103 protein-coding genes, 1 tRNA gene, 5 pseudogenes and 1 riboswitch (1 of these 110 running past the window's edge) are annotated in these 113291 nt (G+C 74.1%); of the genes and pseudogenes, 33 read left to right on the top strand and 76 right to left on the bottom strand.

Features of this window, described 5'->3' with window-relative positions:
- On the bottom strand, positions 1-24 hold the 5' end (the start) of the coding sequence (locus ACFFHU_RS10360; protein ID WP_377337602.1) for a nuclear transport factor 2 family protein. It extends 429 nt beyond the left edge of the window; the window shows 24 of its 453 coding nt (coding positions 1-24); the start codon lies at positions 22-24; its stop codon lies off the left edge, out of view.
- A 126-nt stretch (positions 25-150) separates the two neighbouring features.
- On the opposite strand from ACFFHU_RS10360, the gene ACFFHU_RS10355 reads away from it, so the two are divergent.
- The gene (locus ACFFHU_RS10355) at positions 151-924 is read left to right on the top strand and encodes a TetR/AcrR family transcriptional regulator (protein WP_377337600.1); all 774 of its coding nucleotides are present in this window, start codon (positions 151-153) and stop codon (positions 922-924) included.
- Between the two features lie 3 nt (positions 925-927).
- Here ACFFHU_RS10355 and ACFFHU_RS10350 read toward each other — a convergent pair whose 3' ends face one another.
- From ACFFHU_RS10350 to ACFFHU_RS10340, 3 genes are all read right to left on the bottom strand, one after another.
- On the bottom strand, positions 928-2172 hold the full coding sequence (locus tag ACFFHU_RS10350) for an NAD(P)/FAD-dependent oxidoreductase (RefSeq protein ID WP_377337597.1): 1245 nt from the start codon (positions 2170-2172) through the stop codon (positions 928-930).
- On the bottom strand, positions 2147-4357 hold the full coding sequence (locus ACFFHU_RS10345) for an MMPL family transporter (RefSeq protein ID WP_377352258.1): 2211 nt from the start codon (positions 4355-4357) through the stop codon (positions 2147-2149). The genes ACFFHU_RS10350 and ACFFHU_RS10345 overlap by 26 nt, the downstream gene beginning before the upstream one ends.
- 208 nt (positions 4358-4565) lie before the next feature.
- A tRNA-Asn gene (locus ACFFHU_RS10340) sits at positions 4566-4638 on the bottom strand.
- A 411-nt stretch (positions 4639-5049) separates the two neighbouring features.
- On the opposite strand from ACFFHU_RS10340, the gene ACFFHU_RS10335 reads away from it, so the two are divergent.
- On the top strand, positions 5050-5451 hold the full coding sequence (locus ACFFHU_RS10335; RefSeq protein WP_377337593.1) for a hypothetical protein: 402 nt from the start codon (positions 5050-5052) through the stop codon (positions 5449-5451).
- Between the two features lie 170 nt (positions 5452-5621).
- Here ACFFHU_RS10335 and ACFFHU_RS10330 read toward each other — a convergent pair whose 3' ends face one another.
- From ACFFHU_RS10330 to ACFFHU_RS10285, 10 genes are all read right to left on the bottom strand, one after another.
- Entirely contained in the window at positions 5622-6617 is a 996-nt protein-coding gene (locus ACFFHU_RS10330; RefSeq protein WP_377337657.1) for a polyprenyl synthetase family protein, read from the bottom strand.
- A 268-nt stretch (positions 6618-6885) separates the two neighbouring features.
- The gene (locus ACFFHU_RS10325; RefSeq protein WP_377337655.1) at positions 6886-8016 is read right to left on the bottom strand and encodes a YihY/virulence factor BrkB family protein; all 1131 of its coding nucleotides are present in this window, start codon (positions 8014-8016) and stop codon (positions 6886-6888) included.
- 148 nt (positions 8017-8164) lie between these two features.
- Positions 8165-8974, bottom strand: a complete 810-nt coding sequence (locus ACFFHU_RS10320) for an ABC transporter permease (RefSeq protein ID WP_377337591.1) — start codon at positions 8972-8974, stop codon at positions 8165-8167.
- A 9-nt stretch (positions 8975-8983) separates the two neighbouring features.
- The gene (locus tag ACFFHU_RS10315; protein ID WP_377337589.1) at positions 8984-9781 is read right to left on the bottom strand and encodes an ABC transporter permease; all 798 of its coding nucleotides are present in this window, start codon (positions 9779-9781) and stop codon (positions 8984-8986) included.
- A 9-nt stretch (positions 9782-9790) separates the two neighbouring features.
- A complete protein-coding gene (locus tag ACFFHU_RS10310; RefSeq protein ID WP_377337587.1) occupies positions 9791-10720 on the bottom strand; it encodes an ABC transporter ATP-binding protein in 930 nt (309 codons plus the stop codon).
- 98 nt (positions 10721-10818) lie between these two features.
- Complete coding sequence (locus tag ACFFHU_RS10305; RefSeq protein WP_377337585.1) at positions 10819-11358, bottom strand: hypothetical protein; 540 nt, start codon at positions 11356-11358, stop codon at positions 10819-10821.
- 2 nt (positions 11359-11360) lie between these two features.
- On the bottom strand, positions 11361-13238 hold the full coding sequence (gene dnaG / locus ACFFHU_RS10300) for a DNA primase (protein ID WP_377337583.1): 1878 nt from the start codon (positions 13236-13238) through the stop codon (positions 11361-11363).
- A 42-nt stretch (positions 13239-13280) separates the two neighbouring features.
- Complete coding sequence (locus tag ACFFHU_RS10295) at positions 13281-13532, bottom strand: helix-turn-helix transcriptional regulator (RefSeq protein WP_377337581.1); 252 nt, start codon at positions 13530-13532, stop codon at positions 13281-13283.
- An 11-nt stretch (positions 13533-13543) separates the two neighbouring features.
- Entirely contained in the window at positions 13544-14395 is an 852-nt protein-coding gene (locus tag ACFFHU_RS10290) for an ABC transporter permease (RefSeq protein WP_377337653.1), read from the bottom strand.
- 11 nt (positions 14396-14406) lie between these two features.
- On the bottom strand, positions 14407-15378 hold the full coding sequence (locus ACFFHU_RS10285) for an ABC transporter ATP-binding protein (RefSeq protein WP_377337579.1): 972 nt from the start codon (positions 15376-15378) through the stop codon (positions 14407-14409).
- Positions 15379-15788: 410 nt separating this feature from the next.
- On the opposite strand from ACFFHU_RS10285, the gene argS reads away from it, so the two are divergent.
- On the top strand, positions 15789-17597 hold the full coding sequence (gene argS / locus ACFFHU_RS10280) for an arginine--tRNA ligase (protein ID WP_377337577.1): 1809 nt from the start codon (positions 15789-15791) through the stop codon (positions 17595-17597).
- A 158-nt stretch (positions 17598-17755) separates the two neighbouring features.
- On the opposite strand, the gene ACFFHU_RS10275 is transcribed toward argS, so the two are convergent.
- Positions 17756-18970, bottom strand: coding sequence for an SPFH domain-containing protein (locus ACFFHU_RS10275; protein WP_377337575.1), 1215 nt, complete (start codon positions 18968-18970; stop codon positions 17756-17758).
- A complete protein-coding gene (locus tag ACFFHU_RS10270; RefSeq protein ID WP_377337573.1) occupies positions 18970-19221 on the bottom strand; it encodes an NfeD C-terminal domain-containing protein in 252 nt (83 codons plus the stop codon). The genes ACFFHU_RS10275 and ACFFHU_RS10270 overlap by 1 nt, the downstream gene beginning before the upstream one ends.
- A 97-nt stretch (positions 19222-19318) precedes the next feature.
- Here ACFFHU_RS10270 and ACFFHU_RS10265 point away from each other — a divergent pair, with 97 nt between their 5' ends.
- Positions 19319-19981: a TMEM175 family protein gene (locus ACFFHU_RS10265; protein WP_377337571.1), complete on the top strand. Its 663-nt coding sequence runs from the start codon at positions 19319-19321 to the stop codon at positions 19979-19981.
- A 51-nt stretch (positions 19982-20032) separates the two neighbouring features.
- Here the strand turns inward: ACFFHU_RS10265 and ACFFHU_RS10260 are convergent, their stop codons facing one another.
- The 3 genes from ACFFHU_RS10260 to ACFFHU_RS10250 all read right to left on the bottom strand — a co-directional run bounded on the left by ACFFHU_RS10260 (position 20033) and on the right by ACFFHU_RS10250 (position 22622).
- Positions 20033-20863, bottom strand: a complete 831-nt coding sequence (locus ACFFHU_RS10260) for a siderophore-interacting protein (protein WP_377337568.1) — start codon at positions 20861-20863, stop codon at positions 20033-20035.
- Between the two features lie 146 nt (positions 20864-21009).
- Positions 21010-22272 (bottom strand): deoxyguanosinetriphosphate triphosphohydrolase, encoded by a 1263-nt coding sequence (locus tag ACFFHU_RS10255; RefSeq protein ID WP_377337566.1) that lies wholly within the window; start codon positions 22270-22272, stop codon positions 21010-21012.
- Positions 22269-22622 carry a VOC family protein gene (locus ACFFHU_RS10250; RefSeq protein WP_377337564.1) on the bottom strand — a complete coding sequence of 118 codons (354 nt, stop codon included), beginning with the start codon at positions 22620-22622 and terminating at the stop codon, positions 22269-22271. The genes ACFFHU_RS10255 and ACFFHU_RS10250 overlap by 4 nt, the downstream gene beginning before the upstream one ends.
- A gap of 237 nt (positions 22623-22859) precedes the next feature.
- Between ACFFHU_RS10250 and ACFFHU_RS10245 the strand changes: the two genes are divergently transcribed.
- Complete coding sequence (locus ACFFHU_RS10245; RefSeq protein WP_377337563.1) at positions 22860-23366, top strand: roadblock/LC7 domain-containing protein; 507 nt, start codon at positions 22860-22862, stop codon at positions 23364-23366.
- Between the two features lie 202 nt (positions 23367-23568).
- On the opposite strand, the gene ppdK is transcribed toward ACFFHU_RS10245, so the two are convergent.
- The 6 genes from ppdK to ACFFHU_RS10215 all read right to left on the bottom strand — a co-directional run bounded on the left by ppdK (position 23569) and on the right by ACFFHU_RS10215 (position 31788).
- The gene (gene ppdK / locus ACFFHU_RS10240; RefSeq protein ID WP_377337560.1) at positions 23569-26313 is read right to left on the bottom strand and encodes a pyruvate, phosphate dikinase; all 2745 of its coding nucleotides are present in this window, start codon (positions 26311-26313) and stop codon (positions 23569-23571) included.
- Positions 26314-26557: 244 nt separating this feature from the next.
- Complete coding sequence (locus tag ACFFHU_RS10235; RefSeq protein WP_377337559.1) at positions 26558-27247, bottom strand: thioesterase II family protein; 690 nt, start codon at positions 27245-27247, stop codon at positions 26558-26560.
- Positions 27248-27410: 163 nt separating this feature from the next.
- Positions 27411-28988, bottom strand: coding sequence for an AMP-binding protein (locus ACFFHU_RS10230; RefSeq protein ID WP_377337557.1), 1578 nt, complete (start codon positions 28986-28988; stop codon positions 27411-27413).
- Complete coding sequence (locus ACFFHU_RS10225; protein ID WP_377337554.1) at positions 28985-30223, bottom strand: hypothetical protein; 1239 nt, start codon at positions 30221-30223, stop codon at positions 28985-28987. The genes ACFFHU_RS10230 and ACFFHU_RS10225 overlap by 4 nt, the downstream gene beginning before the upstream one ends.
- Complete coding sequence (locus ACFFHU_RS10220; protein ID WP_377337552.1) at positions 30213-31535, bottom strand: beta-ketoacyl-[acyl-carrier-protein] synthase family protein; 1323 nt, start codon at positions 31533-31535, stop codon at positions 30213-30215. Before ACFFHU_RS10220 ends, ACFFHU_RS10225 begins: the two co-directional genes overlap by 11 nt.
- Positions 31525-31788, bottom strand: a complete 264-nt coding sequence (locus tag ACFFHU_RS10215; protein WP_377337550.1) for an acyl carrier protein — start codon at positions 31786-31788, stop codon at positions 31525-31527. The genes ACFFHU_RS10220 and ACFFHU_RS10215 overlap by 11 nt, the downstream gene beginning before the upstream one ends.
- Before the next feature lie 299 nt (positions 31789-32087).
- On the opposite strand from ACFFHU_RS10215, the gene ACFFHU_RS10210 reads away from it, so the two are divergent.
- On the top strand, positions 32088-33803 hold the full coding sequence (locus ACFFHU_RS10210; protein ID WP_377337548.1) for a beta-N-acetylhexosaminidase: 1716 nt from the start codon (positions 32088-32090) through the stop codon (positions 33801-33803).
- A 155-nt stretch (positions 33804-33958) separates the two neighbouring features.
- Complete coding sequence (locus ACFFHU_RS10205) at positions 33959-35500, top strand: M4 family metallopeptidase (protein ID WP_377337547.1); 1542 nt, start codon at positions 33959-33961, stop codon at positions 35498-35500.
- Positions 35501-35593: 93 nt separating this feature from the next.
- Here ACFFHU_RS10205 and ACFFHU_RS10200 read toward each other — a convergent pair whose 3' ends face one another.
- Complete coding sequence (locus tag ACFFHU_RS10200) at positions 35594-37009, bottom strand: amino acid permease (protein WP_377337545.1); 1416 nt, start codon at positions 37007-37009, stop codon at positions 35594-35596.
- A 178-nt stretch (positions 37010-37187) separates the two neighbouring features.
- Positions 37188-38306 (bottom strand): tRNA dihydrouridine synthase DusB, encoded by a 1119-nt coding sequence (gene dusB / locus ACFFHU_RS10195; protein WP_377337651.1) that lies wholly within the window; start codon positions 38304-38306, stop codon positions 37188-37190.
- A 262-nt stretch (positions 38307-38568) separates the two neighbouring features.
- On the opposite strand from dusB, the gene ACFFHU_RS10190 reads away from it, so the two are divergent.
- Complete coding sequence (locus tag ACFFHU_RS10190; RefSeq protein ID WP_377337543.1) at positions 38569-39618, top strand: hypothetical protein; 1050 nt, start codon at positions 38569-38571, stop codon at positions 39616-39618.
- A 21-nt stretch (positions 39619-39639) separates the two neighbouring features.
- Here ACFFHU_RS10190 and ACFFHU_RS10185 read toward each other — a convergent pair whose 3' ends face one another.
- The 3 genes from ACFFHU_RS10185 to ACFFHU_RS10175 form a co-directional block, all read right to left on the bottom strand.
- Positions 39640-41019 (bottom strand): glycine--tRNA ligase, encoded by a 1380-nt coding sequence (locus tag ACFFHU_RS10185; protein WP_377337541.1) that lies wholly within the window; start codon positions 41017-41019, stop codon positions 39640-39642.
- Between the two features lie 181 nt (positions 41020-41200).
- Positions 41201-41677: an Rv0361 family membrane protein gene (locus ACFFHU_RS10180; RefSeq protein ID WP_377337649.1), complete on the bottom strand. Its 477-nt coding sequence runs from the start codon at positions 41675-41677 to the stop codon at positions 41201-41203.
- A 253-nt stretch (positions 41678-41930) separates the two neighbouring features.
- Positions 41931-42272: an antibiotic biosynthesis monooxygenase family protein gene (locus ACFFHU_RS10175; protein WP_377337539.1), complete on the bottom strand. Its 342-nt coding sequence runs from the start codon at positions 42270-42272 to the stop codon at positions 41931-41933.
- 29 nt (positions 42273-42301) lie between these two features.
- On the opposite strand from ACFFHU_RS10175, the gene ACFFHU_RS10170 reads away from it, so the two are divergent.
- The 8 genes from ACFFHU_RS10170 (at position 42302) to ACFFHU_RS10135 (ending at position 47184) form a co-directional block, all read left to right on the top strand.
- Complete coding sequence (locus tag ACFFHU_RS10170; protein ID WP_377337537.1) at positions 42302-42562, top strand: DUF6703 family protein; 261 nt, start codon at positions 42302-42304, stop codon at positions 42560-42562.
- Between the two features lie 67 nt (positions 42563-42629).
- Positions 42630-43574 carry a metal ABC transporter substrate-binding protein gene (locus ACFFHU_RS10165; protein WP_377337535.1) on the top strand — a complete coding sequence of 315 codons (945 nt, stop codon included), beginning with the start codon at positions 42630-42632 and terminating at the stop codon, positions 43572-43574.
- Positions 43575-43671: 97 nt separating this feature from the next.
- Positions 43672-44427, top strand: coding sequence for a metal ABC transporter ATP-binding protein (locus ACFFHU_RS10160; protein ID WP_377337533.1), 756 nt, complete (start codon positions 43672-43674; stop codon positions 44425-44427).
- A 46-nt stretch (positions 44428-44473) separates the two neighbouring features.
- Positions 44474-45340, top strand: coding sequence for a metal ABC transporter permease (locus ACFFHU_RS10155; RefSeq protein WP_377337531.1), 867 nt, complete (start codon positions 44474-44476; stop codon positions 45338-45340).
- A 29-nt stretch (positions 45341-45369) separates the two neighbouring features.
- Positions 45370-45672: an ArsR/SmtB family transcription factor gene (locus tag ACFFHU_RS10150; RefSeq protein ID WP_377337529.1), complete on the top strand. Its 303-nt coding sequence runs from the start codon at positions 45370-45372 to the stop codon at positions 45670-45672.
- A complete protein-coding gene (locus ACFFHU_RS10145) occupies positions 45669-46070 on the top strand; it encodes a Fur family transcriptional regulator (RefSeq protein WP_377337527.1) in 402 nt (133 codons plus the stop codon). The genes ACFFHU_RS10150 and ACFFHU_RS10145 overlap by 4 nt, the downstream gene beginning before the upstream one ends.
- A 91-nt stretch (positions 46071-46161) precedes the next feature.
- Positions 46162-46764 carry a hypothetical protein gene (locus ACFFHU_RS10140; protein WP_377337525.1) on the top strand — a complete coding sequence of 201 codons (603 nt, stop codon included), beginning with the start codon at positions 46162-46164 and terminating at the stop codon, positions 46762-46764.
- 246 nt (positions 46765-47010) lie between these two features.
- Positions 47011-47184 (top strand): hypothetical protein, encoded by a 174-nt coding sequence (locus ACFFHU_RS10135; protein WP_377337522.1) that lies wholly within the window; start codon positions 47011-47013, stop codon positions 47182-47184.
- Positions 47185-47390: 206 nt separating this feature from the next.
- On the opposite strand, the gene ACFFHU_RS10130 is transcribed toward ACFFHU_RS10135, so the two are convergent.
- The 5 genes from ACFFHU_RS10130 to ACFFHU_RS10110 form a co-directional block, all read right to left on the bottom strand.
- Positions 47391-49508 carry an acyl-CoA dehydrogenase family protein gene (locus ACFFHU_RS10130; RefSeq protein WP_377337519.1) on the bottom strand — a complete coding sequence of 706 codons (2118 nt, stop codon included), beginning with the start codon at positions 49506-49508 and terminating at the stop codon, positions 47391-47393.
- Between the two features lie 77 nt (positions 49509-49585).
- Positions 49586-50101 carry a DUF6328 family protein gene (locus ACFFHU_RS10125; RefSeq protein ID WP_377337517.1) on the bottom strand — a complete coding sequence of 172 codons (516 nt, stop codon included), beginning with the start codon at positions 50099-50101 and terminating at the stop codon, positions 49586-49588.
- Between the two features lie 72 nt (positions 50102-50173).
- On the bottom strand, positions 50174-50923 hold the full coding sequence (locus ACFFHU_RS10120) for a sugar isomerase domain-containing protein (RefSeq protein WP_377337515.1): 750 nt from the start codon (positions 50921-50923) through the stop codon (positions 50174-50176).
- Positions 50920-51762, bottom strand: coding sequence for an AAC(3) family N-acetyltransferase (locus ACFFHU_RS10115; protein ID WP_377337513.1), 843 nt, complete (start codon positions 51760-51762; stop codon positions 50920-50922). Before ACFFHU_RS10115 ends, ACFFHU_RS10120 begins: the two co-directional genes overlap by 4 nt.
- Entirely contained in the window at positions 51759-52604 is an 846-nt protein-coding gene (locus ACFFHU_RS10110; protein WP_377337511.1) for an alpha/beta fold hydrolase, read from the bottom strand. The genes ACFFHU_RS10115 and ACFFHU_RS10110 overlap by 4 nt, the downstream gene beginning before the upstream one ends.
- Positions 52605-52706: 102 nt before the next feature.
- A riboswitch (TPP riboswitch) is annotated at positions 52707-52813 on the top strand.
- Between the two features lie 71 nt (positions 52814-52884).
- On the opposite strand from ACFFHU_RS10110, the gene ACFFHU_RS10105 reads away from it, so the two are divergent.
- The 3 genes and pseudogenes from ACFFHU_RS10105 to ACFFHU_RS10095 all read left to right on the top strand — a co-directional run bounded on the left by ACFFHU_RS10105 (position 52885) and on the right by ACFFHU_RS10095 (position 56114).
- Positions 52885-53475 (top strand): ECF transporter S component, encoded by a 591-nt coding sequence (locus tag ACFFHU_RS10105; protein WP_377337509.1) that lies wholly within the window; start codon positions 52885-52887, stop codon positions 53473-53475.
- Positions 53476-54978: pseudogene (locus ACFFHU_RS10100) on the top strand (ABC transporter ATP-binding protein); the annotation flags it as partial.
- Positions 54979-55310: 332 nt separating this feature from the next.
- Positions 55311-56114, top strand: coding sequence for an energy-coupling factor transporter transmembrane component T family protein (locus ACFFHU_RS10095; protein WP_377337507.1), 804 nt, complete (start codon positions 55311-55313; stop codon positions 56112-56114).
- Positions 56115-56233: 119 nt separating this feature from the next.
- On the opposite strand, the gene ACFFHU_RS10090 is transcribed toward ACFFHU_RS10095, so the two are convergent.
- The 5 genes from ACFFHU_RS10090 to recO form a co-directional block, all read right to left on the bottom strand.
- On the bottom strand, positions 56234-57010 hold the full coding sequence (locus ACFFHU_RS10090) for a pirin family protein (protein WP_377337505.1): 777 nt from the start codon (positions 57008-57010) through the stop codon (positions 56234-56236).
- An 88-nt stretch (positions 57011-57098) separates the two neighbouring features.
- Positions 57099-57323 (bottom strand): thioredoxin reductase, encoded by a 225-nt coding sequence (locus ACFFHU_RS10085; RefSeq protein ID WP_377337503.1) that lies wholly within the window; start codon positions 57321-57323, stop codon positions 57099-57101.
- 331 nt (positions 57324-57654) lie between these two features.
- Positions 57655-57927 carry a hypothetical protein gene (locus tag ACFFHU_RS10080; protein WP_377337501.1) on the bottom strand — a complete coding sequence of 91 codons (273 nt, stop codon included), beginning with the start codon at positions 57925-57927 and terminating at the stop codon, positions 57655-57657.
- Between the two features lie 287 nt (positions 57928-58214).
- A complete protein-coding gene (locus ACFFHU_RS10075) occupies positions 58215-59015 on the bottom strand; it encodes an isoprenyl transferase (RefSeq protein WP_377337647.1) in 801 nt (266 codons plus the stop codon).
- Between the two features lie 8 nt (positions 59016-59023).
- Entirely contained in the window at positions 59024-59848 is an 825-nt protein-coding gene (gene recO / locus ACFFHU_RS10070; protein ID WP_377337499.1) for a DNA repair protein RecO, read from the bottom strand.
- Positions 59849-59958: 110 nt separating this feature from the next.
- On the opposite strand from recO, the gene ACFFHU_RS10065 reads away from it, so the two are divergent.
- Entirely contained in the window at positions 59959-60744 is a 786-nt protein-coding gene (locus ACFFHU_RS10065; protein ID WP_377337497.1) for a DUF4097 family beta strand repeat-containing protein, read from the top strand.
- Here the strand turns inward: ACFFHU_RS10065 and ACFFHU_RS10060 are convergent.
- The 9 genes from ACFFHU_RS10060 to ACFFHU_RS10020 form a co-directional block, all read right to left on the bottom strand.
- Positions 60725-61801, bottom strand: a complete 1077-nt coding sequence (locus tag ACFFHU_RS10060) for an acyltransferase family protein (RefSeq protein WP_377337496.1) — start codon at positions 61799-61801, stop codon at positions 60725-60727. The genes ACFFHU_RS10065 and ACFFHU_RS10060 overlap by 20 nt on opposite strands.
- A 180-nt stretch (positions 61802-61981) precedes the next feature.
- Entirely contained in the window at positions 61982-62824 is an 843-nt protein-coding gene (locus tag ACFFHU_RS10055) for an HAD family acid phosphatase (protein WP_377337494.1), read from the bottom strand.
- 107 nt (positions 62825-62931) lie between these two features.
- The gene (gene era, locus ACFFHU_RS10050) at positions 62932-63834 is read right to left on the bottom strand and encodes a GTPase Era (RefSeq protein WP_377337493.1); all 903 of its coding nucleotides are present in this window, start codon (positions 63832-63834) and stop codon (positions 62932-62934) included.
- 86 nt (positions 63835-63920) lie between these two features.
- Positions 63921-64295, bottom strand: a complete 375-nt coding sequence (locus ACFFHU_RS10045; RefSeq protein ID WP_377337491.1) for a cytidine deaminase-like protein — start codon at positions 64293-64295, stop codon at positions 63921-63923.
- Complete coding sequence (locus ACFFHU_RS10040) at positions 64288-65745, bottom strand: hemolysin family protein (protein WP_377337645.1); 1458 nt, start codon at positions 65743-65745, stop codon at positions 64288-64290. The genes ACFFHU_RS10045 and ACFFHU_RS10040 overlap by 8 nt, the downstream gene beginning before the upstream one ends.
- A gap of 20 nt (positions 65746-65765) precedes the next feature.
- Positions 65766-66230, bottom strand: a complete 465-nt coding sequence (ybeY, locus tag ACFFHU_RS10035) for an rRNA maturation RNase YbeY (protein WP_377337490.1) — start codon at positions 66228-66230, stop codon at positions 65766-65768.
- 14 nt (positions 66231-66244) lie between these two features.
- A complete protein-coding gene (locus ACFFHU_RS10030; protein WP_377337489.1) occupies positions 66245-67303 on the bottom strand; it encodes a PhoH family protein in 1059 nt (352 codons plus the stop codon).
- A 220-nt stretch (positions 67304-67523) separates the two neighbouring features.
- Positions 67524-68894, bottom strand: a complete 1371-nt coding sequence (locus ACFFHU_RS10025) for a serine hydrolase domain-containing protein (protein WP_377337488.1) — start codon at positions 68892-68894, stop codon at positions 67524-67526.
- 65 nt (positions 68895-68959) lie between these two features.
- Positions 68960-69313, bottom strand: a complete 354-nt coding sequence (locus tag ACFFHU_RS10020; protein WP_377337486.1) for a histidine triad nucleotide-binding protein — start codon at positions 69311-69313, stop codon at positions 68960-68962.
- A gap of 50 nt (positions 69314-69363) precedes the next feature.
- Between ACFFHU_RS10020 and ACFFHU_RS10015 the strand changes: the two genes are divergently transcribed.
- Positions 69364-70116: an SDR family NAD(P)-dependent oxidoreductase gene (locus ACFFHU_RS10015; protein ID WP_377337484.1), complete on the top strand. Its 753-nt coding sequence runs from the start codon at positions 69364-69366 to the stop codon at positions 70114-70116.
- A gap of 71 nt (positions 70117-70187) precedes the next feature.
- Complete coding sequence (gene ppk2, locus ACFFHU_RS10010; RefSeq protein WP_377337482.1) at positions 70188-71105, top strand: polyphosphate kinase 2; 918 nt, start codon at positions 70188-70190, stop codon at positions 71103-71105.
- Positions 71106-71223: 118 nt separating this feature from the next.
- On the opposite strand, the gene ACFFHU_RS10005 is transcribed toward ppk2, so the two are convergent.
- The 3 genes from ACFFHU_RS10005 to hrcA are packed head-to-tail and all read right to left on the bottom strand — an operon-like array spanning position 71224 to position 74166.
- On the bottom strand, positions 71224-71958 hold the full coding sequence (locus ACFFHU_RS10005) for a 16S rRNA (uracil(1498)-N(3))-methyltransferase (protein WP_377337481.1): 735 nt from the start codon (positions 71956-71958) through the stop codon (positions 71224-71226).
- Between the two features lie 3 nt (positions 71959-71961).
- The gene (gene dnaJ / locus ACFFHU_RS10000; protein WP_377337480.1) at positions 71962-73101 is read right to left on the bottom strand and encodes a molecular chaperone DnaJ; all 1140 of its coding nucleotides are present in this window, start codon (positions 73099-73101) and stop codon (positions 71962-71964) included.
- Positions 73102-73143: 42 nt separating this feature from the next.
- Positions 73144-74166 (bottom strand): heat-inducible transcriptional repressor HrcA, encoded by a 1023-nt coding sequence (gene hrcA, locus ACFFHU_RS09995; RefSeq protein ID WP_377337477.1) that lies wholly within the window; start codon positions 74164-74166, stop codon positions 73144-73146.
- A gap of 191 nt (positions 74167-74357) precedes the next feature.
- On the opposite strand from hrcA, the pseudogene ACFFHU_RS09990 reads away from it, so the two are divergent.
- A pseudogene (locus ACFFHU_RS09990) lies at positions 74358-74603 on the top strand (hypothetical protein); the annotation flags it as partial.
- 316 nt (positions 74604-74919) lie between these two features.
- Positions 74920-75252, top strand: a pseudogene (locus ACFFHU_RS09985) (DUF4870 domain-containing protein); the annotation flags it as partial.
- Positions 75253-75338: 86 nt separating this feature from the next.
- Here the strand turns inward: ACFFHU_RS09985 and hemW are convergent.
- Positions 75339-76562, bottom strand: coding sequence for a radical SAM family heme chaperone HemW (hemW, locus tag ACFFHU_RS09980; RefSeq protein WP_377337474.1), 1224 nt, complete (start codon positions 76560-76562; stop codon positions 75339-75341).
- A 17-nt stretch (positions 76563-76579) separates the two neighbouring features.
- Between hemW and ACFFHU_RS09975 the strand changes: the two genes are divergently transcribed.
- Positions 76580-77365, top strand: coding sequence for an enoyl-CoA hydratase-related protein (locus ACFFHU_RS09975; protein WP_377337471.1), 786 nt, complete (start codon positions 76580-76582; stop codon positions 77363-77365).
- Between the two features lie 85 nt (positions 77366-77450).
- Positions 77451-78287, top strand: coding sequence for a hypothetical protein (locus ACFFHU_RS09970; protein ID WP_377337643.1), 837 nt, complete (start codon positions 77451-77453; stop codon positions 78285-78287).
- Between the two features lie 15 nt (positions 78288-78302).
- Here ACFFHU_RS09970 and ACFFHU_RS09965 read toward each other — a convergent pair whose 3' ends face one another.
- From ACFFHU_RS09965 to ACFFHU_RS09940, 6 genes are all read right to left on the bottom strand, one after another.
- A complete protein-coding gene (locus tag ACFFHU_RS09965) occupies positions 78303-79133 on the bottom strand; it encodes a carbohydrate ABC transporter permease (protein ID WP_377337468.1) in 831 nt (276 codons plus the stop codon).
- Positions 79130-80122, bottom strand: coding sequence for a carbohydrate ABC transporter permease (locus ACFFHU_RS09960; protein WP_377337465.1), 993 nt, complete (start codon positions 80120-80122; stop codon positions 79130-79132). Before ACFFHU_RS09960 ends, ACFFHU_RS09965 begins: the two co-directional genes overlap by 4 nt.
- Positions 80119-81408, bottom strand: a complete 1290-nt coding sequence (locus ACFFHU_RS09955; RefSeq protein WP_377337463.1) for a sugar ABC transporter substrate-binding protein — start codon at positions 81406-81408, stop codon at positions 80119-80121. The genes ACFFHU_RS09960 and ACFFHU_RS09955 overlap by 4 nt, the downstream gene beginning before the upstream one ends.
- Before the next feature lie 329 nt (positions 81409-81737).
- Positions 81738-82010 carry a GlsB/YeaQ/YmgE family stress response membrane protein gene (locus ACFFHU_RS09950; protein WP_377337461.1) on the bottom strand — a complete coding sequence of 91 codons (273 nt, stop codon included), beginning with the start codon at positions 82008-82010 and terminating at the stop codon, positions 81738-81740.
- 133 nt (positions 82011-82143) lie between these two features.
- On the bottom strand, positions 82144-84024 hold the full coding sequence (gene lepA / locus ACFFHU_RS09945) for a translation elongation factor 4 (protein ID WP_377337459.1): 1881 nt from the start codon (positions 84022-84024) through the stop codon (positions 82144-82146).
- A gap of 92 nt (positions 84025-84116) precedes the next feature.
- Positions 84117-84653 carry a DUF4240 domain-containing protein gene (locus tag ACFFHU_RS09940; protein ID WP_377337457.1) on the bottom strand — a complete coding sequence of 179 codons (537 nt, stop codon included), beginning with the start codon at positions 84651-84653 and terminating at the stop codon, positions 84117-84119.
- Between the two features lie 58 nt (positions 84654-84711).
- Between ACFFHU_RS09940 and ACFFHU_RS09935 the strand changes: the two genes are divergently transcribed.
- Positions 84712-85884 carry a phosphotransferase gene (locus ACFFHU_RS09935; protein ID WP_377337455.1) on the top strand — a complete coding sequence of 391 codons (1173 nt, stop codon included), beginning with the start codon at positions 84712-84714 and terminating at the stop codon, positions 85882-85884.
- A 132-nt stretch (positions 85885-86016) separates the two neighbouring features.
- Positions 86017-86283 (top strand): 30S ribosomal protein S20, encoded by a 267-nt coding sequence (gene rpsT, locus ACFFHU_RS09930; protein ID WP_377337453.1) that lies wholly within the window; start codon positions 86017-86019, stop codon positions 86281-86283.
- Between the two features lie 138 nt (positions 86284-86421).
- On the opposite strand, the gene ACFFHU_RS09925 is transcribed toward rpsT, so the two are convergent.
- From ACFFHU_RS09925 to pepN, 9 genes and pseudogenes are all read right to left on the bottom strand, one after another.
- Positions 86422-87234, bottom strand: a complete 813-nt coding sequence (locus tag ACFFHU_RS09925) for a hypothetical protein (RefSeq protein WP_377337451.1) — start codon at positions 87232-87234, stop codon at positions 86422-86424.
- Positions 87235-87484: 250 nt separating this feature from the next.
- Positions 87485-88447 (bottom strand): annotated as a pseudogene (gene holA / locus ACFFHU_RS09920) (DNA polymerase III subunit delta); the annotation flags it as partial.
- 106 nt (positions 88448-88553) lie between these two features.
- Entirely contained in the window at positions 88554-91091 is a 2538-nt protein-coding gene (locus ACFFHU_RS09915) for a ComEC/Rec2 family competence protein (RefSeq protein WP_377337450.1), read from the bottom strand.
- Positions 91091-91903, bottom strand: coding sequence for a ComEA family DNA-binding protein (locus ACFFHU_RS09910; RefSeq protein ID WP_377337638.1), 813 nt, complete (start codon positions 91901-91903; stop codon positions 91091-91093). The genes ACFFHU_RS09915 and ACFFHU_RS09910 overlap by 1 nt, the downstream gene beginning before the upstream one ends.
- 695 nt (positions 91904-92598) lie before the next feature.
- On the bottom strand, positions 92599-93441 hold the full coding sequence (locus ACFFHU_RS09905) for a DegV family protein (RefSeq protein ID WP_377337449.1): 843 nt from the start codon (positions 93439-93441) through the stop codon (positions 92599-92601).
- Between the two features lie 68 nt (positions 93442-93509).
- Complete coding sequence (locus ACFFHU_RS09900) at positions 93510-94139, bottom strand: histidine phosphatase family protein (RefSeq protein ID WP_377337448.1); 630 nt, start codon at positions 94137-94139, stop codon at positions 93510-93512.
- On the bottom strand, positions 94136-94543 hold the full coding sequence (rsfS, locus tag ACFFHU_RS09895; protein ID WP_377337447.1) for a ribosome silencing factor: 408 nt from the start codon (positions 94541-94543) through the stop codon (positions 94136-94138). Before rsfS ends, ACFFHU_RS09900 begins: the two co-directional genes overlap by 4 nt.
- 98 nt (positions 94544-94641) lie before the next feature.
- Positions 94642-95241: a nicotinate-nucleotide adenylyltransferase gene (gene nadD, locus ACFFHU_RS09890; RefSeq protein WP_377337636.1), complete on the bottom strand. Its 600-nt coding sequence runs from the start codon at positions 95239-95241 to the stop codon at positions 94642-94644.
- 134 nt (positions 95242-95375) lie between these two features.
- Complete coding sequence (pepN, locus tag ACFFHU_RS09885) at positions 95376-97937, bottom strand: aminopeptidase N (protein WP_377337446.1); 2562 nt, start codon at positions 97935-97937, stop codon at positions 95376-95378.
- Positions 97938-98040: 103 nt separating this feature from the next.
- Between pepN and ACFFHU_RS09880 the strand changes: the two genes are divergently transcribed.
- The 4 genes from ACFFHU_RS09880 (at position 98041) to ACFFHU_RS09865 (ending at position 101936) form a co-directional block, all read left to right on the top strand.
- The gene (locus tag ACFFHU_RS09880) at positions 98041-98259 is read left to right on the top strand and encodes a DUF397 domain-containing protein (RefSeq protein ID WP_377337445.1); all 219 of its coding nucleotides are present in this window, start codon (positions 98041-98043) and stop codon (positions 98257-98259) included.
- A 207-nt stretch (positions 98260-98466) separates the two neighbouring features.
- A complete protein-coding gene (trpS, locus tag ACFFHU_RS09875) occupies positions 98467-99480 on the top strand; it encodes a tryptophan--tRNA ligase (protein ID WP_377337444.1) in 1014 nt (337 codons plus the stop codon).
- 156 nt (positions 99481-99636) lie between these two features.
- On the top strand, positions 99637-100293 hold the full coding sequence (locus ACFFHU_RS09870) for a PadR family transcriptional regulator (protein WP_377337443.1): 657 nt from the start codon (positions 99637-99639) through the stop codon (positions 100291-100293).
- On the top strand, positions 100290-101936 hold the full coding sequence (locus tag ACFFHU_RS09865) for a DHA2 family efflux MFS transporter permease subunit (protein ID WP_377337442.1): 1647 nt from the start codon (positions 100290-100292) through the stop codon (positions 101934-101936). The genes ACFFHU_RS09870 and ACFFHU_RS09865 overlap by 4 nt, the downstream gene beginning before the upstream one ends.
- A 158-nt stretch (positions 101937-102094) precedes the next feature.
- On the opposite strand, the gene ACFFHU_RS09860 is transcribed toward ACFFHU_RS09865, so the two are convergent.
- From ACFFHU_RS09860 to ACFFHU_RS09825, 8 genes are all read right to left on the bottom strand, one after another.
- The gene (locus ACFFHU_RS09860; RefSeq protein WP_377337634.1) at positions 102095-102544 is read right to left on the bottom strand and encodes a GNAT family N-acetyltransferase; all 450 of its coding nucleotides are present in this window, start codon (positions 102542-102544) and stop codon (positions 102095-102097) included.
- A 51-nt stretch (positions 102545-102595) separates the two neighbouring features.
- Positions 102596-104104, bottom strand: coding sequence for a GTPase ObgE (gene obgE, locus ACFFHU_RS09855; protein ID WP_377337441.1), 1509 nt, complete (start codon positions 104102-104104; stop codon positions 102596-102598).
- A gap of 114 nt (positions 104105-104218) precedes the next feature.
- Entirely contained in the window at positions 104219-104479 is a 261-nt protein-coding gene (gene rpmA, locus ACFFHU_RS09850; protein ID WP_377337440.1) for a 50S ribosomal protein L27, read from the bottom strand.
- 12 nt (positions 104480-104491) lie between these two features.
- The gene (rplU, locus tag ACFFHU_RS09845) at positions 104492-104806 is read right to left on the bottom strand and encodes a 50S ribosomal protein L21 (protein WP_377337439.1); all 315 of its coding nucleotides are present in this window, start codon (positions 104804-104806) and stop codon (positions 104492-104494) included.
- A 181-nt stretch (positions 104807-104987) separates the two neighbouring features.
- Positions 104988-105533 carry a hypothetical protein gene (locus tag ACFFHU_RS09840; protein WP_377337438.1) on the bottom strand — a complete coding sequence of 182 codons (546 nt, stop codon included), beginning with the start codon at positions 105531-105533 and terminating at the stop codon, positions 104988-104990.
- A 138-nt stretch (positions 105534-105671) separates the two neighbouring features.
- Positions 105672-109064 (bottom strand): Rne/Rng family ribonuclease, encoded by a 3393-nt coding sequence (locus ACFFHU_RS09835; RefSeq protein WP_377337437.1) that lies wholly within the window; start codon positions 109062-109064, stop codon positions 105672-105674.
- 137 nt (positions 109065-109201) lie between these two features.
- Positions 109202-109936: a TIGR03936 family radical SAM-associated protein gene (locus tag ACFFHU_RS09830; RefSeq protein WP_377337436.1), complete on the bottom strand. Its 735-nt coding sequence runs from the start codon at positions 109934-109936 to the stop codon at positions 109202-109204.
- A gap of 115 nt (positions 109937-110051) precedes the next feature.
- On the bottom strand, positions 110052-112031 hold the full coding sequence (locus ACFFHU_RS09825) for a TIGR03960 family B12-binding radical SAM protein (RefSeq protein WP_377337435.1): 1980 nt from the start codon (positions 112029-112031) through the stop codon (positions 110052-110054).
- A gap of 300 nt (positions 112032-112331) precedes the next feature.
- Here ACFFHU_RS09825 and ACFFHU_RS09820 point away from each other — a divergent pair.
- A pseudogene (locus tag ACFFHU_RS09820) lies at positions 112332-113291 on the top strand (hypothetical protein); the annotation flags it as partial.

Here is a 113291-nt window from a genome sequence, read left to right as displayed (position 1 = left end):
GGGGGTACGGGATGGCGTCGACATGGTGACCTCCGAGGGATCGCGGGCCGGAACGGCAGCGGCGAATAGAATCGGACTCATGACTCCGATAAGAACAGCATACGGACTGATCACTCCGTTTGCATACCCCTCCCCACTCGGCAACCGGCCGTGACGCCGCCCGCCGGCGACCGGCCGCGGGCCCAGGCCGACCAACCGCAGGCCCAGGACGACCGGCCGCAGGCCCAGGACGACCGGCCGCGGGCCAAGGCCGGCCAACCGCAGGCCCAGGCCGACCAACCGCAGGGCCAGGCCGACCAGCCGCAGGACCAGGCCGCCCAACCGCGGGCCCGGGCCGACCGGGCACCGGCGGGGGCCGCGGACCGGCCGTTGCGGGCGGATGCCCGGCGTAACCGGGCCCGCCTGCTGACGGTTGCCGAGCAGGTCATCGCCGACCGCGGGGCCGGGGTGTCCACCGAGGAGATCGCCCGGACCGCCGGCGTGGGGATCGGCACGCTGTTCCGGCACTTCCCCACCAAGGAGGACCTGCTGACCGCGGTGTACGCGGAGCGGCTGCGAGGGGTGGCGGACAAGGCCGCCGAGCTGGCCGACGCGCAGGACGCGGGGGCGGCGTTGCGCGGGCTGCTAACGTACGTGGTGGGTCGGTCGGCCGTGAAGAACACGCTGGTGGCGGCGCTGGCAGCGGCCGGGGTGGACCCGGAGGACGACGAGACCGGCGCGGCCAAGCGGCGCTACACCACGGTGCTCGCCGGCCTGCTCGACCGCGCGCAGCGGGCCGGCGCGGTCCGCGCGGACGTCGGCCTGCCCGAACTGCACGCGCTGATCGTCGGCGCCTCCCGCACCGCCGAGCTCACTCCCGATCCGACGGTACGCGCCCGCGCGCTCGCCGTGGTCCTGGACGGTCTCCGCCCCCCACCCCCCTGACCGTCAGCGGCGGAGGGTGGTGATGATCGCGCCGGCGGCGCGCCAGCCGCTGGCCAGGGCCCCCTGGATGGAGGGGCTGTCCCGGTGGTCGCCGGCCACCCAGAGTCCGTCGCCGAGGGCCACCGGCTGGCGCAGCCGGCCGCGCGGTGGCGGGGCGGCCGGGAGCGCGGCCGGCAGCGCCACGGTGGACAGATGGGTCCAGTCGGCGGTGTCCCGCCCGTACAGCCGGGTCAGCTCGGCCCGGACGACCGGTTCGGGCGGCGCGGCCGGGCCCACGACGGAGGTCGCCACCAGGTGCCGGCCGGGCGGCGCGTACGTCGGCACGGCGTTGCTGATCACCACGGTGTTCGCCACGATCTCCCGGCGGTCGCCGTCCAGCAGCAGCGTCGGCTCGGCCAGCGGCGGCGTCGGCGCGGCGTGGTAGTAGGTGGTGAGCGCGTGCATCCGCGGCCGGGGCAGCGCGGGCAGCAGGTCGGCCGCGCCCACCGGGTCGGTGGCCACCAGGATGGCCCGTCCGCGCAGCTCGCCGTTGTCGGTGCGGACCCGGCCCGGCGTCACGTCGCGGACCCGGACCCCGGTCCGCAGCCGGTCGGGGGGCAGCGGCGCGGCGACCGCCTCGGGCAGCCGGCGCATGCCGCCGGCCGGCAGACCGATCCGGCCCCGGGCGAACGACCGCAGCACCATGGTGAGCACGTGGCTGGAGGTCTCCAGCTGCCTGTCGGCGAAGACCCCGGACAGGAACGGCCGGAGCACCTCCTCGACGAGCCGGTCGGAGAGGCCGGCCCGGCGGAGCGCGCGCTCGGTGCTGACCTCCGGCGCGGCGAGCAGCCGCTGCGCCGGCAGCGCGGCCACGGCCCCGGCGAGGGCCGCGAAGCGTACCCGATCGGCCAGCGTGCCCACCCCGGCCCGCAGGCCGGACGCGGCCGTGCCGGGCTCCCGCAGCGGGTGGCTCAGCCGGTGCAGCCGGCCGGCCCGGCGGACCAGCACGCCCGAGGTGAAGCAGCCCAGACGCAGCGCCGGCAGGTCGACCAGCCGGCGCAGCCGCGGGTACGCCGTGTTGAGCACCTGGAAGCCGCGGTCGAGCAGGAAGCCGTCCCGCTCGTCGGTGGTCGCCCGGCCGCCCAGCCGGTCGGCGGCCTCGACGAGTTGCCAGGACAGGCCGGCCCGGTGCAGCCGGCGGGCGGCGGCCAGGCCGGCCAGGCCACCGCCCACGATGATGACGTCAGAGCTGCTCGACGGCCCGGTCACGCCGGTTGCCCTCCTCGGTGGCATCGGCCCGGGACAGGGCGCTGGGCCACCACATCTTCCGGCCGATGTCGTACGTCAGCGCGGGCACCAGCAGCGACCGGACGATGATGGTGTCCAGCAGCACCCCGGCCGCGACCGCCACGCCGATCTCGACGAGCACCACCAGCGGGAGCACCGCCAGCGCGGAGAACGTGGCCGCGAGCACCACGCCGGCCGAGGTGATCACGCCGCCGGTCACCACGAGCCCGCGCAGCACGCCGGTCCGGGTGCCGGCCTTGCCGGACTCCTCCCGGACCCGGGTCATCAGGAAGATGTTGTAGTCGATGCCCAGCGCGACCAGGAAGACGAACGCGAACAGCGGGAACGCCGCGTCCACCCCGGGGAAGCCGAACACGTACGTGAACAGCAGCGAGCAGAGCCCGAGGGTGGCCAGGAAGGACAGCACCACGGTGACGATGAGCAGGAGCGGCGCGACGATCGAGCGCAGCAGCAGGGCCAGGATCACCGCGATCACCGCGAGAACGACCGGGATGATGACGTTCCGGTCCCGTACGGAGGCGTCGGCCGTGTCCAGGTCGATCGCCGTGAAGCCACCCACCACCGCCTGCGCTCCGGGTACGGCGTGCACGGCCGTACGGATCTTGCGTACCGTCTCCTCGGCCTGCTGGCTGTCGGCCGGCGCGGCCAGGGTGGCCTGCAGCTGCACCCGCCCGTCGACCACCTTGGGCGCCGGCTCGGGCTGACCCTGACCCGGCTGGCCCGGCTGACCCTGACCCGGCTGGCCCGGCTGACCCTGACCCGGCTGACCGGACCCGCCGGGGGCGCCGGACCCGCCGGGCCCGCCCTGCGCGGGCAGCGGCTGTACGGCCGTCACCCCGGACACGCCCTTGGCGGCCGCGGCCACCTGGGTGGCGGTGTCGGTGGTGGTGAAGATCGTCACCGGGCTGCCCTGCCCGCCCGGGAAGTGCCGGTTGATGACCTCCTGGCCGATCTTCGAGTCGGTGTTCTGGGTGAACTGCTCGGTCTGGCCGAGCTTCGTGGCGCCCAACTGGGTGAGGCCGAACGCGAGCGCCACCAGGACGAGCGACGTGCCGAGCCAGACCGGTCGGGCCCGCCGGCCGACGAACCGGCCGACCGGCCGCCAGATCCGGCCGACGCTCGGCTGGTCGTCGTCGCGCGGCACGCGCGGCCAGAACGCCCAGCGCCCGCCGAGCAGCAGCAGCGCCGGCAGCAGGGTGAGCATGACGATCAGGGTGGCGCCGATGCCGACCGCCGAGACCGGGCCGAGCGAGCGATTGGAGTTGAGACTGGACAGCAACAGGCACAGCAGGCCGGCGATGACGGTGAGCCCGGAGGCGAGGATCGCCGGCGCGGCGCCGCGCCAGGCGGCCTTCATGGCGTCCACCGGCCGCGCGTGGTGGTGCAGTTCCTCCCGGTAGCGGGCGATCATCAGCAGCGCGTAGTCGGTTCCGGCGCCGAACACCAGCACCGTGAGGATGCCCTGGGACTGCCCGTTGAGCTTGATCAGGTCGGCCTTCGTCATGAAGTACACGGCCACGGCCGCCATCGTGTACGACATGCCGGCCGCCAGCAACGGGATGATCCACAGGATCGGGCTGCGGTAGACGATCAGCAGGATCACCAGCACGACGGCGAGGGTGACCAGCAGCAGCGGTCCGTCGATCGAGGAGAAGACCTCGACGAGGTCGGAGAGGATCCCGGCCGGCCCGGCCACGTGCACGGACAACCCGCCCGCATCCGTGCCGGCGATCGTCCGGAGCTGGTCGGTGACCGACCGGATCTGGTCGCCCTCGGCGCTGTCGATCGGCACCACCACCTGGAGCGCCTGGCCGTCCTGGCTGGGTATCGGCGGCGACAGCGGGGTGACCACGCCCTGGATCTGGGCGAACTTCTGGGCGTCGGCCGCGGCCCGGGCCTTGTCTGCGTCGGTGACCCCACCGGCGCGCTCGTACACGACCAGGGCCGGCGTGGTCTCCCGGTCGACGAAGCCCTTGGCCAGGTTCTGCGCCTTGGTGGCCTCGGCCTCCGCCGGCAGGAACGACGCGTTGTCGTTCGTGCTGACCTCGGCCAGCTTCCCCGAGTACGGGCCGGCGAACGCGCCGATCGCCAACCAGGCCACCACCACCGCCACGGCGATGGACACCGCCGTACGGGTCCGCATCATCCGCCCCCCAACTTCCGTGAATCGACGCAAAGAACGACGCACCGGAGTCTAGGGTGGCCGGGCCGGTGGCGCTGGGTCGACACCCACCCAACTACCCGCGGCATGCACCGCTACGCGGCGCGACCGCGGATATGACGACCCGGATGCGACAACCCGGATATGACGATGCCCGCCGGCGCGGGCCGACGGGCGATGATCGGAAGAAAAGCTCCCCCGTTTGGACTCGAACCAAAAACCTGCCGGTTAACAGCCGGCTGCTCTGCCAATTGAGCTACGGGGGATCGCGGTGGCCGGCATCGGGATCTCTCCCGCGCCGCGCGACGGCATAAGAGTACAGGACGATCCGCGCTCCCGGTCCACCGGGTATCCGGCCCACGCTCCCGCACCGCCGGCGCAGTGAACGCCGTTCGCTTCCGGGATCTTCGCCGCCCGGCGCGGGAACGCCGGGCGGTGCCGCCGAACCCGGCGGGTGCGGGGAACGCCGGGCGGCGCGGCGACTCCGCGGACGCGGGGACGCCGGGCGGGGCGCCGAACCCGCCTCTTCCGGGCTTCTTCCGCGCGTCCGCCGCCGGACAGGCATGAGCGGCGGGGAGGATGGGTAGGTAAGCAAGCACAGACGACGCAGGCAGCAAAAAAGGCCGCCCGGAGCAGGATCCGGGAGCAACGGAGCGTCAGGAACGAAAGGAGCCGCCATGCGCGGAAAGCTTCTGTTCATCGGCGGGCTGGCAACGGGCTTCGTCCTGGGCGCCCGAGCTGGCCGGGAGAAGTACGAGGAGCTGGTCGTCAAGGGGCGCAAGGTCCTGGATCACCCGAGCGTGCAGGAGGCCGCCGGCGTCGCTCAGGCGCAGGCCAACCGGCTGTACGCGGAGGGCAAGGACCGGCTCAGCCAGACCAAGCTGGGTGAGAAGCTCTCCACGAGCGACAGCGACACCACCACCCAGCTGACGACCGCGGATCGCGCCTTCGCCGGCACCCCGGCCGGTACGGGCACCAGCGGGACCAGCACCTCGACGGCCAGCACCACGTCGAGCAGCACGGGAACCCGCCCGAAGACCTCGGGTGGCGGCACCGGCGCCAACGGCACCACTCTGTAGCACCGGGGTAATGAAGGGGCCGGCAGCCTTCGGGCCGCCGGCCCCTTCGCCATCTCCCCGCCGGGCGCCGCCGCGCCCGGGCGGAGGGTAGGCCGCCGCTCGAACCGAGGGCCGGGCGCCACGCCCGGGCGGAGGGCCGGGCCGCTCCGCGGCCTCCCGCCGCGAACTGATCAGCTCCGGCGGGTCACCGCCGCGCTCGCGAGGCTGGCCAGGGCCGCCCGCGCCGGCTCGGGCAGCGGCGTGGCCGACAGCGCCGCCAGGGCCGCCCGGGCGCGTACCTCGATCATCTCCTCGACCCGCCCCCGCGCTCCGGTGCCGACGATGATGCCGCGCAGCTCGGCGGCGCCGGCCGGGTCCAGCCGCGGATCACCGAGCAGATCGCGGATCCGGGCCGCCTGGATCCGGTCGGCGCCCGCCCGGGTCAGCGCCATCAGCACCGTCGGCTTGCCCTCCCGCAGGTCGTCCAGGATCGGCTTGCCCGTCACGGCGGGGTCGCCGAAGACCCCGAGCAGGTCGTCGCGAAGTTGGAAGGCGTCGCCGAGCGGATCGCCGAAGGCGGCCAGCGCGGCCAGCAGCTCCCGATCGGCGCCCGCGAGCGCCGCGCCGATCTGCAACGGGCGGGTGACCGTGTAGCGGGCGGTCTTCAGCCGCACCACCCGCAGCGCCCGGTCCGCCGAGCCGCCCCGTGCCCCCGAGATGAGGTCCAGGTACTGGCCGGCGATCACCTCGGACCGCATCATGGCGTAGATCTCGCCGCCCCGGCGCACCGCCGCGGGCCCCAGCCCGCAGCCGGCGAACATCTCCGCGGACCAGGCCGCGCAGAGCCGGCCGCAGAGCAGGGCCGCGTTCCGCCCGTACCCGGCCGGATCGCCCCGCCGAGCCGAGCGGGCGTGTACGGCGGCCAGGTGCCGGTGCGCCGAGGGCCTGCCCCGGCGCAGGTCGCTGCCGTCCATGATGTCGTCGTGGATCAGGGCGAAGGCGTGGAACAGCTCGAGCGCGGCCGCGGCGGTCACGATGGGCCGCCCGTCCGCGCCGCCCGCGGCGCGCCAGCCCCAGTAGCAGAACCGTGGCCGCAGCCGCTTGCCGCCGTCCAGCACGAACCGGCGGAGCAGGTCGAACGCCTCGGGCGGCGTACCGGACCGGCCGTCGGGTCCCCGCCCGTCCATGAAGTCCCGCAGCTCGGCGTCGATCCGGCGGCGCAGGTCGCCGTCGGACCGCGCCGGCTCACCGCCGTGGGCGGCCTCGGGTGGGGCAGCCGCGGGGTCCGGCGCCGGCACCCGCATGCTCCGCTCCCCACGGCCGAGATCCATCCTGGACCCAACCATAGCGGCTGATCGATGACGGATCCGCGCCGTCCGGGGCCGGGCAGCCGGCGACCCCCTCCCCCACACCATGTCTGCGAGGTCGGGGGCCGGGTGACCCGGGTGGCATCGATCAGTCGCGGCTCGCGTCGCTCGCTCCGCCGGAGAACCGAGCCTCGTCCTCCTTGGACAGCTTCCGGTCGTCCCGCAGCTCGACGAAGGGCTCCTTGTCCGGCGGGCGTAGCCCGGCCGCGATGGCCCGGCTGCGTTCCAGCTCCGCGTCCAGCTCGGCGCCGAGCAGGATGGCCACGTTGGTCAGCCAGAGCCAGACCAGGAAGATGATTACACCGGCCAGTGCGCCGTACGTCTTGTTGTACGAGCCGAAGTTGGCCACGTAGAACGCGAAGCCGCCCGAGACGACCAGCCAGATGATCACGGCGAAGATGCCGCCCGGGGTGACCCAGCGGAAGCCGCCGTGCCGGGCGTTGGGCGAGGCCCAGTAGAGCAGGGCGAAGATGAGGCTGACCAGGAGCAGCAGCACGGGCCACTTGGCGATGCTCCACACCGTGACCCCGGTGGAGCCCAGCCCGATGGCGCTGCCGGCCTTCTCGGCGAACTTGCCGGTGAACACCACGATGAACAGGCTGGCCAGCACCATCAGCCCGACCGCGCCGGTGACCGCCACCCGGATCGGCAGGGTCTTCCAGATCGGCCGCCCTTCCGGCACGTCGTAGATGGCGTTGGCGGCCCGCATGAACGCGCCGATGTAGCCGGATGCCGACCAGTACGCGCCGAGCAGACCGAGGATCGCCACCAGACCGGCGCCGCGGCTCGCGCCGAGCTGCGTCATGGCGTCGCCGATGATCTTCTTGACGTTCTCCTGCGGCACCATGCCGGTGAGGCTGTTCTGCAGCGATTCCCGGGTGTCACCCGGCAGCAGGCCGAGGACCGAGACCAGCACCAGCAGCGCGGGGAACAGCGACAGCACCCCGTAGTAGGTGAGCGCGGCGGCCCAGTCGGTCAGGTTGTCGTCCTGAAACTCCTTGACGGTCCGCTTGAGCGCGGCCCACATGCTGGTCCCGGGCAGATCGGTGGGGCTGTCCGGGCCGTCGTCCGGACCGACCGGCGCGGCCGGGTCGTCCCGACCGTCCCACGCGTCCGGGTCGGCCCGGTCGGCCGGGTCGCGGCCGTCCCAGGCGTCCGGATCGGCCGGCTCGCGGCTGTCCCGAGCGCTGCGGCCAGTGCCGGGCTGGTCGGCGGCCATGGCCCCACCTCCATCGTCGTCCGTCGTCCTCGGCATCCCTCGTCCTCGGACTGGTCGGACTATGCCCCGACCGCGGGCCGGCTAACCGCTCGTCCTGCGTCGGTCGCGCCCTGCCCGACCGCGCCGGCCGCGACGGCGGGTCACGCGATCACGTGTAGAGCTTCGCGGCCATCCGCCGGGACGCCACCGCGAGGCCCAGTGCGGTGAGCCCGATCAGGTAGCCGAGGTCGATCAGCCAGGACCAGCCGGCGCCCCCGATGGTCACGCCCCGGACCAGATCGACGGACCGGTAGAGCGGGGTGACCTCGATCAGCCAGCGCAGCGCCGCCGGGTAGGAGTCGGCCGGCACGAAGGTGCCGGAGAACAGGAAGAGCACGAACTGGGCCGAGGCCAGCAGGTCGAAGTCCTGCCAGCTGCGCATCAGGGTGGAGAGCGTCATGCCCAGCGCGCCGAAGGTGAACCCGATCAGCACGGCCGCCGGCAGAGCCAGCAGCGCCCGGCCGGCCGAGGTGAGGTCGAGCAGCACCATGATCACCAGGAAGGCGGCCGAGTAGAGCGTGCCGCGCACCATGGCCCAGCCCAGCTCGCCGAGGGCGATCTCGAAGGGCCGCACGGGGGTGGCCAGGATGCCCTCGTACAGCTTCATGTACTTCATCTTGCCGAAGAAGTTGAAGGTGGTTTCGGCCATGGCGCCGGTCATGGCCGAGGAGGCCAACATGGCCGGCGCCACGAACGCGGCGTACTCCACCACCCGGCCGTCGGGCAGGGTGAGCCGGTGCACCAGCGCGCCCACCCCAACGCCGATGGAGAGCAGGTAGAGCAGCGGCTCGAAAAAGCCGGAGATCAACACGATCCAGTACGCGGACTTGAGCGCGGCCACGTTGCGCTCGGCCACCGAGGCCGACCGCCGGGGAGCGCCCTCGAAGCTGACCAGCCGGGGCAGGACGAGAGTGACCACGAAGATCTCCTAAACCACGAGCCGGCGGCGGAACCGGGCCCGCGCCAGGAGCCAGCCGACGGCCGACCAGCCGGCGAGGACGAGCAGGTGACCGGGCACCGACCACTCCGGCGGAACGCCGAGGGTGGCCGCCCGGCACAGGTCGACGCCGTGCCACAGCGGCAACGCGTACGCGCCCGCGCGCAGCACCGCCGGCAGCGAGCCGACCGGGAAGAACACCCCGGAGAACAGGGTCATCGGGATGACCCCGAACCGGAACAGCAGGGCCAGGTAGCTGTCGCTGGAGACCGAGGCGGTGTAGCCGAACACCGGGGCCGCCACCGACAACCCCACCAGGACCAGCACGGGCAGCGTCGCGAGCGCCCAGGCCGAGTGCACCGCGCCGAACGCGGCCGCCACGGCGAGGAAGACGGCGCCGCTGGCGAGCACCCGGAGGCAGACGAAGGCCAGGTGGCCGCCGAGCACGTCGCGGATCCGCAGCGGCGCGGACGCCTGGGCGAAGTAGATCTTGATCCACTCGAAGTTGCCGAACACCGGCCAGGTCGCCTCGCCCACCGCCACCTGGGCCGCGGTGGAGGCCACCAACCCGGGCACCACGTAGTCGAAGTAGCGCACCCCGGACACCCCGCCGGTGACATACGCCCCGACCCCCAGCCCGAAGCCGAGCATGCTGAGCACCGGCAGCAGGAACGAGGAGAGCACGCTGGCCCGCCAGGTGCGCCGGTAGCTCACCAGGTAGTACTCCAGGACCGCCAGCCCCGGCCACCGGGGCGGCCCGGGCGTCACCCGCCGGTCCACCGACACCACGAGACCTCCTCAGTCCACCAGCGTGCGGCCGGTGAGGTGCAGGAACACGTCCTCCAGGCTGCTGCGCCGGACCAGCACGCTGGCCGGGACGAGCGCCCGGGCGTTCACCGTGGCCACCGCCGCGTCGCCGTCCGGCACGTACAGCAGGATCCGGTCCGGCAGCACCTCGACCCGGTCGCCGATCCCGCTCAGCTTGTCGGCGAACGCCTCCTGGGACTCGGCCGCGAACCGCAGCTCGACCACCTCCCGGGTGGAATATCGCTCGATCAGCTCGCGCGGCGACCCCTCGGCGGCGATCCGGCCGCCGTCCATCACCACGAGCCGGTCGCACAGCTGCTCGGCCTCGTCCATGTAGTGGGTGGTGAGCACCAGCGTCACGCCCTGCTGCTTGAGCCGGAACAGCCGTTCCCACACCAGGTGCCGGGCCTGCGGGTCCAGCCCGGTGGTGGGCTCGTCGAGCAGCACGAGGTCGGGCTCGTTCACCAGCGCCCGGGCGATGGTGAGCCGCCGCTTCATGCCGCCGGAGAGCGGGTCGACCTTGCTGTTGGCCCGGTCGGTGAGCTGGACGAAGTCGAGCAGCTCGGTGGCCCGCTCCCGGGCCACCCGGCGCGGGATGCCGAAGTAGCGGGCGTAGGTGGTGAGGTTTTCCCGGACGGTCAGCTCCTGGTCGAGGTTGTCCAGCTGCGGGCAGACGCCCAGGCGGGCGCGGATCTGCGTGCCCTGCCGCACCGGATCCATGCCGAGGATGGTCAGCTCACCCCCGCTGGGCGGGGAGACGCAGCCGATCATCCGCATCGTGGACGACTTGCCGGCGCCGTTCGGCCCGAGGAACCCGAACGCCTCCCCCGGCCGGACGTCGACGTCGATCCCCGCCACGGCGGTGAAGTCGCCGAACCGTTTCACCAGGTTGCGGGCGCGGATGAGCGGTGGCTGAGGCACGCACCCGACCCTAGCCGCCGGGTCCGACAGCACCCACCGGGTTTCGCCGCCCGCCGCGGCCGGTCACCGCCACCCGTCGCGGTGGCGCCCGCGGCCGATCAAAGCCCGGCGGGGGTGGCTGCGGCCCGCGCGGCCGCCACCAGCTCGCCGGTCCGGTCGACCACGGCCGGATCGTCGGCCGGCGTCCCCGGGTCGTACCGGACCGTCCAGGTCAGCCCGTCCACCCCGCTCACCCGGCGGCCCACCACCCGCAGGCCGCCGCGGTCGAGCCGGTGGTGCACCGTGTAGCCCACCGACCGGGTCAGCCGGGCGCGTACCTGCTCGGGCAGGTCGCCCGGGGCGAGCAGCAGATAGGTCCGGACCGGCGCGTCGGCCACCACGAGGTAGCCGTCCCGCTCGGCCGTGCCGGTGGCGGGCGTCACCGCCAGCTCCCGGCCGGACCACACCGCCTTGTGCAGCTCGTGCCAGCCCGGCCGCTCGGCGACGTCCGGCAGCCACAGCCCCCGGTTGGTGGCCACCACCACCCCGTCCCCGCCGCCGGACTCGCCCACCTCGGCCCAGGCCAGCACCCGTTCGTCGGCGGCCAGCGCCGGCCGCCGATCCGCCGGCAACTTGGGCCGGCGCCGGAACAGTCCCATTTCTAAAGCCCTCCCGCCGCCTGCTCGCGCAGCGCCCGCGCGTGCTGTTCCAGCGAGAGCAGCTCGCCGAAGAGCGCGAAGTACTCGTCCTTGCTGGCCACCGGATTCACCCGCTGGATCTTGGACTTGAGGTCCCGGATGCGTGCCGTCACCGAGCCGACCTCCAACCGCGCCAGCGTGATGGAGACGTACCGCGGGTCGGGCTCGCCGTCGATCCGCAGCGGCTCGACGGCCAGCTCCCCGACCAGGGCCGCAGCGGCGAGATCACCGCAGGCGTCCCGGACGCGTTCGATCCAGACGGCGCCGCCGGTGGCCGTTGCGGCGCCGCCGGCGCCGTCGACCGCGACCCGCACCGCCCGGTGTACGGGGTGCAGGTACGCGTCCGGGCCGAGCGCGTCGAACATCGGCCCGGCCAGCACCGGAACCTGCAGGGCGAGCTTCAGCGCCTCCCGCTCGACCAGGGACTGCGGGCTGTCGATCGTCGGCTCGGGGCGGCGGGGCGCGGGCGGGTCGGCGGGCCGGCGGTCCCCGCGCGCGGCGGGCGGCTGCTGCGACCCGGCGGCCAGCACGGCCCGCTGCACCGGCTCGATCTCCATGCCGAGGTCACCGGCCAGCTTCCGGACGTACTCCGGTCGCTTCTCCCGGTCCTTGATCTTGGCGACCAGCGGCGCGGTGTGCCGCATCGCCTCCACCCGACCATCGACGGTGTCCAGGTCGTACCGGCTGATGATCTGGCGCAGCGCGAAGTCGACCAGCGGCTCGCGGCGGGCGACCAGGTCGCGCACGGCCATGTCGCCCTTGGCCAGCCGCAGCTCGCAGGGGTCCATGTTGTCCGGGCTCACGGCGATGAAGGTACGTCCGACGAAGCGCTGGTCCTCCTCGAACGCGCGCAGCGCCGCCTTCTGCCCGGCCGCGTCCCCGTCGAAGGTGTAGATGATCTCCCCACCCCGGCCGTCCGTGTCCATGAGCAGCCGGCGGAGCACGCCGATGTGGTCGGCGCCGAACGCCGTGCCGCAGGTGGCCACCGCGACCGGCACGTCGGCCAGGTGGCAGGCCATCACGTCGGTGTAGCCCTCGACGATCACCGCCCGACCCTGTTTGGCGATCTCCCGCTTGGCCTGGTCGAGGCCGTAGAGCACGTGCGACTTCTTGTAGATCGGCGTCTCGGGGGTGTTGAGGTATTTCGGACCGTCGTCGTCGTCGAACAGCTTCCGCGCGCCGAACCCGATGACGTCGCCGGCCAGGTCCCGGATCGGCCACAGCAGCCGGCGGCGGAACCGGTCGATCAGCGAACCGGACCGCGCCTGCCGGGACAGCCCCGCGGTGATCAGCTCCTGGGTGGTGAAGCCCTTCTGCCGCAGGTGCCGGGTGAGCGGATCCCAGCCCTCGGGCGCGAAGCCGCAGCCGTACCGCTGCGCGGCGGCCCGGTCGAAGCCGCGGCTGGCCAGGAACTCCCGGGCCGCCCGCGCGCCCGGCGTGCCGAGCTGCCCGGCATAGAACTCGACGGCCGCCGCGTGCGCGGCCACCAGCCGCTGCTTCTGGCCCTGCTGGGCGCGGATGGGGGCCGGACCGGCCTCGATGTACCGCAGCTGGATGCCGGCCCGGTCGGCCAGCCGCTCCACCGACTCGACGAACGTCAGGTGCTCGGCGTCCATCAGGAAGGAGATGGCGTCCCCGCCCTTGCCGCAGCCGAAGCAGTAGAAGACGTTCCGGGCGGGCGAGACGTTGAACGACGGCGACTTCTCGTCGTGGAACGGGCACAGCCCCTTGAGGTTGCCGCCGCCCGCGGGACGGAGCGTGACGGACTCGGAGATGATGTCGGCGATGGCGGTGCGTTCCCGGACCAGTGTGATGTCCTCGTCCCGGATCCGCCCAGCCATCTGCCACCCCCTTACCGATACATCCTGCCCTGTGCCGGCGATCTATCCCGCTCGGGGTCCGGCGGAGGTGTCCTCGCCGAGCCGGGGGAACGGCTCCACCGAGAAGACCACCTCCACCGGCACCTGGAAGTACGCGGCGATCCGCAGCGCCAGGTGCAGGCTGGGCCGGAACTCGCCGCGCTCCAGGTAACCCACCGTCTGGTAGTGCACCCCGAGCGCGTCGGCCAGCTGGCGGCGGGAGATGCCGCGTTCGGCGCGCAGCATGGAGATCCGGTTGTAGACCGTCTCACTCATCGACGCGCCTCTCAGTTCACCCGCTGCATGGCCTTCTCCCGGCGCGCGGCCACCCGGGAGCCGGACTCCCGGCGGGCCATCCGGCGCAGCACCACGGGCGCCAGCACCAGCCCGAGGACCGCCCAGACCCCCAGCGCGAGCGCGGTCTCCAGGTGCCGCCAGGAGTGCCCCAGCTCCACCGCGGCCATGCCGTCCGGCAGCAGCGCCGAGCGCATGCCCAACCCTAGCCAGTAGATCGGCAGCGCCTGGCCGACGGCCTGGACCCAGCCGGGCAGGCTGTTGATCGGGTAGAAGATGCCGGAGATGGCGATCGAGCCCATGATCGGCAGCACGATCAGGCCGAAGTTGCGGGCGTCCTCGAAGAGCGAGCCGAGAACCGCGCCGATCGGCAGCGTGGCCAGCAGGCCCAGCACCACCACCCAGAGCAGGGTCAACCAGCCGCCCACGCCGTGGATCGCCAGCCCGTGCAGGAACAGGGTGGCGGGCACCACCTGCAGGACCAGGCCGATGAGCGCCACGCAGGCGATGGACACGACCTTGCCGATCAGGTAGCCGAGCATCCCGTTCGGGACGGCCTTGGCCCGCAGCAGGGTGCCGTCCTCCCGCTCGACCAGGAGTTGCTGGGCCACCCCGACCATGCCGGTGAAGGCCAGCCCCATGCCGAGGGTGCTGGGCAGCGTCCGGGTGCCGAGCGAGAAGGTGGTGCCGGGCACCGTCGAATTGCGCATGAAGAACATCACGATCAGCAGGATGGCCGTGGGAAAGAAGTAGCCCCACAGGTCCTGCCAGTTGGCGAACGAGTTGCGCAGCTCGGTCCAGCCGCGCGAGACGCCGGCGCGCACGGCGGCGGTGGTGGGGTTCAGCGTGCTGGGGTTCATCGTCCCGACTCCTCCAGGGCGCGGACGGCGGCGCCGCCCGCGGCGCCCGTCTCCTGCTCGTAGACCATGGCCATGTAGGTGTCCTCCAGGCTCGTCCGGCGCACCTCGAGGTCGTCGACCGCGTCGCCGTGCTGCCGGAACAGCTCCCGCACGAACCGGGTGGCGTCGGCCGTGGCGTGCACGAACCGGTCCCCGTCGATGCTCCAGCGGACCTCCGCCTCGCCGGCCACCTGCCGGGCGAGCTGGTCGGCCGAGCCGTCCGCGATGATCCGACCGCCGGCCAGGATCAGGATCCGGTCGGCCAGCTTCTCCGCCTCATCCAGGTCGTGCGTGGTGAGCAGGATGGTGGTGTCGTCCAGGTCGGCGAGCCGGTGCACCAGGTCGTGGAACTCGCGCCGGGCCGCCGGGTCGAAGCCGACCGTGGGCTCGTCCAGGAACAGCAGCTCGGGCCGGCCGACGATGCCGACCGCGACGTCCAGCCGGCGGCGCTGGCCGCCGGAGAGCTGCCGCACCCGCCGGCCCGCCTGCTCGGTGAGGCCGACGGCCGCGAGCAGTTCGTCCACCTCCCACGGGCGGCGGATCCGGTCGGTGGAGTAGGCGGCGTAGAACGAGCCGAGGTGCGCGAGCAGCTCGCGGACCCGCCACTTGCCGTGGTCCCGCCAGGACTGCAGGACCACGCCGACCCGGGCCCGCCAGATCTCGCCGGCCCGTCCCGGGTCGGCGCCCAGCACCCGCACCGCACCGGCCGAGCGCAGCCGGAAGCCCTCGAGGATCTCGATGGTCGTGGTCTTGCCGGCGCCGTTCGGCCCGAGCAGCGCCAGCACCTCGCCGCGCCGGGCCGTGAAGCTGACCCCGTGCAGCACGTCGGTCGTCCCGTACCGCATGCGCAGGTCGCGCACGTCCAGCACCAGGTCGTCATCCGGTGGGTCGGCCTGGTGGACCGGTTCCGGCTCCCGCACGGTTGTCACAGCTCTCCCCCTAAGCATCTAACCAGTACCGCAGAATGTAGCAGGTGTACTACATCGCCGGGAGCCCCCCGAGTCGGGTAAAGTTCCCGTCATCCGGCGTCGAGGTTTCGACGCCGCCGAGCGCGAAGGCGGTGGTCGTGGTGGCACACCCGATCCGGCGCCGCGCGCTCCGACGACGATGAGGCCGCGCCTCCGCTGAGCCGCGCCCGCGCCGGTCACCCGCCGCGCGCCCGTTCGCCGCCGCCGACACCATGTCCACCGGTACGACCGACCCGGTCCACGGGTACGCGTCGGCCGGCCGGTCCCCGCGCTCCCGCCGCAACGCCGGACGCGCGCCCATCGCTCCGTAACCCGCCGCTCCGGCCGCCGGACCGGCGGACCCGACCGCACAGTCCACAGAGGATGTCCTGATGCCCAGCCTCGCCACGCTCGTCGCCGACCGGATCACCGCCGCCACCGACCGGACGCTGCCCGGCGCCGGGCCGTTCGACCCGCGGGTACGCCGATCGGAGCGGGCCGACCTGCAGGCGGACGGCCTGCTCGGGCTGGCCCGGTCGACCGGGCGGGCGCCGCGGGAGGCGGCCGCCGCGGTGGCCGGGACGCTGGCCGGGGACGACCTCGTGGCCGCCTGCGTGGCCGCCGGGCCGGGCTTCCTCAACATCACCCTCGCCGACGCGGCGCTCTGGCAGCGCGTCGCCGCCCTGCTGGCCGACCCCCGCTCGGGCGCCGGCCGGCCTCAGCGGGGCGTCCGGACCGTGGTCGACTACTCGTCGCCCGGGGTCGCCAAGGAGATGCACGTCGGCCACCTGCGCTCCACCATCATCGGTGACGCGCTGGTGCGGGTGCTCGAATTCCTCGGCGGGACGGTGCTGCGGCAGAACCACATCGGCGACTGGGGCACCCAGTTCGGCATGCTCATCCAGCACCTCATGGAGCGGCGGCCGGGCGCGGATGCCGACCCGGACGATCCGGGTCCGGCGGGCGGCGCGACGGTGGGGGACGCGACTGCCGGGGGGTCGACGCCCGGCGGCGGCGCCGCCGCGGTGCGCCGGCTCACCGCGCTCTACCAGGAGGCCCGGCTGCGGTTCGACACCGACCCCGCCTTCGTCGAGCGGTCCCGGAACCGGGTGGTGGCCCTGCAGGCCGGCGACCCCGCCACGCTGGCCGCCTGGCGGTCCATGGTGGCCGAGTCGACCCGGTACTTCAGCGAGGTCTACGACCTGCTCGGCGTGCGGCTGACCGCCGGCGACATCCGCGGCGAGAGCGCGTACAACGATCAGCTCGCCGGCGTGGTGGCGGAGCTGGAGCGCGCCGGCGTGGCCCGGGTCAGCGAGGGCGCCCTGTGCGTCTTCTTCGCCGACGTGCGCGGCCCGGACGGGGCGCCCGTACCGCTGATCGTGCGCAAGCGCGACGGCGGGTACGGCTACCCGGCCACCGACCTGGCGGCGCTGCGGCACCGGGTCCGGACGCTGGCCGCGGACCGGCTGCTCTACCTCACCGACGTGCGGCAGGCGCTGCACTTCCGGATGGTCTTCGACACCGCCCGGCGGGCCGGCTGGCTGCCCGACCCGGTGTCCGCCGAACACCTCACGTTCGGCGCGGTCCTCGGCCCGGACGGCCGGCCGCTGAAGACCCGGGCCGGCGACGCCGTGCGGCTGGCCGAGCTGCTGGACGCGGCGGTGGACCGGGCCCGGGCGGTGGTGGCGGCCAAGAACCCGGACCTGCCGCCGGCCGAGCTGGCCGCGCGGGCCCGGCAGGTGGGCATCGGCGCGGTGAAGTACGCCGACCTGTCCACCGGCCGGGGCCGGGACTACGTCTTCGACCTCGACCGGATGCTCGCGCTGACCGGCAACACCGGGGTCTACCTCCAGTACGCGCACGCCCGGATCCGGTCGCTGCTGCGCCGGGCCGGCGAGCCGGTCCACCCCGACCGGATCGCGCCGGACATCCCGTTGACCGGGCCCGAGCGGCGGTTGGTGCTGCACCTGGACGGCTTCGGCGATCTGCTCGCCGAGGTGGCCCGCACCGCCGAGCCGCACCGGCTCTGCGGCTGGCTGTACGCGTTGGCACAGGCGTACACGGACTTCTACGAGCACTGCCCGGTGCTGCGGGCGCCGGCCGGCGTCCGGGAGAACCGGCTGGCGCTCAGCGCGCTCACCGGCGAGGTCCTGCGCACCGGCCTGGACCTGCTCGGCATCGCCGCGCCGGCCGAGCTCTGACCGGCGCCGCACTCCCGGCGCGGCGGCCGAGCTCTGACCGGCGCCGCACTCCCGGCGCGGCGGCGGCTGCGCCGTGCCGGGGTGTGGGTGCCGCGGGGCCCGCCCCGCGGGTGCCGGCCGCGCGGGCGCCCGCGCCGCAGGGAGTCCGGGGCGCAAGGTCAGCGGGGACGGCGGGGGGCCGGCGTGGCGTCGCCGGCGCCGTTGACCGGCACGACCTCGGCGCGGCCGGCGGCCGACGGGGCGCCCGGAGCATCGAACGGCGCGGCGGCCGGCGTTCCCGACGCGGAACTCGTCGACCGGACGCCCGACCGGAGCGACTCGAGCACCGCCATGCCCTGCCCGATCAGGGAGGCCACCGCCGAGTTCATCCCCTCCGCGCCGTCGAGCACGGTGAGGTTGGCCCCGCGCAGGCCGTCGGCGGCCGCCCGGACCAGCTCGGGCAGCTGCTGGATGACGAGCTGGTCGAGGGCGATCCGGTCCTGCGCCGCGGCCGCCTCGGCGGACAGCTTGGTGGCGTCCGCCTGCGCGCGGGCCAGCGTGGTGATCCGCTCGGCCTCGGCCTGCGCCGGGCGGACCACCTCGGCCTGCAGCTCCGCCTCGCGCAGCTCGGCGTTCCGCTGCGCCACCACGGCCCGCTCGACCAGCACCTCCTGCTGGGCGCGGGCGGCCGCCAGCGGACCGGCCTGGGCGGCGGTCTGCTGCGCCTGATCGATCTCGGCCTGGTACCGCGCCCGGGCGATGGCCGTCTCGCGCGCGTACTCGGCCTGGTAACGCATGCTCTCCTGCTGAGCCATGGCGCTCGCCTGGTCGGCCGCCGCCTGCGCCACGTTCGCGTCCTGGTTGACCTTCGCCTGGTGCGGCGCGGCGAGCGCCCGGATGTAGCCCACGCCCTTGTCGTCGATGCTGCTGATCTGCAGCGAGTCGACGGACAGGCCGATCCGGGCCATCTCGGTCTTGCTGGCGTCCACAATGGCGTCGGCCAGCGTCTGCTGCTCCCGGATGATGGACTCGACCGTCATGCTGCCGATGATGCTGCGCAGGTGTCCACTGAAGATCCGGCCCACCAGCGTGGGCATCTGGGTCTGGTCGCCCTGGAACCGCCGCGCCGCGGCCGCGATCGACTCGCGGTCGTCACCGACCTTGAACGCGATGACCGCGTGCACGTTCAGCGTGATGCCCTGCTTGGTGAAGCAGTCCTCGACGACCTCGGCCTCCTGCATGGCCAGGGTCAATCGGGTGGCCTTGGCGAAGACCGGTACGACGAACACGCCGTGCCCGGTCACGATCTTGAACGGCAACGCCTCCGCCCCGCGCTGCTTGCGACCGCTGATCAGCAGCGCCTCGTTCGGGGCGGGCACGCGATATCCGAACATCAGCCGAACCCTTCCATGTCCCCGGAGACCCCGCCGCCGACGATGCCGGGCCATGGCTCGACGTCGATCTGGCGTGCCCCGCGGTTGTTGATGATGAGGACCTCGGCGCCGGCCGGCAGGGCCGACACGGCGTAGGCCAGGTAATAGTGCGCCATGCCGTCAACCACCACCCGGACCTCCCCGGGACGGTCCCCGCCCCGGACCGGGTGGACCACCACCCCGGTGCGGCCCACCAGTGACCGTTGCTCCACCACGCCTCCGTGCCGCGGCGCATCCGGACTTGGCTGCCGGGCGGACCGCCTACGGATTATGCTCCGGCCAGTCATCCGCGCGGCGCCGGGAAGGGCCATGTCCGACAGTCAGCTCGACCCACCCGCCCCGGATCCGACCGGACCGGACCTGAGCACCGGCCGGTTGGAGGCGTTCAGCGACGGGGTCTTCGCGATCGCCATCACCCTGCTGGTGCTGGACCTCGTCGTACCGCCGCGGGACGAGCGGCACGGCGAGTCGCTGGCGGCGGCCCTGGGCCACGAGTGGCCCGCCTACTTCGCCTACCTGGTCAGCTTCCTGGTCATCGGGATCATCTGGGTGAACCACCACGCTCTCTGCGGGCTGGTCCGCCGGGTGGACCGGCTGACCCTGTTCGCGAACCTCTTCCTGCTGCTCACCGTGTCGGTCATCCCGTTCCCGACGAGGCTGCTGGCCGAATACCTGACCGCCGGGGCCGACGCGCACACGGCCGCGGCGGTCTACAGCGGCACCATGCTGATGATGGCCATCGCGTTCACGCTGCTGTTCCTCGCGTTGACCCGGGACGCCCGCGCGCTGCACCGGCCGGTGGACCCGGCGACCGCCCGGGCCACGCTGCGCCGGTTCGGCGCCGGCGTCATCCTGTACGCGCTGACGGTCGGCCTCGCCTTCGTCGGCGCGGTGGCCACGCTGACCGTGCACGCGGCGCTGGCCGTCTACTACTGCTTCGACCAGCTCGCCCCGGCACGCCGGCGGCGCTGACCGGCCCCGGGCGCGCCCGGCGCGAAGGGAGGCCGCCCGGCAGCCCGTCCCTCACCGCGCGGCGGCCTCCTCGGCCTCGACCTGGCGGTTCCACTCGGGCTTCGACGCGCGCCAGCCCTCGTCGTCCACCCCGGCGCGCCAGTAGCCCGAGATGGAGAGCCGCTCGGCCGGCACGCCGCGGTCCACCCGCAGCAGCCGGCGCAGCGCGCGGACGAAGGTGGCCTCGCCGTGCACGAACGCGTGCACGTCGCCGGCCGGGAAGTCCAGGCCCGCCACGGCGGCCAGCAACCGCTCCCCCACCGGCCGATCGCCCCGGTGCGCCCAGACGATCTCGGCGTCGGCGGCCGTGGGCAGCTTCTGCTCCTCGGCGCCGTCGGACACCTCCAGGAAGACCCGCGCGGGCGCCCCGACGGGCAGCCGCTCCAGCGCCACCGAGATGGCCGGCAGCGCGCTCTCGTCGCCGACCAGCAGGTGCCAGCCGGCCGCCGGGTCGGGGGCGTACCCGCCGCCGGGGCCGAGGAACCGGATGACGTCGCCGGGCCGCGCGGCCGCCGCCCACGGTCCGGCCAGGCCCTCGTCGCCGTGGTGCACGAAGTCGATGGTGAGCTGCCGGGCCGCCCGGTCAAAGGCGCGGATCGTGTACGACCGCAGCCGCGGCCACTGCTCGCGCGGCAGCTCCCGGTGCACGGCGTTGAGGTCGAACGGCTCGGGGTAGCGCACGTCGGGCCGGGGGAAGATCAGCTTGACGTAGTGGTCGGTGTGCTCACCCACGTCGAGCCCCGCCAGCTCCTCGCCGCCCAGCACAACCCGGATCATGTGCGGGGTGATCCGCTCGGTCCGGGCCACCCGGGCCGTGGTGACCCGCTTCGTCCGCTCCGCCATGCGGGTGAGGCTACCCCGCGCGGACCCGCGACCGCGGACGAGCCGGCGGCGCCGGGGTGCGGCTAATCCGCGACCGCGGCCGGACCGACGGCGCCGGGTGCGGCTAATCCGCGACCGCGGCCGGACCGGCGGCGCCGGGGGTGCGGCTAGCCGGGCGACCGGCGGCCGCGGACGAGCCGGCGGTGCCAGGCCACCGCGGCCGGATCGGTCAGCGAGGCCACCTGGTCGATCACCACCCGCAGCCGGGCCGGGTCGTCCGGCGCGGCCGCCCACTCGGGCGCGAACACCGGGTCGAGGCCCGTCGGGGCGTGCCGGTGGAGCCAGCCCACCAGCTCGGTGAGCACCTCGCGCTGTCGCTCGTACCGGGCCCGGGCGCCGCTGCGGCGCATGACGTACCGCAGGGCCATGCCCTTCAGCAGCGCGCACTGCGCGCGGATCGGCCGCGGCACCTCCAGGTCGGCGCCGTACCGGCGGACCGGTCCCGGGCCGTGCCGGCGGCTGGTCGCGGTGACCGCGGCCGCCACGAACCGCCCGACCAGCACGCTGGTGGTGGCCTTCACCGCGGCCTGCGCGCGGTGGCTGCCGTCATACCCGCACAGCGGCGCGAGCACCGGGTCGGCGAGCAGCTCGGCCAGCACGCCGGCGAGGTAGTCGACCGGCTCGGCCGAGTACGTGGCCGCCGCGTCGGCGCAGAGCGCGGCCCGTTCCTCCGCCGACCCGACCAGTCGGGCCACCGTGAGGTAGCCGCCGTGCACGCCGTCCTCCACGTCGTGCACCGAGTACGCCACGTCGTCGGCCCAGTCCATCACCTGCGCCTCGAGGCACGGCGCCTCGGCGCGGGCGCCCGCGCGGATCCAGCCGAACACGGGCTGGTCGTCGGCGTACACCCCGAACTTGCGCCGGCCGGGCCGGCGCGGCCACGGATACTTCGTGGCGGCGTCCAGCGCCGCGCGGGTGAGGTTCAGCCCGGCCGGTCGGCCGTCCGGGCCGTACACCTTGGCCTCCAGCCGGGTGAGCACCCGCAGGGTCTGCGCGTTGGCCTCGAAGCCGCCGCACTCGGCGGCCGCGAGGTCCAACGCGGCCTCGCCGTTGTGCCCGAACGGCGGGTGCCCCAGATCGTGCGCCAGCCCGGCCACGTCCACCACGTCCGGATCGCAGCCCAGCCGCTGCCCCATCTCGCGGGCGATCTGGGCGACCTCCAGCGAGTGGGTGAGCCGGGTCCGCAGGAAATCGTCGGTGCCGGCCGTGTGCACCTGGGTCTTGGTGGCCAGCCGGCGGAACGCGGCCGAGTGCAGCACCCGCCCCCGGTCGCGCTGGAACGGTCCCCGGCCGGCGCCCGAGTCCTTCGCCGGCTCGGCCACCCAGCGCTCGGCGTCCCTCGGGTCGCCCGCCCGGACCGGACGGCTCACCGCGCCGCGGCCAGCACGCAGAACTCGTTGCCCTCCGGATCGGCCAGGACCGTCCAGCCCACGTCGGCCGGCTGCCCGACGGCCACGTGCCGGGCCCCCATGTCGACCAGCCGCTCGACCTCGGCCTCCCGGTCGTCCGGACGCAGGTCGAGGTGCAGGCGGTTCTTGCCCGTCTTGCCCTCCGGGATGGGCACGAAGATCAGCGCGGGCAGCGCGTCCGGGGCGCGGCGGATCTCCACCTCGTCGACCGACTCGTGGACGACCTCGTAACCGAGCGCCTCCGCCCACCAGCGGGCGAGGCGGGCCGGATCCTGGGCGTCGATCACCAGGTTCTCCCACTGACTGCCCACCGGCGATGCCTCCTCGTCGCGACGGCCAACTCGTGACGGTCAGGTTACGCCGGTGCGACGACGGTTGCGGAGGTGGCGATGGCAACCCCCGATAGGGCAGAGTTGATGACCGATCGCCGACCAACGCGGCACACATCGACCCGCGGCCCGGGTGTAGCGTGCCGGAAGCGGAACGTCACCGGATGTCGAAAGGCGCGCCCTGATCCAGCGGCGGCCGCCGAGCGCGAGGAGACGCCTGTGGATGCCGAAGCCGCCCTGCGGCGCGAGCTGCACCAGCTGCGCCGACGTCGGTCCGATGTGGCCGGCAGCGTGCTGGCCGGCGTCGACGGCCTGCACATCACCAGCGACCTGCCCGGGATCAACCCCGAGCACGTGGCCGCGATGGCCGCGGCCGGCGCCGGGCTGGGCGGCCGGTTCGCCGACACCGTCGGGCAGGGCCAGCTCCGGGAGATCGTCGTGCACGGCACCGAGGGGTACGTCGCCTGCTATCCCGCGGGCCGGCAGGCGCTGCTGGCCGTGGTGACCCGGCCGGCCGTCAACCTGACCCGGCTGCACCCCGAGGCGCGGGCGCTGGCCCACCGGCTGGGCGACCTCGTCGACTCGCTCTGGCCACCGGCCCCCGGCACGACGGGCACGCCGGCGCCGCGGCCGGCCACCGAGCTGCGGACCTCCCGCGCGACGCGTACCCCGGCGACGGGTCCGCGCACGGTTCTCGACCGCCGCCGCCCGCCCGGCCACCCCTGACGGGTCGCCCGGGCGGACCGCCCCCTACCGGCAGGCCAGCAGGCGGCTCCAACCCGGACGTTCCGGGCAGAAACTCCCGCCTGGACGCCATCACAACCGCAGCGACCATGCCTCTCGGTCATATATGACCGAGAGGCATGGCGATTGCGGAGAGGACCGTCTGCGGCACGGTCGCCGAGAGTTCCGCTGCCCCGTGCGAGGGTCAGCGGCTGTCCGAGCCGGCCGTCTGCACGGCCGCCCGGCCGGCCTCGAGCCGGGCCACCGGGACCCGGAACGGCGAGCAGGACACGTAGTCCAGGCCCACCTCGTGGAAGAAGTGCACCGAGTCCGGGTCGCCGCCGTGCTCGCCGCAGATGCCGAGCTTGAGGTCCGGCCGGGTGGCCCGGCCCTCCTCGCTGGCGATCCGCACCAGCCGGCCCACGCCGTCGCGGTCCAGCGTCTCGAACGGCGACACCCCGAAGATGCCCCGCTCCAGGTACGCCGAGAAGAACGCGGCCTCCACGTCGTCCCGGGAGAAGCCCCAGGTGGTCTGGGTCAGGTCGTTGGTGCCGAAGGAGAAGAACTGCGCGGCCTCCGCGATCTGGCCGGCCGTCAGCGCCGCCCGCGGCAGCTCGATCATCGTGCCGATCAGGTACGGGACCTCGACACCCTCCCGCTCGCACACCTCGTGCGCGATCCGCTCGGCCTCCTCGCGTACCAGCTCCAGCTCCTGCACGGCGTCGACCAGCGGGATCATGATCTCCACCCGGGGGTCGCCGCCGGCCTTGCGGCGCTCGGCCGCGGCCTCGATGATCGCCCGTACCTGCATGGCGAACAGCCCGGGCACCACGATGCCGAGCCGGACGCCGCGCAGCCCGAGCATCGGGTTCTGCTCGTGCAGCCGGTGTACGGCCTGCAGCAGCCGCAGCTCGTTCTCGTGCGCCTCGCCGCGCGCCTCGGCCACCGCCACCCGGACCGACAGCTCGGTGATGTCCGGCAGGAACTCGTGCAGCGGCGGGTCGAGCAGCCGTACGGTCGTCGGCAGCCCGTCCATCGCCGCGAAGATGCCGACGAAGTCCTCCCGCTGCAGCGGCAGCAGCGCGGCCAGCGCCTTCTCCCGCTCGTCGTCCGAGTCGGCCAGGATGAGCCGCTCGACGTACTGCCGCCGCTCGCCCAGGAACATGTGCTCGGTGCGGCAGAGGCCGATGCCCTGGGCGCCGAACCGGCGGGCCCGCTCCGCATCCTCCGGGGTGTCGGCGTTGGCCCGTACGGCCATCCGCCGCGCCTCGTCGCCGTGCGACATGATCCGGTGTACGGCCTTGACCAGCTCGTCGGCGTCCTCGGCCGCCGGGTCGAGCTGACCCTCGAAGTACTCGACGACCGGTGAGGGCACCACCGGCACCTCGCCGCGGTAGACTGCGCCGCTGCTGCCGTCGATGGAGATGACGTCACCCTCCTCGACGACCACGCCGCCGGGGCCGGTGAACTTCCGACCCTTCGTGTCGACGTCGAGTTCCTCGGCGCCGCACACGCAGGTCTTGCCCATGCCCCGGGCCACCACGGCGGCGTGCGAGGTCTTGCCGCCCCGCGAGGTGAGGATGCCCTGGGCGGCGATCATGCCGTCCAGGTCGTCCGGGTTGGTCTCCCGGCGGACCAGGATGACCTTCTCGCCGGACCGCGACCACTTCACCGCCGTGTACGAGTCGAAGACCGCGCGGCCGACCGCGGCGCCCGGCGAGGCGTTCATGCCCTTGGTGAGCAGCTCCACCTCGGCGCCCTCGCCGAAGCGCGGGAACATCAGCTGCGCGAGCTGCACCCCGGTCACCCGGTTGAGCGCCTCGTCGAGGTCGATGAGGCCCTCGTCCACCAGCTGGGTGGCGATGACGAAGGCGGCCGCCGCGGTCCGCTTGCCCACCCGGGTCTGCAGCATCCACAGCTTGCCGCGCTCGATGGTGAACTCGATGTCGCACAGGTCCTTGTAGTGCTCCTCGAGCCGGGCCATGATGCCGAGCAGCTCGTCGTACGAGGTCTTGTCGAGCCGTTCCAGGTCCTGCAGCGGGACGGTGTTCCGGATGCCGGCCACCACGTCCTCGCCCTGCGCGTTGGCCAGATAGTCGCCGTAGATGCCCTGGTGGCCACTGGCCGGGTCGCGAGTGAACGCCACGCCGGTGCCGGAGTCCGGGCCGAGGTTGCCGAACACCATGGCCACCACGTTCACCGCGGTGCCCAGGTCGGCCGGGATGCGCTCCTGCCGGCGGTAGAGCACGGCGCGCTCGGCGTTCCAGGACTCGAAGACCGCGTTGATGGCCAGGTCGAGCTGCTCCCGGGGCGCCTGCGGGAAGTCCCGCCCGGTGTGCCGCACGAAGATCGTCTTGTACGCGTCGACCAGCGCCCGCAGGTCGTTGGCGTCCAGGTCCAGGTCGTTGGCGGTGCCCTTGGCCTTCTTGGCGCCCTCCAGCGCGTGCTCGAACTCGTCGCCCGGCACGTCGCAGACGGTCTTGCCGAACATCTGGATCAGCCGGCGGTAGGAGTCCCAGGCGAACCGCTCGGCCGCGGCCGGGTCGGCGCCACCGGCCGTCTCGGCGCCCGCGCCCGCCTGCCGGGCCAGCCCGTGCACGCTCTCGTCGTTGAGCCCGACGTTGAGCACCGTCTCCATCATTCCGGGCATCGAGAACTTGGCGCCCGACCGGACCGAGACCAGCAGCGGGTCGTCCGCGTCGCCAAGCCGCTTGCCCATGGCGCTCTCCAGCGCAGCCAGGTGCTCGCCGATCTCCCCGGCCAGGCCGCTCGGGGTCTCGCCACTGTCCAGGTAGGCCTTGCACGCCTCGCTGGTGATGGTGAAGCCGGGCGGCACCGGCAGGCCGAGGTTGGTCATCTCCGCCAGGTTGGCGCCCTTGCCGCCGAGCAGGTCCTTCATGTCCCTGTTGCCCTCGGCGAAGTCGTACACGTACTTGGTCTGCGATGCCACCGGAAGCCTCCCGCGCCGTTCCACACTGAACGAAGGTTTAGTTGCTTCTTACCCCGCAGCCACACCACCGCACCAGAGGCAACCGACCCACCGCGTCGGTCCCGGCCCGTGCGGCCCGCTTGGTGGGCGAAGGCTAAGCGAACGGCGGGTGAGGGGACAGCATCCGGTGAGAATGCGCACAACGGTCCCGGCTGTCCCGCTTCGTCCGGGGCATGGGAGCGTTCCCCCGAGCACAATCGCGCACCTAGTCACTCCCGTACATCTCGGCGATCGCGGCGGCCGACCGGGCGGGCTCGGTGGTCAGAAAGTAGTGGCCACCCGGGAGGACCCGGCAGTCGAGCACCAGGGCCGGCGGCAACCGCTCGGTCACGGCCGAGGGCGGGCAGAGCCGGTCGCCGGCGCCGAGGAGGATCCGCACCGGCACCGTGACCGGCCGGGTCAGCCCGTCCGGCGCCAGCGCGATGTCCCGGCGGAACCGGGGCAGCAGCAGGCGACCGACCTCCTCCGGGGTCAGCGACGTCCGCGGCAGCAGCCCCAGCTCGGTCAGGCCGGTCACCAGCGCCGCGTCGCCGGGCCGGGCCAGCAGCTCGCGGACCACGTCGCCCACCGCCAGCGGCGGCGCCGCGAGCAGCAGCCGGGTCCCGGCCAGGTCGCCGCCGACCAGGTCGGCCACCGCGAGCGCCAGCACCGCGCCCAGGCTGTGACCGAGCAGGACGGTCCGGGCGGACAGGTACGGGCGGACGGCCTCGGCCCAGGCCCGGGCCACCCGGTCCAGGTCGGCGGCGCCGTCGTGCTCGGCCTCGCCGGCCAGCACCCGCCAGCCCGCCGGCAGCCGACCGGCCAGCCGGCTGAACGATCCGGCCGAGCCGCCGGCGTGCGGCAGGCAGACGAGGGTCGGCCCGTCCCCCTCGCGCAGCGTCCGCAGCGCGACCACCACCGCGGGGTCGGCACGGCCGGGCGCGGCGGGCCCGGCGGGCGCGGCGGGCCCGGCGGACGCGGCGGACGCGGCGGACGCGGCGGACGCGGCGGACGCGGCGGACGCGGCGGGCGCGGCGTCAGCCGAACGCGGACCCGGGACGGCCGGCGCCGGCGTCGGGTCAGGCACCGCCGGGCCCCGACCGGCCCGCCTCGCCAGCGGCCGGTTCGGCCGCTTCGGCGGACCCGGCGGCGGCCGGGTCGCGCGGGGTCGGCACCGGGGCGGCGCGCAGCCGGTACCGGGCCAGCTTGCCGGTGGAGGTGGTCGGCAGCTCGTCCACCACCTCGACGGCCACCGGCCGCTTGTGCGGGGGCAGGCCGCGCCGGAACGCCGCCCGGGCCGCCCCGCGCACCTCCTCGCGGTCGGCGCCATCGGCCGGTACGACGTACGCCACCGCCTGTTCGAGGCCGCGCGCGTCGCGGGAGCCCACCACCGCGCACTGGGCCAGCCCCGGCACGTCCCGGGCCGTCGCCTCGATCTCGAACGGCGACACCTTGAACCCGCCGATGTTCAGCAGGTCGTCGCGCCGGCAGACGTACCCGATCCGGCCGTCCGGCCCGCGCCGCACCACGTCCCCGGTGTACGCGCCGCCGGCGACGAAGGTGCGGGCCGCCGCCTCCGGCCGGTCCAGGTAGCCGGCCGCCACCGATGCGCCGCCCACGTGCAACCGGCCCTCCGTACCGTCGGGCACCTCCCGGCCGTCGTCGTCGCGCACGGTCACCCGGGCGCCCGGCACGGCCGTGCCGGTCGAGCCCGGCTCGGTGCCCCGGGTGGCCACCACGATGTGCAGCACCTCGGTCGCGCCCAGGCCGTTGATCAGGGGAACCCCGAAGGTCCGGGTGAAGTCGGCGCAGACTGCGGCCGGCAGGTGCTCGCCGGCCGACACGGCCAGCCGCAGCGACCCGAGGTCGGCCCGCTCCGGCGCCCCGGCCCGGTCCAGCAGCGCCGCGTAGATCCGGGGCACCGCGCAGAGCACCGTGGGCCGGTGCCGATCCACCGCCGCGCCGACCGCGTACACATCGGGCGGCCCGGGGTTGAGCACGGCCGACGCGCCGGCCGCGAGCGGGAACAGCAGCGAGTTGCCGAAGCCGTACCCGAAGGACAGCTTGGCCGTCGAGAGCACCCGGTCGTCGGGCGCGAGGTCGAGGATCCGGCCGAACCCATCGAGCACGGCCGCGATGCCGGACCCGGTGTGCAGCACCCCCTTCGGCACGCCGGTGCTGCCCGACGTGTACTGGATGAGCACCACCTCGGCCGGCGGCGGCGCCGCGGGCGGCGGCGGCGCGAACTCCACCGGCGCGGCCCAGTCCGGGCCGCCGCGCGGCACATCGAGGGCGCCCTGGGCCGGCGTCGCCGCCGCGGCCCGGGCGTCCAGGTGCAGGTACCGGGCCCGGCAGTCGGCCGCCAGGAACTCCAACTCGGCCACGGTCAGCAGCGGGCTCACCGGGACGGCCACCATGCCGCGCCACCAGAGCGCGAGGATCGCCACCACGGTCGGGATGGCGTCGTCGGCCACCACCAGGCCGGGCGAGCCGGGCGGGATCCCGGCCGCGGCCAGCCGGGCCGCGTACCAGCGCACCGCCCGGTACAGCTCGGCGTACCCGATCCGGCCCTCCGCGTCGACGTACGCGGTGGCCTCCCCCCGGCCGTCGGCCAGGTGCCGGCCGAGCAGCCGGTCGAGCAGGTCCAGGTCGGTCATCCGGCCGCCACCTCCACGATGCACGCCATGCCCGGCTCCACGGCCACCGCGCGGGCCGTGACCGGCCCGGCGGCCGTCCGGCAGTACGCGACGGCCGCGACCACCGCCAGCAGGCCGCCGGCCGCGCCAAAGTCGCCCAGCCGGCCCTCCAGGTGGTACGCGTTCCGCGCCCCCAGCCCCTCGACCGCCCCCGGATCGGCGCTGGACAGCACCACCAGCTCCGGCGGCCCACCCGACCCGGTCGGCCCGCCGGACCCGACCGGCCCGCCCGACCTTGCCAACCCGCCCGACCCGGCTGGCCCGCCCGACCCGGCCGGCCCGCCGGACCCCGTCGACGAGCCGGCGAGCACGTCGGTCAGCTCGTCCGGGTGCGCCAGCCCGATCCGCCGGGCGGCCAGCAGCCGGACCGTGCCGGCGGCGCCGCCGGCACCGGTGCCGGCGGCGGCCGGTGATCGGTCGAGGACCAGGCAGCCGGCACCCTCGGCCGGCATCCCGGCCGCGGTCTCGGGTCCGTGGTCGCCGTCCGGGACGCTCCACCGGCTGATCGAGGCCGAGCCGCCGACCAGGGCCCGGACCGCGGCGCCCGCGGCGAGGAACCGGACGGCCTCCACCACGGCCGACATCCCAGCCGTCACCCCGCCGATCACCGTCTCGGTCGGCCCGGTGAGCCCGAGCCGGATCGAGACGGTGGCGGCCGGACCGTTGTACGCGGACAGCGGCGCCAGCACCGGGCTGGTGAGACCCGGGTCGAGCAGCGCCGCGTCGGTGCAGATGGCCGCGTATTCGCGCAGGCCGGCGGTCGAGCTGGCCCACAGCACGGCGCCGCCCGGTGCGGGCTCGTCCGGCCCGACGGCGGCCGGCCCGGCGGGTCCGCCCAGCGCCCCGGCGGCCGGCCCGGCGGGTCCGCCCGGCGCCCCGGCGCCCGCCTCGGCCGTGCCGACGGTCCGCAGCCCGGCGGGCGGTCCCGCCTCGATGCCGGCCTCGGCCGCCGCAGCGAGCGCCAGCAGCGACTCGTGCGGCCAGCCCCGCAGGCCCCTGGTCGGCAGCCCCTCGGGTAGCCGGACCGGCACCGGATCCGCCGTCCGGCGGCGGATCGGCGGCAGGTCGGTGTGCGGAGCGGTCAGCTCGCGCGCGCCGCCGGGCACCGCGAGGGCGCCGGTGAGCTGCCGGACCAGGTCGATCGGGCCGGCCACCCCGGGCAGCCGGAGGCCGAGCCCGGACACGTCAATCTGCACCACGATCCCCCTTGCCGAGCAGCAGCGTGGTCACCCCGCCGCCGAAGCCGTACGCCGGACTGGCCACCACGGAGACCGGTTGCCGGCGGCCCTCCGCCGGCACCAGATCGAGCCCGTCGCAGGCCGGGTCGGGAGAGCGCAGATTCACGTTTCCCGGGATCGCGTCGTCGGTGAGCGCGCACACCGCGAGCACGGCCTCCAGCGCGGCGGCCGCGCCGGCCGCGTGCCCCAGTTGGCCCTTCACCGACGAGACCGGCGGGCGGCGGCGGCCGGTCAGCACCTTGGCGGTGGCGCGCGCCTCGACCCCGTCGTTGGCCGGCGTTCCGGTGCCGTGCGCGCACACCCAGTCCAGCTCGTCGGGCTCGATCCGCGCCGCGTCGAGCACCGCCTGCAGGGTGGCGGCCAGGGCCGCCCCCTCCGGGTGCGGCTGGGTCATGTGGTGGGCGTCGGCCGCGGACGCGCAGGCCAGCACGGTGGCCCGGGGCCGGCCGCCGCGCGCCGCGCAGCGGTCGGCCCGCTCCAGGATCAGCACCCCGGCCCCCTCGGCCGGCATGGTGCCGCGGCGGTCGGCGTCGAACGGCCGGACCAGGTCCGGGGCGAGGGCCCGGAGCGCGGTGAACATCGCGAAGATCTCCAGCGAGAGCTCCTCGACGCCGGCGCAGACGGCCACGTCCACCTCGCCCGCCAGCACCGCCCGGTGGCCGGCGGCGATCGCGCCGTTGCCCACCGAGCAACCCGAGGCGAGCAGGACCGCGGGACCGGGCCGGCCGACCACCTCGCGTACCGGATCGAGCAGCCGGGCCGGCGTGGCCCAGAGCCGGCCCGGAACCGCGAGGCCGGCGGGCCCGATGCCGGCGTCGAGGGTCGGCCGGGTGGCCATCACGCTGCCGACATACAGCCCCACGACGCCGGCCGCGGCGACCGGACCGCGGTCGGCCTGCCCGCGGTCGACCTGCCCGCCGCCGACCTGCCCGCCGCCGACCTGCCCGCCGCCGACCTGCCCGCCGCCGACCTGCCCTCCGTCGGCCAGGCCGGCGTCGGCCAGCGCCTCCCGGACGGCGGCGGCGAGGTAGCGGGCGGCCCGCGACCCGTGCGGCGGCACCCGGTGCTCGAGCGCGGCCAGGGCGTCGTCCGGCACCTGGCCGGCACGCTGGGTGGGATAGCGGGACAGGTCGAACCGGCTGACCGGACCGGTCAGCACCCGCCGGTCGAGCACGGCCGTCCACAGCCGGTCGGCGCCGAGGCCGGCCACGGAGACCGCGCCGACGCCGGTGACCACCACCGGGGTCCGGCGGAACCGATCATTCGGCAATGGAGACTCCCCGGGCGCGAAGCAGGTTCAGCACATCCGCGAAATTGCCGAGCCGGGCCGCCTCGGCGTCGGTGAGGCGTACCCCGAACTGTCGCTCGATCCGTACCACGAATTCGATCTTCTGAAGTGAATCTATTCCGAGATCCGCATAGAACCCGGCCTGCTCGGTGATCTCCCCGGGGTCCACCTCGAAGACCTCCGCGGCCAGCTCACGCAGGTCGGCGGCGGTCATCTCGTTTCGTTGCTGCTGCATTCCCGCTCACTCCTCGTCAGCTCGGCCAAGAGCTCACCATGGATCTTCCACGGCTTAAATTAAGTTTGGTATCGGTCGATGCGCCAAGAATGTGTCGGCGCCGGGACCGGAAGCCCCGGACCACCGGCGGAGTCTGCCCCGGCCGGCCGTGTCGGACAATGCGCCTCGCCGTCCCCGGTGGTCACTTTCATCCGAGTTTATGGGAGCGTTTCCACGAGCAATTCCGAGCAAACCTTGGCTAGCCTGGACAGCATCCCCTCCGGGCCGCCGGCTCCGGTACGCAGCAGAAGGTACGCACCGTGCGCGTCACACACACCGAAGTCGATCCCTCGCAGTCGCCGGCCGGCGCCGCGGCGGCCCGGCTCGGCGCCGTGATCCCGGCGCCGGTCCGGGTGGAGCCGCTGCCCGGCGTCACCTACCAGCTCGGCCCGGACACCACCGTCCGGGCCACCCCGGAACCCGGCCCGCTCGCGGTGGCCGAGCAGCTCGCCGAGCTGCTGCGCCGGCCCACCGGCTACGCCCTGCCGGTCGCGCCCGCCGGCGTGGCCACCGCGGACGGGGACATCAGCCTGCTACTCACCCGCGAGTCCACCGAGCCGGAGAGCGGCGGCGCGGAGGGATACCAGCTCGACGCCACGGCCGACGGGATCGTGATCCGCGCCCGGACCGCGGCCGGCCTGCTGCACGGGGTGCAGACCCTGCGGCAGCTGCTGCCGCCGGCCGTGGACGCCGGCGACCCCCGGCCGGGACCCTGGCTGGTGCCCGGCGGCCGGATCGTCGACCACCCCCGGTACGCCTACCGGGGCGCCATGCTCGACGTGGCCCGGCACTTCTTCGACGTCCCGACGGTCTGCCGGTACGTCGACCAGCTCGCCCGATACAAGATCAATCACCTGCACCTGCACCTCACCGACGACCAGGGTTGGCGGATCGGCATCGACTCGTGGCCGCTGCTCGCCGAGGTCGGCGGGGCGAGCCAGGTCGGCGGCGGCGCGGGCGGCTACTACTCGGCGCACGACTACCGGCGGATCGTCGCGTACGCGGCCAGCCGGCACCTCACGGTGGTGCCCGAGATCGACGTGCCCGGGCACACCAACGCGGCCCTCGTCGCGTACCCGGAGCTGGCCCCCGGCGGCGTGGCCCCGGACCGGTACGCGGGCACCGACGTCGGGTTCAGCGCGCTGGCCGTCGACAACGAGCGGACGTACGCGTTCCTGGCCGACGTGTTCGGCGAGCTGGCCGACCTCACGCCCGGGGAGTTCCTGCACCTGGGCGGCGACGAGGCGTTCACGCTGCCGCCGGCCGCGTACGCCCGGTTCGTCGAGCGGGTCCAGCCGATCATCGCTGCCACCGGCAAGCGGGTGCTCGGCTGGCACCAGATCGCCCCGGCCGCGCACCTGGACGGGCGCGTCGTGCATTACTGGGGCACCACCCGGCACGACGCGGCGGTGGCCGACGCGGTGCGGCGGGGCGCGCAGGTGCTGCTCTCCCCCGCCGACCGCAGCTACCTGGACATGAAGTACGCGGCGGACACCCGGCTGGGCAAGGAGTGGGCCGGCCGGATCGAGGTGCGCCGGGCGTACAACTGGGAGCCCGCCAACCACCTGCGGGACGTGCCGGCAGACCGGGTGCTGGGCGTCGAATCGCCACTGTGGACGGAGACGGTCACGACGCCGGCGGAGATCGAGTACCTGACGTTCCCCCGGTTGCCGGCCATCGCCGAGCTGGGCTGGTCGGCCCCGGGCGACCGGGACTGGGCCGGCTTCCGGACCCGGCTCGCCGGCCAGGCCCCGCGCTGGCGCGCCGCCGGCATCACCTTCCACGCGTCCCCGCAGGTGCCCTGGCCGGCCACCGGCGACGCGCCGGCCGGGACCGGCGAACCGGCCGCCGGGACCGCGCCGGTGGGGACCGGCGAACCGGCCGCCGAGACCGCACCGGCCGGGACCGCGCCGGCCGGGCCACCGCTGGCCGGGGCCGGCGAGGTGGTTCCGGGCCCGCGGGCCGGAACGACCTGAGGCTTCGACAAGGTTGCTATACCGCACCTAGTTGGCTGAAACAACTATTTCTTTCCTACCTCCATCAATGCAAGATGATGAACGTCCGTTAACCCCCGACGGGCACGCGGCCCGATAACCCCCGGTCCGCCATCTGCTTCGATGGAGGCACTTCTATGCGCCGTACCCCCATCGCCCTCGGCGTGCTGACCACAGCGACGTTGGTCACCGCCCTGGGCTCCACCGCCGCGAGCGCGGCGCCCACCGACCCGTTCGGCCAGGCCGTCGGGCAGCTCAAGAGCCACGCCGGCGCCACGCACTACGCGGACGGGCAGACGTTCACGCTGAAGAACGTGAGCACCGACGCGGACGGCACCCGGCACGTCCGGATGCACCGCTACTACCAGGGCCTGCCGGTGCTCGGCGGGGACCTGGTGGTGCACCTCGGCAAGGGCAACGCCTGGCGGGGCGCCAGCGAGAGCCTGACCGCCACCCCGGCCGGCACGCTGGCCGCGGCGCGTAGCGGCGGGGGCGTCAGCGCCAGCGCGGCCGCCGCCACCGCGCTGGCCGCCTCGACCGCCGGCGCCAAGCGGGTGGCCGGCTCCCAGCTTGTCATCGACGCCGGGGCGGGCGCGCCGGCCCGGGCGTACGAGGTCGTGGTCTCCGGCACCCGGGCCGACGGCACCCCCAGCGACCTGCACGTGCTGGTGGACGCGACCAGCGGGGCGGTGCGCGACTCGTGGGACACCATCGAGAGCGGCACCGGCAACACGTTCCACTCTGGAACGGTGACGGTGGGCAGCGCGCAGTCCGGCTCGACGTACCAGCTCGTCGACAACGCGCGCGGCGGGCACAAGACGTACAACCTGAACCACGCCACCAGCGGCACCGGCACGCTCGTCACCTCCACCAACGACGTGTTCGGGGACGGCACGCTGGCCAACGCCTCGACGGCCGCCGCGGACGCCGCCTACGGCGCCCAGGAGACCTGGGACTTCTACAAGAACACGTACGGGCGCAACGGCATCCGCAACGACGGCGTCGGCGCGTACAGCCGGGTGCACTACAGCACCAACTACGCCAACGCGTTCTGGGACGACTCGTGCTTCTGCATGACGTACGGCGACGGCGGCTCCGGTTGGTACCCGCTGACCTCGCTCGACGTGGCCGGGCACGAGATGAGCCACGGCGTCACCAGCAACACGGCCGGGCTGCGTTACAGCGGCGAGTCCGGCGGCCTCAATGAGGCCACCAGCGACATCTTCGGCACCATGGTGGAGTTCTACGCCAACAACGCCAAGGACCCGGGCGACTACCTGATCGGCGAGAAGCTGCGCACCAGCGGCGTCCCGCTGCGCTACATGGACAAGCCGTCCAAGGACGGCGCGTCCGCCGACTGCTGGTCGAGCAGCGTCGGCCGGCTCGACGTGCACTACTCGTCCGGCGTGGCGAACCACTTCTTCTACCTGCTCTCGGTGGGCAGCGGCTCGTCGTCGTACGGCAACAGCCCGACCTGCAACGGCAGCACGATCACCGGAATCGGGCGGGCCCAGGCCGGCGCCATCTGGTACCGGGCGCTCACCACGTACATGACCTCGCGAACCAACTACTCGGGAGCGCGCACCGCGACCCTGAGCGCGGCCAAGGACCTGTACGGCTCGGGCAGCACCCAGTACAACACCGTTGCCGCGGCCTGGTCCGCGGTCAGCGTCAACTGACGCCCGGTTGAAAGGAAGGGCCCCCTGTTATCGCTTTTCGTATAGCAGGGGGCCCTTCTTAACGCCTCGACTCGGCCGCGCGGTTCCACCCGCTCACTGGCGGGCCAGCGCCGAGCGGCGGTAGCCGTAAAACCCGTAGAGCACCAGGCCGAGCACGAACCAGACGGCGAACCGCAGCCAGGTCACCGAACTGAGGAACGTGATCAGCCACAGCGAGAACAGCGCCCCGACCACCGGCACCACCGGCATGAGCGGCAACCGGAACGTCCGCGGCGCGTCCGGCCGGCGGTAGCGCAGCACGATCACCGCCACGCACACCACCACGAAGGCCAGCAGGATGCCGATGTTGGTCAGCTCGGCCGCCTGCCGGATCGGCAGGAACCCGGCGATCACCGCCGAGCCGGCCCCGACGATCCAGGTGATCCGGGTGGGCACCCGGCGCACCGGGTGCAGCCGGGCGAACCAGGCCGGCAGCAGCCCGTCGCGGCTCATCGAGAACCACACCCGGGTCACCCCGAGCATGAACGTGAACATCACCGTGAGGATGCCGATGATCGCGCCGACCGCGATCACGCTGGCCAGCCCGGACAGTCCCACCGAGGCGAAGGCCGAGGAGAAGCCGCTCTCCGGGTCGATGTCGGTGTAGTGCTGCATGCCGGTGAGCACCAGCGTGGCCAGCACGTACAGCACCATCGAGATGCCCAGCGAGTAGAGGATGGCCTTCGGCATGTGCCGGGTCGCGTCCCGGGACTCCTCGGCGGCCGTGCTCATCGCGTCATAGCCGAACACCGCGAAGAACACCGTGGCCGCGCCGGTCACCGCGCCACCGACCCCGAACGGGAAGAACGGCGAGTAGTTGTGGGTCTTCACGTGGAAGAAGCCGACCATGATGACCAGCAGGACCACCGCGATCTTGATCCCCACCACGGCCGTCTCGAACCGCGCGGCCGCGCGGATGCCGAGATTCAACAGGTACGCGATGAGCAGGCAGAGCAGCACCGCGAACAGGTCCACCACGTGCCCGTGGCCGGTGCCCGGCGCGCCCAGCATCCAGGCCGGCAGATCCAGCCCGAGCTGCCCGACCAGGAACGTGAAGTAGCCGGAGATGCCGATCGCCACCACGGCCACGATCGCGGTGTACTCCAGCAGCAGGTCCCAGCCGATGAACCAGCCGACGATCTCGCCCAGCACCGCATACCCGTAGGTGTAGGCCGAGCCGGCCTTGGGGATCATGCCGGCGAATTCCGCGTACGAGAGCGCGGCCGCGGCGCTGGCCACCCCCGCGATGAGGAACGACACCAGCACCGCGGGGCCGGCCGTCTCGTTGGCCACCGCGCCGGCGAGCGCGAAAATGCCGGCGCCGATGATCCCGCCCACGCCGATCGCGGTGAGCTGCCACAACCCGAGCGAGCGGGACAGCCCGTCCTCGCGCTCGTCGGCGAGCTGCGCCACCGGTTTGCGGCGGAACACCCCCCGGCCGCTGGTCACATCCGGCAGTCCTTCGGTCATCGTCGACCTCCCGTCGCCCGGCGCGGTTTGTCGACGATGGTAGATATCCGCAGCCCCCGGCGCACCTCGGCGCGACCCTCCGGCCCGGCGGCCCCGCCGGCGCCGGGCCGTGCCGACGCCCGGCGGCCCCGACGGCGCCGGGCCGTGCCGGCGCGCCGGGCCGGCCCGGTGGGACCGGTCAGCCGCCCGAGTCGGCGAGTTCGGCGCCGGCCGGCACCTCGGCGCTGTCCCGGTCGGCGAGCCAGCCGTCGGGCAGGAAGACCTTGCCGGGCGCGTTGGTCCGGCCGCGCGGCTGGCCGAGGGTGTCCAGCGGGAACGGTTGGGCCGGGTCGAGCCGTTCCAGCAGGTCGTCCAGCTCCGCGAGGGTGCTCACCATGGCCAGCGACCGGCGCAGCTCGCTGCCCACCGGGAAGCCCTTGAGATACCAGGCCACGTGCTTGCGGAAGTCCGTGCAGCCGTCCCGCTCCGGGTCGGCCGGCCGGCCCGCGCCGCGCCGCTCGGCGGCCTCCGCCTCGCTCGGCTCGAACGCCGCCACCAGCAACTCGGCGTGCCGGCGCATGGTGGCGGCCACCTCGCCGAGGGTCGGCAGCCGGCGCTCGGGTCGGCCGGTGAACGCGGCCTCCAGATCGGCGAACAGCCACGGCCGGCCCAGGCAGCCACGACCCACCACCACGCCGTCCGCCCCGGTGTGCGCCACCATCCGCAGCGCGTCGTCGGCCTCCCAGATGTCGCCGTTGCCCAGCACCGGCACGTCGAGGGCCTGCTTCAGGGCGCCGATCGCGTCCCAGTCGGCGGTGCCGGAGTAGCGCTGCGCGGCCGTGCGCCCGTGCAGGGCCACCGCCGCCACGCCGGCGTCCTGGGCGGCGAGCCCGGCCTCGACGTACGTCAGATGGTCGTCGTCGATCCCCTTGCGCATCTTGACCGTGACCGGGACCCCGGCGGGCGCCGCGGCCTCGACCGCGGCCCGGACCAGCCGGGCGAAGAGCCGGCGGCGCCACGGCAGGGCCGCCCCGCCGCCCTTGCGGGTGACCTTGGGGACCGGGCAGCCGAAGTTCAGGTCGATGTGGTCGGCCAGGCCCTCGGCCACCACCATCCGCACGGCCGCGGCGGTGACCTCCGGATCGGTGCCGTAGAGCTGGAGGCTGCGCGGCCGCTCGTCGCCGCCGAACGCGATCATGCGCAGGGTCTTCGGGTTCCGCTCCACCAGCGCCCGCGTGGTGATCATCTCGCAGACGTAGATGCCGCCGCCCTGCTCCCGGCACAGCTGCCGGAACGCCACATTCGTGATCCCGGCCATCGGCGCGAGCACCACCGGCGGCCGCACCTGGTACGCCCCGAGGGCGAGCGGACGTATGGCGGGAACGGTGGCTGCGGTGGTCACCGCCCAAGTGTAAGGAAGGGCCCCTTCTTATCGTTTTCTGTAGAGGAAGGGCCCCTTGTTAACGGGAGCGATATCACACCCGCACGCACCCCGAGCGGTCTGTCCACAGGTGGCCCGTTGTCCACAGCTGGGTCGTCCAAGATCCCTACAACCGGGCGGCGACAAGCATGCTGCCGACATGACCAGTCCCGGTCCCCCGGTCTCGGCAATCGATCTGGAGTCAACGGCGCTCCACCAGCACCACATCGTGACCCGAGCCCAACTGCTCGCCGCCGGCATCACCGACATGCACATGTACCGGCAGACCCGGCGCGGTCGGTGGCAGCGCGTCCTACCGGCGACGTACGCGCTGACCAACGGCGTACTCACCGATGAGCAGCGGCGGATCTCCGCCGCCCTGTACGCCGGCCCGGAGGCGCAGCTCACGGGGGTGGCGGCGCTGAACTGGTACGGATTCCGGTACTGCCCGCCGACCGACAAGATCCACCTGTTGGTCCCACACCCCGCCCGGCGCGCGTCCGCCGGGCACGCCGTCATCGCGCGCGCCCTCGTACTCGATCCCCGCGCCCGGGAGACCGAGCTGTACCGGGTCTGCTCGCCGGCCCGCGCGGCCGTAGACGCCGCCCGGTCCTTGCGCGAGCTACGGACCGTACGCGCGATCGTGGCCGAGGCGGTCCAGCGCGGCTTCGCCGACCTGGCGGCGCTGGAGGAGGAGGTCCGGCGGGCTCGGCGCAGCCGAACGGCGCTGGTGCGCAGGGCCCTCGACGACGTGCTGAGCGGCACTCGTTCGGCGCCCGAGGCGGAGCTGCGGGAATGCCTGCTCCGCAGCCGGTCACTGCCGGAGATCCTCTGGAACCCGCCGCTGCGCGGGCCCGATGGGGCGGTGTTGCCGACACCGGACGGTTACCTGCCCGAGGTGGCCGTCGCGGTGGAGGTCGACTCGCAGGAGTACCACTTCGCGCCCGGCGACTGGCGTCGAACCCTCGATCGGCACAACGAGCTGAGCCGCCACGGGGTCCTGGTCCTCCATTTCACCCCGGCCGAGATCCGCGCCGCGCCGGATCGGGTCCGCCGGAGCGTCGAGGACGCGTACCGGTCCAGGTCGGCCGCGGGTACGACGGCAGACGTACGACTGGCCGCCCCGCGATCAACAGACGCGTCCCCAGCCGATGCTCAGCCGCCGATCCCGGAGGTTAAGAAGGGCCCCTTCCTATACAAAAAACGATAAGAAGGGGCCCTTCCTTACCGCTCAGCAGCCGGGGAGGCGCTCGATGAGGTAGGTCTCGACGCGGTCCAGGCCGATCCGCTCCTGGGTCATGGTGTCCCGGTTCCGCACCGTCACGGCGTTGTCGTCGAGGGTGTCGAAGTCGACCGTGACGCAGAACGGGGTGCCGATCTCGTCCTGGCGGCGGTAGCGCCGGCCGATGGCCTGCGAGTCGTCGAACTCGACGTTCCACCGCTTGCGCAGGTCGGCGGCCAGGCCCTTGGCCTTCGGCGACAGGGCCTCGTTGCGGGACAGCGGCAGCACCGCCACCTTGATCGGGGCCAGCCGCGGGTCGAACCGCATGACGGTCCGCTTGTCGACCCCGCCCTTGGTGTTCGGCGCCTCGTCCTCGTCGTACGCCTCCAGCAGGAACGCCAGCACCGCGCGGGTGAGGCCGGCGGCCGGCTCGATCACGTACGGCACCCAGCGCTCCTGCTTTTCCTGGTCGAAGTACGACAGGTCGACGCCGGAGTGCTTGCTGTGCGTGCTGAGGTCGTAGTCGGTCCGGTTGGCCAGGCCCTCCAGCTCGGAAAACTCGGTGCCACCGAACCGGAAGCGGTATTCGATGTCCACGGTGCGCGCCGAGTAGTGCGAGCGCTTCTCCGCCGGGTGCTCGTAGTGCCGCATGTTGGCCTCGGACAGGCCGAGGTCGACGTACCAGTTCCAGCGCTCCTGCATCCAGTACTCGAACCAGGTGGCCGCGGTGCTCGGCTCGACGAAGAACTCCATCTCCATCTGCTCGAACTCCCGGGTCCGGAAGATGAAGTTGCCCGGGGTGATCTCGTTCCGGAACGACTTGCCGACCTGCGCGATGCCGAACGGCGGCTTCTTGCGGGCGGAGGTGGCCACGTTGTTGTAGTTCACGAAGATGCCCTGGGCGGTCTCCGGGCGCAGGTAGTGCAGGCCCTCTTCGCTCTCCACCGGACCCAGGTAGGTCTTCATGAGGCCGTTGAACATCCGTGGCGCGGTGAACGAGCCCTTGGCGCCGCAGTTCGGGCAGTTGAGCTCGGCCAGCGAGGTCGGCGGCCGGCCGTGCTTCTCCTGGTACGCCTCCTCGAGGTGGTCGGCCCGGAACCGCTTGTGGCACGACTGGCACTCGGTCAGCGGGTCCACGAACTCGTCGATGTGGCCGGACGCCTCCCAGACCTGGCGGGCCAGGATGATCGCGGAGTCGAGGCCGACCACGTCGTCGCGCTGCTGGACCATGCTGCGCCACCACTGGCGGCGGACGTTCTCCTTGAGCTCCACGCCGAGCGGGCCGTAGTCCCACGCCGAGCGGGTACCCCCGTAGATCTCGCTGGACGGGTAGACGAAGCCCCGGCGCTTGGCGAGGCTGACGACGGCGTCGATACGGTCGGCTGGCATGGCTACCTCCTACGCCGACTGGCGGTCGGCGGGGACGGGTCAACGGACGGAACGGAATGGCGACGGGATCAACGGTACGTACTGCCGCCGGTGGAGACCCAGCAGATTACCGGGCCGGCCGCCGCCCGTCCGGCACGGCCCACCGCCGGCACCCATCAGGTGGTACGCGCCACAGCCCGGCTCAGCCGATCCCGCAGACCTCGAACCGACCGGTGTCGCTGTCCTGGGCCAGCTCCACCCGCTCGCTGCGCTGGTCGCCGGTGGCGTACGTCACGGTCACCGGCACCACCACCTGGGGCGGATTGCTGGCCTTGCCGACCTGGTACGAGGCGATGTCGGGCTCCATGGCGAGCCGCTGGCTGAACTCCCCCGGCGACTCGCGCTGCTGGTCGGCCTCGCACAGCAGGCCGTACGCCTTGTCGAACTCCTTGTCGCGGACGGCCTGCAGGTAGTCGCTCACCACGACCCGGGCCTGCTCGTTGAGCGCCTGGGTGCCGGAGACGACGAGGCCCACCAGCGCCGCGCCGCCGCCGCCACAGCAGAGCACTGCGGCGAGGGCGCCGGCCCCGAGCCCGAGCCAGAGCCGGGTAGTACGCCCCTCGGTGGGCGGGGCCGCGAACGGCGGGGTGGCGCCCTGCCCCGGCGGGGGCCCCGGAATACCGGGACCGGCGGGCGGCGGGGCCGCGCCCGGACCGGCCGGGCTGCCCGGGCCAGCCGGCGGACCACCGGGTCCGGCCGGCGTCGCGGGCGAACCGCCGGGCCCGGCCGGCGTCGCGGGCGAACCGCCGGGCCCGGCCGGCGGTGCGCCGCCGCCGGCGGCCGGTGACGGCACGGGTACGTCCTGCCCGGTCGGCAGCACCGGGCCACCCGGTCCGGAAACGGTCATGACCGCAAGGGTAGTGCCCTACCGCTCAGCGGTAGGGATTCCCCGCCCGATCGCTCGGGGTGACAACGACCGGTCCGTCCGGTTCGGCGCTGGCCAGCGGCTCGTACGCCGAGGGCTCGTCCAGCGACTCGGCCAGCAGCGGCGTCGCGTCGACCTTGACCTCGAACGCCCCGAGGGCCCGCCGGTAGCTGCCCACCGACTCCCACTCGGTCACCAGGCACCAGTGCCGCGGGTCGTCCAGCGCGCGCAGCAGCTGGCCCCGCCGGTAGCCGGGCCGGGCCGCCAGCGCGGCCAGCGCCGCGTGGGCCCGTTCGGTGAACGCCGGCGCGACGTCCTCGTCGATCACGAAGCGGTTCGTGACGAGCACCCGTACCTCCACAGCCTAGGATCAACCCCGTGCAGCCTACGCAGCCACGATTCCTGGCCCGGCTGGCCCGGGTGAACCCGACCTCGGTGTTCCTGGCCGCCCTGGCGCTGGTGCTGGCCGGGCTGTTCGCGCCGGGCGCCGTGGGCGGCGTGCTGCTGCTGGCGCTGGCCGTCGGGCTCGGCGCGCTGCTGGTGACCACCTGGCCCGTCCAGCCGCCGAACACCCGGCTGCTGCGCCTGGCGCTGCTGACCGGGCTGCTGGCCGTCGCGCTCATCAAGATCGTCGGCTGACCGCCTCGCGACACGTACACTCATGCGCTTTTGACAATGATTGTCATCATCACGCACTGTTGATGGCATGCCGCTCACCCGGATCCGCGCCCTGACCGCGACGCTGGCCCTGCTCGCCGGCCTCGCCGGCGCGGCCGGCTGCGGCCGGCCCGCCGACCGCGATCCGGCGCATGTCGACATGGTGGCCGCGTTCTACCCACTGCAGTTCGTGGCCGAGCGGGTCGGCGGGGACGACGTCCGGGTGACCGCCCTGGCCCAGCCCGGCGCCGAACCGCACGACCTCGAACTCACCCCTCGGCAGGTGGGCTCGGTCAGCGACGCCGAGCTGGCCGTCTATCTCCGCGGTTTCCAGCCCGCCGTCGACGAGGCCATCCGGCAGAACGCCGCCGACCGGGCCTTCGACGTGGCGGCCGTGCAGCCGCTGCGGGCCGCGGTCGAGGCGCATCCGGACGGGGTGGCGGCGCTGGTCGGCCACGAGAGCGCGGACACCGGCGGCAAGGACCCGCACGTCTGGCTCGACCCGATCCGGCTGGCCGCCATCGCCGACGCGCTGGCCGGTCGGCTGGCCGGCGCCGACCCGGCGCACGCGGCCGGCTACGCCGCGCGGGCCGCCGCCCTGCGCGCCGACCTCACGGCCCTGGACCGCCAGTACGCGGCCGGGCTGCGCACCTGCCAGCGGCGCGAGCTGGTGACCAGCCACGAGGCGTTCGGCTACCTGGCGGACCGGTACCGGCTGGAGCAGGTGGGCATCGCCGGGCTGACCCCGGAGCAGGAGCCGCCGCCGCAGCGGCTCGCCGCCGTGGCCCGGGACGCCCGGGCGCACGGCACCACCACGATCTTCTTCGAGAGCCTGGCCAGCCCCCGGGTGGCCGAGACGATCGCCCGCGAGGTCGGCGCCCGCACCGCGGTCCTCGACCCGATCGAGAGCCGGCAACCGGGCGCCACCGGCGACTACCTGACCATGATGCGCGGCAACCTGGCCGCCCTGCGTACCGCACTGGGGTGCTCATGAACGAGCGCAGCCGGATCAGCGCGCAGCACCGACGGGGGCGCGGTGGGTGGGGCAACTGGCTCAGTGCCGTGAAGCTTCATCGGAGCGAGGAGCCGACATGAACGTGGTACGCGTGACGCACGGCGCCGTCGGCTACGGCGACCGCACCGTGCTCCGGGACGTCTCCTGCGCGGTGGCGGCCGGCGAGGTGGTGGCTGTGCTGGGCGCCAACGGCTCCGGCAAGTCCACCCTGGTCCGGGCGGTGCTCGGCCTGGTGCCGCTGCGGGCCGGGTCGGTCGAGCTGTTCGGCGTGCCGCAGCGCCGGTTCCGGCAGTGGGCCCGGATCGGGTACGTGCCGCAGCGGCTGGGCGCCGGCAGCGGCGTACCGGCCACCGTGGCCGAGGTGGTCGGGGCCGGGCGGCTGGCCCGGCGCGGCATCCTGCGCCCGCCCGGCGCCGCCGACCGGGCCGCGGTGGCCGACGCGCTGCGCGCGGTGGGCCTGGCCGACCGGGCCGGGGACCCGGTGAGCACGCTCTCCGGCGGTCAGCAGCAGCGGACGCTGATCGCCCGCGCGCTGGCCGGCCGGCCCGAGCTGCTGATCCTCGACGAGCCGACCGCGGGCGTCGACGCGGCCAGCCAGGAGGCGTTCGCCGCGGCGCTGGGCGGCTTCGTGGGCCGGGGCGGCAGCGTGCTGCTGGTGGCGCACGAACTCGGCCCGCTGCGGCCGCTGATCGATCGGGCGATCGTCGTACACGATGGCGAGATCGCGCACGACGGGCCGGTCCCGGAGCCCGCCGGGCACCACGCGGCCGACGACCACGACCACGTCCACCCGCACTGTCCGGACGAGCCCGCCGGGATGTGGTCGGCATGAGCGAGCGCCGCGAGCCCATCATCCGCATCAGCGCCGAGGAGTCGTCATGAGCATGTTCGCGTACGAGTTCATGCTGCGCGCCCTGGTCGGCGCGTTGGTGATCGGGCTGGCCGCGCCGGCCCTGGGGATCTACCTGGTGCAGCGCCGGCTGGCGCTGATCGGCGACGGCATCGGGCACGTGGCGCTGACCGGCGTGGGCGCCGGGCTGCTGCTGAACCGGTCGCCGGTGCTGGTGGCGGTGATCGTGGCCGTGCTGGGCGCGGTCGTGGTCGAGCTGGTCCGGGAACGCGGCCGCACCTCCGGCGACATGGCGCTGGCCGTGCTGTTCTACGGCGGCATCGCCGGCGGGGTGGTGCTGGTCGGGCTGTCCGGCCGGACCACCAACCTCGGCGCGTACCTGTTCGGCTCCCTCACCACGACCTCCCGGGCCGACGTGGTGACGATCGGCCTCCTCGGGCTGCTGATCCTGGCCATCATGCTGGCGCTGCGGCCGGCGCTGTTCGCGGTCTGCCACGACGAGGAGTACGCCCGGGTCTCCGGGCTGCCGGTGCGGGCCCTCAACCTGCTGCTCGCGGCCACCACGGCGGTCACCGTCACGATTGCCATGCGCGCGGTGGGGGTGCTGCTGATCAGCGCCCTCATGGTGGTGCCGGTGGCGGCCGCCCAGCAGCTCACCCGGGGCTTCGGCAGCACCATGACGGCGGCCATGGCCATCGGGGTGTCCGCGGCCGGCGTCGGGGTGTGGATCGCCGGCACCGCCGACACCGCCCCGGGCGCCACCATCGTGGTGCTGGCCATCGGCGCGTTCGTCGTGCTGGGGGTGGCCGGCGCGGCCCGCGGCCGGCTGCGCCGGCGCCGGCCGGCCCAGCCGCCGGTGCCGGCCGAGCCGCCCGAGGTGGTGCTCGGGCGGTGAGGGCCACTGACATCGATTATCGTTACAGGATGACCGGCAGGGCGGCCTACGAGGCGTACGAGGAGGCGGGCGAGCTCCTGCGCGCGCTGGCCGCGCCCATCCGGGTCGCCATCGTGACCGAGCTCGCGGCCGGCGAGCGGTGCGTGCACGAGCTGGTCGACAAGCTCGGCGCGCCGCAGCCGCTGGTGTCGCAGCACCTCCGGGTGCTGCGCGGCGCCGGCCTGGTGCGCGGGTCCCGGCGCGGCCGGGAGATCGCGTACGCGCTGGTCGACGAGCACATCGCGCACATCGTGGCCGACGCCGTGAGCCACGCCGGGGAGGCCGCGCCATGACCGCGGTCGAGGGCGGCGGGCTCCGCAACACCCGCCAGCGCAGCGCGGTCAGCGCGCTGCTGGGCCAGGTCAGCGGCTTCCACAGCGCGCAGGACCTGCACGCCATGCTCCGCGACCGGGGCGAACGGATCGGGCTCACCACCGTCTATCGCACCCTGCAGAGCCTGGCCGACGCGGGCGAGGTGGACGTGATGCGCCCGCCCGGCGGGGAACACCTCTACCGCCGGTGCAGCGAGGGGCATCACCACCACCTGGTGTGCCGGGGCTGCGGCCGGACCGTCGAGGTGGAGGGCCCCACGGTGGAGGACTGGGCCGGCCGGGTGGCCGCCCGGCACGGCTTCTCCGACGTCAGCCACACGCTGGAGATCTTCGGCAACTGCTCCGGCTGCTCCGGCTGACGGATCCAGGCCCGGGCGCCGGCGCCGGGCCACCGGCCGCGGCGTCCGCACCGGAGTGCCGGGGACGCTCGCCCGTGGCACCCTGTCCGGCGTGAAGATTTACGCCGACCGCTTCCCCACCGCGCTTCGCCAACTCCTCACCGACCTGCTCGTGGTCGCCTGGGTCTACGCCGCCGTCCGCTTCGCGCTGTGGCTGCACGACCTGGTCGAGAAGCTCGCCGTACCCGGACAGAAGCTGGAGGGAGCGGGGACCGGGCTGGCCGGCAACCTCGCCGACGCCGGCGGCAAGGTCGGCCGGGTGCCGATCGTCGGCGACGAGCTGACCGCGCCGTTCCAGAAGGCCGCCACGGCGGCCCAGTCCGTGGCCGAGGCCGGCCGCGAGCAGCAGCACCTCGTCGGCCGGCTGGCGCTGGCGCTGGCCATCGCGGTGCTGATCTTCCCGATCGGGCTGGTCCTGTTCGGCTGGCTGCCGCTGCGGGTGCGCTGGATCCGCCGGGCCAGCGCCGCCGCGAGCCTGCGGTCCGCGCCGGCCGGCCGGGATCTGCTCGCGCTGCGGGCGTTGGCCAGCCAGCCGCTGCGCCGGCTGACCCGGATCGACCCGGACGTCACGGCGGCCTGGCGGCGCGGCGACGACGCGGCGCTGGACGCGCTGGCCGCGCTGGAACTGCGCCGGCTGGGACTCCGCGGCCGATAGCGTGCCGCCACCAGGCCGACTGGCGTGGCCGCCGGCGACCCGGGCGGCCCGGCGGCGCGCGGCCGGCGGATCAACGCGATGTCCCGGACATCGGGGAGTCGGAGCCGACCCGCCCCCAATGTCCGGGACGTTGAGTCGGGGCCGTGGGGACCGGTGGCGCAACGCGCCCTCGTCCCGATCAGCCGGTCGCCGGGTCGGCGGCGACCGGCGGTCACCCAGGACCAGCGCCCGCTAGGGTTTCTGCTCGTGCCGTACGTACTCGCGATCATCGGTCTGCTCATGCTCGGCTACGCGGCCGGCCTGCTCTGGCACGTCCGGCGCGGCCGGCGGATCCCGCAGGTCGCCTATCTGGGGTTGCTGGTCCTCAACGGGGTCCTCATCGCGGCCCTGCTCGCCTGGGCGGTGAGCCGGCGACACTGAGCCGAGCGACGGAACCCGCGCCCGCGCGGCCCAGCACGCGCCCGCAGGCCCAGCACGCGCCCGCAGGCCCAGCACGCGCCCGCAGGCCCAGCACGCGCCCGCAGGCCCAGCACGCGCCCGCAGGCCCAGCACGCGCCCGCGGGCCCAGCCGTTAACAGGGGTCCCCTGCTATACAAAAAGCGATAACAAGGGGCCCTTCCTTTCGCTCAGGCGGGCGGGATGCGGCGGCGGACGTCGTCCACCTGCGACGCGCCGGGCGCCCATCGGGCCACCCAGGGGCGGTCGTCGGTCGGGGTCTCCACGCCGTCCTCCAGGAAGGCGTACCGGCCGTCCAGGATCCGGGCGGCCGCGGCGTTGTCCACCGAGTCGGTGTTCTCCCACAGCGCCCCGAACAGCGCGTCGGCCCGCAGCCGGGCCTGCCGGCTGAACAGGTCCGCCAGCTCCACGCCCTCCGGCCGCTCGGGCTGCTCGGCGCGGGCCCGCACGCAGGACGCGGAGATCGCGAACAGCTCGGCCCCGATGTCCACGATGCGGCCGAGGAACGCCTGCTTGCGTTCCATCTTGCCCTGCCAGCGGGACATCGCGTAGAAGGTCGACCGGGCCAGCCGGCGGGAGGCGCGTTCGACGTAGCGCAGGTGCCCGGCCAGCGGGCCGAACTCGGCGTACGCGGTCGGGCTCTGGCCGCGGCCCACCGCGAGCGTCGGCAGCCAGGTGGCGTAGAACGCGCCGGCCCGAGCGCCCGCGCGCGCCTTGCGGGCCAGCCCCGCCTCCGGGTCGATGATGTCGCCGGCCACCGAGAGGTGCGCGTCGACCGCCTCCCGGGCGATCAGCAGGTGCATGATCTCGGTCGAGCCCTCGAAGATCCGGTTGATCCGCAGGTCCCGCAGGATCTGCTCCACCTCCACCGGGCGCTCGCCCCGGGCAGCCAGCGAGTCGGCCGTCTCGTAGCCGCGGCCGCCGCGGATCTGCACCAGCTCGTCGGCCACCTTCCAGGCCAGCTCGCTGGCGTACAGCTTCACCAGCGCCGCCTCGATTCGGATGTCGTTGCGGTCGTCGTCGGCCAGCCGGCAGCAGAGCTGGAGCATGGCCTCCATGCCGTACGTGCTGGCCGCCATGTACGCCAGCTTCGTGGCCACCGCCTCGTGCTCGCCGACCTGCCGGCCCCACTGCACCCGTTCGGCGGCCCACTGCCGGGCGATGTTCAGCGACCACTTTCCGGCGCCCACGCACATGGCCGGCAGGGACAGCCGGCCGGTGTTCAGGGTGGTGAGCGCGATCTTCAGGCCCTTGCCCTCGCCGCCGATGACGTTCTCGGCCGGCACGAACACGTCGTGGAACCGGGTGAGGCTGTTCTCCAGGCCGCGCAGCCCGAGGAACTCGTTGCGCCGCTCGACCGTGATGCCGGGCGAGTCGCCCTCGACCACGAACGCCGTGATCCCGCCGCGCCGGCCCTCGGCGGCCGGCACCCGGGCCATCACCACGAGCAGGGTGGCCACGGTGCCGTTGGTGGCCCACAGCTTGACCCCGTTGAGCCGGTAGCCCCTGCCGTCCTCGGTCGGCTCCGCGGTGGTGGCCAGCCGGGCCGGGTCGGAGCCGACGTCCGGCTCGGTGAGCAGGAACGCCGAGACCTCGCCGCCGGCCAGCCGGGGCAGGTAATGCTTCTTCTGCTCGTCGGTGCCGAACATCTTCAGCGGCTGCGGCACGCCGATCGACTGGTGCGCCGACAGCAGCGCGGAGATGGCCGGGCTGACCGAGCCGACCAGCATCAGCGCCCGACAGTAGTCCAGATTGGACAGACCCAGCCCGCCGTATCCGGGGTCGATCTTCATGCCGAAGGCGCCGAGCCGGGCCAGGCCGCGGAACACCTCGTCCGGGATCCGGGCGTCCCGTTCGATCTGCCGGCCGTCGACCTCGGACCGGAGGTAGTCGCGCAGCCTGTCGAGGAACTCGGCGCCGGCCGCGGAGCGTTCGGCGGTGGGCCAGGGGTCGATCAGGTCCAGCCGGAACCGACCCAGGAAGAGTTCCTTGCCGAAGCTCGGTCGGCCCCATTCGGCCTCCCGGGCGGCCTCGGCCACCTGCCGGGCCTCCCGCTCGGAGACCTGGCCGGCCTCCCGGGGCAGCGGGCCGGTGGCCGCCACGCCAGAAGCCGAGCCGGCCGAGCCGGCCGCGCCGGAAGCCGAGCCGGCCGCGCCGGAAGCGGAGCCGGCCGCGCCGGAAGCGGAGCCGGCCGCGCCGGGCGCCGAGTCGGAAGCCGTGCCGGCCGCGCCGGGGTCGGCGCCGTCCGCGCCACCGGGCGCCGGACCGCGGTCCTGCGTCGTCGTCATGGTGGCCTCCCTGCGGCTTCGGGTACGGCGAACCAGCTGTGACCGACGTTACTCCTCGGTCCTACCCATCGGTAGGGTCATCGGGCCGAGTCGGACCGGTCCCGGGCCTCCTCGTCCGCGAACTCCTCGTCGGCGTCCTCGTCCACCCAGCGGTGCCGGATCGCCGGCATGGCGATCCAGAACGCCACGAACCAGGCGGCGGTGATGGCGGACAGGATGAGCGCCACGGTCTGGTCGAGCAGGAAGTCGGTGATCATGAAGACCGAGCTGACCATGGCCACCAGCGTGAGGTAGAGCCCCCAGGTGGCCACCCGGTGCGCGAACACCACCAGTTCGGGCTTGCGGCCCTGCCGGAACAGCGCGCGGTGGAACGCCACCGGGGAGATGATCAGCGCGGCCGCGCCGGACGCGGCCAGCAGGGCCACGATGTAGACGTCCCGCTGCAGGTCGGTGGTCTTGCCGAACTGGGCGCTGAACGGCAGGGTCAGCAGGAACGCGAAGAGGATCTGGATGCCCGTCTGGGCCACCCGCAGCTCCTGCAGCAGATCGGTGAAGTTGCGCTGCCAGCGCTGCCGGTCACTCTCGTCACCCAACGGACACCTCCGGTTCACCATACGGTCGGAGGAACGTTCCCGAGGGTGCAGCTGGACAAACGCCAGCGAAGATCACGATCCGCGGCGGATCCGCCCGGCGTACCGCTGCTCCAACGCCCGGTTGTGCTCGTCGCCGCCCGCGATGTTGGCCGAGAGATACACCGGCGGCGTCTCCCCGGCCGCCACCATCCGGCCCACGGCCGTCACCACGATCTGCTGGGCCAGCAGCGCCGCGGTGATGGACGAGACCGCGCCCACCGCGCCGCCACCGGGCAGCGGCAGCGCCGCGTCCCCGTACGGGGCGCCGTTGTCCAGCACGACGTCCGCCAGGTCGGCCAGCCGGCGCCCGGACGGGTGCCGGGACGTCATCCCGGCCGAGTGCGCGACCGAGGTGATCGCGATCAGCGGGTGGCCCCGCCCGGTGACCAGGGTGGCCAACTCGACCACCGCGCCGTTCACACCCGAGTTGGAGGCGATCACGAAGAGGTCCCGCGGGTCCACCGGCGCCAGCGCGAGCAGCCGGTGCGCCACCGCGGGATCCCGCTCCAGCGTCGGGCCGAGCACCTCGGCCGGCTCGCCACCGTGCAGCACCAGGTCGCGCAGCGCGATCCGATTGGTCGGCACCAGCCCACCGGCCCGGCCCGCGATCTCCATGGCCAGCGCCTCCGAGTGCCCGGTGCCAAAGGCCTGCACCACGCCGCCGGACCGGACGCAGTCCAGCATCAGGTCGGCGGCGCGCTCCACCCCGGCGCGCTGCTCGCGCGACACCCGGTCCATCGCCCCCGTCACGGCCGCCAGGTAGCCGTCGGCGTCCAACGTCATCCGGTGCTCCCCCTCCGGTCCCCGGTCAGCCAGTGCAGCGCGAAGTCCACGACGGCCCGCTGGTCCATCAGCCGGGCCGGCCCGGCGCCCACCCGGCCCAGCCGGACCGCGCCGGTGGCCTCCAGGTCGGCCCCGAGCCGCGGGAAGATGTCCGAGTCCAGCGCCACGTCCGTCCACCACACCCAGCGCCGCCCGCCGCCGGCGGTCCGGACGGCCGCGCCCAGCCGCTCCCGGGGCGGGTCGGCCCGGCGGTACTCGGCCAGGTGCAGCGACGTGTTCGAGTCGTGCCCGACGCCGAGCAGCAGCACGTCGGCCGACCGCTCATAGAGCCGAGCCAGCGGGGAGGTCTCGCCGAGCATGTCGGCCAGCGGATGCTCCGCCACGATCGACGCCGCGGCCGGCCCCACGGCCGCGAACGACACCTGCGGGTGGTCGCTGCGGTGCGCCCCCGGCGAGGTACGGACCAACTCGGCCAGCGCGCCCATGAAGGTGCTCGGCGTCACCGCCGGGTCGAAGCCCGGCATCTCGGCCCGGATGATCGGCCACCAGTGCTCCGGCACGGGCGGGTTGCGCCACTGCTCGGGATCCGAGTTCTCCGAGGTGTGCGTGGGCACCACCAGGGTGCCCTCCGGGCCCAGCGCGTCGCGCAGCGCCAGCGCCACCGTGTGGGCGCCGCCGCAGACGTACCCGAGCGCCCGCAGCGAGGCGTGCACCAGCAACACCGAGCCGGGGCGCACGCCGAGCGAGCGCAGATCCGCCGCGAGCGTGGCCCGGGTGTGCGGCACGGTCTGCGCGGTCGCCGCCGGGCCGTGCCCGTGGCGGTCGTCCCCGAGCGTCACGCCGCACCGACCCGGGCCAGGATGGCCGCGGCCAGCGGCTCGGGCGCCTCGTCGGGAATCCAGTGCGACACGCCGGGCAGCTCCACCAGGCGGTAGTCACCGGTGACGTACCCGGCACAGGCCATCGCCGCGGTCCGGCCGATCGCCACGTCGCCGTCGCTCCAGACGTACGTGCTGGGCACCGGCACCGGCCCGGTGCCGGCGAAGTCCCGCGTCGACATGGCCCGGTACCAGTTGAGCGCCGCGGTCAGCGCCGCCCGGTCGCGCATCGGGCGTGCGTACGTCTCCACCCGGTCCCGGCCGACCCCGGCGAGCATCCGCCGCAGCGCCGCGGCGTCCAGCGCCAGCAGCACGCTCTCGGCCTTGCCGGGCCGGCGGAACAGCGAGATGTACGACGAGCGGACCTTCTGCCCGGGGTCGGTGCTCAACGCCCGGACCATGGCGCCCGGGTGCGGCACCGAGACCGCGGTGAGGGTGCGGACCCGGTCCGGGTGCCGGGCGGCCACCTGCCAGGCCACCAGCGCGCCCCAGTCGTGCCCGACCAGGTGCGCGGTCGGCAGGTCGAGCCCGTCGAGGACCGCCACGATGTCGGCCACCAGCTCGACCGACGCGTACGCCTCGACCGCCTCGGGCCGGGCGCCCGGCGAGTAGCCGCGCTGGTCGAGGGCGTACGTGCGCAGCCCGGCGGCGTGCAGCCGGGGCGCCACCCCGGACCACTCGGCGCTGTGCTGCGGGAAGCCGTGCAGCAGCAGCACCGGTTCGCCGCCGGCCGGGCCGCCCGCGTACACGTCGAAGGTGAGACCGCGGGCGTCGAGCCGGAGGTCCGGCGGTTCGGGGCGCACGCTGCGGAGCGTACCGAGCACCGCTGGGGCCCGCACGGGGCGATTACCGGCGTCCTTCCTTTTCGGCCAGGTCAGCGGGTGCTAGCGTTGGCGAGACAAGTTCACATCCGACAGGGGAGCGCACAGCGCTGAGAGTGCGGGCCGACGCCCGCAGACCCTCGAACCTGATCTGGGTAATGCCAGCGCAGGGAGTTCGGTCGACCTCCAGCCGCGCCGCGGTCCGGGCCAGCCCGGGCGCGGCGTGCGTCTTGCCTGGTTCCGACGAACTGGGAGGCACACCATGAGCACATCCGCCGACCCGCGCCCGGGCTGGCGCACGGTGGACATCGTCGTGGCCGCGGTGCTCGGGGTCGCGTTCGGCGTCGTCTTCTGGGCCTGGGGCCTGCTCTGGAACGGGCCGGCCGACGCCATCCCGCTGCCCGGCCGGGCCCTGCTGTACGGCGTCTGGCTGGTGCCCGCGGTGCTCGGGGCGCTGGTGATCCGCAAGCCCGGAGCGGCGTTCTTCACGCTCACCGTGGCGGCCCTGGTCTCGGTGGCGCTCGGCTCCAGCTGGGGCTGGACCCTGGTGGTGCAGGGACCGCTCGAGGCGGCCGCCGGCGAGTTGGCCTTCGCGCTGTTCGGCTACCGGGTCTACCGGCTGCCCGTGGCGCTGCTCTCGGCCGCGCTGGCCGGGTTCGCCGCCGCGCTCTACGACGTCTTCGTCTGGTACCCGGACACCGCCTGGGGCAGCTTCCGGATCCCGTACCTGGCGCTCACCGTGCTCAGCTCCGTCGTGGTGGCCGGCTTCGGCAGCGTGGCGCTGACCCGCGCGCTGGCCGACACCGGGGTGCTGGACCGGTTCCCGGCCGGCCGCGAGCGGGCCGCGATCTGAGTGGCCGGACCGGGCGTCCCCGCCGCGGTCGAGCTGCGCGGCTTCGGCTGGCGGCACGCCGGCCGGCGGGCCTGGGCGGTACGCGGTGTCGACCTGCGGGTCGAGGCCGGCGAGCGGGTCCTGCTGCTCGGCGAGTCGGGGGCCGGCAAGAGCACCCTGCTGGCCGCGCTCGCCGGCCTGCTGGCCGCCGACTCGGGCGAGCAGGAGGGGACGGTACGCGTCGACGGCCGCGACCCGGCCGCCGCCCGGGACCGGGTGGGCATCGTCTTCCAGGATCCGCAGTCCCAGCTCGTCCTCGGCCGGGCCGGCGACGACGTGGCGTTCGGGCTGGAGAACCGCGGCGTGCCGGCGGCCGAGATCTGGCCCCGGGTGACCGAGGCGCTGCGCCGGGTCGGCTTCCCGTACGGCCCCGACCGGCCGACCTCGGCCCTGTCCGGCGGGGAGCAGCAGCGGCTGGCGCTGGCCGGCGCGCTGGCCACCCGGCCCCGGCTGCTGCTGCTCGACGAGCCGACCGCCAACCTCGATCCGGCCGGCGCGGCCCTGGTCCGCGAGGCCGTCGCCGCGGCGCACCGTGGCGACACCGCGCTGATCCTCGTCGAGCACCGGGTGGCCGAGGCGCTTCCGCTGGTCGACCGGGTGGTGGTGCTGTCGGCCGGCGGCGGCGTCCGGGCCGACGGTCCGCCCGACGCGGTCTTCGAGGCGTACGGGCCGGAGCTGGCCGCGGCCGGGGTGTGGGTGCCGGGACACCGCGTGCCGGACCGCCGGTCCCGGCGACCGGCCGGCGCGCCGCTGCTGCGCGCCGAGCGGCTGGCGCTGCCGGGCCGGCTCGCGCCGGTGGACCTCACCGTCCGGGCCGGCGAGGCGCTCGCGGTGCTCGGCCCGAACGGCGCCGGCAAGTCCACTCTCGCGCTGCTGCTCGGCGGGCTGCTCCGCCCCGGCGCCGGCCGGGTGGTGGCCGCACCGGCCCTGACCGGCGAGCCCGGCGCGGCACTCCGCGCCGGTGGCGCCGCACCGGCGGCCGGCGCCCTCGGCGCGACGGGCGCGACTCGGCCGGGGCGCCGAGGGCGGTCCGGCGGCGGCGCCTCCCCGCACCGCTGGCGCGCGCCGGTGCTCGCCGCCCGCATCGGCTCGGTGTTCCAGAACCCGGAGCACCAGTTCGTCACCCGGACGGTGGCCGACGAGCTGGCCCTCGGCCCGCGCCGCACCGGCAGGACCGGCGAGCAGGTTCGGATTGTCGTGGCCGAGCTGCTGGAACGGCTACGCCTGGACCGGTTGGCCGGCGCCAACCCGTACACGCTCTCCGGCGGCGAGGCGCGGCGGCTGAGCGTGGCGACGGCGCTGGCCACCGCGCCCGCCCTGCTGGTCTGCGACGAGCCGACCTTCGGCCAGGACCGGCGCACCTGGCTGGAGCTGGTGGACCTGCTCGCCGGACTGCGCGACGAGGGGCACGGCATCGTGGCGGTGACCCACGACCGGGACTTCGTCGCGGCGCTGGCGGACCGGTGCCTGCCGCTCGCCCCGGGCGGCGCCTCGGACCCCGACCCGCCCGCCGACGCCGACGCCGACCCGCCCGCCGACGCCGACCCGCCCGCCGACGCCGGCCCGCCTGCGGACCCCGACTCGGCCGCCAGCATCCGGACCTCGACGTCGGCCGGCACGGAGACTCAGGCCGCGACCCGCCGCCCGTCCCTCGGCGCCGGGACCCCGGCCGCATCCGGCCCGTGCAGCACGGAGACCCCGGCCTCCGCCGGAACGGGTACCTCGGCGTCCGCGGGCGCGGAGGCCTCCGCCGCGACCGGCCGCCCGTCCGATGCGGTCAAGGGCGGGGTGCGGCGATGATCGGGGTCCCGACGGCGGGCGCGGCCCCGACGGCGCCGCTGGCCCGCCGGAACCCGGTGGCCAAGCTGGCGGCCGCCCTGCTCTTCTCGGCGGTCCTGGTGGCCAGCCTCGATCCGCTGACGCCCGCGCTGGCCATCGCGGTCGAGCTGGCCGTGGCACCGGCCTTCGGACTCCGGTACGCCGACCTGGCCCGCCGGGGCTGGCCGCTGCTGGCCAGCGTGGCCGGACTGACCCTCACGCTGGTGCTGTTCGCGGCCGACCGCTCCGGCGTCCTGCTGGCCCGGCTCGGCCCGGTCGAGCTGACCAGCGGGGTGCTGCTGACCGCGCTCGGTCTGGGGCTCCGGCTGGTCGCGGTGGCCCTGCCCGGGGTTCTGGTGTTCGCCAGCACCGACCCCACCGATCTGGCCGACGCGCTGATCCAGAACGCCAAGGCGCCGGCCCGGTTCGCGATCGGCACCCTCGCCGCATTCCGGCTGGTGCCGCTGCTCGGGGCCGAGTGGCAGATGATCAGCATGGCGCGCCGGGCCCGCGGGGTGGACGCCGGGCGCAACCCGGTGGCCCGGGTACGGCTGTTCGGCTCCACGGCGTTCGCCCTGCTGGTCGGCGCCATCCGCCGGGGCACCCGGCTGGCCACCGCGATGGACGCCCGCGGCTTCGACGGCCGCACGCCCCGCACGGTCGCCCGGCCGCAACGCTTCGGCCCGGCCGACGGTCTGCTGGTGGCCGGCGCCGCCGCGCTGGCCGGCGCCGCGCTCGCGGTGAGCGTGCTCGCCGGCACCTTCCGCCCGCTGCTCGGATAGCCGCAGGGAAGGGTCCCCTGTTGACCCACTGGCCCCGCCGGCAGCTGGGCCCTGCCGGCAGCTGGGCCCTGCCGGCAGGCGGGCCCCGCCGGCGGCGCGGCTCGGGTTCCGGCGCCGGCTCAACCGTCGCCGAACGTCGCGTGCATCTCCCAGACGAGGATCTCGGCCGGTTCGGTGGCCACCACCCGCTGGCCGCCGGCGGCGGTGATCCGGGCCGCGTCACCGACCGCCAGCTCGCCGGTGCCCTCCAGCATGACCGCGCCGACCGGCACGTACAGGTGCAGGAACGGCGCGTCCGGCAGGGTGACCTCGTCCCCGGGCGGGAGCCGGGCGGCGTGCAGGGTGGCGTACCGGTTCCGGATCCGGATCGCCGCCTCGCCGTCGTGCCGGTCCATCCCGGACGCCACCGGCACCAGGCCGCCGAGCAGCAGCTCGGCGGAGATCTCGAGCTGCTCGTACCCGGGGTCGACGTCGGGTTCGTCGGGCAGCACCCACATCTGGACGAACCGGACCGGGTCCGCGTGCGGCTCGGCGCCGGAGACCCGCCAGGCGTCGTTCTTCTCCGAGTGCAGGATCCCGGTGCCGGCACTCATCCGCTGAGCCAGCCCGGGGTAGATCACGCCGGCGTGCCCGGTGGAATCCTGGTGTACGAGCGAGCCGCGCAGCACCCAGGTGACGATCTCCATGTCCTGGTGCGGGTGGGTCTCGAAGCCGGTGCCCGGCAGCACCACGTCGTCGTTGTTCACCAGCAGCAGGCCGTGGTGGGTGTTGCCCGGGTCGTAGTGCCGGGAAAACGAGAACGAGTGCCGGGAGTCCAACCAGGACAGTCGGGTGGCGAAGCGCTCGTCGGCGCGGCGCACCGCCACCGACGGGGACAGCGCCATCGCACCGGTCATTGCGTGCCTCCCGGTCGGGCGCGGCCCGGCGCCGCACCGGGCACAGCGCGCCCCGGCGCCGCACCGGGCACGCCGCGCCCCGGCGCCGTCACGGCGCGCCTCCCGGGGTGCCGGCGGACGGGCTCCAGGCCAGCGCCGGCTCGCCCCCGGCCAGCTCGGCGATCTCCCCGACCGGCGCGGTCGCGACGTGGTTGAGCTGCGCGCAGTGCTGCTCGGCGATCTCCGCGCAGATCTCGGCCACCTGCTCGCAGAGCGGGTTGCCCAGATCGGCCGCCGTCAACGCCATGATCATCTTGTACCGGAGATCCAGCATGGCTCCCCCGTCCCGGATCGGTCCCCGCCACCGATCGTAGGAAGCGGGCCGGGCCGGCGGGCTGGATCGGCGACCTTGCACCGAACGCGCCCTTGCGCCGGAACCGTCCCGATCGGGGCGGGGATCGGGACGGTTCCGGGCCGGCCCTCCTGTTCCGGGGCCGCGCCGGACCGGGTCTGCCGCCGCCGGGACTTGGCCCGGCGCCGCCGAAACGGGTCCGACGCCGCCGGAACGGGTCTGGCGCCACCGGATCGGGTCCGACGCCGCCGGATCGGGTCTGGCGCCACCGGATCGGGTCTACCGCCGCCGGAACGGGTCCGGCGCCGCCGGATCAGCTGCGCCGGAAGGCGTACCGGCGACCGGGCCCGGCCGGACGGCCCGGACCCACGCCGTGGCCCTTGCCGCCGCGGGGCTGCGGTCCGGTCCGCGGCGCCGCGGGCGTGGCCGGCGGGTCCGCGTCCGGGTCGGCCCCGGGACCGCTCCCGCCGTCGTGCGCCGGCTCCGGCAGCGGTACGTCGACCGGGTCGATCGGGGTGACCGCCTCCCGCGCCGCGGTGGTCAGGTCCAGGTCGAGCCGGTCCGGCGGTTGACTGGTGGCAGGCATGCGCGCCTCCTTGACGGGTGGGCCGCGCTCGCGAAGAACGATCGCGGCACGTGGCTGGGGACCACCCGGGCGGCGCGCACCGACCGAACTGGTCGGAGGATGTTTCTGGGACGCCCGGGTCATCGGCCCGCGCCGCGACGAGAGGTCGCGGGGGCCGGACTGAGAGGTGGGCGTCAGATGCGCATGGCTCAGACGGTAGCCGGCCGATGCAAAGGGCGCACCCAATTAACCGCCGGGTGTTAGAAGGGGGCCCTTCCTCTACAAAAAGCGATAAGAAGGGGCCCTTCCTACACGGGCGCCACCGGGTTCGGGAGGGCGCCACCGAATCGGCGGTCCCGCTGCGCGTACAGCTCGCAGGCGTACCACAGGTGCCGCCGGTCGAAGTCGGGCCACAGCGTGTCCAGCACGACCAGTTCGGCGTACGCCGACTGCCACAGCAGGAAGTTCGACAGCCGCTGCTCCCCCGAGGGGCGCAGGAACAGGTCGACCTCGGGCACCTCGGGGTGGTAAAGGTAGCGGGCGATGGTCTTCTCGGTGATCCGGTCCGGGCTCATCCGCCCGGCGGCCACCTCGCGAGCGATCGCGGCCGTGGCGTCGGCGATCTCGGCCTGCCCGCCGTAGTTGACGCAGAACTGGAGGGTCAGCGTCGAGTTGTGCCGGGACATCTCCTCGGCCGTCTGAAGCTCGCCGATCACGCTCTTCCACAGCCGCCCGGCGCGGCCGGACCAGACCACCCGGACGCCGAGCTCGACCAGCTGATCCCGCCGGCGCCGGATCACGTCCCGGTTGAAGCCCATGAGGAACCGCACCTCCTCGGGCGACCGCCGCCAGTTCTCGGTGGAGAAGGCGTACGCCGAGAGGTAGGGGATGCCCAGCTCGATCGCGCCCTCGATGGTGTCGAAGAGCGAGAACTCGCCCGCCTCGTGGCCCTTGGTGCGGGGCAGGCCGCGCTCCTTGGCCCACCGGCCGTTGCCGTCCATCACCACGGCCACGTGCCGGGGCAGCGCCGCCGCCGGCAGCGCCGGCGGACGGGCGCCGGACGGGTGCGGCGTGGGCGGCACCGGCTCACGGCGGTCGCCCCGGGTCATGGCTCGGATCACGTCGTCGTCCCCCTGCTTCGCTGCCCGTCGGCCGGTCGCTCCGGCCGTCCACCCGGCCCACCCCGGTCCACCAGCGGCAGCGAGCGTAACCCCCGCTCCAGGTGCCACTGCAGGTGCGCCGCCACCAGGCCGCTGCACTCCCGCCGTACGCCCGGCTCGGCCGCGTCGGCGATCCGCCAGTTGCCGGTGGTGAGCGCGGACATCAGGTCGATGGTGGCCGGCGCCGGGTGGGCCGCGCCGGGCGGCCGGCAGTCCCGGCAGACGGACCCGCCGGCGGGCACCGAGAACGCGCCGTGCCGGCCCGGCGTGCCGCACACGGCGCAGGCCAGCAGCGCCGGCGACCAGCCGGCGTACGCCATCCCGCGCAGCAGGTACGCGTCGAGCACCAGCGTGCTGGCGTGGCTGCCCTCGGCGAGCGCCCGGAACGCGCCCAGGGTGAGCAGGAACAGCCGCAGCGACGGCTCCCGCTCCACCGGGGTGAGCCGTTCGGCGGTCTCGGCGATGGCGCTGGCCGCCGTGTACCGCGGATAGTCGTCGAGGAACCGCCGGCTGAACAGCTCGATCCCCTCGACCTGGCTGACCGTGTGCAGCGAGCTGCCGATGTTGCCGTCCGGATCCCCGGCCAGTTGCAGGTCGACGTGGCCGAACGGCTCCAACCGGGCGCCGAACCGGGAACTGGTCCGGCGCACCCCGCGGGCCACCGCGCGCAGCCGGCCGTGCCGGCGGGTCAGCAGCGTGATGATCCGGTCCGACTCGCCGAGCTTCTGCCCGCGCAGCACCACCGCGTCGTCGCGGTAGAGCTGGCGGCGGTATCCGGGCACCGACCCATTCTCCCCCGACCCGCCCGGAGCGACGCTCAGGGTCACCTCCGGGCCGGCTCCAAGAAATTCCCCGATGCGACCGCGCGCCGCGAGCCCGTAGCGTCCCAGCCATGACTGCTCCCCGGATCGCCATGGCCGTCGCCGGTGCCGCGGCCCTGGTCGCCCTGACCGGCTGCGGTGCGATCTCCGCCGCCTCCGAGCGGCGTCTCGAATTCACCGGCGCCGAACACGCGACCTTCACCACCGTCATCATCAAGGGTGGGTCGGGCGACGTGACGGTGCACTCCGGCACCGCCACCGGGACCACCATCAAGCGGGTGGTCCGATACCACGGCGACGAGCCGACGAGCGCGACCTACCGGGTCGACGGGTCGTCGCTGGTGCTGGACACCGACTGCGGCCGGCGGTGCAGCGTCTCGTACGACGTGGCCATGCCGCCCGGCGTCGCCGTGCAGGGCGAGCTTGGCGCCGGCAACCTGGCGCTGACCGGGGTGAACTCGGTGGACGTCGAGGTCAGCTCGGGCGACGTGGTGATCAACGACGTGGCCGGCGCCGTCCGCGCCTCGGTCAGCTCCGGGAACCTCTCGGTCACCGGCGGCCGCGGCGAGACGACCCTGACGGCCAGCTCCGGCGAGGTGACCGGGCGCCATCTGGGCGGGCCGGTCAAGGCGGAGGCCGATTCGGGCAACGTCGACCTGCAGCTGGATCAGGCAAACTCGGTCCGCGCCCGGGTCAGCTCCGGGTCGGTGCGGCTCGCTGTCCCGCCGGGCCACTACCGGGTACGCACCAATGGCGACTCCGGGTCGCGGGAGGTGTCGGTGCCCGACGACCCGAACGCGTCGGCGCTGATCGACGTGCAGGCCGACAGCGGCGACATCACCGTCCGGCAGACCTGACCGCGTCCGCCCCGGCGCGCGCCCGGACCGGGCGGCCGGGGCGGCCGCCGGGCAGCAGGACCGGCGGCCGGCCCGCCGCCACATCCTCCATCCAGCCGAACATCGCCACCGCGGCCGCCACGGCCAGCGCCACCGCGGCCAGGCACGGGACCAGCCCTCGGCCGGGGCTCAGGTCGATGCCGAACCGGACGGCCAGCGCGGTGCCGGCCACGACGATCGGCATGTGCCACAGATAGACGGTCAACGCCCGGCTGTTCAGCACGGTCACCGCCCGTGCCAGCGCCGGGATCCGGTCCAACCAGCCGAAACCGGCCGGCGCCAACCCGAGCAACAGCAGCACGAAGCCCGCCGACCAGGCGGCGTTGCCGAGCGGGATGTCGTTCAGGTCGTACCCGCGGGGTCCCGGATGGGCGCGGATCCAGCCGGCGCCGGCGGCGCAGAGCAGGCCGGCGAACGGGATCAGCAGCCGGCGCGACACCCGGCGCAGCAGGCCGTCGTGCTGGGCGAAGCCGAGCAGCCAGGCCCCGAAGTAGAGCCCGAACTCCCGGACCGGCTGCGGCGCGCCGGGCGCGGCGAACTCGACCACGGCCAGCAACGCGTACGGGGTCAGCAGGGTGACCAGCGGGCGCCGGCGGAACAGCCACAGCGCCAACGGCGAGGCCAGCACGAACCACAGGTAGTCGCGCAGGTACCAGATGGTGCTGAGCGCCAGCGCGCCCCAGCCGTTGGCCGGCGGATCGGCCACCGGAACCAGCCAGAGCAGCAGCCGCCCGGACGCCGGGAGGCCGGTGAGCAGCATGGCGGGGACGAAGACGGCGGCCAGCAGCCACAGCGACGGGAGCAACCGGCGCAGCCGGCGGGCCACCGCCGCGGGTCCGGCGCGGACGGGATCCGGGCCGGACCGATCGAGCGAGGCGGCCATCAGCGAGCCGGCGAGCGCGAACATCACCGACATCGCCGGGAACGCCACCGAGAGGAACGCCCAGCCGGTGGCGTGGTAGCCGACGACGCGAAGGATGGCGAGGAACCGGAGGAAGTCGAAGTAACGGTCGCGCATAACCCTGATCTGTGGCGGGACCTGGCCCCCACAAACCCAGGTCAACGGACGGTCGAGCGCGTCCAAGCCTGGCCCGGCCGGGCCGGTCCGGCCAAGCGGGCGGGCCGGATCGTGGAGCTTTTCACATCCGCCCGGACGGCCGGCCCGACGGTTTCCCGCCCGGCCGGCCGTCGCGGCCGATCAGGGCAGGTAGTAGTTCGGGTTCGGCAGCTTGAAGGTACGGTCCGCGTGGCCGCCCGTCAGGTCGCTGAACTGGTCGCCGAAGTTGGCCACGATGTCGTACCCGAGGGACTCGATGTGTGCCCGGGTGGCCGACTTGTAGTGGATCGTGGTGCAGGATCCGTTCGGGTCGCCCGCGCAGGCGGTCTTGAGGTAGGCGGGGTAGTCGGCCACGGCCGGCTTGGTGAACAGCCCGTCCTCACCGTCGCTCAGCGTGGTGGGCTTCGGGTAGTTGGCGTCCACGCCGACGCCGTCGGCGGTCAGGTTGCCGAGGGTGGCCTGTTCCTGCGCGGCCGGACGGCCGGTGAGGAAGAAGATCGCGTAGCCCTCCCGCTCGGCGGTGCGGAGCAGGTCGACCATCCCGAACACGGCCGGGAAGCGCTGTTCGGTGACGAACGTGGCGTTCGTGGTGGGGTTGTACGCCCAGTTGCTGAACACCTCGTAGTTCCAGGTGAGCAGCGTGGTGTCGTCCACGTCCAGCACGATGGCCCGGGTGCCGGAGACGTGGTGCGGACGGCTCAGCCAGCGCTTGCCGTCGGCGGCCACCGACTCGGCTTCCTTGGCGTAGTTGCTGTCGGCGGCCGCCGTACCGGTGTTCAGCGGGTCGCCGTAGTAGTTCCGGATCTGCTGCCGGAGAACGTCGATGTTGGTGATCTGCCGCTCCGACTTCGGCGTCCAGGTCTTGATCGCGGGCTGGGTGGCCACGGCGTAGGCCGTGCCTCCCCCGACCAGGGCGAGGGCGCTGAGGATCGAGGCGGCGACGATGAGGAGCCGGCGCGAGGGGCGGCGCCACGAAACGGACACGATGTGATTCCCATCGACGGGCCGATGTTTGACCCAGGCAAACTAACCGAGCCGGTCCTCCGGCGCCAGCCCGAACGAGCGTTCAACCGCCGGCCATCGGCGCCCGGTCAGAAGCCCAGCCGGCGCAGCTGCTTCGGGTCCCGCTGCCACTCCTTGGCCACCCGGACGTGCAGGTCCAGGTAGACCCGGGTGCCGAGCAGCTCCTCGATCTGCCGCCGGGCGCGGGTGCCGACGTCCTTGAGCCGGCTGGCCCGGGCGCCGATCACGATGGCCTTCTGGCTGGTCCGCTCGACGTACACGTCGGCGTAGATCTTCATGAGGTTGTCCTCGGGGATCATTTCCTCGACGACCACCGCGATGGAGTGCGGCAGCTCGTCCCGGACCCCCTCCAGGGCCGCCTCCCGGATCAGCTCGGCCACCAGCACCTGCTCCGGCTCGTCGGTGAGCATGTCGTCCGGATAGAGCTGCGGCGACCGCGGCAGGTACGCCGTCATGACGTCCACCAGCGTGTCCAGCTGGTCCCCGCGCACGGCGCTGACCGGCACCACCTCGGCGAAGTCCCCCAACTCGCCCACCGCGTGCAGCTGTTCCGCCAGCCGCGCCCGGCTCACCAGGTCGGTCTTGGTCACCACCGCGATGACCGTGCCCTTCAACCCGCCCACCTCCTGCGAGATGAACCGGTCACCGCGCCCGATCGGCTCGTCGGCCGGGATGCACAGGCCGATCACGTCGACCTCGCTCCAGGTCTGCCGGACCAGGTCGTTCAGCCGCTCGCCGAGCAGCGTCCGCGGCCGGTGCAGGCCGGGGGTGTCCACCAGCACGAGCTGGGAGTCCGCCCGGTGCAGCACGGCCCGGATGACGTGCCGGGTGGTCTGCGGCTTGCTCGAGGTGATCGCGACCTTCTGCCCGACGATCGCGTTGGTCAGCGTCGACTTGCCGGCGTTGGGCCGGCCCACGAAGCAGGCGAATCCCGCCCGGTAGGGCCGCTTGGTCCCCGCTGGCTCGCTCACGTACCGTCCCCGCCTCCCAGGCCGGGCCGCGGGCCCGGCACACCGGCCCCGCCGGGATGTCCGTCCCCGGCGGCTGACCTGCGAAATTATTCGACAACCGTGCCGAGCAGGGTACCGTCCGGCGCCGCGAGATGGATCGGCGCCTCCGCGGCAAGGTCCCGGACCGCGGCGTGGCCGGCCGCGTCCAGGGTCGACGCCTCCGAGACCACGGCCGCCGCCTCCAGCCGGACGGCGCCGGCGGCGACCGCCGACGCGACGGCCAGCTGGAGAGCCGTCAGGGTCAACGACGGCAGCGCCACGCTCGCGGCCGCGTACGTCCGGCCGTCCTGATCCCGGACGGCCGCCCCCTCGACGGCGGCGACCCGGGCCCGGGCGCCCCGGGCCAGGATGACCAGCTTGCTGTCCTCGGCGACCAGCTCCGGGACGGCTCCGGCGGCGGCCGGTACGGGAGACTCAGGCATCGGCGGGCTGCCTTTCCGGGGCACGGTTGGGCTGGGAGCGGTTGGACTGGGCCCGGGTGGACGGGCCGCGCCCGGACGGGCCGTCGGGCTGGGCCCCGCCCGGTTCGCCGTCCCCGCCGGCGTCCGCCTCGGCCGGCCCGTCGGCCCGGCGGACGAGGACCGTGTCGATCCGGTTGCGGCGGCCGGTCGTGCCCTCGGCGATCAGCCGCAGCCCGGCCACCTCGGCCGCGGCGCCCGGGAGCGGCACCCGGCCGAGGGCCTGGGCGAGCAGCCCACCGACCGTCTCCACCTCGTCGGCCGGCAGCTCGGTGTCGAACAGCTCGCCGAGCGTCTCGACCGGCAGCCGGGCGGTGACCCGGTACGCCCCGTCGTCCAGCCGCTCCACGGGCGGCCGCTCCACGTCGTACTCGTCGGTGATCTCCCCGACGATCTCCTCGAGGATGTCCTCGATGGTGACCAGGCCGCCCGTCCCGCCGTACTCGTCCACCACGATGACCATGTGGGTACGGGCCGACTGCATCTCGGAGAGCAGGTCGTCCACCGGCTTGGACTCGGGCACGAAGGTGGCCGGCCGCATGAGGTCGGCCACCGGCAGGTCACGGTCGCCGCCCTCGATGTGCCGGACCACGTCCTTGAGGTAGAGCAGGCCGAGCACGTCGTCGACGCTGTCGCCGATCACCGGGATCCGGGAGAACCCGGAGCGCATGAAGAGCGCGAGCGCCTGGGACACCCGCTTCCGGCCCTCGATCCAGACCATCTCCGTACGCGGCACCATGACCTCGCGGACGATCGTGTCGCCCAGCGCGAAGACCGAGTGGATCATCTGCCGCTCGCCGTGCTCGACCACCCCGCGCTGCTCGGCCAGGTCGACGAGCTCGCGCAGCTCCACCTGGGTGGCGAAGGGCCCCTCGCGGAAGCCGCGGCCGGGGGTCACCGCGTTGCCGACCAGGATGAGCAGCGAGGCCAGCGGGTTGAGCGCCCGGCCCAGCCAGCGGACCACCGGCGCCACGGCGCGGCCCACCGCGTACGCGTGCTGCCGGCCGATGGTGCGCGGCGCCACCCCCACCACGACGAAGCTCAGCACGGTCATCGCCCCGGCGGTGACCAGCGCGGCCCGCCAGCCGGCGCCGAACGTGTCGACGGCCACCAACGCCACCAGGGTGGTGGCGGTCAACTCGCACAGCAGGCGCAGCAGCAGGAGCAGGTTGACGTGCCGGGCCGCGTCGGCGGCCACCAGCTGCAGGGCCCGGGCGCCGCGCTGACCCTCCCGGGCCAGCTCCGCGGCCCGGGCCGGGGAGACGACGGCCAGCGCCGACTCGGTCATCGCGAACAGGCCGGCCAGCACCACCAGCGCGGCACCGAGGGTCAGCAGCTGTCCGTCCGGCAGCCCGGCCGCGCCGCCGCCGGCCGCCGCTGGAAGGGCGGCGGTGGTCGGCGCCGACAGCGCCATGGCTAGGTGACCGGGCATGGTCAGGACCGGGCCGCCCGCCAGCTCGCCAGCAACCGGGCCTGGAGGCCGAACATCTCGCGTTCCTCCTCCGGCTCGGCGTGGTCGTAGCCGAGCAGGTGCAGCACGCCGTGCACGGTGAGCAGGTGCAGTTCGTCGGCCGTGGCGTGACCGGCCGTGGCGGCCTGCTTGGCGGCCACCTCCGGGCACAGCACGATGTCGCCGAGCAGCCCCGGCTCGCCGCCGCTCACCTCGCCCGGCCCGTGGTCGACGCTGCCCTCGTCCATCGGGAACGCGAGGACGTCGGTGGGTCCGTCGCCGCCCATCCACCGGTGGTTGAGCTCGGTCATGTACTCCACGTCGACGAGCAGCACCGACAGCTCGGCCAGCGGGTTCACCCCCATCTCGTCGAGGGCGTGCCGGGCCACCGCGAGCACCGCGTCGGTGTCGACGTCGATGCCGGACTCGTTGGCGATCTCGATGGACAACTCGCTCCCCCGCCCTAGCGCCGCCGGCCGGCCCGACCGCCGTGCGCGGTCCGTCCCGGTACGGCGTGTACGCCCTGACCCTGCTGCGACTCGCGCTCCTCATCCCACCGGGCGTACGCGTCGACGATGTCGCTGACCAGCCGGTGCCGGACCACGTCCGAGCTGGTGAGCTGGGCGAAGTGCACGTCCTCCACCCCGGAGAGGATGTCGCGCACCACCCGCAGCCCGCTGCTCGTCCCGCCGGGCAGGTCGACCTGGGTGATGTCACCCGTCACGACGATCTTGGAGCCGAAGCCCAGCCGGGTCAGGAACATCTTCATCTGCTCGGGGGTGGTGTTCTGCGCCTCGTCCAGGATGATGAAGGCGTCGTTGAGCGTGCGGCCCCGCATGTACGCCAGCGGCGCCACCTCGATGGTCCCGGCCGCCATGAGCTTGGGGATCGAGTCGGGATCGAGCATGTCGTGCAGCGCGTCGTAGAGCGGCCGCAGGTAGGGGTCGATCTTTTCGTAGAGCGTGCCCGGCAGGAAGCCCAGCCGCTCGCCCGCCTCGACGGCCGGTCGGGTGAGGATGATCCGGTTGACCTGCTTGGCCTGCAGGGCCTGCACGGCCTTGGCCATGGCCAGGTAGGTCTTGCCGGTGCCGGCCGGGCCGATGCCGAAGACGATGGTGTTCACGTCGATCGCGTCGACGTAGTGCTTCTGCCCGAGCGTCTTGGGACGGATGGTGCGTCCGCGCCGGGAGAGGATGTTGAGGGTCAGTACCTCGGCGGGCCGCTCGGCGGTGCCCTGCTCGAGCATCCCGACGGTACGCCGCACGGCGTCGGTGGTCAGTGTCTCGCCCTTCTCGATCAGTTCGAGGAGTTCGGTGAAGAGGCGCTCGGCGAGCGCGTTGTCGGCGGGCGCGCCGGTGATCGTGATCTCATTGCCACGGACGTGCACATCGCTGCCGATCGAGCGCTCGACAAGCCGGAGGATCTCGTCTCCGGCGCCCAGCAGGTTGACCATGATCTGCGGGTCGGGGACCGTGATCCTGGTCTGCACCCGGGGCTGGCCGGGGGGTGGAGTGCCGGTCATAGGTCGGGCCGTGCGGCCCTACGCCACCTGCTCTCGATCTCGGTGCCGCGCCCTCCTGGCGCGGCTGCGGACGTCGCGTTCATCGTATCGGTTCAACGCCGCGACGGCCCTGTCCATTTCCGCCGGTCTCCCGGGGCGCTCCGACCGGCCCCGACCAGGCAGGCCGCCGCGTCCGAGCGGGCCGCTCGGCCCGGGCCATCCGCGCGGGCAGGCCGGGCGGTCAGGCCCGGAAGTCGTACCGGTCGAAGGTCTCCTGCCGCCGGGTGAGGCGGTAGGTGGCCCAGTGCATCCGGATCACCGTTCCGCTTTCGTCGCGGGTGAGCCGCAGCAGCTCGCCCACCTCCCGCCCGGAGATCGTCCGCAGCACGTCGGGCCGGTCGGCCAGCGGCGTGAACACGGCCGGCGGCGCCCCCGCCGGGCTGTCGGCGCCGCGGGCCCGCAGCGCCCCGTCGTGCCAGGAGAAGACGAACTCGAAGCCCTCGCTCCACCAGCGGCCCAGCAGGCCCCGGTAGGCGGCCGGGGTCGGCTCGCCCGGCGACCACGCCGGGATGTCGGCCGGGTCGTCGGCCACGGCGGTGGCCAGCAGCCGGTGCGGCAGCTCACCGATCGCGGCCGCGGTGCCCGAGGAGGCCAGCACGGCGCAGCCCATGGCCTTCGGGGTGCCCGCGCCGCCGCGGCGGCCGTACACGGCGGCCAGGAAGCCCGGCATGGCGCCGTCGTGGCCCACGTGCACCACCCGCTCGCCCTGCGGCAGCACGATCAACCCCAGGCCGAAACCGGCGCCCCAGGACGTCTCGTCGGTCACCGTGCGGGGCCAGCGCATCTCGTCGAGGGTCTCCGGCCGGAGCACGGCGGCGTCCGGGTCCACGCTCGCCGGGTCGGCCAGGAACGCCGCCCACCGGGCCATGTCACCGGCCGTGCTCCACACCTGCGTGGCCGGGGCGACCGCGCCGAAGTCGGTGGCCGGCTCCGGCCGGGCCTCGTCGGAGTACGCGTCGACCAGGAACCCGGTCGCGGCCCGCGGCCCCGGTTCGACCCCGGTGCCGCTCAACCCGAGCGGCGCGAGGATCTTCTCGGCGAGCACCTCGGCCCAGGTGCCCCCGCGCAGCCGGCCCACGGCGTGCCCCAGCAGCGACAGGCCGAGGTTCGAGTAGTGAAAGCGCCGGCCCGACGGCAGCACCCGCTCCACCCGGGTCAGCTCGGCCAGCAGCCGGTCGAGACCCGGCACATCGAGGTTGTCCCAGACGTCGCCGTGCGGCTCGCGCTGCAGCCCGGCCGTGTGCGACAGCAGCCGGGCCACGGTCAGGTCGCCGTGCTCGGGCACGTCGAGGTGCCGCCCGATCGGATCGTCGAGCTCGAGCAGGCCGTCGTCGCGGCACTGCAGCACGAGCACCGCGGTGAGGCTCTTGGTGACCGAGCCGATCCGGAACCTGGTGTCCGCATCGAGCGGGGTGTCGTTGCCGGTGCCGCCGACCGCGCAGGACCACAGCGGCCGGTCGGCACGGTGCAGGGCCGCGGCCAGGGCCGGCACCCGGGCCGTGGCCTGGACCTCCCGGGTCATCCGCGCCAACCGTCGATCTACGTCGGTCATTCCGCCCCCTACCCGCCGGCCCCCGGACGCCTCCCCGGAGTGCCGCCGAGCATAGGTTGCGCTGATCAGCGGCTGAGCATGGGCCCGAGGGGCGCGCCGCCCAGGAGGTGCGCGTGGGCGTGCGGCACCTCCTGACCGCCGTTCGGCCCCGTGTTGAAGATCAGCCGGAAGCCGTCGGCGGCCAGCCCCTCGTACTCGGCCACCACCGCGGCGGTGCCCATCACCTCGGCGGTCACCTCGGGATCCGCCTCGGCCAGCGTCACCACGTCCCCGAAATGCTCCTTCGGGATCACCAGGATGTGCACCGGCGCCTTCGGGGCGATGTCCCGGAAGGCCAGCGTGCGCGGCGTCTCCCGGACGATGGTCGCCGGAATCTCGCCCGCGACGATCTTGCAAAACAGGCAGTCGTCATTTCCCACCAGCGCATCCTAGGCCACGAGGGAAGGACCGCTACGGCATGATGATCGCCATGACGGGACGGGCGGTACTGGTCACCGGGGCCTCCCGGGGCATCGGGCGGGCGATCGCCACGGCGTTCGCCGAGGGCGGCGACCGGGTCGCCATCCACCACCGGGACTCGGCCGCGCTGGCCGAGCAGCTGCGCGACTCGCTGCCCGGGGACGGCCACGTCGTGGTCCGGGCCGACCTCGCCGCCCCGGACGAGGTACGGGCCATGGTGGACGGCGCGGCCGACCGGCTGGGCGGACTGCACGTGCTGGTCAACAACGCCGGCGTGTTCACCGGGCACGACATCCTGGAGACCGACTACGAGCAGTGGCAGCGGCAGTGGCGGCGCACCGTTGACACCAACCTGCTCGGCCCGGCCAATGCCTGCTGGTGCGCCGTGCGGCACCTGCGTGAGGCCGGCGGCGGGCGGATCATCAACGTCTCGTCCCGAGGCGCGTTCCGCGGCGAGCCGGGCGCGCCCGCGTACGGCGCCAGCAAGGCCGGGCTGAACGCCCTGGGCCAGTCGCTGGCGGTGGCGCTGGCCCCGTACGGCATCGCGGTGGCCACGGTGGCGCCCGGCTTCGTCGAGACGGACATGACCAACGAGCACCTCAAGGCCGAGCGCGGCGCGCAGATCCGGGCGCAGAGCCCGTTCGGCCGGGTGGCCCGGCCGGAGGAGATCGCCGGGGCGGTGCACTGGCTGGCCTCCCCGGCCGCGGAGTGGGCGTCCGGCACGGTGGTCGACCTCAACGGGGCGTCCTACCTGCGCACCTGAGCGCCGCGCTGTTCATTCCGCGGTGACCCGAATGTTGATTCGGGTATCCAGGCGGGGTAAATGACGCCGGCATGGGAGACGCCGACCTGCTGGACCTGAGCGACGACTACCGGGTCGACGACGGGTACGACGACGACCCGGTCCTGCTCACCGCCGACGGCACCCCGGTGGACACCTGGCGCGAGGACTACCCGTACGACGAGCGGATGTCCCGGGAGGAGTACGACCACCACAAGCGGCTGCTACAGATCGAGCTGCTCAAGCTGCAGTCCTGGATGAAGGAGTCCGGCGAGCGGCTGGTGATCATCTTTGAGGGCCGGGACGCGGCCGGCAAGGGCGGCACCATCAAGCGGTTCATGGAGCACCTCAACCCGCGCGGCGCGAGCGTGGTGGCGCTGGTCAAGCCGAACGAGCGGGAGGCCAGCCAGTGGTACTTCCAGCGCTGGATCGGCCATCTGCCGGCGGCCGGTGAGATCGTGCTCTTCGACCGGTCCTGGTACAACCGGGCCGGGGTGGAACGGGTGATGGGGTTCTGCACCCGCAAGGAGTACCTGGAGTTCCTCCGCCAGGCGCCGGAGCTGGAACGGATGCTGGTCCGCTCCGGCCTGCGGCTGGTCAAGTTCTGGTTCTCGGTGTCCCAGAACGAACAACGGACCCGGTTCGCGATCCGGCAGGTCGACCCGGTACGCCAGTGGAAGCTCTCCCCCATGGACATCGCCTCGCTGGACCGGTGGGACGACTACACCGAGGCCAAGGAGGCGATGTTCTTCTACACCGACACCGCCGACGCGCCGTGGACGGTGGTGAAGAGCAACGACAAGAAGCGGGCCCGGCTGGAGGCCATGCGGCACGTGCTGGCCCGGTTCGACTACGCGGAGAAGGACCACGAGGTGGTGGGCACCCCGGACCCGCTGATCGTCGGCCCCGCCGGCCTCGACCTGCGCCCCGACGACCAACCGGTACACGTCTTCCCCTTCCCCCGGCTCTGACCGCCCCCGCCCCGTTGATCATGGGGTCATGGTGGGGACGAACCGCCCGTTGATGGGCGTCACGGGCACCACAATTCCATGATCGACGGCGAGGCCGGCCGGGCCGCGGGGGCGGGGGTTACCAGCGGTTGAGGCGGGCCGAGAGGACCGCGAGGGCGGCCACGCCGGCCGTCGAGGTACGCAGCACCGCGTCGCCGAGCCGCACCGGCACCGCCCCGGCGGCCGCGAAGGTCGACACCTCATCCGGGCCGATGCCGCCCTCGGGGCCGATCACCAGCACGATCTCCCCCCGGTCCGGCAGCTGCACCGCGCTGAGCCGGTCGGTCGCCTCCTCGTGCAGCACGAACGCGGCCGCGGCGCCGGCCAACCGGCGCGCCACGCCGGCCGTCGACACGTCCGGGTCGCCGCCCACGACCGGCAGCCACGGCCGCCGGGCCTGCTTGGCGGCCTCGCGGGCGGTGCCCACCCAGCGGTCCCGGGACCGCGCGCCGCGCTCGGCACGCCACTGCGCCACCGAGCGGGCCGCGGCCCAGGGCAGGATCTCGTCCACGCCGGCCTCGGTCATCGCCTGCACCGCCAGCTCACCCCGATCGCCCTTGGCGATGCCCTGCGCCACCACGAGCCGCGGATCGGGCGGATCGGCGTACCAGCGGTCGGTGATGGCGAAGTCCAGCGTGCCCCTGCCGACGGCCGTGACCTCGGCGGCGGCCGTGCCACCGCGGCCGTCGGCGAGCAGCAGCCGTTCGCCGGGCCGCAGCCGTTGCACGGTGGCGGCGTGCCGGCCCTCCGCGCCGTCGAGCGTGCCGGCCGGACCGGCCGGCACCTCGTCGACCAGGAAGAGCGGCAAACTCATGCGTCAGGCGTGGCCGTTGAAGGCGTCGCGCATCCGGGAGAAGAAGCCGCCCTGCTTGGTCAGCTCGGCGACCTCCTCGCCCCGGGTCTTGGCGAAGTCGCGCAGCATCCGCTCCTGGTCGGCGTCCAGCTTGGTGGGGGTCCGCACGTCCAGGTGCACGTACAGGTCGCCCCGGCCGGTGCCGCGCAGGTGGGGTACGCCCCGGGCCCGCAGCCGCAGCGTGCTGCCGGGCTGGGTGCCGGCCTTCACGTCCACCGGCTCCTCGCTGTCCAGCGTCTTGATCGTGAGCCGGGTGCCGAGCGCCGCGGCCGTCATCGGCACGGTCACCCGGCAGTGCAGGTCGTCGCCCTTGCGGGAGTAGACGTCGTGCGGCCGCTCGTGGATCTCCACGTACAGGTCGCCGGCCGTGCCGCCGCCCGGACCCACCTCGCCCTGCTGGGCCAGCCGGATCCGCATGCCGTCCTCGACCCCGGCCGGGATCTTGACGGTGAGCGACCGGCGGGTGCGGACCCGCCCGTCGCCGGCGCAGGTCGGGCAGGGGTGCGGGATGATCGTGCCGTAGCCCTGGCAGACCGTGCACGGCCGGGACGAGACGACCTGGCCGAGGAACGTGCGCTGCACCGACTGCACCTCGCCACGGCCGCCGCACGCCTCGCAGGTGGCCAGGTGGGTGCCGGCCGCCGTGCCCGCGCCCGAGCAGGTGGTGCAGAGCACCGCCGTGTCCACGGTGATCGGCGCCTCCACCCCGAAGGCGGTCTCGTGCAGGTCCAGCTCCAGCCGCAGGATGGCGTCCGAGCCCGGCCGGGTGCGCGACCGAGGGCCGCGCCCGGCGCCGCCGCCGGCCGCGCCGAAGAAGGCGTCCATGATGTCCTGGAAACCGACGAACGGTCCGGCCCCCGCCGGCCCCGCGCCGCCGCCCCCGCCGGGCGCCAGCGGATCGCCGCCGAGGTCGACGATCTGCCGCTTCTGGTCGTCGGAGAGCACCTCGTACGCGGCGTTGATCTCCTTGAACCGGTCATGCGCCGCGGGATCCGGGTTGACGTCCGGGTGGTACTGCCGCGCCAGCTTGCGGTAGGCGCGCTTGATCTCGTCATCGGAGGCGTCCCGGCTCACGCCGAGGATCCCGTAGTAATCCCTGGTCACTGCGTTCCGTGTCCCCATGTCGGTCTCGCGTCGGCCGCCGGTTCAGTTCTGCGCCAGCAGGTCACCCACGTAGCGTGCCACGGCACGCACGGTGGCGATGGTCCCGGGGTAATCCATCCGGGTCGGTCCCAGTACCCCCAGCCCACCAACGATGGTGACACCCGGACCGTAGCCCGTGCTCACCACCGAGGTGCCGCGGAGGTTGTCGATCTCGTTCTCGTCGCCGATCAGCACCCGGGTGGTGCTCGGCTCGGCCTCGCCGATGAGCTTGAGCAGGATGACCTCCTCCTCGAGCGCCTCCAGGATGGGCCGCAGCGAACCCTGGAAGTCCAGCAGCCCGGCCCGGGTCAGGTTGGCCGTGCCGGCCAGCGCGATCCGCTCCTCGTGCCGCTCCACGAGCGTCTCCAGCAGCACGGTGGACAGCGTGGCCATCGCGCCGCGCAGCGGGGGCGCCACCTCGTCGATGAGGGACTGCACCAGCGGCGGGGTCTCGGACAGCTTGGTGCCGACCAGCTTCTCGTTGACCAGCCGGCGCAGGTCCAGCACGTCGTCGGCGGGCAGCGGGCCGGGCAGCTCGACCAGCCGCTGCTCCACCCGGCCGGTGTCGGCGATCATCACGAGCATCAGCCGGGTCGTGGAGACCGGCACCAGCTCCAGGTGCCGGACGGCCGACCTGGCCAGGCTCGGATATTGCACCACGGCCACCTGCCGGGTGAGCTGGGCGAGCAGCCGTACGGTCCGGTGCACCACGTCGTCGAGGTCGACGGCCCCCACCAGGAAGCGCTCGATGGCCCGGCGCTCGGCCGGGCTGAGCGGCTTGACCCGGGACAGCCGGTCGACGAACAGCCGGTAGCCACGGTCGGTGGGCACCCGGCCGGCGCTCGTGTGCGGCTGCCGGATGTAGCCCTCCTCCTCCAGCACCGCCATGTCGTTGCGGACCGTGGCGGGCGACACGCCCAGCTGGTGCCGCTCGACCAGGGCACGGCTGCCCACCGGCTCCTGGGTGGCGACGTAGTCCTCCACGATCGCCCGCAGGACGTCGAGCTTGCGCTCGTCGAGACCCATCGTCACCTCCCGCCCTCGCCGGCGACCGGCGCCTGGCACTCGACTGTAGCGAGTGCCAGTCTACGACGCCCGGCCCCGTCGCCGCGATGATCACCCGCCGCCCGGCGGGTTTCGGCGGTGCTGGCGCGGGGTGACAGGGCCCCCTACCGTGTGCCCATGACCGAACCACCTCGCCCGCCCGGAGCGCCCGGATCGGACGACAACTCCGCCGACCCCACCGCTCCGCTGCCGCCCGTCCCCGACTCGTACCCGGGCGAGGCTCCCACGCCCGGGTACGAGCCGCCGCGCCCGCCCGGCGCCGAGTCGCCCCGCCCGCCCGGCGCCGAGCCGGCGGCCGACACCGCGCCGGCGCCCGACCGGCCCGGCCCGCCGCCGGCCGGCGACCAGCCACCGCCCGGCTTCGGCGCGCCCACCTCCGGGGCGTCCGGCTTCGGCGCGCCCACCTCCGGGGCGTCCGGCTTCGGGGCGCCCACCTCGGGCGCGGGGGCGGCGTACCCGCCCGGGCCGACCGCCGGCGGACCGAACCCGCCGGGCGAATACCCGCCGCCCGGCGGCCCCGGCGCTCCGGCCGGGGAATACGGCCAGGCCGGCGGCAGCCCGGCCGGGGATTACGGCCAGGCCGGCGGCTACGGTGCCGGCAGCAACCCGCCGGGCGGCTACGGCGGCGGCGCGGGGTATCCGCCCGGTGGCGGCTACCCCGGTGGGTACGGCGGCAGCCCGGCCGCGGGCTACCCCAGCCAGGAGGACCGGAACTGGGCGCTGATCGCGCACTTCGGCGGCCCGGTCGGCGTGGTGGTCGGCGGTGGCCTGCTCGGCTGGGTGGCCCCGCTGATCGCCATGATGACCCGGGGGCAGCAGTCCCCGGTGACCCGCGCCCACGCGGTGGCCGCGCTCAACTTCCAGCTCACCTGGACCCTGGCCACGGTGCTCAGCTGGCTGGCCACCGCGCTCACCTGCGGGGTGCTGTTCTTCATCCCGGCCATCATCTGGCTGGTCCCGGTGATCTTCGGCATCATCGGCGGCGTCAAGGCCAACGAGGGCCACCTCTACCGCTACCCGGTGACCTATGCCTTCGTGAAGCGCTGACCGGCTCGGTCCCAGATTGATCATGGGCTGTGCCGCGCCGGCAGCGCGGTGCAGCCCATGATCGTCCCGAGCGGGGTGGGGGACGGTCAGGGGAGCAGGTCGCGCACCACGGCGTCGGCCAGGAGGCGGCCGCGCAGGGTGAGCACGGCGCGGCCGGACGCGTACGGGTGCGGGTCGAGCAGGCCGTCGGCCAGGGCGCGGTCCGCCGCGGCCCGGCCGGGCTCGTCCAGCGTGGCCAGCGGCAGCCCGTCGGCCAGCCGCAGCCGCAGCATGACGTCCTCGGTCCGGGCGTCGTCCCCGGTCAGCACCTCCCGGCCGTACCCCGGGGAGGACCCCGTGGCCAGCCGCGCGGCGTACGTGCTCGGGTGCTTGACGTTCCACCAGCGCACGCCGCCGACGTGGCTGTGCGCCCCGGGGCCGAGACCCCACCAGTCGGCGCCGGTCCAGTAGAGCAGGTTGTGCCGGCACCGGGCGTCCGGCGAGGTGGCCCAGTTGGAGACCTCGTACCAGCCGAAGCCGGCGGCCGACAGCGCGGCCTCCGCCGCCAGGTAGCGGTCCGCGGCCACGTCGTCGGACGGGTACGGCAGCTCGCCCCGCCGCATCCGGGCGGCCAGCCGGGTGCCGTCCTCGACGATCAACGCGTACGCGCTCACATGATCGACCCCGGCAGCCGTCACCTGGGCGAGCGACTCGGCGAAGTCCTCGGCGCGCTCCCCCGGCGTACCGTAGATCAGGTCGAGGTTGACGTGCGCGAACCCGGCCTCCCGGGCCTCCCGGGCCGCGGCGATCGCCCGGCCGGGCCGGTGCCGCCGGTCGAGCACCGCCAGCACGCCGGGCGCGGCGGACTGCATGCCCAGCGAGATCCGGGTGTAGCCGGCCGCGCGCAGGGCGGCCAGCGACCGCGGCGTGACCGACTCCGGGTTGGCCTCCGTGGTCACCTCGGCGTCCGGCGCCAGCCCCCAGGTGGCGTCGATGCCGGCCAGGATCCGGCCCAGATCCTCCGCGCTGAGCAGGGTGGGCGTCCCGCCGCCCACGAAGACCGTGTCCACCCGCCGGGGCGGAGCGTCCGCCAGCACCCGCCGGGCCAGCGCCAGCTCGCCCAGCACCGAATCCGCGTACGTCTCCCGGCCGGCGCCGCCGCCCAGCTCGGTGGCCGTGTACGTGTTGAAGTCGCAGTAGCCACACCGGCTGGCGCAGAACGGCACGTGGACGTACACGCCGAAGCCGCGCGCACCGACCGCGGTGAGCGCGGCGGAGGGCAGGGAACCGTCCTCGGGGACAGGTTCGCCGTCTGGGAGCGCGCCGGGCATCCGACTATTGTGCGCGCATGACCGCCGCCGACCCGCTGGTCCGGGTCTCCACCGCAGCCGGAGTGACCACCCTCACCCTGGACAGCCCGCACAACCGCAACGCGCTCTCCACGGCGCTGATGACCGAGCTGCTGGACGGGCTCGCCGCGGCGGTGGCCGACGACGCGGTCCGGGTGGTCGTGCTGGCGCACACCGGCCCGGTGTTCTGCTCCGGCGCCGACCTCAAGGAGACCGCTGCGGCGTACGCGAGCGGCACCGTACCGGCCGGCATGCTGGGCGACGTCCTGGCCGCGATCTGGGAGTGCCCGAAGCCGGTGCTGGCGCAGGTGGCCGGGCCGGCCCGGGCGGGCGGCCTCGGCCTCATCGCGGCGGCCGACCTGGCGATCTGCGCGACCGACGCGTCGTTCGCGTTCACCGAGGTCCGGATCGGGGTGATCCCGGCGGTCATCTCGGCCACCGTGCTGCGCCGGCTCAGCCCGCGGGCGGCCGCCGAGCTGTACCTGACCGGCGAGGTCTTCGACGGTGTCCGGGCCGCCGAGGTCGGCCTGGTCACGGCCGCGGTCCCGGCCGACGAGCTGACCGGGGCGGTACGGCGCTACTGCGCGGCCCTGGTCCGCGGCGCCCCCGGCGCGCTCGCCGGGACCAAGGGGCTGCTCCGCCGGCCCGCCCCGGGCGACCTGCGGAACGAGCTGGCGGAGCTGTCGGCGCTGTCCACCCGGTATTTCCTGTCGGACGAGGGCCGGGAGGGTGTGCTGGCGTTCCGGGAGAAGCGGCCGGCCCGCTGGGTGCCCGGAATTGAATGACCGTTCGTGCAATCGGCTCACCTGTCCAATTCGGCGTAGGCTGATACAACTGCCGATCAGGAGGTAGGGATTGCGGGCTCGAGCGATGGTGGCGGCCGCCGCAGCGGCGTCGGTGGTCGTGGCCGGTGGCGTCTACGCGGGCACCGTCGGGCTCCGGGACCGGCTACCCAGACCGATCGGCTGCGTCGTCCAGGCCGCCGGCACAGTCAGCCTTGGGCCCGACCAGATGGCCAACGCCGCCACCATCGCCGCCGTGGGCGCCCGGCGGCAGGTCCCGGAGCAGGCCGTCGTGGTGGCGCTGGCCACCGCCTTCCAGGAGTCCCGGCTGCACAACCTGGCCGGCGGCGACCGGGACTCGGTGGGCCTGTTCCAGCAGCGACCCAGCCAGGGCTGGGGCACGCCGGAGCAGATCCGCGATCCGCGGTACGCGGCAGAGCGGTTCTACTCGGCGCTGCTCAAGGTGCATGGCTGGCAGGGGATGCGGGTGACCGAGGCCGCCCAGCGCGTGCAGCGGTCGGCGTTCCCCGAGGCGTACCAGCAGTGGGCGGCCGACTCCGGGGTGCTGGCCCGGGCGCTGCTCGGCAACGCCTCCGGCGCGGTGGCCTGCACGGTCGCCCGGATACCGGCCCTGCGCGGCGCGGCCGCCACGACGGCGCTGACCAGCATGGTGGCGCTGGACTGGGGCGCCGTGGCGACCCCGCCGCCGGACCGGCTGACCGGCCTCGCCCTGGCCGCCGTGGACTCCCAGTCCGGCTGGCGGTACGCGCACTGGCTGGTCTCGCACGCCGACGACAACGGGGTGAAGCGGGTCCGGTACGCCGACCTGCAATGGACGGCCGGGGCCGGCACCTGGTCAAAGATCCGGGACGGCTCGCCCAACGCCGATCAGGTCGTCGCCGAGGTCTTCGCCGACAAGAAGTAGCGAACGGCCCCCGGTTCAGCCCTTGACGGCGCCGGCCACCAGTCCGGCGGCCATCCGGCGCTGCACCAGCACGAAGAAGACGATGACCGGCAGCGTGAACAGCGTGGACGCGGCCGTCACCGAACCCCAGGCCGTGTCGTCCCGGCCGAAGAAGAAGGTCATGGCCACCGGCAACGTGTAGCGCTGCTGGTCGTTGATGAAGGTCAGCGCGAAGATCAGCTCGTTCCACGCGGTGATGAAGGAGAAGATGCTGGTGGCCACGAGGCCCGGGGCCACCAGCGGCAGCAGCACCTTCCGGAAGGTCTGCGCCCGGCTGGCGCCGTCGATCGCGGCCGCCTCCTCCAGCTCCCGGGGCACCGCCGCCACGAAGCCACGCAGCATCCAGATCGCGAACGGCAGCGAGAAGCCGAGGTACGTGAGGATCAGGCTGGGCAGCGTGTTGTAGAGGCCGAGCCGCTGGATCATCTGGAACAGCGGAATGACCAGCGCCTCCAGCGGGATCATCTGCACCACCAGCAGCAGCATCAGGAAGGTGGTGCGCAGCCGGAACCGGAACCGCGCCACCGCGGTGGCCGCGAGCAGCGCCACCAGCCCGCTCAGCAGCACCGTGGCCACGGCCACCAGCGCGCTGTTGAGGAAGAAGTCCAGGAACGTCACGCCCGGGATGAGGTCGCCGGTGAGGACCTCCCGGTAGTGCGCCAGGGTCGGGTGGGTGGGCACCGGCTGCGGGGTGGCCGCGAAGATGTCCTGGTTCGACTTGAGCGAGGTCGCGATCATCCAGTACACCGGGAACACCGCGAACAGCGCCACCAGCACGCCGGCGCCGTTCAGCGCGAACCGCTTCACGAGTTCTCCTCCTGGCGCAGCACCATGCGGACGTACAGGCCGGTGACCACCAGCAGGATCACCGTGAGGATGACGGCGATGGCCGCGCCCAGGCCGTACTTCGGCGGCGGCGAGAAGGCCGCCGCGTACGAGTAGATGGACAGCATGAACGTCGGCCGGTCCTGGGTGCCGCCGGCCAGCACGTACTGCTGGGTGAAGACCTTGAAGTCCCAGATCGTGGAGAGCACGATCAGGATGCCGAACACCGGACGCAGCAGCGGGAACGTGACCGACCAGAACACCCGCCACGCGCTCGCGCCGTCCACCCGGGCCGCCTCGTGCAGCTCACCCGGCACGCTCTTCAGCCCGGCCAGCACGCTCACCGCGATGAACGGGAACGAGTGCCAGACCACCACCAGGGTGAGAATGGCGAAGAACAGCAGCGGCGAGTTGAACCAGCCGTAGCCGGTCCAGTCGGAGCGGCCGAACAGCGCCGTCGACAGCCCGTCCGGCAGCGCGTTGAACAGCCAGGTGACCAGGCCGCTGGTGTCGTCGAAGAGCCACTTCCAGACGATCGCCCCGGTGAGCGCGGGGGTCGCCCAGGCCAGCATCACGCAGCTGCCGACGAACGTGGCCATTCGCCGACCGAGCCGGTTGAGCAGCAGCCCGACCAGGGTGCCGAGGATCATCGTGAGCAGCACGTTGGCCGCCGCGAAGAGCACCGTGTTGCGCAGCACCGTCCGGAAGAACGGGTCGGCGAGGATCTCGGCGTAGTTGGCCAGCCCCGCCCACGGCCACGGGCGCTGCCCGCGCAGCTGCCGGACGTTGTCCAGCTTGTAGAACGACATCACCACGACCTGGCCCAGCGGCCAGAGCAGCAGCACGCCGATGACGACCAGGCTGGGCACGAGCAGCAGGTACGGCAGTGGCTGCCGGCGGGGCCGGCGCCGGGGCCGGGTGGCCCCCGCGCCGGCCCCGGCCGAAACGGGCTGCCGGGTCAGAACACTCATTTAGAGTTGAGGATGCTTTCCATCTCGGTGGCCGCGTCCGCGGTGGCCTTCTCGACGGTCTTCTGACCCTTGATGACCGAGCTGTTCATCGCCTGGGTCACGGTCTTGTTCCGGCTGACCTCGACCCACTTGGGCGTGAGCGGCGTGAGCTTGGTGTCCTGCATGGCGGTCGCGAACGGCGCCATCATCTTGTTGCTGGTGTAGCTGCCGCCCTTGACCAGGTCCTGGTAGACCGGGAAGAAGCCGAGGCTCTGCGCCCACTTGGCGTCGTTCTGCTTGCTGAGCAGCACGGTCAGGTAGTCCCAGGCCAGATCCTGGCGCTGGCTGTCCTTCCAGACGGCGATGTCCGAGCCGCCGGCGAAGGCCGGTGCCGGCTTCCCGTCGATCCCCGGGATGGGGAAGGCGCCCCAGACCTTCTCGATGGCCGGGTTGTCCTTCTTCATGGCGGCCTGCTGCCAGCTGCCGGCGAAGGTCATCGCGGCCTTGCCGGTGGCGAACTGGGTGCGGGCGTCCACCTCGTTCCACCCGGCCGCGGCCGGCGGGGCCACCTTGTCCTTGGTGACCAGGCCGGTCCAGAAGGAAACGGCCTTCTGCGCCTCGGGGGTGTTGTAGCCGGACTTCCAGGTGTCGCCCTGCTTGGTGGCGATCTGGCCGCCGGCCGCCCAGAGGAAGGAGTAGAAGGGCAGCTCCGAGTTGCCGGGCAGGGCGATGCCGTAGGTGCCGGGCTTGCGGGCCTGCACGGCCTTGGCGTCGGCCACCAGCTCGTCCCAGGTGATGGGGGGCTGCTTGATGCCGGCCTCGGCGAACCAGTCGGTGCGGTAGTAGATGCCGCGCACGCCCGCGTACCACGGCACCCCGTACTGCTTGCCGTCGAGCTGGGCGTTGCTGACCAGGTCCGGGAGGATGTCCTTGCCCTCGGTCCAGCCGGACATCCGGCTGGTCAGGTCGGCCAGCGCGTCCTGCTGGGCCCAGCCCTGCGTCTCGGTGTTGCCGAGCTCGGTCACGTCCGGTCCCTCGCCGCCGGCGAGCGCGGCCTGGAACTTCTTCGGCGCCTCCAGCCACGGGACGTACTGCACCACCACGTCCGTGTCCGGGTGCTTCTGCTTGAACTCGGTCTCGACACCGTCGAGGAAGGCGTTCTGCTCCGCCCCGCCCTCGCCCATCATCCAGACCGTCAGCTTGCTGGTGTCGGCCGCCTTGTCGTCGGACCCGCCACACGCGGTGAGCAGCATCGCTGCCGAGGCCACCACGGCGGTAACCGGGGCCAACCCGCTCCACCTCTTCACGACACGTCTCCCTCGCGCCTTGGCACTAACCTTCCCTGCCGCACCCTAGTAGGAAAAATTCCTTTACGACAGTGCTGGCTTCGCTCGGGGTTCCGGCGGCGCGATGCGGACCGCCGCGCAGCTCAGAGAGACCCTAGGGGCATCGACCGAACAACGTAAGGCCCAGCCGGACTGCGCGCGAAGGCGCCGGCCAGGCGGCCGGAGGCGCACGCGGAGACGCCGGGCAGGTGACCGGAGGGCGCGCGGAGACGCCGGCCAGGCGGCCGGACAGCGTAAGGGGCGTCCGACCGAAACGGTCGGGCGCCCCTTGGGGTACGCGGTGTTGCGGGTCAGTACCGGCTCACGCCGCGACGCCCACCGACACCGGCCACGATGGCCACGGCCACGGCGGCCACGACAACCTGCACCAGCAGCTCGGTCCAGTCGATGCCGGCGGTCTCGGTGGCGATGCCGGCGGCGCGGGCGATCACGGTGCCCAGCAGCGCGGCACCGACACCGATCACCATGTGCAGCCACATCGGCATGTTCTGCCGGCCCGGGACCAGCAGGCGGCCGAGCGCGCCGACGATGAGACCAACGACGAGCGCGGTGATGATACCCATGACAGTCACGGTCGCCCTCCTCAGGGTGCGTCACACATTCACAATGTCTGTTGTTCTTGCTGTGTTGCACGCATAGTTCCCGAGGGCCCGAAAGCTCAAACCGCCCAGACCGCCAACTTGGGTGATCCGGTGGCTACTTCCGGGCGCCAGCCTTGGCGTCCGGGGTGTCGGATGTGGACAGCGCGGCGATGAAGGCCTCCTGCGGCACCTCGACCCGGCCGACCATCTTCATCCGCTTCTTGCCCTCCTTCTGCTTCTCCAGCAGCTTCCGCTTCCGGGTGATGTCGCCGCCGTAGCACTTGGCCAGCACGTCCTTGCGGATGGCCCGGATGGTTTCCCGAGCGATCACCCGGCTGCCGATGGCCGCCTGGATGGGCACCTCGAACTGCTGGCGCGGGATGAGCGTCCGCAGCTTTGCGGCGATGCCGGTGCCGTACCCGTACGCCTTGTCCTTGTGCACGATGGCGCTGAACGCGTCGACCGGCTCCCCGTGCAGCAGGATGTCCACCTTGACCAGCTCGGACGACTGCTCGCCGGACGGCTCGTAGTCGAGGCTCGCGTAGCCCTTCGTACGGCTCTTGAGCTGATCGAAAAAGTCGAAGATGATCTCGGCGAGCGGCAGCGTGTAGCGCAGCTCGACCCGCTCCGGCGACAGGTAGTCCATGCCCAGCAGCGACCCCCGGCGCCCCTGGCACAGCTCCATCACGGCGCCCACGTAGTCGTTCGGGGTCAGCACGGTGGCCCGGACGATCGGCTCGTACACCTCAGCGATCTTGGCGGTCGGATATTCGCTCGGGTTGGTCACGGTGATCTCCGTGCCGTCCTCCAGCACGGCCCGGTAGACCACGTTCGGAGCGGTCGAGATGAGGTCGAGGCCGAACTCACGCTCCAACCGCTCCCGGATGATCTCCAGGTGCAGCAGGCCGAGGAAGCCGCAGCGGAAGCCGAAGCCGAGCGCGCCCGACGTCTCCGGCTCGTAACTGAGCGCCGCGTCGTTGAGCTTGAGCTTGTCGAGCGCCTCGCGCAGAGCCGGGTAGTCGGAGCCGTCGATCGGGTAGAGGCCCGAGTAGACCATCGGCTTCGGGTCCTTGTAGCCGCCGAGCGGCTCGGCCGCCGGCTTGGCGTTGATGGTGACCGTGTCGCCCACCCGAGACTGCCGGACGTCCTTCACGCCGGTGATCAGGTAGCCGACCTCGCCCACGCCCAGAGCGTCGGCCTTCTCCATCTCCGGCGAGATGACCCCGATCTCGAGCAGCTCGTGCACCGCGCCCGTCGACATCATCTTGATCCGGTCCCGCGCCCCGATCCGGCCGTCGATCACCCGGACGTACGTCACGACGCCGCGGTAGACGTCGTACACGGAATCGAAGATCATGGCCCGGGCGGACGCCTCGGTGTCCCCGACCGGCGGCTGGAACTGCCGGACGATCTCGTCCAGCAGGTACGGCACGCCCTCACCGGTCTTGCCGGACACCCGGATGCAGTCGCCCGGGTCGCCGCCGATGAGATGCGCCAGCTCCTCGGCGAACTTGTCGGGCTGCGCGGCCGGCAGGTCGATCTTGTTGAGCACCGGGATGATGTGCAGATCGTTCTCCAGCGCCAGGTAGAGGTTCGCCAGCGTCTGCGCCTCGATCCCCTGGGCCGCGTCCACCAGCAGGATGGCGCCCTCACACGCCGCCAGCGAGCGGGACACCTCGTATGTGAAGTCGACGTGGCCAGGGGTGTCGATCATGTTGAGGACGGCGGTCTCGCCGCGGCGGTCGCCCTCCCGGACCACCCACGGCATCCGGACCGCCTGGCTCTTGATGGTGATGCCGCGCTCGCGCTCGATGTCCATCCGGTCCAGATATTGCGCACGCATCTGCCGCGGGTCGACCACGCCGGTGAGCTGCAGCATCCGGTCGGCCAGCGTCGACTTCCCGTGGTCGATGTGGGCGATGATGCAGAAGTTGCGGATCGCCCCCGCGGCGGTGTTGCCGGGGGCGTACGCGCCGGGATCGAGCGTCGGTGGCACAGACGGTCCGTTCTGTTCGGCAGGAGGTGCGGCCCCTCCATGTTCCCACGCCGGCCGGGCCGGCCCACGCTCCGGCCGGGAGCCGGCGAGGATCACTCCAGCGGCGGCTCTCCGAACAGCTCGGCCAGCCGGGGAAGCTGGGCCCGGACCTGGTCCGGATCGTCGAAGTCCCAGAAATCGGCCACGTCCGGCCGGACCACCGGCTGCTCCGGCGGCGGCAGCTCGGTGGCCGTCGACCGCCGGTGCGCCTGCGCGGCGGCCTCGAGCATCTCGGTGGACTCGAACTCCAGGCCGGTCACCGCGGCCTGGCGCACGGCCGGCAGGTCGGCCAACGAGTCCGGGTCGGCCACGGCCGCGGCGAAGACCGGCCGCCCCTGGGCCAGCAGCCAGCCGCGGAACGCGTCGAAGCCCTCATCCGAGCAGCCGCCGTTGATCAGGTATGCCGCGCCCCACAGGTCGGCCTTTTGCGAGGCGGCCAGCACCCGGTCCAGGTGCCGCGCCCAGGCGGCGATCTCCGGGGCCTCCCGCTCGGCGAGCTCGGCCGTGACGCGCGCGGCGATCGCCGAGGCGTCCGCCGGGCCACCGGCCCGAGCCTGGTCGATCACGGCCCAGAAGTCGTCCGTTTTCATGCCGAGCAGTGTGTCATCCGGCACCGACAGCCAGCGCCGGCCGTGTGAGGCTGGCGGGATGCATCCGGAGCCGCGCCCCGGCGCGCCCGTCCCACCAGCCGCGCCCGTTCCACCAGCCGCGCCGGCTTCCGCCGCCGCGCCCACGGCGTCCGCCGCGCCGGCCGACCAACCGCCGGACCGGCGGCGCGAGGCGTGGGCCGCGTTGCCCGCCGAGCTGCGGGCCGCGCTGGCCGACCGGCTGGGCGGGGCCGTGCGGTCGGTCCGGCCCGCCACCGGCGGCTTCACCGGCACGTTCGCGGCCGTGCTGAGCACCGCCGCCGGTGAGCGGGCGTTCGTGAAGATCAGCCCGGCCGGCCTGCCACCGGCCGGGACCTACCCCTTGGAGGCGGCGGTGACCGCGGCGCTGCCCGCGGCCGTACCCGCGCCCCGGCCGCGATGGACGCTGAGAGCCGCCGGGTATGTGGTGCTCTGCCTGGACGCCGTGCCCGGGGCCCCGCCGGCGCTGCCCTGGCGGGCAGCGGACCTGTCGGCCATCCTCGACGCGTACGTCCGGGTCGCCGCCGCGCTCGCCGCGCCGCCGCCGGAGCTGATCGCGGTGGGGCTGCCCCGGCTGGCCGATCTCGCCCGCGCCGACCTGTCCTGGTGGCACGAGGTGGCGGCGGGCCGGGAGCCCGTCCCGGACATGCCGGCCGGAACCCCCGACCCGTCGGCCGGGTTCGCCGCCGCGCCGGAACAGGTGGCCGGGATCCTCGCCACCCCGGGCCGGCTGACTGGGCTCCTCGCCAGCCCGGGCCGGCTGGCTGGGCTCCTCACCAGCCCGGGCCGGCTGGGCGAGCTGGCGGCGGCCGAGGCCACGCTGCCGGAGCACGTCCAGACGGCCTCGGTGATCCACGGCGACCTGCGCTCGGACAACACGCTCATCAACCGGGCGGACGGCGTCTGGTTCTGCGACTGGACCTGGGCCTGCCATGGTCCCGCCTGGTTCGACCTGGTCGGCCTGCTGATCGAGGCGTACGCGCACGGCTCTCCGGCGGATGCGATCCTCGCCACCCATCCGGTCGGACGCTCGGCGCCACCGGCCGGGCTCGACGCCGCGCTCGCGGCCCTGTCCGGTTACCTGTTGACCGGCGCCCAGCCGGCGGTGCCGGCGCCGCCGGAGCTGCGAGCCCACCGGCTGGCCACCGGCATGGCCGCGCTGGCCTGGCTGGCCGATCGGCGGGGCTGGCGCTGAGGTGGTTTTGGCCCGTACCGGCCCGCCTGGTAATCTGGCTCTTCGCGCGTGGTACCGAGACGTCGCCGAACCGGCGATGTCCTCCCGCGCAGCTTAATCAGACCAATCGAGCTACCAGGACGAGGCTGTCGCGTGGCGAACATCAAGTCCCAGATCAAGCGCAACCGGCAGAACGAAAAGCGCCGGCTGCGGAACAAGTCGGTCAAGTCGTCGCTGAAGACCGCCATTCGGAAGTTCCACGAGGCGAGCGACTCCGGTGACACGACCAAGGCCACCGAGCTGATGCGGGCCGCCTCCCGGCAGCTGGACAAGGCCGTGAGCAAGGGCGTGATCCACGCCAACCAGGCGGCCAACCGGAAGTCGTCCATCGCCAAGCGCCTGGACAAGCTCTCCGCCTGAGGGCCCGGCTTCGCGCCACCGATCGCCCCCGATGACCTGCGGGTCTCGGGGGTGATTGTCGTGCCCGGCGAGCGGCCGGGCCGGGATCCGGACGCCGGCGTGCCCCGGCCCTGCCGTTCCGGGTGAGCGTGACGGCGGTCAGCCGTACCGCCGTCGTGCGCTCTGCGCGGCCCGGCGGATCGCGTCGGCCGTGCCTCCCGGCCGGCCCGCCCGGTGCCGTCGGGTCTCCCCGGCCCATTCGTTCGACGGTCGCCGACCGGCGGCCGGTGTAGGCGTCGTTCCGGTCACCCGCTCGGTCCCGGCCGCGTTTCCGGTGCGGGCGGACGGCTCCGCCCGGTGGGCGGGATCCGTCCCGCCCCGGGGTTCCGTCCGGACTCCGCCGTCGACCGGCGGGTCGCCGTCGGTGCGCCGGTCCGCCGTTCCGGCCGGCGTGATCGGCACGTACGTCAGCCGGGGCGACCCGGTCAGCGCCCGTGTCACCGGGTCGGACCGGGCGGGTGGGTCCAGCGGGCCGCCCAGGGCGGAACGAGGGGTCGGGCCGGGCAGGTCCGGCCCGCGCAGGCGATGGCCGGCGCCGGCCGGCGGGACGGGCGCCCGGCCCACGGCCGGGGCCAGCTGCCGGCGGAATCGCTCCCGTTCCCGCTCCGGCACCCGGGCGGCCGAACGCGTCAAGGCGGACGCCACCTCGTCGTTGAGCTTCACCATCACGGCCACCGCCAGGGGCAGCGCCAGGATCGTCCACCAGCTCACCAGCTCGGCGAGCGCGAGCAGCAGGGCCAGGATCACCGAGCCCTCGAAGAAGGCGAAGCAGAGCACGCCACCCGGATCGACATGGCGGAGACCGAGCACCCGGGCGTACAGCGGCCGTGCCCGCTCCTGCTCCCGGGACAGCGCCAGGCCCATGGCGCCGGGCCGCTGCCACGGCATCCGCTCCTCCTCCGCCCCCCGCATCGGCTCAGCGCTCCGTCGTGCTGGGCCGCGAGGTTCCCGGGTCGCCACTTCGACCGCCTCCGCCGCGGCCGGACGACGCCCCGCCGGCACGGCCGCCTCCGCCGGACGAGACTCCGCCGGCGCGGCCGCCTCCGCCGCGGCTGGACGGGCCACCGCCACCGCCACCGGCCCGGCCCGGCTGCGCGCTCCGGCCGCCGGCTCGCGGGCCGGGCTGCCGCGACCCCGGTGGGGCCGCCGCGAGGGTCACACCGCCGCCCTCCCGCGCGCCGACCACGGCGAACACCGCCCGCTCCAGCGCGTAGCCCCGGTCGTCGGCGCCGCCCTTCACCGCCGCATTGCACTCGGCGGCCGCGTGCATGGCGGTGGCCAACCCGTCCGCGGTCCAACCCCGGCCCTGCCGCTGGGCGCGTTCGATCTTCCACGCCGGCATGCCGAGACTGCTCGCCAGCTGGTACGGGTTGCCCCGGCCGGCCGATGCCACCCGGGCCACCGTCCGGACGCCATCGGCGAGGGCGTCGGCGATCGGGACCGGGTCCACACCAACGTGCAGCGCCCAGCGCAGCGCCTCCAGCGCCCCCGGCACGTCGCCGACCATCGCCGCGTCGGCCACGGTGAACCCGCTCACCTCGGCCCGACCGCGGTAGTACCGGGCGACCGTGGCCGGATCTATCCGGCCGTCGGTGTCGGCCACCAGCTGCGAGCAGGCGGAGGCCAGCTCTCGCAGATCGTTGCCGACCGCCGCCAGCAGCGCCTCGGCCGTCTCGTCGGTGCACTGACCCCCGAGCCGGCGGATCTCGGCGCGGACGAACCCGACCCGGTCCCGATGGCCCTTCAGCTTCCCGGCCGGCACGACCGTGGCCCCGGCCCCCCTCAGCCCGTCCGCGAACGCCTTGCCCTTGGCCCCACCGGCGTGCTCCACCACGAGGTTGACCTCCGGGTCGGGGTTGCCCGCGTACGCCAGCAATGCCCCCACCAGGTCCTTCCGGGCGTCCTGGCCGGCGCGCAGGATCAGCACCCGGCGACCGCCGAACAGCGACGGGCTGAGCATCTCGGCGATCTCGCCCGGGGTCAGCGCGCCGGCCGCGTACTCCCGGACGTCGGCGTCCGGATCCGACCGGCGGGCCGTCTCGACGGCGTCCGCGACGGCGCGGGTCGCGAGCAGTTCCTCGTCGCCAAGGACGAGCAGCACGGGGGGAAGGTCGGTGCCGGTCATCGCGCCATACTCGCATGCGGCCTCGGCGTGTCGCGCCTGGTCAGCGGAACCACGGCCGGCCTCCATGCGGCATCCGTCAATGCGGGCATTTACCTCGGAATCCATCCTATTGCCTCCTCTCCCCCGCCGGCCATCCCCGGGCCGTCACCGCGGGCCGGCCACCGCGGACCGAGACGGCCAGATCGCCGTCCGCGTCCGTACGCAGCACCCGAGCGCCGCGCCGGGCCAACCGGTCCAACACCGTGGCGCTCGGATGGCCATAGTCGTTGTCCAGCCCCACCGAGACCAACGCCACCGCCGGGGCGACCCGGTCCAGGAAGGCCGGATCCTGATACGCCGACCCGTGGTGGGCCACCTTCAGCACGTCGGCGCGCAGGTCGTCGGGCGGCCGGGAGCCGAGCAGGAGCTGCTGCTCCTCGGTCTCCGCGTCGCCGGGCAGCAGCAGCCGTAGCCCGCCCGCGCGGATGCGCAGCACCAGCGAGTTGTTGTTTGGATCGGAGCGGGTGCCACGCAGCGGAGGCGCGGGGTCGAGCACCGACAGGTCGGCGCCGCCCACCCGGAGCTCGTCGCTCGGCTCGGCCGCCCGGATCGGCAACCGCGCGGCGGCGGCGGCGTCGACCACCAGCCGGTATCCGCCGGCCGGCTCCCGCCACTGTGGAACGAGCACGGCGCCGACGTGCCGCCCCCGGAGCACCCCGGCGAAGCCGCCCACATGGTCCAGGTGGAAGTGGCTGAGCACCACGAGCGGGATCTCCCGGATGGCCAGCCGGCGCAGGCAGCGGTCGACGGCCACCGGCTCGGGTCCGGCGTCCACCACCACGGCCTGTCCGGGGGCGACCGACAGGACCAGGGCGTCGCCCTGGCCGACCGCGCACGCCACCAGCAGCCAGCCCGCCGGCGGCCACCCACCGGCCAGGATCCGTACCGGCACGGCGCCCACCAGGGCCGCGGCCGCCACCGCGGCCACCAGCCGGCGGACGAGCGGCCGGCGAACCGCCACCAGCAGCCCGACGGTCACCGTCGCCAGCAGCAACGCCCCGACCGTCCCGGCGGGCCACGGCAGCGCGCCGGCGGGCAGCTCGGCGCCGTACCGGGCCACCAGGACGAGCCAGCGCGCCGGCCAGCTCGCCAGCCAGGCGGCGAAGGCGGCAGCGCCGGGCCAGACCGGGGAGACGACCGCGGCGGTGACCCCGAGGACCGTGGCCGGCGCGATCGCCGGCGCCACGAGCAAATTCGCGGGGACCGCCACCAGGCTCACGGTGCCGGAGAGCGCGGCGATCACCGGAGAACAGGCCAGCTGCGCGGCGGCCGGCACGGCGATCGCCTCGGCGAGACCCGCCGGTACGCCTCGACGGCGCAGGCCGGCCCGCCAGCCGGGGGCGATCAGCAACAACCCGCTCGTGGCCAACGTGGACAGCGCGAAGCCCGGATCGGCGGCCAGGTCCGGGTCGCTCAACACCAGCGCCGTGACGGTCGCGGCCAGGGCCGGTACGGCGGCCCGGGACCTCCCGGTGGCCAGGGCCAGCAGCGCCACGCTGCCCATGGCGGCCGCGCGCAGCACGCTGGGTGACGGCCGGACCAGGATCACGAAGCCGGCGAGCGCGACCGCGCAGAGCACGGCCGACAGTCGCGGGCCGGCCCGGCACCACCGGGCCAGCCCGAGGACCAGGCCGAGCACGATCGCCACGTTCGAGCCGGACACGGCGTTGAGGTGGGTCATCCCGGTGGCCCGGAAGTCCCCGGCCACCCGGTCCGGCAACCGGCTCGTGTCGCCCACCACCAGGCCGGGAAGCAGGCCGCCCGGCTCGTCCGGCAGCGGCACGCAGGCCGCCTGCAGCCCGGCCCGCAGCCGGCCGGCCGCACGCTGCGGCCAGGACGGGCGCGCGAGCGGGACGGGCGCGCCGGACACCATCAGCACCGCCCCGGTCAGGTCGCCGCCCCGGGGCGCCGCCAGCCGGCCCTCGGCCCGGACCCGCTGACCCGGTAGCAGCCGCGACCACCCCGGGTCGCTGGCCAGCACGATCAGCCGGACCGGCGCCGCCACCCGATCCTGGGCCGGCCCTCCGTTCCGTTCGGTGCCACCGGGATGCCCGGGGGCGGACACCGCCAGCCAGGACAGCCGGGCCCGGATCAGGTAGCTGCCGGGGCGGCCGGCCGGACCGGGCAGGGCTCGGGGGTCGTCCCGGACCGTGAACTCGGCGGTGACCCGGGAGCTGGCCCGGACCGGCTGGACGAGCGCGGGCGCGTCCCGGACGGCGAGCCGGGCGGCGGTCCCGGCCGATCCGCAGACCACACCGAGCAGCACCGCCAGCGCCGTCCAGCGCTGCTCCCGGACGATCCCACCCAGCCGTCCCATCGCCCGGCAGATCCGCCCCGGCCGCCTCGGTCCGGGCTTCCCGAGGGCCGGCCGGGTCCGTGGCCGCCGGCGGCGCGGGCCGGCCAGCGGCGCCGACACGAATCCCAGGAGCCCGATCGCCGGCAACGCCGCGCCGACCGCGACGGCCGCAGCCACCGGAGCGGTGGTACGCAGGGTGAGCAGCGCCGAGATCCAGGTCGCCACCGCGAGCCCGGCGAGTCGGAGATCTGGCGGCCGGTCCCGGGGCTCGGCGTCGTGCCCGGCTTCGGCCGCGACCAGTCGAGCCATCACACCGTCACCAGGTCCTTCAGGTCCTCGTAACGCGACTGCCCGATGCCTTCCACCTGCCGCAGATCGCTGACCGAGCGGTACGGCCCCTGCTGGCGGCGGTCGAGGATGCGCTGTGCCAGCACCGGACCGACCCCCGGCAGGGCGTCCAGCTCGGCGAGCGTGGCCGTGTTCAGGTTGACCTTGCCGCCGGCCACCGGTCCGCCCGGACCGGCCGCGCCCGGCTGACCGCCCCCGGGCGCCCCACCGGGCACCGCGGGTTCGCCCGCGGCCGGCGGCGTCACCCCGACCGCCACCAGCTCGCCGTCGACCAGTCGCCGGGCCGGGTTGAGCAGCGCCACGTCGACGCCCGGCAGCGCCCCGCCGGCGGCGTCGATGGCGTCGGCCAGGCGCGCTCCGGCCGGCAGCCGCACGAGACCCGGCCGGCGAACCTTTCCGGCGACCGCCACCACCACCTCGGCCCCGGGGGAGGCGCCGGTGGGACCCGGGTCGGTCTCCGACGGCGATGGATCCCTACCCGAGGCCGCGCTGGGAACGCCGGCCACCGGCACGGGATCGACGTCGGGCCGGGCCCGCCAGGCCCAGAAGGCGGCGCCGCCGACCACGACGGCCACCACGGCCGCGAGGGCACGCACGCCCGGACGACCGGGATCGAACGCCGACCGGCCCAGCCCGCCGAGCCGGGCGACCACCGGCGGCGCGTCCGGCGCCTCGCCGGGCGGAATGAGGCCGGGAGCGGCCGGCTCGAAGGGCGCATCGGGCACTCGGACGGCCCGGTCCGGAGGGCGGGGCTCGTCCTTCCCGACAGCCACCCCGGCCTCGTCGGGCGGCCACCGCACGGCGCCGCGCACCGGCGCGAACCAAGGCTCATCCGCCGACGAGCCGCCCACCGACGAAGCGTCCGCAGACGAACCGGCCACCGACGAACCGGCCACCGACGAACCGGCCGCCGGCCAGCCGGCCACGAGCGAACCGGCCGCCGGCGAGCCGCCGACGGACGAACCAGCCTGACGCGAAGCGGCCACCGGCGAACCGGCCGCGAGCGAACCTGCCACGGCCGAATCGGCCGCGGACGGTCGCGGGTCCGGCCGGATCTGCGGGATGAACGGCGGAAGGCCGGGATCGGACCGACCGGCGGGCGGGTCGCCGGCGCGGGCGGGACCGGGCTCCGGATCGAACACGATCCGGAACCGCCGCCGCACCACCGCTTCTTCGTCGGACACGCATCGGACGGTAGGTCGGCTGGCGGGACGCCGGAGGCCAACGGCGCCCGGTTGTGGACAGCCGAGCCCGCTGTGGACAACGCCCTGATCATGACCGATCGTGCTAGGGACCACCGGACCGCGGGACCGCCGGACCAGGGACCACCGGACCGCGGGACCGCGGGACCGCCGGACCACCGGACCACCGGACCGCCGGGAACGGAACCCCGATGTCGGGAACATGCGTGGATCTTCGGAGGGGCCGACGGCGCGGCACGGGCCGATCGCGACCCGGCGATCGGCGATCAGCCGCGCCGGTGCACCACGATGCAGGCCAGCCCCGGCCCCGCGTGCGCGGCCACCACGGCGCCGGCCTCGGTGACGTAGCGGTCGTCGAGCCGGTCACCGAGCCGCTCGGTCAGGGCGGCGAGCAGGTCCGCCGCGCGCTCGGGCGCGGCCACGTGGTGCACGGCCACGTCCACCCGGCCCTCGCCGGCGGCCTGGACGGCCAGGTCGACGAGTTTGGCGAGGCCCCGGCCGGTGGTCCGCACCCGGTCACGCAGCGCGAGGGCGCCGTCCGAGACGTGCAGGATCGGCTTGACCGCCAGGGCGGTGCCGAGCAGCGCCGAGGCCGCGTTGATCCGGCCGCCGCGCCGGAGGAACTCCAGGGTGTCCACGTAGAACAGGGTGGTGGTCCGATCGACGGCGGTGAGCGCGGCGCGGCGTACCGTGTCGAGGTCTCCCCCGCGGTCGGCGGCCGCGCCGGCCGCGAGCGCCGGGAAGCCGAGGCCCATGCCGGCGGACCGGGAGTCCACGACCTCGACCCGGCCGTCGAACTCCGTGGCGGCCAGCCTGGCCGCCTCGACCGTGCCGGAGAGCTTCGCCGACAGGTGCACCGAGACGATGGCATCGGCGCCCTCGTCGAGCAACCGCCGGTACGTCCGCACCAGCTCCTCGGGCGCGAGGCGCGAGGTGGTGACCGCCACCCGCCGCTCGCTCAGCGCCCGTGCGACGTCGGCGGGCGACACCTCGGTGCCCTCCCGGCCCTCGGCGCCGTTCATCACGACGGTCAGCGGCACCACCGTGAGCCGGTGGGACAGGTCCGCCGGGAGGTACGCGGTGGAATCGGTGACAACCGCGACGCGCATTCGCCAGACGGTATCGGATCGTGGCCGACCTCGCCCATCGCCGCCCACGCCGGGCCGCCACGCCGGGGTCAGATCGCGGGCGGCACCGGCCGCTGGTCGAGCGGGCCCACGTTGTGGGCGCGCAGCTGCCAGCCGCGGGCCGGGTCGTGCCGCAGCTCGGTCCAGTGGCAGTTCTGCAGGGCGCCGACCGAGTGGAGGACCTCCGGGCCCCAACCGAGGATGTGGCCGCAACCCTGCCGGGCGGCGCCGCCGTGGGTGGCGAACACGACCGTGGCGCCGGGCATCCGGTCCACCGCGTCCTGCAGGGCCGCGCCCACCCGCTTGCCGAGGTCGTCGAGGGGTTCGATCTCGCAGCCGGGATCCTGGGCGCCGGCCCGCCAGGCCCGGTATTCGGCGGGGTGCCGCTCGGCCACCTCGGGGATGGTCAGCCCCTGCCACCGGCCGAAGTAGCGTTCCCGCAGGCGGGGGTCGGGGCGTACGGCGAGGCCGGTCAGCGCCGCGAGCGCGTCGGCGGTGTCCCGCGCCCGGCGCAGGTCGCTGGCGACGATGGCGTCCGGCCGCAACGCCGCGAGCAGCGGCGCCGCCGCCCGGGCCTGCTCCTGACCCAGGTCGTTGAGCGGTACGTCGGTCTGGCCCTGTACGCGGTCGCCCGCGTTCCAGTCGGTGTTGCCGTGCCGCCAGAGGATCAGTCGGGTCATTCGCCCTGGCCCGCCGGGCCGGTCTCGGCGTCCACGAGATCCCGGTCGACGAACGGAACGGTGGGGCAGTCCTTCCAGAGCCGGTCCAGCGCGTAGAACTCGCGCTCCTCGGTGTGCTGGATGTGGATCACCACGTCCACGTAGTCGAGCAGCACCCAGCGGCCCGCCCGCTCGCCCTCGCGGCGCACCGGCTTGGCCTTCTCCGGGAGGTTGACCAGCGCCTCCTCGATGGCGTCGACGATGGCCGCCACCTGCCGCTCGTTGGGGGCCGAGGCGATCATGAAGGCGTCGGTGATGGCCAGCCGGTCACCCACATCGATGATGACGATGTCCTGCGCCTTCTTGTCGGCGGCGGCCTGCGCTGCCGCCATGGCCAGCTCGTGGGCACGCTCGGGAACTGCCACCATTCTCCTTCGATCTGACGTACGAGAGGCTTCAAGCCTCTCACACGACGGCGGTGGATGCCGTCGGAGTTTCATCCGGTTGTCACCCCGGTGGGTGCTTATGGCCGCTGATACAGCCGCCGCTTGGCGATGTACTGCACCACACCGTCCGGCACCAGATACCAGATCGGCTTGCCGGCGGCCACCCGGCGCCGGCAGTCCGTCGACGAGATGGCCATGGCCGGCACCTGGACGAGGCTCACCGCGTCCTCCGGCAGGTGTGCGGCGGAGAGCTCGAAGCCCGGCCGGGTGACCCCGATGAAGTGCGCGAGCTCGAACATCTGCTCCGCGTCCTTCCAGGAGAGGATCTTCTCCAGCGCGTCCGCCCCGGTGATGAAGAACAACTGCGCCTTGCGCCCGAACTCGGACCGGATGTCCCGCAGGGTGTCGACCGTGTACGTCGGGCCGCTGCGGTCGACGTCCACCCGGCTGACGTGGAAGCCCGGGTTGGACGCCGTGGCGATGACGGTCATGAGGTATCGGTCCTCGGCCGAGGTGACCACCTCGTCGGCCTTCTGCCAGGGCTGGCCGGTGGGCACGAAGACCACCTCGTCCAGGCCGAACCGGTCGGCCACCTCGCTGGCGGCCACCAGGTGGCCGTTGTGGATCGGATCGAACGTTCCGCCCATGACCCCGACCCGCCGGATATCCTCCTCCACCCGATGATCGTAGGCCGCCGCCGCGTCCGTCCGGTCCCGCCCCTCGTCGATCATGGGGTCGTGGTGGGCGGTTGACGGCGGTTCAACCGGATTGCCAGGCACCACGACTCCATGATCAACGGGCGGCGACGAGGTCAGCGGGCCGCCAGGGCGCGGCGGAGGTCGTCGTCGGCGTCCACCACGGCGCGGCGGACGCCGGGGGTCAGGTCCGTCCGGGCCAGCAGGGCCGCGGCCAGCTCCCGGGTCCGCGGCGCCACGGCGTAGCGGGGGAACGCCCCCCACGCGATCTCCTCGGCCACCCAGGGGGTACGGATCGACGTCATCGCCGGCAGCTGCGAGAAGTACCGCTCGACGTACGGCTCGGTCAGCTCGACCTGCTCGGGCTGCCAGAATCCCGACGCCGTGGCCTCCAGGATCCGGTTGGACGCCGCGGTGTCCTCGGCCAGCAGCCGCCAGGCCCGCTCCTTGGCGGCCGGATCGGGCAGCGCGGCCCGGCAGTACGCGGCCCGCTGCTCGCCGCTCGCGGTGCGGTCCCGCTCGACCTCGGCGGCGATCCGCGGCTCGTCGGCGGCGCCCAGCACCACCAGCCGCTGCAGCAGGTCCCATCGGAGGTCGGCGTCCAACGTGAGACCCGCCGGCAGCGCGTCCCCGGCGAGCCAGCCGGTCAGCAGCTCGGCGTCGGCGGTGGCCCAGATCAGGCCGTGCGCCGAGGCCAGCTGGGTCGACCCGCCGGGGCCGGCCGCGGCCAGCGCCCGGGCCCAGGCGGCGGCCACCTCGTCCAGCGCCCGGCGCCGCACGGGCGCCGGCAGGTAGCGGTCGAACAGCGGGCGGTTGAGCTGGAGCACGCCCTCGACCAGCACCACCTCGGTCTCCAGGGGCAGCGCCGCGGCGATCAGCGGCACCAGGTCGGTGACCGGCCGCTCGGCGTCGCGGACCGAGTCCGTCGCCGCGGACCAGAGCAGCGCGCGGGCCAGCGGGTCCGGGAGCGCGGGCAGCACCTCCGGCACGGCCGCCGCCGAGTCGTCGTCGAGGCGCACCTTCGCGAAGGTCAGATCGCCGTCGTTGGGCAGCAGCAGCCGGGCCGCCGGCGCCCCCGCCAGCTCCGGCACGACGGTACGACCGCCCGCGGCGGCCGGGTCGAGGTCCACCTCCAGCCGCCGGCGCAGCCGCACGGCACCGCCGGTCGCGTCGCCCGCCCCGCCGGCCGCGCCCGTCCCGCCGGTCGCGTCCGTCCCGTCGGCCGGGTCGTAGAGGCCGAGGCCGATCCGGTGCGGGCGAAGCACCGGATGCTCGGCCGGCGCGGTCTGCACGACGGCCACCTCGGCGTACGACCCGTCGCCGGCCAGCACGGTCTCCACCCGCAGGGTGTTCACCTGCGACCGGCGCAGCCACACCTCGGCCCAGTCGGTCAGGTCCCGCCCGCTCGATTTGGCGAGCGCGCCGAGCAGGTCGGCCAGGGTGGCGTTGCCGAACCGGTGCGCCGCGAAGTGCTCGCGCAGTCCGGCCAGGAACGCCTCGTCACCCAGCCAGGCCACCAGCTGGCGCAGCACCGAGGCGCCCTTGGCGTACGAGATGCCGTCGAAGTTGACCAGCGCCTGGGCCGCGTCGGCCACCTCGGCCGGGGCCACCGGGTGCGTGGACGGCCGCTGGTCGGCGGAGTATCCCCAGTTCTTGCGCTGCATGGCGAACTTGGCCCAGGCCTGGCCGAACCGGGTCGCGTCGGCGGTGACCCGGCTGCCGAGATACTCGGCGAACGACTCGTTCAACCACAGGTCGTCCCACCAGCGCATGGTGACGAGGTCGCCGAACCACATGTGCGCCATCTCGTGCGCGATCGTCGTGGCCCGCAGCTCGCGGTCGCTGTCCGTGACGGCCGACCGGAAGACGTACTCGTCGCGCAGCACCACCAGGCCGGGATTCTCCATGGCGCCGGCGTTGAAGCCGGGCGCGAACACCTGGTCGTACTTGCCGAACGGGTAGCGCACCCCGAACAGCCGGTGGAACTCGTCGAAGCACTGCTTCGTGATCGTGAAGATCTCCTCGGCGTCCGCGTCCAGGTGCTCGGCCAGGGAACGCCGGCAGTAGAGCCCGAGCGGGATGCCGTCGTGGGAGTCGCGCCGCTCGTGGTACGGGCCGGCGACCAGCGAGACGAAGTAGGTGGCCAGCGGTTCGGTGGTGGCGAACTCCCAGCGACCGGGGCCGGGCCGGGCCGCCACCGCCCCGTTCGCGGCCACCAGCCAGTCCTCCGGCGCGGTCACCCGGAGCGTGACCGGCGCCTTGAGGTCCGGCTGGTCGAAGGCCGCGAAGATCCGCTGCGCGTCGTCCAGGAAGGACGTGGCGTGCAGGTAGACCGCCCCGTCCGCCGGGTCCGTCGTCCGGTGCAGCCCCTCCCCCGTGTTCGTGTACGCCATGGTGGCCGTCACGGTGAGCGTGTTCCGCTCGGCCAGCCCGGTGAGCGCGTACCGGTTGTCGTCCAGCGCGGCCGGGTCCAGGTCGGCGCCGTTGAGGCGTACGCCGCGCAGTCGCGACGGCTTGACCTCGACGAACGTCTCGGTACCGGCGGTGGCCCGGAACTTGATCGTGGTGGTCGAGGCGAAGGTGTCGCCCGGACCGGTCAGGTCCAGATCGATCTGGTACGCATCGACCACGAGCAACTCGGCGCGCTGCGCCGCGTCGGCGCGGGTGAGGGTGGGCATCGGCCTATCCTGCACGATGGGCACGCCGGCCGCCGCCACGGGAGCCGGCGCTGCCGTCCGGGCCGGCGACCCGATCGCCGGCGATCGCGCGATGGAGGCCCCCATGCCGCAGCACCCCAAGGGCGACTTCGACCTGTCCCGCGCCGTCTGGCAGCGAGCCGACGGCGACCCGTCGGAGGAGGCCGTCGAGGTGGCCTTCGTCGATGACCTCATCGGCATGCGCAACTCGTCCGACCCCGAGGGGCCGGTCCTGGTGTTCACCCAGGCCGAGTGGGACGCGTTCGTGGCCGGCGCCCGGGACGGCGAGTTCGACCTGGAATGACGGGGCGCGCCGGTGGTCGATCCGCTGCTACCGTGGTGGGGTGCGGATGAGGACCACCGGCCTGTGGCGGGCGCCCTGACGGGCGGCCCGCGCATCCACACACCCGCGAACCTGAGAGAAACGGCCGCCCGAGCACCGGGCGGCCGTTTCTTGCATGCCTCGCCTCCGGTGCTTCGGCGGCCCTCGTACCCGATCGAGGAGCCCACCATGACCGCCACCGCGACCACCGTCCCCACCCGTCCCCGGCTGCGCCGGATCACCGGCCTCACGCCGAGCGGCCACCTGCACCTCGGCAACCTGATCGGCGCCATGCTGCCGATCGCGGCCGGCCAGCACACCTCCGACACCGTGGTGTTCCTGGCCGACCTGCACGCGCTGACCCTGGAACACGACCCGGCGCAGGTCCGGGCCAACACCCTGGAGCAGGCCACCCTGCTGCTGGCCGCGGGCGTCGACCCGGAGGCCGCGCTGTTCTACCCGCAGTCCCAGGTGCCGGCGCACACCGAGCTGCACTACCTGCTGGAGTGCGTCACCGGCGCGGGCGAGGCGCAGCGCATGATCCAGTACAAGGAGAAGTCCGCCCGGCAGCAGCACGTCCGGCTCAGCCTGCTGACGTACCCGGTGCTGATGGCCGCCGACATCCTGCTGCACCAGATCCGCGAGGTGCCGGTGGGCGACGACCAGCGCCAGCACGTCGAGCTGGCCCGGGACGTGGCCATCCGGTTCAATCACCGGTACGGCGAGACGTTCACCGTGCCGGTGGCGGTGCATCCGTCGGCCGGGGCCCGGCTGATGGACCTGACCGATCCGACGTCGAAGATGAGCAAGTCGGCCGGGTCGGGCGCGGGAACGCTGTTCCTGCTCGACCCGCCGGACGTGCTGCGCCGCAAGGTGATGCGGGCCGTCACCGACTCCGGCGACGCGGTGGCCTACGACCCGGCGAACCGGCCGGGGCTGGCCAACCTGCTGGAGATCCTCTCGGCCTGCACGGGCCGGTCACCCGCCGTCCTGGCCGGGGAGTTCACCTCGTACGGGCGGCTCAAGGCGGCCGTGGCGGACGCGGTGCTGGCCCTGGTCGAGCCGGTCCAGTCCCGGTACGCCGAGCTGAGCCGGGAACCGGCGTACGTCCGCGAGCTGCTGCGGACCGGCGCCGGCCGCGCCCGGGAGGCGACCGCCGCCACCGTCCGCGCGGCACGGACGGCCATCGGCCTCCTCGACTGACGGGCCTCGGATTCGGCGGCGACCGACGGGCCTCGGATTGGGCGGCGACCGACGGACCCGGGATTCGGCGGCGACCGACGGGCCCGGGATTCGGCGGCGCCGGCGTGGCGCTTGGCGCGAGCGGCGCTCGGGTTTATAGTCCGCGTGGAGTATTTGATGCGAAGTAATCCACACCGACCACTGACGCCGCTCGCGCTCGCCGTGCTCGAGCTGCTGCACGAGCGCGCCATGCACCCGTACGAGATGCATCAGACCATCCGGGACCGGCAGACGGACCGGGTGATCAAGGTCCGCGCCGGCTCGCTCTACCACACGGTGGAGCGGCTGCACCGGGACGAGCTGATCGAACCGGTGCGGACCGGCCGGGCCGGCCGCCGGCCCGAGCGCACCGAGTACGCCCTCACCGACGCCGGTCGGGAGGAGTTCCACGCCACCGTGCGGGCCCTGGTCCGGCACCCCGAACCGGAGTATCCGCTGTTCGGCGTCGCGGTTCAGATGCTGCACACCCTCGGCCCGGATGAGGTGGTAGGACTGCTGGACAAGCGGGCAATGATCCTCGAGCCCGGCATCGCGGCCCGGCAGCAGGTGCTCGACGCGCTGCGCGCGCAGGACACGCCCCGGGTGTATCTGATCGAGGTCGAGTACGCGCTGACCCTCGCCCGAGCGGAGCTGGCCTGGATCCGGCAGCTCATCGACGACGTTCGCACCGGCGCCCTCGCGTGGGCGCCCAAGCACCACGGTCCCCGGACGGGGCCCGACCAGGACGGCGCCTGGTGCGCGCCGGACAACGACGACAAGGAGACCCCCACATGACCGCCCCGGCCGAGCGGGCGGACCGGAAGCAGCACAGCCCCTGGCTGGTGCTGTCCGTGCTCTGCCTCGGCTTCTTCATGATCCTCCTGGACACCACGATCGTGAACATCGCGATCCCGGACATGAGCACCCACCTGTCCGCCTCGCTGGACCAGATCCTCTGGGTGATCAACGCGTACGTGCTGGTCTACGCCGTGCTGCTCATCACGGCGGGCCGCCTCGGCGACCTGTACGGCCCGAAGCGGCTGTTCATCCTCGGCCTGGTCATCTTCACCCTCGCCTCGGCCGCCTGTGGGTTCGCCCGCAACCCGGAGCAGCTGATCGTGGCCCGGGTGATCCAGGGCGCCGGCGGCGCGCTGCTCACCCCGCAGTCGCTGTCGGTGATCACCATGATCTTCCCGGCCGAAAAGCGGGGCGCCGCGTTCGGGCTGTGGGGCGCCGTCGCGGGCGTGGCCACGGTGGCCGGCCCGACGCTCGGCGGCTACCTGGTCACCGACTGGGGCTGGGAGTACATCTTCTTCGTCAACCTGCCGATCGGCATCGTGGCCGTGGTGCTCGCGGCGATCGTGATGCCGGACATCAAGCTCAACCGGCGGCACCGGCTCGACTGGCTCGGTACGGCACTCGCCAGCGTGGGGCTGTTCCTGGTCACCTTCGGGCTGATCGAGGGCGAGCCGCACGACTGGGGCCGGGTCCTGGGTCCGATCACCATCGTCGAGGTCATCGCGGCCGGCGTCGTGGTCCTGGTGGCGTTCATGTTCCAGCAGTACGCCAACCGGAACCGGGAGCCGCTGGTCCCGTTCGCGATCTTCAGCGACCGGAACTACTCGCTGATGAACTTCGTCAGCGGGGCCATCGCGTTCGGCATGCTGGGCCTGTTCCTGCCGCTGGTGATCTACCTACAGTCGGTGCTCGGGCTCACCGCGCTGCAGGCCGGGCTCACCACCGCGCCCATGTCGCTGATCTCGATGTTCGTGGCGCCGCTCGCCGGCCGGTTCAGCGACCGTACGGGCGGCAAGTGGATCCTGTTCCTCGGGCTCAGCCTCTGGTCGGTCGGGATGGGCATGGTGGTCTGGCTGGCGCACTTCGACTCCGGCCGCTGGCACATCCTGCCCGGCATCATCGTGGCGGGCTTCGGCCTCGGCATGACCTTCGCGCCGCTGCAGACCATCGCCATGCGCAACGTGGCGCCGCAGATGGCCGGCGCCGCGTCCGGGTTCATCAACACGTCCCGGCAGCTCGGCGGCGTGATCGGTTCGGCAGCGGTGGGCGCCCTGCTCCAGGTGCAGCTCGCCGACCAGCTGCGCAGCACCGCCCGGACGAACGCCGGGAGCCTGCCGCCACAGTTCCGCGACGCGTTCGTGAACGGCTTCAGCCACGCCAGCGGCGGCAGCCTCCAGGTGGGCGCCGGGCAGTCCGGCGTACCCCTGCCGCCCGGCCTCCCGGAGCAGGCCCGGCAGGTGATCGGCCAGGTGGCCACCCGGACGTTCCACCAGGCGTTCACCGGGGCCATGCGGCACAGCCTGGTGCTGCCGCTGGCCGTTCTCGCGGCGGCGGCGCTGTGCTGCCTGTTCATCTCGACCCGCGCCAGCCGCGGGACCGCGGCGCCCGCCGAGCCGGAGCCGGTCGACGCGCACGCCTGAGCCGACCGGGTTCCCTGCCATCGCCCGCGCCGGCAGGGAACCCGGCGCGACGCCCGGGGACACCATTTGTCGACGTATACGTCAGCCACCTCACGGGGACCCGATGAGGTGGCTGACGTATACGTGGCGTCCGGGTCGGCGGGCGGTGGCAGCGCCGGTCAGGCCGCGACCGGGAGCCGCTTGGCGAAGCAGACGCTGTACGGGTTGGTCACGTACTCGCCGTAGGCCGGGATGGGCAGGTATCCGGCCGAGGTGTAGAGGCGGATCGCCGCCGGCAGGTAGCTCCCGGTCTCCAGCCGCAGCTCGGTGTGGCCGTACCAGAGCGCCAGCTCCTCGAGCGCCGTGAGCAACTGCCGGGCCAGCCCCCGGCCCCGGAACGCCGGGCGCACGTACATCCGCTTGATCTCGGCGGTCCGGGCGTCCAGCGCCTGCACCGCCCCGCACGCCACGGCCAGGCCGTTGCGGACGCCGACCAGAAACCGGACGTCCGGCCGCGTCTCGGTGACCTGGCCGTCGAGCCCGCCGTCGACCACCCGCAGCTCGCGCTGCTGGGCCGCCACCAGGGCGCCCAGCTCCGGATCCGTGGCGGGGCGCGACTCGATCAGCACCGTCGTACCGTACTCATCGGTCATTTCCGGCAGGTAACGCCGTAGTGGCCGTCAGCCGACCGGATCGGCACCCTCGGTCGCGTCGGCGTCGGCGTCGGCGTCGGCGTCGGCATCGGCATCGGCGCTGGCAGTCGGTTCGGTGCCGGCGCCCCCGGCCTCGTCCTCCGGCCGGCGCCGCCGGGCCTTGCGGGCCGCCAGCCGCTCGGCGGCGTTGGCCCGGGTCGACTTGTCCGCCAGCCGCTCGTCGATGCCGCGCACGGTGGGCACGAACTCTTCCAGCACCGTGGGCCGCCAGTCGAACTCCCGCTCGCCGATCCGGACCAGATCGCCGGGCTCGGCGCCGGCCTTGGCCAGCGCCTCCTCCACACCGAGCCGGGCCAGCCGGTCGGCGAGGTAACCGACGGCCTCCTCGTTGTCGAAGTTGGTCTGCCGGACCCACCGCTCCGGCCGGACACCGCGGACGAGGTAACCGTCGCCGATCGGCTCGACCGTGAAGCCGGCGTCGTCCACCGCCATGGGCCGGATGACGATGCGGGTGGGCTCGGGCGCCGGGGCCGCCGCCCGGGCCTGCTCGACCAGCTCGGCCATCGCGTACGTCAGCTCGCGCAGCCCCTCCCGGGTGGCCGCCGAGACCTCGAACACCGGATAGCCACGGGCGGCCAGATCCGGCCGGACGATCTCGGCGAGGTCCCGCCCGTCCGGCACGTCGACCTTGTTGAGCACCACCAGGCGGGGCCGGTCGGCCAGGCCGCCGTACGCGTTGAGTTCCGCCTCGATGGCGTCGATGTCGGCCAGCGGGTCGCGGCCGGGCTCCAGGGTGGCGGTGTCCACCACGTGGACGAGCACCGAGCATCGCTCGATGTGTCGCAGGAACTCCAGGCCCAGCCCCTTGCCGGTGGCCGCGCCCGGGATCAGCCCCGGCACGTCGGCGATGGTGAAGGTGTGGTCGTCGACCCGGACGACGCCCAGGTTCGGCACCAGCGTGGTGAACGGATAGTCGGCGATCTTCGGCTTGGCGGCCGAGAGCACCGAGATGAGCGAGGACTTGCCGGCGGACGGGAAGCCGACCAGGCCCACGTCGGCCACGCTCTTGAGCTCGAGCACCACGTCCAGCCGGTCCCCCGGCTCGCCGAGCTCGGCGAAGCCCGGCGCCTTGCGCTTGGCGTTGGCCAGCGCCGCGTTGCCCCGACCGCCCCGGCCGCCCCGGGCCGCTTCGAACGTGGTGCCCGCGCCCACCAGGTCGGCCAGCACCTCGCCGTCGAGCGTGCTCACCACCGTCCCGTCGGGCACCGTGAGCACCAGGTCCGTGCCGTTGGCGCCGTCCCGGTTGGAGCCGGCGCCGCCCTTGCCGCTCGGCGCCTTCACGTGCGGCCGGAAGTGGAAGTCGAGCAGGGTGTGCACCTGCGGGTCGACCACCAGGGAGACGCCGCCGCCGTGCCCCCCGTTGCCACCGTCCGGGCCGCCGAAGGGCTTGAACTTCTCCCGGTGGATCGAGACACAGCCGTGCCCGCCGTCGCCGGCCTGCAGATGCAGGACGACCCGGTCAACGAACGTCGTCACGACTTCAATCCTCTCCGCGGGGGCCTGCCCCCGGATCCTCTCAGCGGGGACGCGCCCCGAACAGCGAAACGGGCCGGGGACACCGAGGTCCGCGGCCCGCTTCGGCTGGGTCTGCTACTGCTGCGCCGCCGGCACGATGCTGACGACCTTGCGACCGCGCCGGGTGCCGAACTGCACGGCCCCCGCGGCGAGCGCGAAGAGCGTGTCGTCGCCGCCCCGGCCGACGAGGTCACCCGGGTGGAACTTGGTGCCGCGCTGCCGGACGATGATCTCGCCGGCGCCGACGACCTGGCCACCGAACCGCTTCACGCCGAGCCGCTGCGCCGCGGAGTCACGGCCGTTGCGCGAGCTGGACGCACCCTTTTTGTGAGCCATCTGAGAACGACCTTACTTTCCGCTGGAGATGCCGGTCACCTTGATCTGGGTCAGCGGCTGACGGTGACCCTGACGCTTGTGGTAGCCGGTCTTGTTCTTGAACTTGTGAATCCGGATCTTGGGGCCCTTGGTGTGCGCGGCGATCTCGCCGGACACCGAGGCGTCGGCCAGCTTGGCCGCGTCGGTCACCAGGTCTTCACCGTCGACGAGGAGGACCGGGGTCAGCGTGATCGCGTCGCCGGGCTGGCCGACGAGCTTCTCGACCTCGATCACGTCGCCCTCGGCGACCTTGTACTGCTTGCCGCCGGTCTTGACGATCGCGTACATCGGACGCGGACTCCCTGTCGTTGAGGCTGCTGACGGATAGTTGCTCGCGGCGACTCGCCGCGGGATGCGGCTGCGGGCACGCGAGAACTCGGCGCGCAAAAGTGCGCCGCAGGCAAGCGTACGCCATCCGGGGCCGGCGGCCCAAACCGGGTGCTCCGGTCGAGCCGCGCGGTCGGCGCGGTCAGTTCCCGCAGAGCCCGTCGACCCGTTGCTGGAGCTCGTTGAGCTTTGTCTGGTCGAGGGTCTGCACGTCCGGCTTGATCCGCGACACCTCGATGCCGACGGCCGCCAGCGCGGCCTTGAGCTGCGCGTCGGTGGCCCGGTCGGACTGCTGCTTGAGCGCCGCGGACCAGCGGTTCAGCGCCGCCTGGGCGTTCTGCCGGGCCGTCTCGGCGGTCTTCGCGTCGCCCGCGCTGCTGGCCTGCAACTGCTTGGAAAGCTCGTTGACGAATGTCACGGCCGCCTCCGAGCCGGCCGTGACGGCCGCGTCGCAGACCTGACCGGCGTTGCCGCCCGCGGTCGCGGTCACGGTCACCTGGGGGGTGCCCGGCGCCGGCGTACCGGCTCCACCGGCCGGCCCGGTCGGACCGGCGGACGCGGCGCCGGTGCTGGCCGGTCCGGCCGTGCCGCCCGGGGCGGCGGTCGGCTGGGAACCGCCCGAACAACCGGCGACGGCGGTGGCGAACAGCGCCACCGCGACGGCGGCGACGGCGGGTAGGCGTCGCATCGAACGCTCCGAGGGGTGAGGGATCGTGGGGGCGGGTCCACGCCCCCGGCCGACCCCAACTCTAGGGTCTGTCCACCCGGGCCGCCGGGTCCGGCGCCCGGCCGGACCGCCCGGCGTGCGGGCGGTCCGGTGGGATCATCAGGGCCTTGTCCGCCGCCGGGCGCCGCCGCGCCGGGCCCGCCGGCGTCCGCCGGCACCGGCCTCCTCCGGCTCGCTGGTGTCCGAGTCGTCCAGCGCGTCCGGGTCGTCGGCGCCGGTCAGCCGCATCGGCTCGGCCTCCCGGGCATCCTCGACGGCCGGCGCCTCCGGCATGTCGTTCTCGTACCGGGAGAGGTCGTAGCCCATGGTGTCGACCTCGTCGACCACCTCGACCTCGGTCACCGAGGTCGACGGCTCGGCCGCCGCGCCGCGCCGGCCCCGGCGGCGGCCGCCGCCCGAACCGGCCTCGCCGCCCGATCCGGGCGACCCGGACGATCCGGGCGACCCGGACGAGGCCATGGCCTTGACCTTGTCGCCGGCGCCGCCGCGACCCTTCTCCGGGACCGGCTCGGTGTGGATGATCACACCGCGGCCCTTGCAGCAGTCACAGGTCTCGCTGAACGCCTCCAGCAGCCCGGCGCCGATCCGCTTGCGGGTCATCTGCACCAGGCCCAGCGAGGTGATCTCGGTGACCTGGTGCTTGGTGCGGTCCCGGCCCAGGCACTCGGTCAGCCGGCGCAGCACCAGCTCCCGGTTCGACTCCAGCACCATGTCGATGAAGTCGATCACGATGATGCCGCCGAGGTCCCGCAGCCGCAGCTGCCGGACGATCTCCTCGGCCGCCTCCAGGTTGTTGCGGGTGACGGTCTCCTCGAGGTTGCCGCCCGCGCCGGTGTACTTACCGGTGTTGACGTCCACCACGGTCATCGCCTCGGTGCGGTCGATCACCAGGTGGCCGCCGGAAGGCAGGAAGACCTTGCGGTCCAGCCCCTTGAGGATCTGCTCGTCGATGCGGTGCTCGGCGAACACGTCCGCCGTGCCGGTGTGCCGGCGCAGCCGGGCCACCAGGTCCGGGGACACCTGGCCGAGATAGGACTCCACCATCCCGTACGCGGCGTCGCCCTCCACGACCAGATCCCGGAAGTCCTCGTTGAACAGGTCCCGGACCACCCGGATCACCAGGTCGGGCTCCTCGGACAGCGGCGTCGGGGCGCCTCCGGCCGCGGCCTTGGCCTGGATGTCCTCCCACTGGGACTGCAACCGCTTGATGTCCCGGGCCAGCTCGTCCTCGCTGGCGCCCTCGGCGGCGGTCCGCACGATGACCCCGGCGCCGTCCGGCACCAGCTTCTTGAGGATGTCCCGCAGCCGCTTCCGCTCGGTGTCCGGCAGCTTGCGGCTGATCCCCGAGGCGTTGCCGTGCGGCACGTACACGAGGTGGCGCCCGGAGAGCGCGATGTGGCTGGTCAGCCGCGCGCCCTTGTGCCCGATCGGGTCCTTGGTGACCTGCACCAGCACCGAGTCGCCGGACTTGAGCGCCTGCTCGATCGAGCGGGCCCGGCCCTCCAGGCCGGTGGTGTCCCAGTTCACCTCGCCGGCGTACAGCACGGCGTTGCGGCCCCGGCCGATGTCGACGAACGCCGCCTCCATGCTGGGCAGCACGTTCTGGACCTTGCCGAGGTAGACGTTGCCGGCCATGGTCCCGGACGAGTTGCGGCTGACGTAGTGCTCCACCAGCACCCCGTCCTCGAGGACCGCGATCTGGGTGCGGTCACCGCGCTGGCGTACCACCATCACCCGATCCACCGCCTCGCGGCGGGCCAGGAATTCGGACTCGCTCAGGATCGGCGGCCGGGTCCGGCGCTGCTCCCGCCCGTCCCGGCGGCGCTGCCGCTTGGCCTCGAGCCGGGTGGAGCCCGAGACGCCCTGAACTTCGTCGACGGCCTTACGCGGTTCGCGGATCCGCACGACCGTCGGCACGCCGTCGTCGACGCCGCCCTCGGCATCCCCGGCGCCCTTGCGCCGCCGCCGGCGCCGGCGCCGGGTCAGCGGCTCGCCGCCCTCGCCATCCTCGTCGGTTTCGGCGTCGGCCTCGGCGTCGGTGTCGGCCTCGGCCGGCTCCTCGACGTCGTCCGCGGCCTCGTCGGCCGGTCCCTTGCCCCGACCACGACCGCGCCGGCCCCGCCGGCGCCGCCGGCGGGCACCGGCCTCGTCGTCCTCGTCGTCGTCCTCGTCCTCGACCTGCTCCTCGGCGAGCGGCTCGGCCACCACGGGCTCCTCGGCCGCCGGCTCCGGCGCCTCGGCCCGGCCGCGCCGCCGCCGGCGACGTCCGGACTCGGCGCCCTCGGCCGGCTCGCCCTCGGCCGGTTCGGTCCCGGCAGGCTGCTCGGCCGGGGCGGCCGGCGTGGCCGCGGGCGCCTCCGCGGGGGTCGTGGCGGCCGACGGCGCCACCGCGTCCGGCTCGGGGGGCATGAAGAGGACGGCCGGCGCAGACGGCGCGGAACGGCGCCGCCGGCCGGCACGGCCGGTGGTCGGCTCGGCCTCCGGTTCGGTGGCCGGTTCCGCCGCCTGCGTACCGAGGTCGGCCGCGCCGGCGGCCGTCGCGGGGCCGGCGCCGGCCGGCAGGACCGACGATGCGGCCGGGAGCTCGGCGTCGTCGGCGGCGGAAGAGTCGGGCCGCTGCTCGGCAGCGCCGAACGCGAGCTCCGGCTGCGTCCCCGCGGTGCCGCCGGACCGGTGCTCGCCGCCCGCCCCCGACGCCGGCAGCTCACCGGTGGAACCGCCGGGCGCTCCGGTCAGGGATCGATCGGCGGACCCGGTCCGCTCCTCAGCGTCGGTCGTGGCCGCCTGGGCCTCGGCGGCGGCCGGCGTCGCCTTGCGGCGGCGGCTCCGGGTCGCCTTGACGGGCGGCGCGGCCGCGACCTCGGCGCCGCCGGCTGAGCCGGCGGGCTGGTCCGACGCCGCGCCGGACTGGTCGGACACCATGCCGGATTGGTCCGGCGCCACGTCGGGCTGGTCCGCGCCAGCGGGCTGGCGCGCCGGCGCGGCGGGCTCGTCCGGCAGGCGGGCGGGCTGGTCCGGGGCCGATCCGGCGTCGGACCCGGCGGCCGGTTCGCCGCCGGGAGCGGCCTTGCGGGCCGTCGTGGCCTTACGGCGCCGGCGGGCGGTGGCCGGCGCGGGGGTGGACTCGCCGGCCGTCGGGGTGACCACCTCGGCCTCGGGCGCCTCGCCGCTGATCGTGCCGGCCTCGCTCGGCGCCTCGACCGGGAGCTCCACCTGGGCCTGCCCGGTCGCCTTGGTGGCCGGGCGGCGACGCGTGGTCCGGGCCCGGCGGGCCGGCGCGGGCCCATCGGTGGAGCCGGCCGGCACATCACCGGCGGAACCGGTCACGGCCTCACCGGCGGAACCGGTCAGCGCGGCCTCACCGGCGGAACCGGTCGGCGCGGCCTCACCGGCGGAACCGGTCGGCGCGGCGGAGCTGCCGACGTTGGTATCGGTGGTGCCGGTCGGCTGCTCGCCGGACCGTTCACCGCCCGCTGGTTCGTTGTCGGGCATAGGAACGTCTCCAGTTCTGGCGTCCCCGGGCGCGGGTGAGCGCTGCCACGCAGGGTCGCCGCAAGGTTGTATCGGTGGCGCCGTCGAGGTGCACGGGACCGCCGAAGTCTGGCTTCCTGGGCACTGACCGCGGCGGGTCAGTGTTCAGCGATGGTTGCCCTGTCGCGGTCCGCGTCCAACGGATCCACGAGGTCGGCCTGCGCGGTCAGCGTGCCCTGCGCCAGCCGGGTCGCGCGAGGCGGCGCCGGCGGCTCCAGGTCGGCCACCACGCGGAGGCCGGACAGGACGTCATCGGGTCGTACGGTAGGAGTGACCTGCCGTACCACCAGCCCAAGTATCGCACACGGCACGCCCGTGACCTCGGAAGGAGTCTCGTTCTCCTCGATCACATCGATGCTTATCACCGCACCGCGCGTGTCGAAGGTCCGGCGTCCCTGCTTGGTCAGCCGTTCGACAGGTACCTCCGCCGCCGACCGGAACTTTTCCACCGCGGCGCGCAGCGCGGCGGGCGGCACACCGGGGAGCTCCACCCGCCATCGCGAGGCCTCGATGCGCTCGGCCAGGCTCCCCCCGGTCGCCTCGACGGCGTCCAGCACGTCCAGCCCCGGGGACAGGGCCGCGTCGAGCGCCGCCCGCAGCTCCGCCGGGTCGACCTGGGCCCGCAGCCCGATCTCCAGGTATTCCGCCTCGCTGGCCACTCCGGTCGGCGCGGCGCTGGCGTACGAGATCTTGGGGTGCGGGGTGAAGCCCTGGGAGAACGCGATGGGCACGCCGGCGCGCCGCAACGCCCGTTCGAAGGCGCGGGCAAAGTCGCGGTGCGAGGTGAACCGCAGCGGCCCGCGCTTGGCGTACCGGATCCGGATGCGCTGCACGACGGGCGCCTGGCCGCCCTCGGGCTGGTTTTTCCTGCTGATCGTGGTGCTCCTCGTCAGTGATGACCGCGCCGGCCGCGGCCGGCGCACCCGCCGGGCGGCCCGGGCCGGCAGGTCAGGACGGTACGCGCAGGCCGTTACCGCTCACCGGGGTGAGCGGGAGCAGCTTCCGCCCGGTCGGGCCGATCTGGATCTCGGTGTCCATCGACGGACAGACGCCGCAGTCGAAGCACGGGGTCCACCGGCAGTCGTCCTGCTCGTACTCGGACATCGAGTCCTGCCAGTCCTGCCAGAGCCAGTCCTTGTCCAGCCCCGAGTCCAGGTGGTCCCACGGCAGGACCTCCAGCTCGTCCCGCTCCCGGGTGGTGAACCAGTCCAGGTCCACCCCGTACGCGGGCAGCACCTCGGCCGCGGCGTCCACCCAGCGCCGGTAGGAGAAGTGCTCGCTCCACCCGTCGAACCGGCCGCCGTTCTCCCAGACCCGCCGGATCACCGCGCCGACCCGCCGGTCGCCGCGGGAGAGCAGGCCCTCGATCAGTGACGGCTCGCCGTCGTGGTAGCGGTAGCCGATGGCCCGGCCCAGCGACCGGTCGCTGTTGATCTCCTGCTTGAGCAGCTTGAGCCGGTGGTCGATGACCTCGGGACGCGCCATGGCCGCCCACTGGAACGGCGTGTGCGGCTTCGGCACGAACCCGCCGATCGACACCGTGCACCGGATGTCCCTGGACCCGGTCGCCGCACGACCCGCCCGGATCACCTCGTGGGCCATCTGGGCGATCTCGAGGACGTCCTCGTCGGTCTCGGTGGGCAGCCCGCACATGAAGTAGAGCTTCACCTGCCGCCAGCCGTTCGTGTACGCGGTGACGACCGTGCGGATCAGGTCCTCCTTGGAGACCATCTTGTTGATCACCTTGCGGATCCGCTCCGAGCCGCCCTCCGGGGCGAAGGTCAGCCCGGTCCGGCGGCCGTTGCGGGACAGCTCCTGCGCCAGGTCGATATTGAAGGCGTCCACCCGGGTCGACGGCAGCGACAGCGAGACGTTGGTGCCGGCGTACTGCTCGGCCAGGCCGGAGCACATGTCGCCGATCTCGCTGTGGTCGGCCGAGGAGAGCGACAGGAGGCCGACCTCGGAGAAGCCGGAGAACTCCAGGCCCTCGGCCACCATCTGCCCGACCGTGGTGATGGACCGCTCCCGCACCGGCCGGGTGATCATGCCGGCCTGGCAGAACCGGCAACCCCGGGTGCAGCCCCGGAAGATCTCCACGGCGTACCGCTCGTGCACCGTCTCGGCCAGCGGCACCAGCGGCTTCTTCGGGTACGGCCAGGCGTCCAGGTCCATGGTGGTGCGCTTGTGGACCCGGAACGGGACGTCCGGCCGGTTGGGCACGACGCGCTGGATCCGGCCGTCGGGCAGGTAGTCCACGTCATAGAAGCGCGGCACGTACACGCTCTCGGTGCGCGCGAGCCGCAGCAGCAGCTCGTCCCGGCCGCCGGGCGAACCCTCGGCCTTCCAGGCCCGGACGATCTCGGTGATCTCCAGTACGGCCTCCTCGCCGTCGCCGAGCACGGCGGCGTCGAGGAAGTCTGCGATCGGTTCCGGGTTGAACGCCGCGTGCCCGCCGGCCACCACCACCGGGTGCTCGTCGCCGCGGTCGGCGGCCAGCAGCGGGATGCCGGCCAGGTCGATGGCGGTGAGCAGGTTCGTGTAGCCCAGCTCCGTGGAGAACGAGACGCCGAACACGTCGAAGTCGCGCACCGGGCGGTGCGCGTCGACCGTGAACTGCGGCACGCCGTGGGCGCGCATCAGCGCCTCCAGATCCGGCCAGACCGCGTACGTCCGCTCGGCCAGCACGTCGGGCTGCTCGTTCAGCACCTCGTACAGGATCTGCACGCCCTGGTTGGGCAGGCCGACCTCGTACGCGTCCGGATACATCAGCGCCCAGCGCACGGCCGCGGAGGCCCAGTCCTTGACCACGGCGCCCAGCTCGCCGCCCACGTACTGGATCGGCTTGCTGACCCGCGGAAGCAGCGGCTCAAGCTGGGGCCAGACGGAGTTGGCCGCGGAGGGTGCCGCGGCGGCGGGTGCGACGCTCATGATGGCCAAGGGTACGCGCCACCCTGCCCCCCGAATCCGCCCCACTCCCGCCCCACCCCGTCCCTGCTCCCCGCCCCCCTCCCCGTCATCGCCACCCACTCCCCCGTCGATCTTGCAGATATGGCCCCTGATATGTGTTTTAGGCCCCGCTTTGTCGGGGCCACAAGTGCAAGATCGACGGGCGGACGGGCCGGTGGCCCCGGCGCGGGGCGTGGCCGGTGGCCGGCCGGTACTAACCTCGGAAGCCGCCGAGAGGAGATTGCCGCGATGCCGGAGCCGCAGCGGGGCGGGAGCGAGCCTATGCCCGCGCCCGGACCGGAGGGCCCGGCGCGCCCGCCGGACGCCGCGCCGGGCCGGTCCGCCTCCGACCCGGCCGCACCGACGGCCCCCGAGCCCGGGCCCCATGACGCGCCGCCGGAGCGGGGCGCCGCCGATCCGGTTACGCCGGCCGCCCGCGGGCCCGGACCCGACGCCCCGCCGGAGTCGAACGCCGCTGACCAGCCGGCGCCGAGGGATACCGCAGCCGAGCCGGACGCCGCAGCCCGAACCGCAGCGAGCGGCTCCACGTCGGAGCGGCCCAACGAGGCCAACCCGGCGGCCCGGTCCGCGGCGGCGCCCGACCGGTCCGACGGCGCCGTACCGACCGCAGCCCGGCCCGAGGCGGCGCCCGACCGGTCCGCGGCGGCGCCAGGTCCGTCCGACGGCGCCGGACCGACCGGTGCCGGGGCGAACCGCTCCGAGCCGGGCGACACCGAACCAACGGGCACAGAACGGCGAGGAGCCGAAGCCGCCGGCGCGACCGGCAGCGGCGAACCAGCCGGCGCGGCCGGTGCGGGTGGCGCCGGCACCGAGGTGGTCCGGCCGCGCTGGACGGGCTCGGCCGCGGTCCCGCTGCCATCGCGGCGGCGGCGGCGCTGGCTGGAGAGCGCCGAGTTCCCGCAGCAGCCGCCGGAGCGTCCCAACCCGACGCTGGAGCTGCCGCCCGAGGAACGCGCCGAGTTGGAGAACCGGGAACCGGTGGACCCGTGGGCGGACGCCGACCCGTACACGGGGCTGCCGGAACCGTGGGACGCCGACTTCGCGCCGCCGCTGCCGGCCACCCGCCCGTACTCCGCGCCGCCGGCGCCGCACCAGCCGCCCCCGCACGCGCCCTGGCCCGCGACGCAGGCCGGCCCGCCCCCGCACGCGCCCTGGCCCGCGACGCAGGCCGGCCCGCCCCCGCACGCGCCCTGGCCCGCGACGCAGGCCGGCCCGCCCCCG

Origin of the sequence: Plantactinospora siamensis, assembly GCF_042434095.1 — a bacterium.
GTDB lineage: Bacteria > Actinomycetota > Actinomycetes > Mycobacteriales > Micromonosporaceae > KBS50.
The sequence above is the reverse complement of the archived record's forward strand: the minus strand, read 5'-3'. Positions and strand labels throughout refer to the sequence as shown.

What these genes read in the sequence shown, in the direction of transcription:
- ACFFHU_RS10345 (WP_377352258.1), bottom strand. Translation starts at nt 4,357, where the DNA reads ATGATGCGGACCCGTACGGCGGTGTCCATCGCCGTGGCGGTGGTGGTG.
- ACFFHU_RS10335 (WP_377337593.1), top strand. Translation starts at nt 5,050, where the DNA reads ATGCGCGGAAAGCTTCTGTTCATCGGCGGGCTGGCAACGGGCTTCGTC.
- ACFFHU_RS10330 (WP_377337657.1), bottom strand. Translation starts at nt 6,617, where the DNA reads ATGGACGGGCGGGGACCCGACGGCCGGTCCGGTACGCCGCCCGAGGCG.
- ACFFHU_RS10325 (WP_377337655.1), bottom strand. Translation starts at nt 8,016, where the DNA reads ATGGCCGCCGACCAGCCCGGCACTGGCCGCAGCGCTCGGGACAGCCGC.
- ACFFHU_RS10305 (WP_377337585.1), bottom strand. Translation starts at nt 11,358, where the DNA reads ATGGGACTGTTCCGGCGCCGGCCCAAGTTGCCGGCGGATCGGCGGCCG.
- dnaG (WP_377337583.1), bottom strand. Translation starts at nt 13,238, where the DNA reads ATGGCTGGGCGGATCCGGGACGAGGACATCACACTGGTCCGGGAACGC.
- ACFFHU_RS10295 (WP_377337581.1), bottom strand. Translation starts at nt 13,532, where the DNA reads ATGAGTGAGACGGTCTACAACCGGATCTCCATGCTGCGCGCCGAACGC.
- argS (WP_377337577.1), top strand. Translation starts at nt 15,789, where the DNA reads ATGCCCAGCCTCGCCACGCTCGTCGCCGACCGGATCACCGCCGCCACC.
- ACFFHU_RS10275 (WP_377337575.1), bottom strand. Translation starts at nt 18,970, where the DNA reads ATGTTCGGATATCGCGTGCCCGCCCCGAACGAGGCGCTGCTGATCAGC.
- ACFFHU_RS10265 (WP_377337571.1), top strand. Translation starts at nt 19,319, where the DNA reads ATGTCCGACAGTCAGCTCGACCCACCCGCCCCGGATCCGACCGGACCG.
- ACFFHU_RS10260 (WP_377337568.1), bottom strand. Translation starts at nt 20,863, where the DNA reads ATGGCGGAGCGGACGAAGCGGGTCACCACGGCCCGGGTGGCCCGGACC.
- ACFFHU_RS10230 (WP_377337557.1), bottom strand. Translation starts at nt 28,988, where the DNA reads ATGACCGACCTGGACCTGCTCGACCGGCTGCTCGGCCGGCACCTGGCC.
- ACFFHU_RS10215 (WP_377337550.1), bottom strand. Translation starts at nt 31,788, where the DNA reads ATGCAGCAGCAACGAAACGAGATGACCGCCGCCGACCTGCGTGAGCTG.
- ACFFHU_RS10205 (WP_377337547.1), top strand. Translation starts at nt 33,959, where the DNA reads ATGCGCCGTACCCCCATCGCCCTCGGCGTGCTGACCACAGCGACGTTG.
- ACFFHU_RS10200 (WP_377337545.1), bottom strand. Translation starts at nt 37,009, where the DNA reads ATGACCGAAGGACTGCCGGATGTGACCAGCGGCCGGGGGGTGTTCCGC.
- dusB (WP_377337651.1), bottom strand. Translation starts at nt 38,306, where the DNA reads ATGGCCGGGATCACGAATGTGGCGTTCCGGCAGCTGTGCCGGGAGCAG.
- ACFFHU_RS10190 (WP_377337543.1), top strand. Translation starts at nt 38,569, where the DNA reads ATGACCAGTCCCGGTCCCCCGGTCTCGGCAATCGATCTGGAGTCAACG.
- ACFFHU_RS10185 (WP_377337541.1), bottom strand. Translation starts at nt 41,019, where the DNA reads ATGCCAGCCGACCGTATCGACGCCGTCGTCAGCCTCGCCAAGCGCCGG.
- ACFFHU_RS10165 (WP_377337535.1), top strand. Translation starts at nt 42,630, where the DNA reads ATGCCGCTCACCCGGATCCGCGCCCTGACCGCGACGCTGGCCCTGCTC.
- ACFFHU_RS10160 (WP_377337533.1), top strand. Translation starts at nt 43,672, where the DNA reads ATGAACGTGGTACGCGTGACGCACGGCGCCGTCGGCTACGGCGACCGC.
- ACFFHU_RS10155 (WP_377337531.1), top strand. Translation starts at nt 44,474, where the DNA reads ATGAGCATGTTCGCGTACGAGTTCATGCTGCGCGCCCTGGTCGGCGCG.
- ACFFHU_RS10150 (WP_377337529.1), top strand. Translation starts at nt 45,370, where the DNA reads ATGACCGGCAGGGCGGCCTACGAGGCGTACGAGGAGGCGGGCGAGCTC.
- ACFFHU_RS10145 (WP_377337527.1), top strand. Translation starts at nt 45,669, where the DNA reads ATGACCGCGGTCGAGGGCGGCGGGCTCCGCAACACCCGCCAGCGCAGC.
- ACFFHU_RS10130 (WP_377337519.1), bottom strand. Translation starts at nt 49,508, where the DNA reads ATGACGACGACGCAGGACCGCGGTCCGGCGCCCGGTGGCGCGGACGGC.
- ACFFHU_RS10120 (WP_377337515.1), bottom strand. Translation starts at nt 50,923, where the DNA reads ATGACGTTGGACGCCGACGGCTACCTGGCGGCCGTGACGGGGGCGATG.
- ACFFHU_RS10105 (WP_377337509.1), top strand. Translation starts at nt 52,885, where the DNA reads ATGAGCACATCCGCCGACCCGCGCCCGGGCTGGCGCACGGTGGACATC.
- ACFFHU_RS10095 (WP_377337507.1), top strand. Translation starts at nt 55,311, where the DNA reads ATGATCGGGGTCCCGACGGCGGGCGCGGCCCCGACGGCGCCGCTGGCC.
- ACFFHU_RS10090 (WP_377337505.1), bottom strand. Translation starts at nt 57,010, where the DNA reads ATGACCGGTGCGATGGCGCTGTCCCCGTCGGTGGCGGTGCGCCGCGCC.
- ACFFHU_RS10085 (WP_377337503.1), bottom strand. Translation starts at nt 57,323, where the DNA reads ATGCTGGATCTCCGGTACAAGATGATCATGGCGTTGACGGCGGCCGAT.
- ACFFHU_RS10080 (WP_377337501.1), bottom strand. Translation starts at nt 57,927, where the DNA reads ATGCCTGCCACCAGTCAACCGCCGGACCGGCTCGACCTGGACCTGACC.
- ACFFHU_RS10075 (WP_377337647.1), bottom strand. Translation starts at nt 59,015, where the DNA reads ATGACCCGGGGCGACCGCCGTGAGCCGGTGCCGCCCACGCCGCACCCG.
- ACFFHU_RS10065 (WP_377337497.1), top strand. Translation starts at nt 59,959, where the DNA reads ATGACTGCTCCCCGGATCGCCATGGCCGTCGCCGGTGCCGCGGCCCTG.
- ACFFHU_RS10060 (WP_377337496.1), bottom strand. Translation starts at nt 61,801, where the DNA reads ATGCGCGACCGTTACTTCGACTTCCTCCGGTTCCTCGCCATCCTTCGC.
- ACFFHU_RS10045 (WP_377337491.1), bottom strand. Translation starts at nt 64,295, where the DNA reads ATGCCTGAGTCTCCCGTACCGGCCGCCGCCGGAGCCGTCCCGGAGCTG.
- ACFFHU_RS10040 (WP_377337645.1), bottom strand. Translation starts at nt 65,745, where the DNA reads ATGGCGCTGTCGGCGCCGACCACCGCCGCCCTTCCAGCGGCGGCCGGC.
- ACFFHU_RS10030 (WP_377337489.1), bottom strand. Translation starts at nt 67,303, where the DNA reads ATGACCGGCACTCCACCCCCCGGCCAGCCCCGGGTGCAGACCAGGATC.
- ACFFHU_RS10025 (WP_377337488.1), bottom strand. Translation starts at nt 68,894, where the DNA reads ATGACCGACGTAGATCGACGGTTGGCGCGGATGACCCGGGAGGTCCAG.
- ACFFHU_RS10015 (WP_377337484.1), top strand. Translation starts at nt 69,364, where the DNA reads ATGACGGGACGGGCGGTACTGGTCACCGGGGCCTCCCGGGGCATCGGG.
- ppk2 (WP_377337482.1), top strand. Translation starts at nt 70,188, where the DNA reads ATGGGAGACGCCGACCTGCTGGACCTGAGCGACGACTACCGGGTCGAC.
- ACFFHU_RS10005 (WP_377337481.1), bottom strand. Translation starts at nt 71,958, where the DNA reads ATGAGTTTGCCGCTCTTCCTGGTCGACGAGGTGCCGGCCGGTCCGGCC.
- hrcA (WP_377337477.1), bottom strand. Translation starts at nt 74,166, where the DNA reads ATGGGTCTCGACGAGCGCAAGCTCGACGTCCTGCGGGCGATCGTGGAG.
- hemW (WP_377337474.1), bottom strand. Translation starts at nt 76,562, where the DNA reads ATGCCCGGCGCGCTCCCAGACGGCGAACCTGTCCCCGAGGACGGTTCC.
- ACFFHU_RS09975 (WP_377337471.1), top strand. Translation starts at nt 76,580, where the DNA reads ATGACCGCCGCCGACCCGCTGGTCCGGGTCTCCACCGCAGCCGGAGTG.
- ACFFHU_RS09970 (WP_377337643.1), top strand. Translation starts at nt 77,451, where the DNA reads ATGGTGGCGGCCGCCGCAGCGGCGTCGGTGGTCGTGGCCGGTGGCGTC.
- ACFFHU_RS09960 (WP_377337465.1), bottom strand. Translation starts at nt 80,122, where the DNA reads ATGAGTGTTCTGACCCGGCAGCCCGTTTCGGCCGGGGCCGGCGCGGGG.
- ACFFHU_RS09950 (WP_377337461.1), bottom strand. Translation starts at nt 82,010, where the DNA reads ATGGGTATCATCACCGCGCTCGTCGTTGGTCTCATCGTCGGCGCGCTC.
- ACFFHU_RS09940 (WP_377337457.1), bottom strand. Translation starts at nt 84,653, where the DNA reads ATGAAAACGGACGACTTCTGGGCCGTGATCGACCAGGCTCGGGCCGGT.
- ACFFHU_RS09935 (WP_377337455.1), top strand. Translation starts at nt 84,712, where the DNA reads ATGCATCCGGAGCCGCGCCCCGGCGCGCCCGTCCCACCAGCCGCGCCC.
- ACFFHU_RS09925 (WP_377337451.1), bottom strand. Translation starts at nt 87,234, where the DNA reads ATGCGGGGGGCGGAGGAGGAGCGGATGCCGTGGCAGCGGCCCGGCGCC.
- ACFFHU_RS09915 (WP_377337450.1), bottom strand. Translation starts at nt 91,091, where the DNA reads ATGGCTCGACTGGTCGCGGCCGAAGCCGGGCACGACGCCGAGCCCCGG.
- ACFFHU_RS09905 (WP_377337449.1), bottom strand. Translation starts at nt 93,441, where the DNA reads ATGCGCGTCGCGGTTGTCACCGATTCCACCGCGTACCTCCCGGCGGAC.
- ACFFHU_RS09900 (WP_377337448.1), bottom strand. Translation starts at nt 94,139, where the DNA reads ATGACCCGACTGATCCTCTGGCGGCACGGCAACACCGACTGGAACGCG.
- pepN (WP_377337446.1), bottom strand. Translation starts at nt 97,937, where the DNA reads ATGCCCACCCTCACCCGCGCCGACGCGGCGCAGCGCGCCGAGTTGCTC.
- ACFFHU_RS09880 (WP_377337445.1), top strand. Translation starts at nt 98,041, where the DNA reads ATGCCGCAGCACCCCAAGGGCGACTTCGACCTGTCCCGCGCCGTCTGG.
- trpS (WP_377337444.1), top strand. Translation starts at nt 98,467, where the DNA reads ATGACCGCCACCGCGACCACCGTCCCCACCCGTCCCCGGCTGCGCCGG.
- ACFFHU_RS09870 (WP_377337443.1), top strand. Translation starts at nt 99,637, where the DNA reads ATGCGAAGTAATCCACACCGACCACTGACGCCGCTCGCGCTCGCCGTG.
- ACFFHU_RS09865 (WP_377337442.1), top strand. Translation starts at nt 100,290, where the DNA reads ATGACCGCCCCGGCCGAGCGGGCGGACCGGAAGCAGCACAGCCCCTGG.
- rpmA (WP_377337440.1), bottom strand. Translation starts at nt 104,479, where the DNA reads ATGGCTCACAAAAAGGGTGCGTCCAGCTCGCGCAACGGCCGTGACTCC.
- rplU (WP_377337439.1), bottom strand. Translation starts at nt 104,806, where the DNA reads ATGTACGCGATCGTCAAGACCGGCGGCAAGCAGTACAAGGTCGCCGAG.
- ACFFHU_RS09840 (WP_377337438.1), bottom strand. Translation starts at nt 105,533, where the DNA reads ATGCGACGCCTACCCGCCGTCGCCGCCGTCGCGGTGGCGCTGTTCGCC.
- ACFFHU_RS09835 (WP_377337437.1), bottom strand. Translation starts at nt 109,064, where the DNA reads ATGCCCGACAACGAACCAGCGGGCGGTGAACGGTCCGGCGAGCAGCCG.
- ACFFHU_RS09825 (WP_377337435.1), bottom strand. Translation starts at nt 112,031, where the DNA reads ATGAGCGTCGCACCCGCCGCCGCGGCACCCTCCGCGGCCAACTCCGTC.